An 83,337-nucleotide genomic window follows, 5' to 3' on the forward strand; every position below is an offset into this window, starting at 1 on the left:
AAGTCCCGGTCGGTGCCGAGACCGGCGGCCTGACCGCCATCGGCGTCTATGCCGATGAAGGCTCCTACGTCCGCCAGGGCCAAACCCTGGTCAAACTGAACGACGCCCTGCTGCAGGCCCAGTTGCGGCAACAACAGGCGGGCGTCCAGACCGCCGAGGCCAACGCCGCCCGCGACGACGCCGCCCTGGCCCGCGCCCAGGAGCTAAAGACGCGCGGCTTCCTCAGCCAGGCCTCGCTCGACACCGCCCTGGCCAACCAACGCGCCTCCGCCGCCAACCTGGCCTCGGCCCAGGCGTCGTTGTCCGAGACCCGCACCCGTCTGGCGCAAAGCGAGATCAAGGCCCCTGTCTCTGGCCTGATCATCAGCCGCAGCGTCACCAAGGGCCAGATCGTCGCCGCCGGCACAGAACTGTTCCGCATGGTTCGCGAGGGCCGTCTGGAACTGGACGCTCAGGTGCCTGAAACCGACCTGCCCGCCCTGCGCGCCGGCCAGACCGCCACCATCACCTCCAACGAGGGCGTCGCCACCAGCGGCACGATCCGCATCGTCACCCCCGAGGTCGACGCCCAGACCCGCCTGGGCCTGGCCCGCATCACCCTGTCGCCAGGCAGCGGGCTGAAGCCGGGCATGTTCGCCCGCGCCTCGATCACCGCCGGCGCCCAGCCGACGACCGTGGTGCCCACCGCCGCCGTCCTCTATCGCAACAACAAGTCGGGCGTCTTCGTACTGGACACCCAGAACGCGGCGCATTTCCGCCCGGTGACGGTCCTGTCGCGCCGCGACGACCAGACCTCGGTCAGCGGCGTCGAGGCCGGCGTCCGCGTCGTGGTCCAAGGCGCCGGCTTCCTGAACGAGGGCGACAAGGTGACGATCGCCGCCGCCCCGGCCGCCGCAGCGGCTGCGGCTGCGACTCCGGCCGCGAAGTAAGGCCCAGCCATGAACAACATCTCGTCCTGGGCCATCAAGAATCCCATTCCGATCATCCTGCTGTTCGTCCTGTTGACGCTCAGCGGCGTGACGGGCTTCCTGGGGATGCGGATCAACAACAACCCCGACATCGACTTCCCCCTCGTCGCCGTCACCGCCGCCCGTCCGGGCGCGGCGCCGGCCGAGATGGAGGTCCAGGTGGCGCGGGTGATCGAGGACTCGATCGCCGGCCTGTCGGGCGTGCGCCACATCTATTCCAACGTCACCGACGGCGTGTCCTCGACCACCATCGAGTTCGAACTGGGCACCGACACCGAGCGCGCCACCAACGACGTGCGCAACGCCATGAGCGGCGTGCGCGGCTCCCTGCCCCAGGACATGCAGGAGCCGACGGTCCAGCGCATCGACATCACCGGCGACGCCCTGATCACCTATGTGGTCCGCTCGCCGACCATGACGCCGGAACAGATCAGTTGGTTCATCGACAACGAGATGAGCCGAGCCCTGCTGGCGCTCGGCGGGGTGGGCGAGGTCAACCGCTCTGGCGGGGTCGACCGCGAGATCCGCGTCGAGTTGGACCCGCAACGCCTCGCCGCCTACGGCGTCACCGCCGCCCAGGTCAGCCAGGCCCTGACCAACGTCAACAACAACCTGCCCGGCGGCCGCGTCACCGTGGCAGGGTCCGAGCGCGCCGTCCGTACCCTGGGCGCCGCCGGGTCCGTGGATCAGTTGCGCGAGACCCTGGTCCCGGTCGGCGACGGCAAGAGCGTGCGTCTGGGCGACCTCGGGGCCGTGGTGGACAAGTGGGGCGAACCCCGCCGCCTGGCGCGTTACAACGGCCAGGAGGCCGTCACCTTCAACTTCCTGCGCTCGCGCGAGGCCAGTGAGGTCAAGGTTGCCGAAAAGGTCCGCGCCGAGGTCGCCAAGATCGATGAGGCCCACCCAGAGCTGACCATCGAACAGGTCACCTCCAGCGTGCAATACATCGAGGAAAGCTACCTCGCTTCGCTGGAAGCCCTGTTGCTCGGCGCCGTCCTGGCCGTCATCGTCGTCTTCATCTTCCTGCGCGACTGGCGCGCGACGCTGATCGCCGCCACGGCCATGCCCATGTCGCTGATTCCGACCTTCGCCCTGCTAGGGCCGATGGATCAGTCGCTCAACGTGGTCACCCTGCTGGCCCTGTCCCTGACCATCGGCATCCTGGTCGATGACGCCATCGTCGAGATCGAAAACATCGTCCGGCACATGCGCGACGGCAAACCGCCCTATGACGCCGCCTTTGAGGCCGCCGACGAGATCGGTCTGGCGGTGGTCGCCACGACCGGCACCATCATCGCCGTCTTCGCCCCCGTCGGCTTCATGCCCGGCATCATCGGTCAGTTCTTCAAGGCCTTCGCCCTGGCCGCCTGCATCAGCGTCTTCTTCTCGCTGGTGGTGGCGCGGACCCTGACGCCCCTGATGGCGGCCTATCTGCTCAAGCACACCAAGCACGAGGACAAGGACCCCTTCTGGATGGCGGGTTATCTGAGGGCCCTGCACTGGTGCCTGGGCAACCGCTGGAAAGTCTTCGTGCTCGGCGCCGTCTTCCTGGTCGGGTCGGTCAGTCTGTCCGTCGTGGCCAAGATGTCGTTCGAGTTCATGTCCCCCGGCGATGAAGGGCGCGCCGCCTTCCAGATCGAACTGCCGCCCGGCTCGACCCTGCGCCAGACCGACGCCGTGGTGCAGCAGGTGACGCAGAAGCTCAACGCCCGCCCCGAAGTCACCTCCGTCTACGCCGCCGTTGGCGGTCAGGACGTAGGCCAGGCCAATGTCTATGCCGACATGGTGCCCAAGGGTCAGCGCGCCCTCAGCCAGCAGGCCTTCGCCCGCGTCATGGTCGATGAACTGAAACAGATCCCCGGCGCCCGCATCCGCGCCGGCATCGCCCAACAGGGCGGCGGCCCCGGCGACGGAACCAGCTACACCTTCTCCATCCTCGGCGACGATCCCGTCGCCCTGGAAGCGGCAGCCCGCAAGGTCGAGGAAGAGATGCGCGGCGTGCCGGGCCTGGCCAACATCGTCAATACGGCCGCCATCGCCCGCCCGGAAATCCTGGTCACCCCGCGACCGGATGAGGCCGCCCTGGCCGGCGTCTCGGCCGGGACCATCTCCCAGGCCGTCCGCGTCGCCACCATCGGCGACGTCGATCAGAACCTGCCCAAATACAATCTGGGCGACCGCCAGATCCCGATCCGGCTGCAACTGACCGAAGAGGCCCGCGAGGATCTGAACGTGCTGGAGAACCTGCGCGTGCCGACCACGTCCGGCGCCTCGGTGCCGCTCAGCGCCGTGGCCGACATCACCTTCGGCGCCGGGCCAGCCACCGTCAGCCGTCAGGACCGCTCGCGCATCGCCTCGATCCGCGCGGAACTGGACGGCATCACCACCGGCGCCGCGGGCCAGGCCGTCAACCGCCTGCCGTCGGTCAAGAACCTGCCCACCGGTATCCGTCAGGTGCCCGCCGGCGACGCCGAGTTCATTCAGGAAATGCTGGTCGGCTTCGGCATCGCCTTCATCTCGGGCATCCTGTTGATGTACGCCGTGCTGACCTTGCTGTTCAAAAGCTTCGCCTATCCGGTCACCATCATGGCGGCCCTGCCGTTGGCCATCGGCGGCGCCTTCATCGGCCTGGTGATCGGCGGCAAGAGCTTCTCCATGTCGGCCCTGATCGGGGTGCTGATGCTGATGGGGATCGCGGCCAAGAACTCCATCCTGCTGGTCGACTACATCATCATCGCCGAGAAGGAGGGCATGACCCGCCGCGAGGCCATCATGGACGCCGCCCACAAGCGGGCGCGGCCCATCCTGATGACGACCTTCGCCATGGGGGCCGGCATGGTGCCCATCGCCCTGGGCATCGGCGCCGACGTCGAGTTCCGCTCGCCCATGGCCATCGCCGTCCTGGGCGGTCTGATCTCGTCGACCTTCCTGTCCCTGCTCTACATCCCGGCCATCTTCACCATCGTCGACGACATCGCCGGCTGGGGTCGCCGGCTGCTGGGCCGGATGTTCGCCGGTCAGCGCAGACTGGCCGACGGCAGCCGCCCAGGCGAGCCCCTTCACGACTAGGGCGCGCCGCACGAACATGACCAAGCCCCCCGGAGATCGCTCTCCGGGGGGCTTTTTCTTGGCCGCGATCGAGACCGGCGGAGGGGCGCGTCGGGGGACGCTGCTCGTAGGAAGAGTCAAAGAAAAAGGCCGCCCGGATTGCTCCGGGCGGCCTCTTCGCTTCGCCGCGGGGGCGAAGGTCGTTCAGTCTCAGTACTTGACCCGCAGCGTGGCGCCATAGGTGCGAGGCTGGCCCATGAAGGCGTTGTAGGTCTGGGTGTCCAGAGCCGGGTTGAAGTAGGTGCCGTTCGGCTGAACCGTCGACTGGAAGGCGGAACCCTGCAGCGGAGCGTTGATCGCCACCTGCTTGTATTCCTCGTCCGTCAGGTTCTGCGCCCAGATGTCCAGAGCCCAGCGCTCGTCTTCCGAACCCAGGGTGATCCGGCCGTTCAGCAGGGTGAAGGCGTCCTGCATCTTGTAGGGCAGCAGGTCCGAGCCGGTGTTGTATTCGGTCGAATACTTGGCCGACAGGTTGAAGCCCGCCTTGAGGCCGCCGCCGATCGAACGGTCGAAGGAGACCGAACCCGTGGCCGACCATTCCGGCGCGAACGAGGCCCGCGCGCCCGGTAGCAGCGACAACTGCGGGAAGTTGCCCGGGTTGGTCAGGTCGCCGGCGACGAAGTCGCCGTACTTGGTGTCCGTGTAGGTGACGCCGCCGTTGAACGACAGGCCCTCGATCGGGGTGAACCAGACGAAGTCGGCGTCCACGCCCTGCGACTTCAGCTCGGGGATGGATTCGACCACGAAGGCCGTGCCCAGGAAGGTGTTGAGCTGGAAGTCTTCGAACTTCTGATTGAAGTAGGTGAGGTTCAACAGGACCGTGCGGTTGAACAGGGTGTTTTTCAGACCCACTTCGAAGCTGTCGACGGTTTCCGACGGGAACAGCAGCGAAGCCGTCGGAGTGACGCCGGTCTGCACGCGGTCCAGGTTGTAGCCGAACGACTTGTAGCCGCGGGCGTAAGAACCGTAGGCCATGACCGAGTCGTTGAAGCGATAGGCCGCCTTGATGGTGCCGCTCAGCTCGCCATCATCGGTTTCTTCCGAGATCCGACGGTTGTCGAAGAAGGGGTTGGCCCAGGGCAGACAGATGTTGCCAGCGACGCGCTGGGCGCTGGCGGCGGCCGCTCCCGCAGGCAGGCCGGCCCCGATAAAGGCGTTGGTCAGATTGGTGACATTGCCCAGGGCGCCGCCGCAGGCTGCGCCGTTCGAGCCCAGGTTGTCCTGAACGCCCGCCAGACGCTTCTTGTCCTGAGTGTAGCGCAGGCCGAGGGTGATATCGAACTGCTCAGTGACGTGCCAGGTGTTGTTGGTGAACAGGGCCAGGGAGTCGGAGCGCTGGCTGTAGTGGTCCTGCACCCCATGTCCAGTGCCGAAGCCCGGACCGGTCGGCGCCAACGGCCCTGACGTCGACGTGCCTCCGTTCAACAGGCAGCCGGCCAGGAATTGCGGCGTCGTGCCGGGTCGCGTCAGGCAGCCGATGATCTTTCCGCTTTGCGGAATCAGGCCGCCGGTCCCGGCGTTGAGCTGCGACGAGATCAACAGCGACAGGAAGGGCGTATAGCCGGCGCCATACCAGTAGCTGTCGTCGCGGCTGATGTTCTCACGCGTGGCGAAGACGCCGACCAGCCAGTCCAGCTTGTCGGTCGAGCCGGCCAGGCGGAACTCCTGGGTCAGGTTGTCCAGCTCGAAGCCGTAACCGCCGTCGTCCACACGATACAGCAGGTCCGCCGTCGTATAGTCGAGGTCCATGGCGTTGATGCCCTCCCAGTTCCGCCAGGAGCTGACCGAGGTCAGGGTGGCGTTCCACGAGGGAATGTCGATGTTGGCTTCGGCCGAGAAGCCCATGTCTTCCATGGTCTGGCCCGTGCCGCGGTTGGCGTAGGCCGTGCGCGAGAAGGGCAGCGGGCCGAACCCCGAGGCGGGCGGGGTCTGCTGGCCGCCGACAGCGGTGACGGCGCCATAGGTCGGACCCGTACGGATCTGGGTGGAGACGCAGCAGTATTCGTCGCGCTTGGAATAGTCGGCGATCAGGCGGATCGACACCTCGTCCGACGGCAGGATCAGCAACTGGCCGCGCGCGGTCCAGAAGTTCTGGTTCTGGTCGTCCGTCTCCTGACGCGGGCCGGCGCCGGTGACGACGTCATAGAAGCCGTCGCGTTCGCGCTTGGCCATGTACAGACGGCCGGCGATCTTGTCGGTGATCGGACCGGTGACCGAACCTGCGATCCCCCAGGCGTTGAAGTTGCCATAGGTCGCCTCGGCGTTGAAGCCCGGCGTGAAGGACGGGGCCTCGGTGATGATGTTGATGACCCCGGCCGAGGTGTTCTTGCCGAACAGGGTGCCCTGCGGCCCCTTCAGCACCTCGATGCGGCTCAGTTCGCCCAGGTCGCCGAAGCCGACGCCGTTGCGCGAGCGATAGACGCCGTCGATGACCACGCCGACCGAGCTTTCCAGGCCAGGGTTGTCGCCGACCGTGCCAACGCCGCGGATGCGCGCCGTGGTCGAGGCTTCCGACTGGGTCGAGGTCACGGTCATGCCCGGCGTCAGGATCTGCAGATCCTTGATGTCGCGGACCCCGGCCCCGTCCAGGGCCTCCTGCGAAAGGGTCGTGACCACGATCGGCACGTCCTGCAGGTTCTGTTCGCGCTTCTGGGCGGTGACGATGATGTCGTCGATCGTGGTCGGCCCGTCCTGGGCGGCGGCGGCTCCCGCGAAGCCGAAGGCGACGGCGCCGACGACGGCGGCCGACGCCGTGCAGCGAAGAATGTGGTTGAAACGCATATGGCGGCTCCCCGGCTCTATGGCCCGGCCGCCCGCGGCGACCGTGGCGATTCCTGTCCCTGTCGATCCACGCTCATTGAACGGCGTGAATTCTCCAATGACAGGGGTAAGCCAGGGTTGGGACAGCGACAAGAAGCCGCCAAGCTGCGAACGGCGATTTCAGCCAACGTCGCTCTACGTGTGGCGAGAAAGCGACAAAAACCGATTACGCAAGGTCAATATTATCAACGTTCACTGCAAGATCTTGCCAGAAGACTCATCTTCTCTTTGCTTCTGACGTCGCCCTGCAAGGTTCAGAATCACCGCCGCAGCCAGGGCCGACAGCACCGATCCGCCGATCACGCCCAGCTTGACCTCGATCTGTTCGGGCGAGTCCACCGCGCCAGGGAAGGCCAGGACGCCGATGAACAGGCTCATGGTGAAGCCGATGCCGCACAGAAGGCTGACGCCGTAGATCTGCAGCCAGCTGGCGCCGGAGGGCTTGTCGCCGATCTTCAGCTTGGCGGCCAGCCAGGCCGCGCCGAAGACGCCGACCTGCTTGCCGATGAAGAGACCGAGCGCGATGGCGATGACCAGGGGCGCAAAGGCCTGCTCCAGCGACAGGCCGGCGAAGGAAACCCCGGCCTTGGCGAAGGCGAACAGCGGCAGGACCAGGAAGGCGACATAGGGATGCAGGTCGTGCATCGCCTCTTTCAACGGGCTCTGCGAGGTTTCTCGGCGCGGCTCAACCGGGACGATCATGGCGAAGGCCACCGCCGTCAGCGAGGTCGACAGACCGGACAGAACCGTCAGATACCAGACCGCGCCGAAGCCCAGCACCCAGAAGGGACCGGCCAGACGTCGACGGCACAGTAGGGCGAAGGCGACCATCAAACCCGCCACGCCCAGCAGCGGCAGCCACTGCACCCCCTGGCTGAACAGGACGGCGATCAGTGCGATAGCCCCCAGGTCGTCGACGATGGCCAGGGTCAGCAGGAAGACCCGCAGCGACGACGGCAGCTTCTTGCCCACCACCGCGAAGACGGCCAGGGCGAAGGCGATGTCGGTGGCCAGGGGAATGGGCCAGCCCTGCGACGGGCCGCCCAGCATTCCGGCGACCGCCAGATAGACCAGACCCGGAACCGCCATTCCGCCCAGAGCCGCGATGATCGGCAGGGCCAGCTTCTTGGGATTGCTCAGTTCACCCTTAAGGATCTCGTATTTGATCTCCAGCCCGACGACGAGGAAGAAGACCGCCATCAGGCCTTCCTTGATCCAGTTGGAGATCGTCTCCTCCAGCCGCAGCGGACCGACCTGAAGCACGTGGACGCTCTTCAGCCAGGCGAAATAGTCGCCGGCCCAGGGCGAGTTGGCGACGATCAGGGCGGCGAGGGCGGCCAGGCCCAGGGCGGCGCCTGACCCGGCTTCGGTCTTGAGAAAGTCGAGCGTGAGCTTCTTGGCCACGGCGGTCTCCGAAATCAAAAGGACTGTCGTGGCGTCAGGTTATCGACGGACGCCTGACCGGATTCGCGCGTCGAACGACGGCGCCGGCCTGGCCCCGACGCTCGACAAGCGAAGCGGGACCTGATCTCTGCCTTTGAAAATAACCGACCCGCCCGCAGGTTCAAGACCAAGTCGACCGCTGATGTTGCGGTTGCGAAACGGACATCGAACGCGCATCTGCCGCTTCATGCCCGTCTCCCCCGCCTATCACCCCGATCCGCGCTTCATCGACCTCGGCCCCGAGTTCGGCGATCCGGTGCTGCCCGCCGACTTTCCCCAGACGATCCTGCGCGTGCGCAACGACCGCGCGGCCGCCAGCGTCGGGCTGGAGACCCTGAGCGACGACGAATGGCGCGCCCACTTCGGCCGTTTCGAGCCCCTGCCCGGCCAACCCGGACCGATCGCCATGCGCTATCACGGCCATCAGTTCCGCACCTACAACCCCGACCTCGGCGACGGGCGCGGCTTTCTGGCCGCCCAACTCAGAGAAACAGTCGGCGCTCAAGCAGCGAGCGACCGCGTCGCGAGCGATAGCGCCCCTCAAGGTCGACTCTTGGACCTGGGCACCAAAGGCTCGGGCCAGACGCCGTGGTCGCGGCGCGGCGATGGGCGGCTGACGCTGAAGGGCGGGATGCGCGAGGTCCTGGCCGCCGCCATGCTGGAAAGCCTGGGGGTTCCGACCTGCCGCATCCTGTCGCTGGTCGAGACGGGCGAGGCGCTGGAACGCAATGACGAGCCTTCGCCCACCCGCTCGGCCGTCATGGTGCGGCTGTCGCACAGCCATATCCGCTTCGGGACCTTCCAGCGCGCCGCCTACCACGGGCGCAAGGATCAGATCGAAGTCCTGCTGGAACACGCCCGCAGCCTCTATCATCCGACAGTCGCCCCCGGCGACGCGCCCGGCTTCCTGGCCGCCGTGGTGGAGGCCTCGGCGCGGCTGACGGCCCAGTGGATCGCCGCCGGCTTCGTCCACGGCGTTTTGAACACCGACAATCTGAACGTCACGGGCGAGAGCTTCGACTACGGCCCGTGGCGCTTCCTCCCCCACTATGATCCGGGCTTCACCGCCGCCTATTTCGACAGCGAGGGCCTCTATGCCTTCGCGCGTCAGCCCGAGGCTGTGTTCTGGAACCTGACCCAGTTGGCCGGCTGCCTGAAGCTGATCGCCGAGCCGCAGGTCGCCGCCCTGACCGAGGCGCTGAACGGTTTCGGCCCCGCCTATATCCGCCATCTGCGCGCGGCCTTCCTCAACCGCCTGGGGGTCAAGAGCCTGAGCGAGGCCGCCGATCAGCGGCTGCTGGACGCGACGCTGGCCCTACTGCGCGACAAGGGCGAGGCCCTGCGTTGGGAGCCGCTCTTCTTCGACTGGTTCGGGGGCTTCAGTTCGAGTGCGCGGGCGCTCGGCGGGGTGCGCGGCTCGACCTATCAGGGCGAGGCCTTCGACGCCTTCCGCTTCGCCTTGCTGGAGCACGAGCCCGACCGCCCCGAGCGGCTGGAGCATCCGATGTTCGCCAAGCTTGAGCCCGATGAGCTGCTGATCGACGAGGTCGAGGCGATCTGGTCCGCCATCGCACAGGGCGACGACTGGGCGCCTCTGCACGCCAAGCTGGCTCGGCTGGAGGCGGCGCGGAGCGCCTGGGCCCTATAATTCCGCTCATCCCGCGGAGGCGGAGACGAGCGAGTTCGGGCGGACATTTCGATTAAGTCATCAACCGATGTCATCGGTCGTTGACAGGCTGCCCCAGCAGGCCTAGACCACGCTCACGTCCTGCGTCGGGTTACGGGGAATTGTGGTTTCAGCCACGCCGCCGCCGCAGGTCGCGCCTACCCCCGGTTCACAGATTGTTACACTTCCTTGACGATCGCCTCCGGCAATCTGATCTAGCAACTGTTACCAATTAAACCCCAACGGTTTCGGCCATGACCTCGACGACCTTGACGCCCCGCTCCCGCGCAAAATCCGACTACCTGAACCTGACGCTCTGGACCTTCCAGGGCTGGATCGCGATGTTCTTCATCGCGGCCGGCTACGCCAAGCTGACGGAGTCGATGGAAAACCTGACCGTGCTGATGCACTGGCCCGCCATGGCCAGCGTCAACTTCGTGCGCGGTCTGGGCGTGGTCGAGATGGTCCTGGCCCTAATGGTGCTCAGCCCCCTGGTGTCGTGGCGCTTCGGCCGCCCCCTTCTGCTGACGGCCAGCGTCGGCCTGCTGGCGCTGCAGACCATCATGCTGATCCTGCACGCGATGGAGTTGAATGTGGGCCTGGCCCTGACCAATCTCTTCCTGATCGCCATCACGGCGCCGGTGCTGTGGTTCCGCCGCCACTGATCGCCTGACACCCGTCTCCTCCCCGGATCGGCCGCGGCGAGCGCAAGCTCTCCGCGGCCGATTTGCGTTTGCGCCCCTCGCCGATCACAACTTGTCGAGGCGATCAGCGAGAAGCTTCCCTTTACGTCCGCGTCAAGTTATGGATGACGCATGGCGACCGCTGACGATCACCGCACCTATTCCATCCGGCACCTGTGCCGTGAGTTCGGCGCCACCGCGCGCGCCCTGCGCTTCTATGAGGACAAGGGTCTGCTGACCCCTGCCCGCAAGGGCCAGACGCGGGTCTATGACGCGCGCGACCGCGCCCGGCTGAAGCTAATCCTGAGGGGACGCCGCATCGGCTTCACCCTGCAGGAGATCCAGGAGATGCTGGATCTGTATGACCGCAAGGATCACAACGTCCATCAGATGGCCGTGGCCCTGCGCCGCCACCGCGCCCAGGTCGAGGCGCTGAAACAGCAACTCGAAGACATCGAGGGCGCCATTCAGACGGCTGAGGAAGCCTGCGCCTGGATGGAGTCCAAGCTGGGCGAACACCGCCCCGACCTACTGCCGGGGGCGGACGAATACGCCAACCTGCTGAGCGAACGGCTCAACCCCGACAACCACTTCCAGCCCTTCAAAGCGAGAGCGTAATCCCATGGCCTACAAGGCGCCTGTCCGCGACCTGTCCTTCGTCCTGCACGACGTGCTGGAGGTCGAACGCTACGCCAACCACTTCGCCGACGCCGACCTGTCGCGCGACCTGATCGACCAGATCATCGAGGAAGGCGGCAAGTTCGCCGAGGAAGTCATCGCCCCGATCAACCGTCAGGGCGATCAGGAAGGCTGCCACATCACCGGCGACGTGGTCACCGGGCCGAAGGGCTGGAAGGAAGCCTATCATCAGATGGTCGAGGCCGGCTGGACCAGCCTGGCCTTCGGCACGGAATACGGCGGCCAGGGCCTGCCCTCGATCGTGTCCATGGCGGTAGGCCAATTCACGGCGGCGGCCTCGGCGGCCTTTTCCATGTATCCGGGCCTGACGGCGGGCGCCTATCACGGCATCGAAGCCTCGGCCTCGGACGAACTGAAGCAGACCTATCTGCCCAAGATGGCGACCGGCGAATGGACCGGCACCATGAACTTGACCGAGCCCCAGTGCGGCACCGACCTGGGCATGGTCCGCACCAAGGCGGTGCCCAATGGCGACGGCTCCTATTCGATCACCGGCCAGAAGATCTGGATCTCGGCGGGCGAGCACGACTTCGCCGACAACATCATCCATACGGTGCTGGCCCGCGTCGAAGGCGCGGTTCCGGGCATCAAGGGCCTGTCCCTGTTCGTGGCGCCGAAGTTCCTCGTGAACGAAGACGGCTCCATCGGCGAGCGCAACGGCGTCCAGTGCGCCGGCCTCGAGCACAAGATGGGCATCCACGGCAACGCCACCTGCGTCATGGCCTATGAGAACGCCAAGGGCTGGCTGATCGGCGAAGAAGGCCGGGGCATGAACAACATGTTCGTGGTCATGAACGAGGCCCGCCTCGGCACCGGCCTGCAAGGCCTGGCCATCGGCGACGCCGCCTATCAGGCCGCCGTCGAGTTCGCCAACGACCGTCTGCAGGGCCGCGCCCTGACCGGCGCCAAGAACCCGGACGGCCCGGCCGACCCGATCATGGTCCACCCCGACGTGCGCCGGATGCTGCTGGAATCCAAGGCCTTCGTCGAAGGCGGCCGCGCCTTCATCCTGTGGACCGCCCTGCAGGCTGACCTGCAGAAGTCCTCGGACGAGGCCACGGCGACCAAGGCCAAGGACTACATGGGCCTGATCACGCCCGTGCTGAAAGCCTATCTGACCGACAAGGGCTTCCACGTCGCCTCGCTGGCCATGCAGGTCCATGGCGGCTCGGGCTACACCGAACACTTCCCCGCCTCGCAGTATCTGCGCGATGCGCGCATCACCATGATCTACGAAGGCACCAACGGCATTCAGGCGCTCGACCTGGTGGGCCGCAAGCTGCCGTCGAACGGCGGCCGCGCCATCATGAGCTGGTTCGCCGACATCGACGCCTTCGTCGCTGAGAACAGCGCCGACGAGGCCATCAAACCCTTCGTCGACGGCCTGGCCGACACCAAGAAGAAGCTGCAGGACGGCACCATGTGGCTGATGCAGAACGGCATGGCCAATCCGGATAACGCCGCCGCAGCCTCGACCGACTATCTGCACATCTTCGGCCTGACGGCGCTGGCCTACATGTGGGCGCAGATGGCCAAGTCGGCCCAGGCCAGGATCGCCGCCGGCGACGCCGATCCCTACTACGTCACCAAGCTGCAGACCGGGCAATACTTCGTCGAGCGCATCCTGCCCGACGCCGCCGCCCACCTGACCAAGCTGAAGACCGGCGCAGAGGTGCTGATGCAGATGCCCGCCGAGGCCTTCTGATCCGCCGATGACCAACAGGGCCTCTCTGCTAACGTGGAGAGGCCCTTTCTCTACCGACCGCGCCCAGACGACCGCCAGAGTCCGAACCGCGCCAGCAGGAAACGCGACCATGAACGTGCTCAACACGCCCGAACCTGACTTCATGCAGGACGAGGAGATCACCCTCTTCTCCGACAGCGTCGGCAAGTGGATCGACGAGCACGCCCCGCCTGAGAAGTTCCAGCAGTGGATCGCCGCCTCGTCGGTGCCGCGCCAGCTGTGGAATGACGCGGGCGACGCGGGTCTGCTGGGCCTCAGCCTGCCGGAAGAAGACGGCGGCTTCGGCGGCGACTATCGCCATGAGGTGGTCCTGATGCGCCAGCTGGGCTGGAAGGGCGCGGACCACTTCGGCATCTCACTGCACAACGCCATCGTCATGCCCTACATCTGGCACTACGGCACGGCCGAGCAGAAGGCGCGCTGGCTGCCGCGTCTGGCGTCCGGCGAACTGGTCGGCGCCATCGCCATGACCGAGCCGGGCACGGGTTCCGACCTGCAGGGCGTCAAGACCACCGCCGTCAAATCCGACGACCACTATGTCCTGAACGGCTCCAAGACCTTCATCACCAATGGCCAGCTGGCCAACTTCATCATCGTCGTCGCCAAGACCGACCCGGCGGAAGGCGCCAAGGGCACCAGCCTGATCGTGCTCGAAACCGACGGGGCCGAAGGCTTTGAGCGCGGCCGCAACCTGCACAAGATCGGCATGGAGGCCAACGACACCTCCGAGCTCTTCTTCAACGACGTCAAGGTCCCGCTGGACAACGTCATCGGCGGCGGCGAGGGCCAGGGCTTCGTCCAGTTGATGCAGCAACTGCCGCAGGAACGCCTGAACATCGCCGTTCAGGGCGTGGCCGCCGCCGAGCGCGGGCTTGAAGCGACGCTGGACTACGTCAAGCAGCGCAAGGCGTTTGGCAAACGCGTCATCGACTTCCAGAACACCCAGTTCAAGCTGGCCGAGGTCAAAACGAAACTGACCGTCGCCAAGGTCTTCGTCGACCACTGCATCGGCCTGCACCTGAAGGGCCAGCTGGACGCCGCCACCGCCTCGATGGCCAAGTACTGGGTCACCGACATCCAGGGCGAGACCATCGACGAGATGCTGCAGCTCTTCGGCGGCTACGGCTACATGAACGAGTACCCGATCGCCCAGCTCTACAAGGACGCCCGCGTCCAGCGCATCTACGGCGGCACCAACGAGATCATGAAGCTGCTGATCGCGCGCACCCTGTAAAACGACCGGGCGCAGGGGTAAGGGGTGGCGCATGATCGTCCGCTCCCGCCCCGGCCCGCTCGAAATCCTGTTTGCGATTAACGGATCCATCCTGCCGCGCGTGGTCGGGCGACTGGCCCTGACGGTCGCCATCACCGTGGCGGCGGTCATGCTGCACCGGGAACGGCCCGACCTGCCGGTGCATCTGGCGGCGGCGCCCTTCGCCCTGATCGGGCTGGCGCTGTCCATCTTCATGAGCTTCCGCAATAACGCCTGCTACGACCGCTGGTGGGAGGCGCGAAAGCTGTGGGGCGAGCTGATCATCGCCGTCCGTTCGTTCGCGCGTCAGACGGCCCTGCTGCCCGAGGACCGCCGCACGCCCCTGCTGGACGGGGTCGGCGGCTTCGTCTTCGGCCTGGCCGCCCGACTGCGCGACCGAGACGAGGCGGGAGAGATCGCCCGCTGGACCGCCAGCGAGCCTGCGCCTCACCCTACCGACGCCGCCCTGACCGAAGTGGGCCGCCAGTGCGCCGAGTTGCTGCGCGACGGCGTGATCGACCCGATCCGCTATTCGGTGCTGGAGTTGCGGCTGACCGAGATGAGCCACGTCCTGGCCGGTTGCGAACGGATCAAGACCACGCCCCTGCCCTTCGCCTACGCCCTGCTGCTGCACCGGACGGCCCACGCCTTTTGCCTGATGCTGCCCTTCGCCCTGGCCCCGTCTCTGGGGTGGTGGACGATGGCGGTGTCGCTGCTGGTCGCCTACACCTTCTTCGGTCTGGACGCCTTGGGCGACGAACTGGAAGACCCCTTCGGCGACGATCCCAACGACCTGCCGCTGGACGCCATGAGCCGGATGCTGGAGCGCGAGCTGCGCCACGCCCAGGGCCAGACCGACCTGCCCCCCGCCTGGCCCGCCCAGCGCGACCGCCTGACCTGATCCCGGCTCAGCGCGTGACGCGCGCCCGCGCGCCCGCTAAATCCCTGACATGATCCGTTTGCACGTTCAGGGCGATCTCGCCCCCGGCCTCGCCGTCGCTCCGACCCTCGACCAGTCGCGCTACCTGACCCAGGTGATGCGGCTGAAGGCCGGCGACGACCTGCTGGCTTTCAATGGCCGTCACGGCGAGTGGCGCGTTTCGGTCGCAGAAGTCCTGAAGAAGGGCGTCATCCTGCGCGCCGAGGAACAGGTGCGGGCGCAGACCCACGGCCCCGATCTGGAACTGATCGTCGCCGTGGTGAAGAAGGCGCGGATCGAAACCATCGTCGAGAAGGCGACCGAGCTGGGGGCCAGCCGCGTGCGGCTGGTCCTGACCCATCGCACCAACGCCGACCGGCTGCGTCTCGACCGGCTGGACGCCATCGCCGAGGAGGCCGCCGAGCAGACCGGCCGTCTGGACGTGCCCCTGGTCGATGACCCAATCAAGCTGGACACCCTGCTGGACGGCTGGGACGCCTCACGCCGCCTGATGTTCTGCGACGAGACCGGCGGCGCACCCGCCATCGGCGCCCTGACCGCTGCGGGCGAAGGCAAGTGGGCCATCCTGATCGGCCCTGAAGGCGGTTTCTCGCCCGAGGAAGGCGAGCGGCTGCGCGCCCTGCCCTTCACCACCGCCGTCTCTCTGGGTCCGCGCATCCTGCGCGCCGACACCGCCGCCATCGCCGCCCTGACCCTGTGGCAGGCGGCCATCGGCGACTGGGACCGATAAGAAGTTTATCGCCTTCCCTCTTGAGCGGGGCCGTATCCTCGCCCATCTAGCCGCGACAGCAGGGGTTACAGATGACCGACACGGCGCCGCTTTCGAAAGAGCAACTGATCCACGCCATGTCGAAGGGCGAGAAGCCCGCCGACCAGTGGCGCATCGGCGCCGAACACGAGAAGTTCGGCTTCGACAAGTCCACCCTGCGTCGCCCCGCCTATGAGGGCGACAACGGCATCCTGGCCATGCTGACCGGCTTGCAACGCTTTGGCTGGTCCCCGGTCGAGGAGGCCGGCCACGTCATCGCCCTGGAGCGCAAGAACGCCGAGGGCTTCACCGCCTCGATCAGCCTGGAGCCGGGCGGCCAGTTCGAGCTGTCGGGCGCGCCGTTGCAGACCATCCACGACATCTGTTCGGAAACCGGCCAGCACCTGATGGAGGTCAAGCAGGTCGCGGACCAGTTGAACCTCGGCTTCCTCGGCGCCGGTTTCGACCCCCTGTGGCGGCGCGAGGACATCCCCGTCATGCCCAAGGGCCGCTATGGCATCATGCGCGCCTACATGCCCAAGAAGGGCTCGCTGGGCCTCGACATGATGCTGCGGACCTGCACCATCCAGGCCAACCTCGACTTCGATTCAGAAGCCGACATGATCATGAAGTTCCGCACCTCGCTGGCGCTTCAACCCATCGCCACGGCCCTGTTCGCCTGTTCGCCCTTTACCGAGGGCAAGCCCAACGGCTTCCTGTCGGCGCGCGCCAATGTCTGGACCGACACCGACCCCGATCGCACGGGCATGCTGGACTTCGTCTTCGCCGACGGCTTCGGCTACGAGCGCTACGCCGACTATGCGCTGGACACCCCCATGTATTTCGCCAAGCGCGGCGAGACATACGTGGACCTGTCGGGCCAGTCGTTCCGCAAGTTCATGACCGAGGGTCTGGACGCCCTGCCCGGCGAGCGCGCCACGGCCAAGGACTGGGCCGACCACCTGACCACCCTCTTCCCCGAAGTGCGGCTGAAACAGTATCTGGAGATGCGCGGCGCCGACGGCGGTCCGTGGAGCCGCATCTGCGCCCTGCCCGCCCTGTGGGCCGGCATCCTCTATGACGCACCGTCGCTGGCTGCGGCCTGGGACCTGTGCAAGGACTGGGACATCGCCGACCACGAGCGCCTGCGCCGCGACGTGACCCGTCTGGGCCTCAAGGCCGAGGTGGCGGGCCGCAGCGTCCGCGACATCGCCGTCGACCTGGTCGAGATCGCCAAGCACGGCCTGAAGAACCGCGCCCGTTTCAGCGGCGGCATGGTCGATGAGCGCGGCTATCTGTCGGAACTGGAGGACATCGCCGACAGCGGCGTGACCCCCGCCGACCGCTTGCTGGAGCTGTATCACGGCGACTGGCAGGGCGACGTCAGCCGCATCTATCGCGACTTCGCCTACTAGGGCCGACAGAAACCGCAATTACTGAAAGCCGAGCTTAACGGCTGACGCTCCAGTGTCGCGGAAGTGCCCAAGGATAGTCCAACATGACCTGCCCCCGCCAAACTGCCGCTTCGCGACAGACCGGGGCGACGGACCCGGATTCAAGCGGCGATCTGGCGACCTTCTTCGACGTGTCGCTGGACCTGCTGGTGATCCGCGATCTGGACGGCTTCATCGTTCGAGTCAGCGCCTCCTGGGCCGCGATCCTGGGCTATGATCCCGACGACCTGGTCGGCCTGGCCATTCTGACCCTGGTGCATCCCGACGACTTGCCAGGCACGCGCGACAGCGTGGTCGAGGTCGAGACGCGGCGTCCCGACGCCCCGGTTCTGGGGCACACCAACCGCTACCGCCACCGAGACGGCCACTACGTCACCCTGGAATGGCGGGCGCAGAAGTTCGGTGAGCGCATCTATGCCGTGGCCCGCGACGTCACCGCCAAGATCGCCGCCGAACAGGCCCTGATCGAGGCCAAGGCCGCCGCCGAGGCCGCCAATCGCGCCAAGTCCGACTTCCTGGCCAATATGAGCCACGAGATCCGCACGCCGCTGAACGGGGTCATCGGCATCGTCGATGCCCTGTCGCGCACGCCGCTGTCGCCTGACCAGACTGAAATGGTCGATCTGATCGCCGCCTCGGGCGTCACGCTGGAACGGCTGGTCTCGGACATGCTGGACGTGTCCCGTATCGAGGCCGGCAAGCTGGATCTGGAGTTGCGGCCCTTCGATCTGGACGAGGCCCTGGCCGCGACGCTGGAAACCCTGAGGATCAGGGCTGAGGACAAGGGGCTGGCCTTCCATGTCGAACGCCCCGCCCATGTGCGCGGCGCCTTTATCGGCGACAGCGTGCGCGTGGGTCAGATCCTGAACAATCTTCTGTCCAACGCCGTGAAGTTCACGGCTGAAGGCGCGGTCACCGTCCGCTTCGCCATCAGCGAAGGCGATGGCGCCCCGACCCTGCTGTCATTTGAGGTCGAGGACACGGGTGTCGGCTTCGACGCCGAGCACGCCGCCCAGTTGTTCCAGCGGTTCAGCCAGGCCGACAGCAGCATCACCCGCCGTTTCGGCGGCACCGGCCTGGGCCTGTCGATCTGCCGGTCGCTGACCGAGATGATGGGGGGACGGATCGAGGGAGCCTCCACGCCCGGCGTCGGCAGCCGTTTCCGCGTGGAACTGCCCCTGCCCCGCACCAATGACCTGACGAGACGCGACCTGGCCGCGCCGCCCAACCCGACGCGCCTGCTGCGGGTCTTGCTGGCGGAAGACCACCCGACCAACCAGCGCCTGATCCAGTTGATCCTGGCCGATCATGTGACCGAGTTGGTGATCGTCGATGACGGCGCCCAGGCGGTGGCCGCCTTTGAAGCCCAGCCGTTCGACGTCGTGCTGATGGACATGCAGATGCCCGGCATGGACGGCCTGACGGCCACCCGCGCCCTGCGCGCCGTCGAGGCGGCCCGACCCGCCGCTGCGCCGACGCCGATCCTGATGCTGAGCGCCAACGCCATGCCCGAGCATCGCGACAGCGCCCGCGCCGCCGGCGCCGATCTTCACCTGGCCAAGCCGATCACCGCCCGCGACCTGTTGACCGCCTTGGCCATGCTGACACCGGCCTGACCTCGACAGCCGCGGACTAGACGTCAGCGGCTTCCATTTCACCGGGCGTCGTCGGATCGGGCGCCGTCTCGGCCCGCCGCGTGTCCTGACGACGCGGCAGACGCCAGACCTGATGGTCCTCGAACTGCCGACCGGTCCAGACCACCGCCGTCACCACGATCTCGCGCGCGTCCCATTCGATCCGGTTGAAGCTGGGCGGCGCGCCGCGTTCGCGATGCGACAGGGTCCCGCAGCCGATAGCGTAGGAACACCGGTCCGAAAGATCGATGCCCAGGGCGAAGGGCACATGGACATGGCCCGTCGTGATCAGGTCGACGCCCGCCTCGGCGAAGATCAGAGCCGCCTTGTCGCCGCGCTTGACGTCGCCGGTCATGGGCGCGCCGATCATCTCGATCAGCGGATGGTGACAGGCCAGAATCCGCAAGGCTCCGATCGGCGCGTGGCGCAGAGCCTCGGCCGCTCGGCGCGTCTGCTCCAGATCGATGACGCCCTTGGACCAGTTGGGCCTGGCCTGCCAGCCCCGCGCCGTGGTCACGCCGCGCACCATCAGGTTGTCGCGTTTGAACTCGTGATCATGGGCTGGATGTCCTGTCGCCCGCTCAAATGCCCGCCACGGCCAGAACAGCCGCGCCATCACATCCCAGTAAGGCACGTCGTGATTGCCCACGGTGACGAAAACCGGCTGAGGCATGGCGCGAACCCAGGCCCCCGCCGCCGCGAATTCCGCCGGCAAGCCCCGCTGCGTGATGTCGCCGGTGATCAACACCAGATCGTGCGGCGTAGCATGAGCATAATCGAGAGCAGCGGCGACGGCGTGCTGATGCTCACACCCGAAATGCACGTCCGAAAACTGGAGCACCCGCCCCATCAGACACTGTCCTCGCCCGCCGGAGGACGCGGCGCCAAGGCCATGAAGGCGCGCGGCAGGAAGCTGATGCTGGCGTCGCGGCCCAGCAGCATGGGCTCGCCGTCGATCACCGCCGGGATCTTCGAGCGCGCCGATACCGTGATCGAACGCGCTCCCTGCGTGGTCACGGTCGGATCATGGCGCCAGTCGTCGAACAGGGCGTGGGCCGCCAGCCGAAAGGCCTGGGCCGCGTCAGAGGTCGTCATGGCCGCCGCCTCCAGCCCGTCGCACTTGACCATGGCCTTGGAGATCAACGGACTGATCAGCACCAGAGCCTCGGCGCGACGTCGGCTGCCGCCGTCAAGACTGAAGCGGATATGCCCGCTGAAGGCCCGCTTCAGCGCCCTTCGCCCATACATCCAGGCCAGCTTCAGCTTGCCCGTGCGCATGGCTTCGCGCGCCGGCGCCCACAGGGCGGGCGAGCCCAGAATGGCGGCGCAATAGAAGGCTTCGCCCTCGACCACCCCGCCCGCCACGACCGTTGGCTCCCCCTCGTCCAGCGCCCGGCGCAGCGCCGCCTTCCAGTCGGCCGTGCCGTAAAGCGCCTTGGGCAGCATGTTCATGGTGCCGCCCGGCAGGGGGGCGATCAGAGGCCCCCTGGGGCCCGCCCGCGCCGCCACTGAGCGCGCCGTGCCGTCGCCGGCCAGGACGAACAGGACGTCCGGCTTGGCGTCGAGAGCCGCCGCGATCTGGTCGGCGATCTTCGCCCCCTCCAGCGTCGTCACCTGCGCCTCACAGTCATAGAGGGACAGGATGGCCCCGGCTTCAGCAGCGGCCTGGGGGCCGACCCCGCCGGACAGGGGATTGACCACGATCGCCACCTTGCGGATGGAGGCGTGGAGCGCGCGGAGGGGAAGGTCGGGAGAGGCGGCTGGCGCGGAAGCGTCGGTCATGGGCGGCGAACGCCCCATTTCCCTGCCCGGTTCCGCTGAACGCGCCCCATCGAACAAAATAATGCAAAGCTTATCGCCTTCGCCTCGGAACCGCCGCGTTTTCTCGGCGTTCTTTGGGCTTCAGGGGAGCCCCCTCGGGATGAAGGACAGATCCATGAACAAGGCGATTATCGCCATCGCCGGCGCCGGCCTTCTGGTCACCGCCTGCGCCAGTGACCCGTATTACGGCGGCGGCAACAACGAAACCGTGCGGCAGGGCGCCATCGGCGCCGGCCTCGGCGCGGTCGCCGGCGCCATCATCGGCAACAATGTTGGAGGCGGCAACGCCGCCACCGGCGCAGCTATCGGCGCTCTCGCCGGCGGTGCCGCGGGCGCCATCCGCGGCTCCAACCAGGACCGCGGCAATCAGCAGCGCTATCGCGACAACCAAGGCCGCTATTACTACTGCTACGACAACCGCCAGAGCGAATGCTACTGGGAGAACGGTCAGCGTCGCTACTAAGACGACTGGCGCCCGATAGTTTTTCGGGTCAGGTTTCGAGGGCGGTCCGCGCAGGCGGGCCGCCCTTTTGCTTGCTGCGTCTGTTTTCCGCCCGGGGCTGGGCGTTTTCCAAGGGGCTGACTGATGAAACCGATCCTCCCTGCCGTCATCGTCGGGGGCCTGACCCTGGCTCTGCTGGCCGGCTGCACCACGCCCGGCGTCTACAAGAAGCGCAGCGATCTGGTCAGCAATCCCGCCGCCTGCGCCGCCAAGCGGTTCGAGGTCTATTTCGACCAGGATCAGGCTCGTCTGACCACCGCCGCGCGTGAGGCCATCAGCCTGACCGCCACCCAGCTTCAGGGTTGCGACGTGACCAAGGTCCAGGTCTTGGGTCTGGCCGACGCCCGCAGCGGCACCGCCGCCGTCAACCAGTCCCTGTCAGAGCGCCGCGCCCGGTCGGTGGCTGAAGCCCTGGCGGCCGCCGGCCTGCCCGCCCCGGCCTTCGAGGTGGCCGCCGCCGGCGCAGAGGGCGCAGTGGTCAACGGCGTCAACGACCCTCTGCGCCGCCGCACAGAGGTCCTGATCGAGGCCAAGCCCAGACACTGAGCCGGCGCTGGGCAGGGGCTGAGCTTCCCACGGGGCTGCGTCAGACCGTCTCGGGATGGTGGCTGAGGAGGCGCGCGGCGTCTAAGGTCACGCCTTGCTCTCTTCGAACGGTGCCGTGCCCTTGCGTCTTTTCGCCGCCTTTCTCGTCTGGCTGACCTTCGCCGCCTCGGCGACCGCCGCGCCTTCTGCCCTGGATCAGGCGCTGAAGGCCGGCGCCGTCCCCTCCGCCGCAGGACCACAGCGCACCGAGCGAATCGAGGCCGAACTGGTCCCGATGAGCGCCTGGGCCGCGCCTGGCTCGACGGCGATCGTCGCCATTCGTCAGAAGATCAAGCCTGGCTGGCACACCTATTGGCGCAACCAGGGCGATTCGGGCGGCCCCACCACCCTGACCTGGTCGCTGCCCGCCGGGGTCTCGCCCGGCGACATCCTGTGGCCCCTGCCGGAACGTCAGCGTCTGCAGAGCCTGATGAACTACGGCTACTCGGACACGGTCTTCCTGCCCGTGCCGATCGAGGTCACGGCCTCGGCCCGCCCCGGCGAGACCCTGCCCCTGCGTGTCACCGCCCACTTCTACGTTTGCAGCGACGAGATGTGCGTGCCCGAGGATCTGGACCTGGCGTTGAACTTGCCGGTGCGCGACGGCGCCGCGCCGCTGGACCCACGCTTCGGCCAGTTGGTGCAGGACGTGGTCGCCATCGCCCCCCGGCCTGCCGGAATCGAGGCGCGCGCCGTCTTTGCCGACGGCGCGCTGACCCTGACGGCGACCGGCGGCCCTCTGGCGAACGCAACGCCTAAGTGGGCCTATTTCTTCCCGTTCGAGGGCGGCGTCATCGACCATGCCGCCGTTCAAACCGGCGAGCGAGGGCCACAGGGCCTGACCTTGAACCTCGCGCCCGGCCGCGGCCTGTCCGCCAACGGCCTGAAACCGCCGCTGACCGGGGTCCTGTCCACCGATCTCGGCGCCTGGGAGATTTCAGCCGATCAGGGCGCGCCCCTGCTTGGTGCAACGGGTCAGGGCGCGCTCGGCGACGGCGATGAGGCCAGGGCGTCATCCGCTGGATCGACTGCCCCCGCCGACTTCGCCAAGGCCGCCCTGTTCGCCCTGCTGGGCGGACTGATCCTCAACCTCATGCCCTGCGTCTTCCCCATCCTGGCGATGAAGGCGGCGGCGCTCAGCCGCTCGGCTCACCACCCCGCCGAGGCCCGCCGCGACGGCCTGGCCTTCCTGGCCGGGGTGCTGGCGACCTTCCTCCTGCTGGCCGGAGCCTTGCTGGCCCTGCGTGCCGGCGGTCAGGCCCTGGGCTGGGGCTTCCAACTGCAGTCGCCGGGCGTGGTCGCCGCCCTTTCCCTGCTGATGCTGGCCGTGGCGCTGAACCTGTCAGGCGTCTTCCATATCGGTTCGGGCCTGCAGGGCGCCGGGCATGGTCCGCTGTCGCGCCTGCCGGGCGCAGCGGGCGCCTTCTTCACCGGGGTTCTGGCCGTGGTCGTGGCCGCGCCCTGCACCGCCCCCTTCATGGCCTTTGCGCTGGGGGCCGCCCTGCTGATGCCCTGGCCGATGGCGCTGGCGGTCTTTCTGATGCTGGGGCTGGGCCTAGCCCTGCCCTATGTCCTGATCAGCCTGTCGCCGCGCCTGTTGGCCCGCCTGCCTCGGCCCGGCGCGTGGATGGAGACGCTGAGAAACCTGCTGGCCTTCCCCATGTATGGCGCCGCCCTGTGGCTGGCCTGGGTCTATGGCCGTCAGACCGCCGACGCCCTGGCTCTGCTGTTTGGCGCCGGTCTGATGCTGGCCCTGGCCCTGTGGCTGTATGGACGATCTCAGGCCGCCAGCGGCACGCGCCGTCTCGCCGGAATCGCCGCCGCCCTGTCGATGATCGCCGCGCTCGGCCTTGGCGTCCTGGCGGCCCGCGCCGGCCCGGCTTCAAGCGAGGCCGCAGCCTCCGCCTCCGCCCATCTGCCGTCCCAGCCCTGGTCCGAAGCCGCGGTTCAGGCGGCCCTGGCCGAGGGCCGTCCGGTTCTGGTCAACTTCACCGCCGACTGGTGCGTCACCTGCAAGATCAACGAGGGCGCGGCCCTGTCCTCGCCGCGCACGGCCGAGGCCATGCAGGCGGCCAACGCCGTCTACCTCATCGGCGACTGGACCCGTCGCGACGACGCCATCACCGCCGAATTGCAACGCCACGGCCGCTCGGGCGTGCCGCTGTATCTGCTCTATCAACCCGGTCAGGCGGCGCCACGCATCCTGCCCCAGCTTTTGACCGAGGGCACCGTCGTCGGCGCTCTGAAGGACGCCGCCCGCTGACTTTCACCTGAAGGAGACCATCCGATGATCCGCATGCTGACCGTCGCTTCCGCCTCGCTTCTCCTGCTCGCCGCCTGCGAGCAGCAACCCGCCACCGCGCCGGACAAGGCCGCGCCCGCCGCGACCGAAACCGCGACGCCCGCCATCGCCGGGCCAGGCGACATGGCCCCGGCCTTCACCCTGGTCGATGCAGAGGGCGTCCAGCGCTCGCTGGCGGACTTCAAGGGCAAGACGGTGGTGTTGGAGTGGACCAACGAAGGCTGCCCCTTCGTGAAGAAGCACTACAGCGGCGCCATGCAGGCCTTGCAGCGCGAGGCGGTCGCCGACGGCGTGGTCTGGCTGACCATCATCTCCTCGGCGCCGGGAACCCAGGGCTTCGTCGAGGGCGAGGAGGCGACGGCCTGGAAGGCCAAACACCAGGCCGCCTTCACCCACCTGCTGCTGGACCCGACGGGCGAGGTGGGCAAACGCTATGACGCCAAGACCACGCCCGACATGCGCATCATTGACCCTGAAGGCCGCCTGATCTTCGTCGGCGGCATCGACGACAAGCCGACCAACAAGGTCGAGGACCTGCAAGGCGCTGAGAACTTCGTCCGCACCGCCCTGGCCGACGCCAAGGCCGGACGCCCCGTCCAGACCGCCTTCGCCCAGCCCTATGGCTGCGCGATCAAATACCCGGAGACGGTCGAGAGCTAAGTCCAGCTCGACCGCTTCTCGCCCCAGGCCCAGCACTTCAAGGGGCGGTAGGCCCCTCACGAATGCGCCTCAAATAGCCCGAAGGGCGATAGGCCCCTACAAAGAAGCCTCGCCAGGTCGTCCTCAGACGGCCGGGTGAGGCGGCGAGGTGATGACCTCGACGTTGTCGTTCAGAAGATAGGCCAGTTCTTCCAGCGCGACCTTGCGTTCGGCGGCGTTGGGGGCGGCTTCGACGGCGGCGACCTTCTTGGGCATGTCCTCGGAAATGCCGCGCAGGATGCACTTCAGGTCATTGTCAGTGCCGCGCTCCTTCAGCACCAGATGGCCCTGCAGATCGCGAGCGGCCAGGTCGGCGGCCTGGGACTTGAAGCCGGTGAAGACGTCGCCGGCCATGAAGCCTTCAGCGTCTGCAGCGCCCGAGGCGATCCAGCCGTCGACGATGGATTTCAGCGCGCCGGAGCGTTCAACCAGGTCAGCGAACAGGGGCTCCTGGGCCACCGAGACCGGCGCGTCGGCGGCGACGGGCGGCAGGGCCGCAGCCTCGGCCACAGCCGGATCGCTGAGCATCAGAACGGCGGCGAGAATGATTCCGCAGGACATGGGGGCATCCCTTTTCACTGGCGGTCGGGGGAAAAGACCAATTGGAAATCCAAGTTGACCCGGCCGTTGATTGAACTCTTCTAGGCCTGAGCCATAAACGAAGGGTTGCAAGCGTCGTGCCGTTTCCTGGGCCGACGCCAACGGGGGAGACGAGGATGCCGCACGCCGCCTGGACCGAACTGGAGGCCGTCGCCCGCCACGACGCCGACGCCCGCATCAGCGATCAGTTCGCCACCGACCCCGGTCGCCTGGCGCGTATGACCGTGGACGCCGCCGGCCTGCATCTGGACCTGTCCAAGCAGAGCTGGACCCGCGCCGGCTTCGACGCCGCCCTGGCCTTGGCCCGCGTCGCCAACGTAGAGGGCCGCCGCGCCGCCCTGTTCGACGGCGAGGCCGTCAACGCCACCGAGGGCCGGGCTGTGCTGCACCCCGCCCTGCGCGCGCCTGAAGGCGCCGACTTCCACGCCCTGGGCGAGGCCGTCTCCGCCGAGGTGGACGCCGTTCGCGGTCAGATGCGCGACTACGCCCACGCCGTCCGGTCCAGCATCGAGACAGGCGCGACCGGCCGGCCGTTTGAAACCGTGGTCCATATCGGGATCGGCGGGTCGGATCTGGGGCCGCGCGTCATCTGGGACGCCCTGCGCCCGCTCGCCCCGGCCATCGAGGTGCGTTTCGTCGCCAATATCGACCCGCGCGACATGGCCGAGGCCCTGACCGGGCTGGACCCGGAAACCACCCTGATCATCGTCGTCTCCAAGACCTTCACCACCCAGGAAACCCTGGCCAACGCCGAGGCCGCCAAGGCCTGGCTGGCGGCCTCCCTGCCTGCCGACGGCATGGACAGGCACTTCATCGGCGTCACCGCCGCGCCGGAGAAGGCCGCCGCCTTCGGTTGCGGTCGCACCTTCGCCTTCCGCGACTGGGTCGGTGGACGCTATTCATTGTGGTCGGCGGTCAGCCTCAGTTGCGCCATCGGACTGGGCTGGGACGTCTTCCAGGGCTTCCTCGACGGGGCCGCTGAACTGGACCGGCACTTCCTGGAGGCTCCGCTGGAGGTCAATGCCCCGGTCCTGCTGGCCCTCGCTCAGATCTACAACGTCGACGGCCTGCACCGCCCCGCGCGCACCGTGGCCCCCTACGCCCATGCCCTGCGTCGCCTGCCCGCCTTCCTGCAGCAGTTGGAAATGGAATCGAACGGCAAGCGGGTGCGCCGCGACGGCGCGCCGGTCGGTCGCCAGACCTGCCCCGTCGTCTTCGGCGAGCCCGGCACCAACGGCCAGCACGCCTTTTTCCAGCAGATCCACCAAGGACCGCAGGTGGTTCCGGCCGAGTTCGTCATTGTCGCCTCCACCCACGACGACAGGTCGGAAAGCCCGCTGTGGGCCAACGCCCTGGCCCAGGGCCAGGCCCTGATGCAGGGCAAGACCGAAGCTCAGGCCCACGCCGAACTGATCGCCTCGGGCGCTTCCGAAGCCGAGGCTGACCGTCTGGCCCCGCACAAGACCTTCCCGGGCAACCGCCCCTCGACGGCCATCGTCATGGACCGGCTGACGCCGCAGACCCTCGGCGCCCTGATCGCGCTTTATGAGCACAAGACCTTCGTCGAGGGCGTGATCTGGGACATCAACAGCTTCGACCAGTGGGGCGTCGAACTGGGCAAGGTTCTGGCCAAGGCCGTGCTGAAGGATGTGGCGGCGGGCGCGCCCTCGCCTGACCTCGATCCCTCGACGGCGGCCCTGCTGAAGCGGCTGCTGCGCTAGACCCTAGCCCCGGAATCCGTCCTTGGCGGCGCGGCGAACGGCGAAGTCTGTGGCGTCGGCAGCGCGCAGGAAGGGGTTGAAGCGGCGCTCCACGCCGACGCTGGTCGGCACAGTGGGTTCGCCCCGCTCGCGGGCGGCGAAGACGGCCTCGGCGTGGGCCAGCATTTCCGGACGCTCATCGAGGCTGAGGGCGAAGCGCGCGTTCGAGGCTGTGTATTCGTGGGCGCAATAGAGCGTCGTGGTCTCGGGCCAGACGGCGATGCGGCTCAGGCTGTCCCACATCTGTTCAGGCGTGCCCTCGAACAGGCGGCCGCAGCCCAGGGCGAAGATGACGTCGCCGACGAAGGCCAGATCATCCGTCACGGCGCGATAGACCACGTGACCCAGGGTGTGGCCGGGCGACAGCACCACCTCAAACGCGGTTTCGCCCAGCCGCACCACCTCGCCGTCAGCCACGTCGCGATCCAGGGGCGCCGCGCGGCGGACCTCTTCCGGGCCGATGATTTCGCAGCCGGTCTCGGCCTTCAGCCGCTCGTTGCCGCCGGTGTGATCGGGGTGCCAGTGGGTGTTGAGGATCAGGTCCAGCCGGCCCCAGCCCGACGCCTCGATCTCGGCCAGGATCGCGTCGGCGTCCGGCGTGTCCACAGCGGCGACCAGACCGGTCGCCTCGTCGCGGATCAGGAAGCCGTAGTTGTCGGACAGGCAGGCGAACTGGCGCACGGTCAGGGTCATGCGGGCATTCTAGCAGCCGAGGCCATCCGGGGACTATAGTGGCGCGAAACGAGCCAAGCTCGACCCCGCTGCCCAAAGCCCGACCGGGCGTCGGCGATCGTTCGCCGCCCCCACGGAGCGATGAACGCAGCGAATAGAGCGTGAGTGAGAGAAATGCGGCGCAGCATCGACGATCTTCGCACCTTCTACGGCGAGCCGACCGGCGCGCTGGTGCGGCGCGTGCTGGCGCGACGGCTGGACGACGCCTGGGGCGAGGCCAATGGCTGCGATGTGCTGGGCATCGGCTACGCCACGCCCTGGCTGGACGGCTTTGTCGGGGCGCGGCGGATCATCGCCGCCATGCCGGGCGGACAGGGCGCCGAGCAGTGGGCGGCGGCGGGGCGCAACCGCACGCTTCTGGTCGATGAGAAACGCCTGCCCTTCGCCGCCGGCGCCTTTGACCGCATCCTGCTGGTTCACGCCCTGGAAGAGGCAGACGATCCGCGCGCCCTGCTGACCGAGGCGGTTCGGGCCTTGGCGCCCGCCGGACGCATCATCCTGGCCACAGCAGCGCGCGGCGGGATGTGGGCGCGGGCCGAGACCACCCCCTTTGGCCACGGCCGTCCCTTCACCCGCGGCCAGCTGGAACGGCTGGTGCGCGAGGTGGGGCTGGAGCCCGCCGCCTGGTCCCAGGCCCTTTATGTGCCGCCGTGGCGCCCCCTGCTGCCGATGGCGGACGGGATCGAGCAGTTGGGTCGCTGGGTGTTTCCAGGCGCCGCCGGCCTGATCATGCTGGAGGCCACGCGGCAATCCTATGCCCGCATCCGCCCCCAGGGTTTGGCCCAGGCCGTGCTGGCGGGACGCCCCGCCCTGACCCCCTCGCCCGCGTCGCGCGACCATGGGCCGCCCGCCCATGCTCTGGTCGGCGAGCGCAAACGGCCTTAAGGCGAGCCCATGCAGCGACTGATCATCATGCGTCACGCCCAGGCCGAAAAGAGCGCGCCCGGCGGCGACATCGACCGCCCCCTGTCCAAGCATGGCCTGGCCGACGCCCTGGCCATGGGCCGGGCTCTGTCCGAACGCGGCCTGCGCCCCGACACCGCCCTGGTGTCCGCAGCCCGGCGCACGCATCAGACCTGGGACGCGGTCAGCGAGGCCATGGGCGACGTCGAGGTGCATCTGTCGCCTGCCCTCTACAACGCTTCGTCGGACGTGCTGCGCCGCGCGGTCGAGGCCGCCGAGGACACAGCGGGCTGCCTGATGCTGGTGGCGCACAATCCGGGGGTGCATCAGTTGGCGGTCGAATACCTGATCGAGAGCGCCGCCTCGCCCGGCGTGCTGGACAAGATGAGCGGCGGCTTCCCCACCGGGGCGGCGGCGATCTTCACCGTCGATGTCGCGGGACGCCCCTCCTATGAAGGCTGGCTGACGCCGCACGATCTCGAAAAATGACCGACGCCCTGCCGACCACCGCCTTCAAGATCCTGAGCCGCGCCGACTGGCGGGCAAGCCTGGCCGAGGGCGCCTATGACGGCTCCCCGGTCGACCACGCCGACGGCTATATCCACCTGTCCGCCGCCGACCAGTTGGCCGTGACCGCCGCCAAGCATTACGCGGGTCAGAGCGATCTGATGCTGGTCGAAGTCGATCTGGAGGCGCTGGGCGAGACTCTGGTCTGGGAGCCGTCGCGCGGCGGCGCCCTGTTCCCCCATATCTACGGCCCCCTGCCCGTCGCGGCGACGCGGGGCGTGCGCGCCCTGGCGGTGACAGACGGCGGCGACATGATCCTGAGCGAGCTTCCATGAGCCTGACCGACCTTGGCGCCGTCATCCTGCGCCAGATGGACCCCGAGACCGCGCACCGGCTGGCCATTCGCGCCCTGCAGGTCACGCCCCTGCCCGCGCCGCGCGCCGACGACCCCATCCTGATGACCCGCATCGCCGGGCTGGAGATGTCCAATCCCGTCGGTCTGGCCGCCGGTCTGGACAAGAACGGCGAGGCGCTGGACGGCCTGTCGCGGCTGGGTTTCGGCACCGTGGAATGCGGCTCGGTCACGCCCCGGCCGCAACCCGGCAATCCCAAGCCGCGCCTGTTCCGACTGTCCGAAGACCGGGCCGTCATCAACCGCATGGGCTTCAACAACGAGGGGCTGGAACCCTTCGCTGGTCGCTTGGCCAACCGGCCCAAGCGCACGCCCATCGGCGCCAATCTGGGGGCCAACAAGGACACCGAGGACAAGGCGGCCGACTATGTCGCCGGTCTGCACCGTCTGGCGGGCCTGGCCGACTATTTCACCATCAACATCTCCTCGCCCAATACGCCGGGCCTGCGCGCCCTGCAGGGCCGCGAGGCGCTGGACGACCTGCTGGGTCGGATCAACGAGGCCCGTCCAGGCGACGGCGCCCCGGTCTTCCTGAAGATCGCGCCTGACCTGATCGGCGAAGAGATCGGCATGATCGTCGAGGCCTCGCTGGCGCACGGCATCGACGCCCTGATCGTGTCCAACACCACCCTGGAACGCCCCGCCTCGCTGAAATCCGGTTTTGCGGGCGAGGCCGGGGGCCTGTCAGGCGCCCCGCTCAAGCCCTTCGCGCAGAAGGCGCTGGAAGCCGCCGCCGAGGCCGCAGCCGGGCGTCTGCCGCTGATCGCGGTCGGCGGCATCGAGAGCGGCGCGGACGCCTGGGCCCGTATCCGCGCGGGCGCCTCGGCGGTGCAGATCTATTCAGCCCTCATCTATGACGGCCCCGGCCTGGTCGGCGCCATCAAGCGGGATCTGGTCGCCCGCCTGCGCGCTGAAGGCTTCCGCCACATTTCTGACGCGGTTGGCGCCGGCCGTTGACGGAGCATTAGGGCAAGCGACGGCATCATCGCTTCGATGGGCGAAATCGCCTGCTCGGAAAGTCGCATGACGCAAACCGCCGCCGACGCCCCCACCATCTGGGCGCCCGCAATCCGCCAACGCCGCAAGGCGATGCTGCAACGCATCGTCATGGGGGCGGCGACCGCGCTGGTGTTCAGCCCCATGCTCGGCTGGCGCTTCAGCGCCATATGGCTGGTGATCTACACCCTGATCCAGTTTCTGGAGGCCGAGGTCTTCCGCCCGGTCGTCGCCGGCGCGGTGACGGAGCCGGCTGGCTGGCGCGGGGTCTATGGCGATCTGGTGCTGATCTTGAACGCCGGCTTCTTCGGCGTCATGGCGGTCCCCCTATGGGTCGTCGGCGGAGCGATGGGCGGCGTCGCGGCCTCGGTCCTGCTGTCGGCCGGCATGATCAACTCGGTCATCATGTCCGCCGGCTCGATGCGGATCTTCGCCTGCACCGTCCTGCCCCAGTTGGCGATCTTCGCCCTGACTCCGCTGTTCATGGCCCGGATGGGCGCCGCGCCCCATATCGTGACCGCCGTGTCGGTGGCCATCCTGTCCTACACCGTCTTCTGTCTGAACACGCGCCGCCACCTGTTCCGCGCCAACCGCGCCGAGACCGAGGCTCGCATCGAGGCTGACCGCAAACGTGCCGAGGCCGAGGCCGTCATGGCCAGCCGCGGCGCCTTCCTGGCCGCCGTCGCCCACGACCTGCGCACCCCGATCAGCGCCATCCTGACCGGCGCCGCCGAGTTGGACCGCGGCGACAAGACGGGATCCTCGTCGCGTCAGCAGGTCGCCCTGATCACGGACGCCGGTCTGATGATGAAGGACCTGCTCGACGATCTGCTGGATCACGCCCGCCTGGACGCTGGGCGGATGAATGTCGAAAGCCGGGATTTCGACCTGCGCCTGCTGCTGTCGCAGACGGCCCGGCTGTGGGCCGGCCCCGCCCGAGCCAAAGGTCTGCGCCTTCGGATGGAAGGCGCGCGAACCCTGCCCGGAATGGTTCGCGGCGACGCCATGCGGCTTCGCCAAGTCCTGAACAACCTGATCTCCAACGCCATGAAGTTCACGGACGCGGGGTCGATCACCCTGGGCCTGCAGTCCTGGCCTGACGAGCATGGCGCCCATGTTCTGCTGATCAATGTGGCCGATACCGGTCCGGGCATGAGCGTGGAGCAGTTGGCGCGCCTCTTCACCCCCTTCGACCAGACGGCCGATGGCGTCGCCGCCCTCTATGGCGGGTCCGGCCTGGGGCTGGCGATCAGCCGCGATCTGACCGAGCTCATGGGCGGCCGGCTGACGGTGCGCAGCGCGCCAGGTCAGGGCGCGGTCTTCACGATTTCCCTGGTCCTGCCGCGTGGCGCGAGCGCGGACATCGAGACCGCCCTGACGCCCGAAGCCCGCGGGCTGGTCGCCAAGGCCCTGTCGCGCCCGACGCCGCCCCTGCCGCCATCGGAGCCCGAGACTGTCGAACCGGCGCCGACGGTCGATGAGGCGTCATTCGACGAGCGCCCCTTGCGGGTTCTTGTGGTCGACGATCACGCCATCAACCGCCGCGCCATCCAGTTGATCCTGCAATCGGTCGATTGCGAGATCGCCATGGCCGAGGACGGTCTGGCCGCGCTGGACGCCTGCAACCGGACGGCGTTCGACGTCGTCTTCATGGATGTGCGGATGCCGGAACTGGATGGTCGCGAAACCACGCGCCGCCTGCGCGCAGGGGGCGGGCTGAACGCCGCCGTTCCGGTCATCGCGGTCACCGCCGATACGGCGCCGGAAGACATCGCTGCCTGCACCGCCGCCGGAATGAACTATTTCGTGTCCAAGCCGCTGACCCCCGGATCGCTGCTGGGCGCTCTGTCGCAGGTGCTGGAAGAGGCCGCTGTCGTCGCCGAGAGCGCGGCGGCCTGACCCCCTTCGATCTCGGCTAGAAGATCTTCGGCCAGGCCGGGGTCCCGCAGGCGACATTCCCACACCGTCACCACGCGCCATCCGGTGGCGGACAACGCCGCCGCGACACGACGGTCGCGCGCCCGATTGCGCTCGATCTTGGTGATCCAATACTCAGCGTTGGTCTGGGGTTTTCGCGCCCCGCGCGGGCAATCATGGCCGTGCCAGAAGCAGCCGTGGACGAAGAGCACGACCTTGCGCCCCTTCATCACCACGTCGGGCCGTCCGGGCAGGCCGCAGCCGCCCAGACGGTAGCCGATCCCGGCGGCGCGCAGCATCCGCCGGACCTTCATCTCGGGCGCGGTGTCGCGCCCCTTCACCCGGCGCATGACCGCGCTGCGTTTTTCCGGGGTGAAGACGTCTGTCATGGCTCAGACCATGACAGGCGGGATCAGAGCTGGGCCAGCAAGTGCTCGGCCGAGGACACCTTGAACTCGCCGCCCTGTTCGATGTTCAGTTGATCGACCACGCCGTCCTTGACCAGCATGGAATAGCGCTGCGAACGCTCGCCCATGCCGAAACCCTTGGCGTCCAGGGCCAGGCCGACGCTTCGCGTGAAGTCGCCATTGCCGTCGGCCAGCATGATGATGTCGTCCGTGCCGTTCAGGTCGTTGGCCTGGGCCCAGGCGCCCATGACGAAGGCGTCGTTGACCGACAGGCAGGCCACGGCGTCGACGCCCTTGGCGGCCAGGTCAGCGCGGTTGTCAACATAGCCCGGCAGGTGACGCGCCGAGCAGGTCGGGGTGAAGGCGCCGGGCACAGCGAACAGGGCGACCGTCTTGCCGCCGAACAGTTCAGCCGTGGTGACCGGCTTGGGGCCGTCGGCGGTCATGGTGGTCAGGGTCGCGTCGGGGATGCGGTCGCCGATCTGGATGGTCATGGAGGTCTCCGGAGCTGGAATGGCCCGGGGAATCCGGGCGGCGTTCAAACGTCAGATAGAGACGCGAAGAAGGATCGCCAAGCGGACTTCGTTCCCTGCATCTTGCACATGGCCCTTCGCCACCCGATGATAGCCCTATGACCGCCTTCTCCTCCCTGACCGGGCGTCTTCTGGTGGCCATGCCGGGCATAGACGACGACCGTTTCCGCCACGCCGTCATCCTGGTCTGCGCTCACGACGACGAGCACGCCATGGGCCTGCGGCTAGACCAGCCCGCGCCGGGCGTCACCCTTTCCGAGGTGCTGACGAAGCTGGATACGCCTGTCTCCGAAGCCATGGCGGCCCAGTCCGTTTTGATCGGCGGGCCGGTCGAACGCGAGCGCGGCTTCGTCCTGCACACCGACGACTGGACCAATGACGACGTCAGCCTGACCTTCGGCGAGGGTCTGGCCGTGACCGGCACCCGCGACGCCCTGGCCGCCATGAGCGACCCCGACGAAGGCCCGCGCCAGTCGATCCTGCTGCTAGGCTACGCCGGCTGGGGCGAGGGCCAGTTGGATGAAGAGCTCAGCGAAAACGTCTGGCTGACCGCCGACGCCGATCCCGAGCTGATCTTCGACGCCGACTACGCCACCAAGTGGAGCCGGGCGCTGGCGGGCCTCGGCGTCGATGCGGCCCGCCTGTCAGCGCAGAGCGGGCGGGCCTGATGGCTCACTTCCGACAAGTCGCCATCAAGGACGCTTGAAGGCTGGTCGCGGCTGTCGCCCCCTCAACCGCACGTTCTACGGCCCGCCGCTCTTGGCCTTTGCTGCGTTTGAAGATCAGAACGGCGAAGTCGCGTTTCCCTGCCGTGCCGCAAACCAACCGCCATTGCCGCTTCAAGGACTCGGCGCCGGCCCACTGACCTTTCGAGGTGATCTCGATGGGCCTGTCGCTAGCTTCAACGAGAGGTGCAATGGCCAGACGTGCGAACCGGCGTTCCTCCCATCTTTCCCAAAGCACCACCCCGACCATCAGAGGGGGGAACAGAAAGAGCCAGGCGACAACCGGCAAGGCTCCGGCGCGATGAAGCGCCTTGATCAAGCCGATCGCGCCTTGATCGGGGCGGAACCGTCGGCCAGGGACTCGTTCAGATAGACCTCGGCCTCCTGGGCCGGAAGCGCGGGCGCGTAGCCGAAGCCCTGGCCGTAGTGGCAGCTGGCGTCCAGCAGAAGGCCCGCCAGTTCGGCGTTCTCGACCCCTTCGGCCACGACCTCCAGCGACAGGTCGCGGCCCAGGTTGACGACCGACTTGACGATCTTGGCCGAGCCCTCGTCCTTGTTCATCGTCAGGACGAAGTAGCGGTCGATCTTCAACGTATCGAAGGGCAGGCGCGCCAGATAGGACAGGGACGAGAAGCCGGTGCCGAAGTCGTCCAGCGCCAGGCTAGCCCCAGCTTCGCGCAACTGGGTCAGGACCTCGGCGGCGTGCGCGGTGTCGCGCATGATGTCGCCTTCGGTGACTTCAAGCTTCAGCGCGCCGCGCGGCAGGCCGGTTTCCTGGATGATGCGAGCCACGTCCTCGACCAGATGGTCGCGTTCGATCTCGCCGACCGAAAGGTTCACGCTGCAGAACAGCTTGCCCGCGCCGGGGTGGCGGTGCAGCCACTCGGCCAACTGACGCGAGGCCTGGGTCATCATCAGCAGGCCCAGCTCGTTCATCAGGCCCATTTCGTCGGCCAGGGTCAGGAACTCGTCCGGCGGCACCAGGCCGCGCTGCGGATGGCGCCAGCGCACCAGGGCCTCGAAGCCGGCGACGGCCCCGGTCTTCAGGTTGACGATGGGCTGATAGAAGGGCTCGATCTCGCCACGCACGAAGGCGTTGCGCAGATCCGATTCCAGCGCCAGGCGCGACAGGCTGTCGGTCTCCAGCGCCCGGCCATAGGCGGCCGCCCCGCCGCGCCCGGCGGTCTTGGCCTGCTCCACCGCCAGTTCGACCCGGCGCAGCAGTTCTGCGGGATCAGGCGCATCCGGCCCGCCCTCGGCAGCGACAGCGCCGATAGAGACGGTCGGATAGATGTCGAAGCCGGCGACGCGCAGCGGCTGCTCCAGCGCCTCACGCATGCGTTCGCTGGCGCTGGTGGCGCCGCGCGGGGCCAGGACGGCGAACTCATCCTCGCCGATGCGGGCCGGTGAGCAGTCCTGGGAAAAGGCGCCGGACAGACGCGAGCCCAGGGCCGACAGCACCAGATCGGCGCGTTCATGTCCCAGGGCCTCGTTCAGGCGGCGCAGGCGATCCACGTCAGCCACAACCAGCTCATAATCGCCTGGCTGGGCCAAGGTCTCGGCCACACGAACCAGGAAGGTGCGGCGGTCCAGCAGGCCCGTGAGGACGTCGCGGTCGGCGCCGGCGAACTTGGTCTCCAGCGCCACGACACCCGCCGCGCGCAGGCCGTCCTCGAGCCAGACGCCGCGCCACAGGCAGGTCTCGCAGCCGCGCATCCGCAACCGCACGGCGATCTCGGTGCCCTCGGCCTGAGGCTTCAGCAGGCGGTCGGCCAGGGCCCGGTCTTGCGGCATGGCCAGGGCGGCGAAAGCCGCGCCCGAGCATTCCGGCGCCAGTGGGCCAAGGCCCAATGATCGCGTGGCCCCGGTAAAGCGAATCTGGTCGTCTGCGGGGGTCCAGATCCACAGCGCGGCATCGGCGGCGGCCAGCGCCTCGATCGCCGTCGTCGGGTCCCAGGCCAGCGCTCTGGATCGTGTATTCAAAGCGAATCCCGGGTGTAAGAACTGAACACGGCCGGGTCCGGGACGAACTCGTCCTCGATGACGCCGAACAGCAGATGATCTGCCCATGCGCCGTTAATTTTCAAATAAGCTTTCGCCAGTCCTTCATGCCGAAAGCCCGCCTTTTCCAGAACCCGGCGTGAGGCCTGGTTGGTCGGGACGCAGGCGGCCTCGACCCGGTGCAGCTTCAACGCTCCGAAGGCGAAGCCCAGCATGGCCAGCGCCGCCGCCGTGCCCGCCCCCTGCCCGGCATAGGGCTGACCGATCCAGTAGCCGAGCGTGCCGGTCTCAGCCACGCCGCGCCGGATGTTGGACAGGGTAATGGCTCCCATGAGCCGTTCTTCCTCGGGATCAAAGACGAACAGGGGCCAGGCCGTCCCCAACTCCATCTCGCGAGCATAGACCCCCAGGCGACGACGAAAGGCTGAGCGTGTCAGGTCGTCCTCGGCCCAGGCGGGCTCCCACGGCTGCAGGTAGTCGCGCGATCCGCCACGCAGTTCGGCCCATTCCGCATGGTCTGAGGGACGCGGCGGGCGCAGCAGGACCCCCTGTCCGCGCAGGACCGGTCCGGTCGCCTCGGCCATCCAGTCGAACAGGGCCATGGGCGCAGATTACCTTGATGCGCCGCCGACGCCAGCCAGGACTTAGCCGCCCTGCTTCAATCGCGCAGAGAAGGCCGCGCCCGCTGGTCCCGCCGCCTTGGGCCCCAGGACCGCCGTAGCTGTTCGGCCGGCCTCGATCAGGGACCGGCCGACGGCGCGCAAGTCGTCGCTGGTCTGGGCCAGGATGCGCGCGGCGCTGTCCTCGGACAGGACCGGGGCGCCAAAGATCAGGGTCTGGGCGGCGTTGCGGCCCGCACGGCTGGCGGGGCTCTCGTCGGCCATCCACAGGGTGGCGTTCAGCACGGCCTTGGCGCGGGACAGTTCGGCGTCGGTCGGGCCGTTTTCGGCCAGGTCCAGCAGCTCGGCGGCGCTGACCTCGGCCAGTTCGACCGCGCGGTCGGCGGCGGCCCCGGCGTAGATGCCCAGCAGGCCGGCGTCCTCATAGGCCTCCTGATAGGCGTCGATGGCGTAGGCCAGCCCCCGATCCTCGCGCGCGCTCTGGAACAGGCGAGAGGCCATGCCCCCGCCGAGGATTTCAGTGAACAGCCGCAAGGCTGGCAAGCGCAGGTCCATTGCTCCCATCGACGGCAACTGGAAGACCAGATTGGCCTGTTCGATCTTGCGCGTCAGCCTGGCGTCGCCGCCGACGAAGACGGCGGGCGCCAGACGTTCGACCGGGGTCGTCGCCTCCTGCCCGAACCAGCGCTCGGCCAAGGCCAGAAGCTCGTTCTCGTCCACCGCGCCCGACACCGCCACCACCATTCGGTCCGGCGAATAGAGCCGGGCGCGCCAATCGGCGACGGCGGCGCGGTCGGCCGCCTTCAGGCTTTCGACGGTGCCGAGGATCGGGCGGCCCAGCGACTGCCCCGCATAGGCCTGCGTCTGGGCCATTTCGAAGACGTGGTCGTCGGGGGTGTCGAAGGCTTCGGCGATCTCCTGAGCCACGACGTCCTTCTCGCGGACGATCTCGACGGGATCGAGCGTGGGACGGAAGACCAGATCCGACACCACCTGCATGGCCAGCGGCAGCGAGCCATGCAGGGCGCGAATCTCGAAGCTGGTGCGCTCATAGCCAGTGGCGGCGTTGATCGAGCCGCCCTCGGCCTCGATCCGCTCGACGATGTCGCGCGCGCCCATGTTCCCGGCGCCCTTGAAGACCAGATGCTCCAGCAGATGCGACCAGCCGGATCGGGCCTCATCCTCCATCCGCGCCCCGCCGCGCACGGCGACGGTCAGGGCGAAGGTCCTGAGACCGGGCATGGGGTCGCAGACGACGCGAACGCCGTTGGACAGGGTGTGTAGGCGAGCGGTCAGGAGACTGAATCCTTGCGGGTCATGCGGCGGCGCAGCAGCACCACGTAAAAGGCGATCAGGGCGGCGGCGAGACCGAACCAGGTCAGGGCATACCCCAGGTGGTTGTTCGTGAAGGCGGCGGGCGGCGCGGACGGCTTCAACGCCTGCCAATCGGGATTGGTCGAAGTGGTCGCAAACACGGTAAAGGGCGAGATCGGCCCCTCGACCTTGAGCGCGCGGGCCATAGCCTCGGCGTCGCGCCCGTAGAAATGATTGCCGGCGGGCGGCGGGGTCAGGGCGCTGGGCGCCGGCGAGCGACGCAAAACGCCGGTGATGACGACCGGCATGGTGTCGTCGGCCTTGACCGACGGGCGGGCCGAAATGTCCGCCGCGACGAAGCCGCGATCGACCAGCAGGGTCGGGCCGCCCTCAACGGCGCAGGCGGAGACCAGACGCACGCCCGCGTCGCTGTTCTCGATGGATTGCAGCTCGACATAGGGCGCCGCCGACAGACCGCGGCAGGTCAGGATGACACGACGGAATTCGGGGTTCTCGACCTTGAGGACCTCGGCCAGCGGCAGGGGCGGCTTGTCGGCGGCGGCCTCGGCCCCAGTGATCAGGCCCTCCTTCCACTGCATCCGCTGCACCTGCCAGACGCCGAGCGCCAGCAGAGCGCCCAGCAGCAGGACGGCGAGGACGGTCAGGACGACCGGGAAACGCGGGCGGGCGGCGACTGTCATTTCGGGTCTCGGGTTCTCAGCATCTGCAGGGCGGTCATCAGCCCCTTGCCGGGGCGCATCAGGCCCAGGGCCAGGGCGGCGACCAGAGGCAGCCAGATGATCAGGTGCAGCCAGATCGGGGGATGCCAGGCGATCTCGACCGCCAGAGCCGTGAAGCCGACCAGGAAGCCGGCGATCTGCATGATGAAGGTGGCGGCGCCGTCCCCGGTCTCGACCGAGGCCAGGTCATAGCCGCAGGTCTCGCAGGTCGGACGGATCTTCAGAAAGCCCTGAAACAGTCGGCCCTGCCCGCAGTTGGGACAGCGCCCCCGAACACCGGCCAGAACCGCCTGCCCCCCAAGCAAATCGGCGCGGGACTGTTCGTCCCGCGCCGTTTGAAGTGCAGAGCCTCGATCGCTCAACGTCAGCCGAAGGTGACGTAGACGAAGGCGAACAGGAACAGCCAGACCACGTCCACGAAGTGCCAGTACCAGGCGGCGGCCTCGAAGCCGAAGTGCTTCTGCGGCGTCATCTGACCGGCTTGCAGACGCAGCAGGCAGACGGCCAGGAAGATGGTGCCGATCAGGACGTGGAAGCCGTGGAAGCCCGTCGTCAGGAAGAAGACCGAACCATAGAGCTTCGAGTGGGTCGCGGCTTCGTTGAAGAAGTAACCCTCGTGCAGGATGTGGTGATACTCATAGGCCTGAACGCCGGTGAACAGCACGCCCAGAAGGACGGTGATCAGCAGACCCAGCTTGGCGGCCTTGCGGTCGCCGACCTGCAGCGCATGGTGCGCCCAGGTGACGGTCGTGCCCGACAGCAGCAGGATGACGGTGTTCAGCAGCGGCAGGCCCCAGGGGTCCAGCAGCTCGACGCCCTTGGGCGGCCAGGTCGTCCACGAGGCGGCGGTGTCGGCCCAGTTGCCGACTTCCGGGGTCAGGGCGCGCGACTCGGTGAAGAGCGCCATGTCGAAGAACATCCAGAAGAAGGCGACGAAGAACATCACTTCCGAAGCGATGAACAGGATCATGCCGTAGCGCAGGCCGATCGAGACAACCGGAGTGTGGTCGCCCTTCTTGGATTCCTTGATGACGTCCGACCACCAGCCGTACATGGCGTAAAGGACGCCGGCCAGACCAGCGAAGAAGACGTACTTGGTGCCGGCCTCAAGGCCGAACAGGCCCTTCATCCAGATGACCGCGCCAACGAACATGACCACACAGGCCAGGGACGAAATCAGCGGCCAGGGGCTCGGGTCCACCAGGTGGTAGTCGTGATGCGGTTTCGCGTGCGCGTCGGCCATTCCAGGGTCTCTGAATTAAGGCGAGAGATCGTTCTTACAGGGGCTATAGCCTCCGCTATCCGGCTTTGCCAGTAGCGGATTGGCCGGAAGCGGCCTGCTGGAACCCTTTGGTGGGGAAGAAGGTGTAGCTGAGGGTGATTTCCCGCACGCCTTTCGACTCGGCGTCGGTCGCGATTTCCGGGGCGACGAAATACTGGACCGGGAATTCCTTGGTCTCGCCAGGGCCAATTTCCTGCCCCTCGAAACAGAAGCACTGCAGCTTCTGGAAATAGGGACCGGCGCGTTCCGGCACGACGTTATAGGCCGCCGTGGCATGAATCGGCTGATCCGAGGTGTTGGTTACCTTGAAATAGGCCATGCCCGTTTCGCCGATCCGCACGCGCTGGCTGACCTGCTCGGCCTTGAAGTCCATCGGCAGATTGCGGACGTTGGTGTCGAAGCGGATCAGAACGCTCTGGTCCAGGATCTGGGTCGGCGCGGATTCGGCCTTCTTCACCGTGCCGTCAAAGCCGGTCACCTGACAAAAGAGACGATACAGCGGCACCGCGGCGAAGGCCGCACCGGTCATGCCCATGACCACGGCCGCACAGATCAGCGCGACGAGGTTCTTGCGGTCCTTCACTGGGCCGGCTCCGCGACCGGGGCCTCCGGTGCAGGCAGGGCCGGGTCGGCGCGTTCCAGCGTTGCGGCGGCGGCGGCCTCGGCCGCCTTGCGCGCCTGGGTGTTGCGCTGAAGGTTGGTCACCGTGACGATGAAGACCAGAACGATGAAGCCGACCAGGCCCAGGGCAATGGCCACGTTGCGGCGCTTGCGCGCCAGAACTTGCTCGTCGGTCAGTTTGACAAAATCAGGACGGGTCACGCGGTCAGGCTCCCAGGCCCGGCAGCTGCTCGACCAGGAGGGCCGAGAACAGCGCCATCAGATACAGGATGGAAAAGGCGAACAGATTACGGGCCGGTTTGGCCTCGGCCCGGACGTCATACAATGCGGCCTCTCGCCCCACCGCCTCGGCCTTGTCCGGCTGATCACCGGCGCGCGAGCGCCACAGGCGGACGGCCAGGGCCAGGAAGAACAGCCCTCCGGCCACAGACACCGCCAGATAGACGACCCCGCCGAGGCCGAGGAAGGCCGGGGCGATGGCCACCGGCACGAAGATCAGGGTGTAGATCAGGATCTGCAGGCGGGTCGACTTGGCGCCGCGCGCCACCGGCATCATCGGAATGCCCGCCTTGGCGTAGTCGCCGGCCGAATAGAGGGCCAGGGCCCAGGAATGCGGCGGGGTCCACAGGAAGATGATGGCGAACAGCAGCCAGGCCTGCCACGGCGCGTCGCCCGTCACCGCCGCCCAGCCGATGACCGGCGGGAAGGCGCCGGCGGCGCCGCCGATGACGATGTTCTGGGGCGTCCGGCGCTTGAGCAGCAGGGTGTAGAAGCCAGCGTAATAGACGATGGTCAGGGCCAGAAGGCCGCCGGCCAGCCAGTTGGTCGTCATGCCCAACAGCATGACCGCGAAGATCGACAGGATGACGCCGAAAGCCATGGCGTCGTTTTTCCGGACGCGGCCCGCCGCGACGGGACGGCCGCGCGTGCGGCGCATCAGGGCGTCGGTCTCGCCTTCCAGAGCCATGTTCAGGGCGCCAGCAGCCCCCGCCCCCACGGCGATGCACAGGACGGCGATGGCAGCCAATAGCAGGTTGGGGCGCCCCGGCGCCACGACCAGCCCCGTCACGGCGGTGAAGACCACCAGCGACATGACGCGCGGCTTCAGCAGCTGGAAGAAGTCTTCCGGCTGGGCTGTGGTCACGAGGGGGGTCTCACGAGTGGGGCGGTCGGTCATGGTCATAAAAAGCCAAAGGCCGCCCTTCCGGTGACGAAAGGGCGGCCTCTCTAGGGTTATCCGGTTCGGATCAGTGGTTGTCCGCCTTGACCACCGGCAGTTCGTTGAACTGGTGGTGCGGCGGGGGCGACGACAGGGTCCACTCCAGGGTGGTGGCGCCTTCGCCCCACGGATTGGCCTCGCCCTTGCGGCGACGGATCGCAGCTTCAGCCAGCATGACCAGGAAGACGGCGACGCCGACGATGGTGATCAGGTAGCCGATGGACGAGATGTGGTTCCAGTAGGTGAAGGCTTCCGGGTAGTCGATGTAGCGACGCGGCATGCCCTGCAGACCCAGGAAGTGCTGCGGGAAGAAGACGAGGTTCACGCCGACGAACATGATCCAGAAGTGGGTCGCGCCGAGGAACTCGTTGTACTTCACGCCGAACATCTTTTCGAACCAGTAGTAGAAACCGGCGAAGATCGAGAAGACGGCGCCCAGCGACAGCACGTAGTGGAAGTGGGCCACAACATAGTAGGTGTCGTGCAGGCTGTAGTCGATGCCGGCATTCGACAGGACCACGCCGGTCACGCCGCCGAGGGTGAACAGGAAGATGAAGCCCATCGCCCACAGCATGGGCGTCTTGAAGGTGATGGAGCCGCCCCACATGGTGGCGATCCAGCTGAAGATCTTCACGCCGGTCGGCACGGCGATGATCATCGTCGCGGCCACGAAGTAGGCGCGCAGGTTGATGCTCATGCCCACGGTGTACATGTGGTGCGCCCACACGATGAAGCCGATGAAGCCGATGGCGACCATGGCGTAGGCCATGGCGAGGTAGCCGAAGATCGGCTTCTTCGAGAAGGTCGAGACGATGTGCGAGATGATGCCGAAGCCCGGCAGGATCATGATGTAAACTTCGGGGTGACCGAAGAACCAGAACAGGTGCTGGTACATCACCGGGTCGCCGCCGCCGGCCGGATCGAAGAAGCTGGTGCCGAAGTTACGGTCCGTCAGCAGCATGGTGATGGCGCCCGCCAGAACCGGCAGCGACAGCAGCAGCAGGAAGGCCGTGATCAGCACGCCCCAGGCGAACAGCGGCATGCGGTGCAGGGTCATGCCCGGCGCGCGCATGTTGAAGATGGTGGTGATGAAGTTGATCGCGCCCAGGATCGACGAGGCGCCGGCGACGTGCAGCGAGAAGATCGCCAGGTCGAACGACGGTCCCGTGTGGCCCATGGTGGAGAGCGGGGGATAGGCCGTCCAGCCGCCGCCGAAGCCCTTGCCCGGGCCGCCGTCGACGAACATCGAGATGCACAGCAGGACGAAGGCGGCGAACAGCAGCCAGAACGAGATGTTGTTCAGGCGCGGGAAGGCCATGTCCGGCGCGCCGATCATGATCGGCGTGAAGTAGTTGGCGAAACCGCCCATGGTCGCGGGCATGACGACGAAGAAGACCATGATCAGGGCGTGGGCCGTGACCGTGACGTTGTAGCCGTGCTTGGAGGCTTCAACGATCCCCAGTTGCTGGATGATCGTGCCTTCCTTGAACAGCTGGATGCCCGGCTCAGCCAGTTCCCAGCGGATCAGGCCCGACAGGGCGCCGCCCACCAGACCGGTGAAGATGGCGAACATCAGGTAGAGCATCCCGATGTCTTTGTGGTTCGTCGACAGGAACCAGCGGGTGAAGAAACCCGGCTTGTGATCGTGATGATCGTCGTGTGTTGCGGCAGCGGTGGCCATGATCTTGGGGCTCTCGCGTCTGGTTACTGGGCGGCCGGCGCGACGGGCGCGGCAGCGGCTGCGGGGGCCGCGGGAGCGGCGGCGGTCGGGGCCGGTGCGGCGGCGGCGGCGGCCGAAGCCGCGGCGTCGTCAACCACAGCGGCCGGAGCAGCAGCAGTTGCGGCAGCGGCGGCGGCCGCAGCGGCTTCGTCGGCCTTCTTGGTCATGGAGCCGCCCTTGGAGGCGACCCAGGCGGCGAACTCAGCCTCGGTGACGACGTTGATCTGCATCGGCATGAAGGCGTGGTCGACGCCGCACAGCTCGGAGCACTGGCCGTAGTAGATGCCGGTCTTCTCGGCGTTGAACCAGGTCTCGTTGACGCGGCCCGGAACGGCGTCGGTCTTCAGGCCGAAGGCCGGCAGAGCCACGGCGTGGATCACGTCAGACGCGGTGACCAGCAGGCGGACGGTCTTGCCGACCGGCACGACCATCGGTTCGTCGGCGGCCAGACGGTAGAGGTGGGCCGGAGCCTTGTCCTCGGGGGTCATGTTCGAGATGTATTCGGCCACGCCCTGGTCGGGATATTCATAGGCCCAGTTCCACTGGTTGCCGGTGACCTTAACCGTCAGATCGGGGTCGGGCATGTCGTGGTAGGCGAACAGCAGGCGGAACGAGAACAGCGAGATGCCGACCAGGATCAACACCGGCACCACGGTCCAGATGACCTCGATGACCGTGTTGTGGCTCCACTTGGCGGGAACCGGGTTGGCCTTCTTGTTGTAGCGGATGGCGATCCAGATCAGCAGGCCCAGCACCAGCAGGGTGATGATCGTGATGACGGGCATCAACACCACATTGTGGAAGAAGATCGCCTCGTGCTTCAGCGGCGCCGCAGCGGGTTGCAGGTCGATTCCGCCGGGGGTCGGTTGACCCAGCAGATCCTGCGCCCATGCCGGCGCGGCGACGAAGGCGGCAAGGGCGGTCGCGGCGACACCGCCTCCGATCCGCGCCATGGCTCGCGTGCCCATCCCCATTCGATTCCTCATAAACCGTTTCGCAGCCGATACTTGCGAGCAATTCGCAAACACCCCCGGGCCCTTGCGGACCTCGGCGTTTCAGGCCGGTCCTTATCGGCTCGGGTAGCGCTTGCCAAGCGATCAAGACGCTCAAGTGACGGGATGAGGCAAAAGTTCGGCGGATTAATTCGCTGTCATGTAGCGACAGCTACCTTGCAGCGCACGATACCTTGCGATACCCATTCGTCATCAACGAAGGGAACGCCATGCCCGACTCCATCGACATCCAACTGAAGAAAGGCGTGCTGGGATTGTGCGTGCTGGCCCTGCTGGCCCGCGACGACAGCTACGCCTACGAGATCGCCAGCCGCCTGTCCGACGCCATCGGCATGGGCGAAGGCACCATCTATCCGCTGATGCGCCGCATGCAGACGGACGGCCTGGTCGAGACCTATCTGGTCGAATCGCCCAGCGGCCCGTCGCGCAAGTACTACCGCCTGACGCCAGGCGGCCGCACGGCCCTGCAAGGTCAAACCGCCGAATGGCGCGCCTTCGCCCAGGCGGTCGACGCCCTGGTCGCCGGAACCGCGCCGCACAGCGACACAATAGCGGCGGGCGCGCCGGTCGAACCGGCCGTCCTGACCGACCAATCCGCAGACGCACAAAGGGGAGCTGAACAATGAACCGCGCCGAATTCCTGGCCCGCCTGCAACGCGGCCTGGTCGGGTTGCCGACCACCACGGCGAACGAGATCGTCGCCGACTATGAAAGCCACTTCGCCGACGGCGCCGCCGCCGGCCGCACCGAGGCGCAGGTCGCCGAGGCCCTGGGCGACCCTGATCGTCTGGCCCGCGAACTGAAGGCCGAGGCCAGCGCCAAGCGCTGGGGACAAGAACAGACCGCCTCCTCCGCCGCCGGGGCCATCTTTGGCATCCTGGGGCTGGGCGCGATCGACATCCTGATCCTGCTGCCCATCGCCCTGCCGGTGTTCGGCACGGTGCTGTCCATCCTGATCGGCGGGGTAGCGGTCTTCGTCGCCGGCGGGTTCGTCCTGGTGGCCGGACCCTTCCTCGGCGTGCCGGGCGGTGCCTTGGCGGCGGCTCTTCTGGGGGTCGGCCTGATGGGTCTGGGCCTCTTCATGGGCGGCCTGATGGCCCTGCTGACCAAGTGGCTGATCGACGCCACCGTCTGGTACGCCCGCCTGCACTATCGCGTGGTCAAACCCGCGCTCGAACCCCAATCGCAAGCCTGATCCGGTTCTGAGGGAGGAACTGACATGATCCGCAATCTGCTCATCATCTCCGGCGCCGGTCTGATCCTGGCCATCGTCGGCATCGGCGGCTCCTTTGCCGTCGGGGGCCGCGATCTGGCCCGCCACGACTGGACCTGGGTGGTCACCGACGACAACGCCGGCGACGACAGCTTCAAGATCGAGCGCGGCGCCGTCTCGCCGGACACGACGCGCACCCTGGCCTGGACCGGCGACCAGAGGCTCGCCATCAACCTGCCCGCCGACATCACCTACGACCAGCAGGCGGACGAGCCGGGCGTCACCATCATCGGCCCCAAGACCGTCGTGGACCGCGTCCGCTTCGCCAACGGTCGGCTGACGATGGATGACGCCCCGCGCGGCGACCGCAGCTACATCCGCTGGACCCGCACCGGCATTCACGGCTGGAGCGAGACCGACGTGCTGAAGGTCATCATCAAGGCCCCCTCGGTGAAGGCCTTCGACCTGTCGGGCATGACCCAACTGAACATCCGCGGCTATGACCAGCCGACGCTGGACCTGACCCTCACCGGCGGCTCCGACGTGCAGGCCCAGGGCAAGACCGAGGCCGTGACGTTAGACATCTCCGGCTCGGGCAACGCCGAACTGGAAGAGCTGTTCGTCACTGACGCCAAGCTGCGCGTCAGCGGCAGCGGCGACGCCGAGGTCGGCCCGACCGGCAAGGCCGAGGTCGACGTCTCGGGCAGCGGCACGGTGCGCCTGACCCGCCGCCCGGCCCAGCTGCGCCAGGACATCAGCGGCTCGGGCGACGTGACGCAGGACTAAGCCTTAAAGGCGCCCTTCCCCCTCGAGGGGGGAAGGGTCGGGGATGGGGGTGTGGTCGCCGCCCTGACCATCAAAACGCGAGAGGCGGCGCCGCCTGCCTTCTCCGATCACACTGTCTGCCTTCTCCGCCACCCAGCCCTCCCCCTCGAGGGGGAGGGCTTTATTCGTCCAGACCGTGACGCCGCGCCCCGCAGCCCCTATCTAGCCAGCATGAGCACCTCTCCCTCCCCTATCCTCGACGCCGCGGGCGTGGCCCCTGAAGAGGCCCTGTCCATCCTGCAGACGGCCCTGGCCGGGGCGGACGACGGCGAGCTGTTTCTGGAAAAGACCGAGAGCGAATCCCTGGTCTTCGACGACGGGCGGCTGAAAGGCGCGTCCTACGATGCGGTTGAAGGCTTCGGCCTGCGCGTCGTGGCGGGCGAGACCGCCGGCTACGCCCACGCCAACGAGATTTCCGCCGCCGCCATTCGCCGCGCCGCCGACAGCGCGTCGCTGGCCAAGCGCGGCTATGCCGGTCACGCCGCCGAAGCCCCGCGCGCCACCAACCAGAAGCTCTATGACGAGGTCGACCCCCTCGCCTCGCCCGGCTTCTCGGACAAGATCGAACTGCTGTCGGAAATCGACGCCTGGACCCGCGCCCGCGACCCGCGCGTGGTTCAGGTCTCGGCCTCCATCATCGGCGAGCGCCGCGCGGTCGAGATCCTGCGTGCCGATGGTCGGCTGCTCAGCGACGTGCGCCCCCTGGTCCGGCTGAACGTCTCGGTCACGGTCGAGCGCGACGGCAAGCGCGAGAGCGCCTCGTCCGGCGCCGGCGGCCGCGCGGGCTTCGAGGCCTGGATCGCCCCTGACCGCTGGCAGGGCCAGATCGACGAGGCACTGCGTCAGGCCCTGGTCAACCTCGACGCCATCGACTGCCCGGCGGGCGAGATGGACGTGGTGCTGGGCGCCGGCTGGCCCGGCGTCCTGCTGCACGAAGCGGTCGGCCACGGCTTCGAGGGCGACTTCCACCGCAAGGGCTCCTCGGTCTTCAGCGGCAAGATGGGTCAGCGCGTCGCCGCCCCGGGCGTGACCGTCGTGGACGACGGCTCCATCGCCGGGCGTCGCGGCTCGCTGTCGTTCGATGACGAGGGCACCCCGACCTCGCGCACCGTCCTGATCGAGGACGGCATCATGGTCGGCCTGATGCACGACCGTCTCTCGGCGCGTCAGTTGGGCGCGAGCGCCACCGGAAACGGCCGCCGCCAGTCCTTCGCCCACATGCCCATGCCGCGCATGACCAACACCTTCATGGAAGGCGGCAAGGATTCGCAGGCCGACATGATCGCCTCGACCAAGCGCGGCCTCTACGCCGCCAACTTCGGCGGCGGTCAGGTGGACATCACCAACGGCAAGTTCGTCTTCCAGTGCACCGAGGCCTATCTGATCGAGGACGGCAGGATCACCGCGCCTGTGCGCGGCGCCACCCTGATCGGCGACGGGGCCACGGCCCTGACCCACATCCAGATGATCGGCGACGACTTCGCCTTCGACCCCGGCGTCGGCACCTGCGGCAAGTCCGGTCAGGGCGTCCCCGTCGGCATCGGCCAGCCCAGCCTCAAGATCGGCGGGCTGACGGTCGGCGGCACGGCGGTTTAAGGGACGGTCGCCTCGACCGCTTCAGCCTTCCACTCAGGCCCTTCGATCTCGTAGCCCTGCGCCGCCAGGGCATCGAGCACGCCGTCCGGCTCGGCCAGAACCCGTAGCTGGGCCACGGCCATGGTCACGCCAGGTTCGCCCAGAGCCGTCTGCACGGCCTCGGCCCACTGGCGGCGCAGCAGGGGCGCGATCTCAGGATCGCCCCAGGGCCAGCACAGGCCCAGGGCCTGTTCCAGCGGCTGGGCCATGACCTCGGGCACGCGTCGGGCGCGCCAGTCGGCGATGCGGATGGCGGCGCCCTCCGGGCCTGCTTCTGCGGCGGCCAGGGCGCGCTCTACGCAGGGCGCATAGGTGGCGGGCGGAGCGGTGATCAGGCTGTCGACGATCTCATCGCCGCGCACGGTTCCGACCGGGCGCACCGGGATGCGGGCGTCACGCGCGACCTTCTTGATCACATCAGTCGCGTTTCGGGTGCGACCGCGTTCATAGCCAGCCTTGTCGCTCATCAGATCCATGCTGAGGATCATCAGACTGTTGGTGCGCCAGCTATCGTTTTTCTGATCCGCCATCACCACGTCGAGCCGCGCCTGAACGTCGGGCGACAGGTAGTCCGCGGTCGTCGTGCCTCGAGGCAGACTCGCCACCGTCCGAATGCGCCAGATCAGGCGGAAGACGTCAGCGACCGAGGCGCGGCCCTCCTGGGGGAACAGGATGCGTTGCGAACGGCGCGTCGCCGCCTCCAGGGCCTCGGGCCGCCATTCCACGTCGCGGGGCACGCCGCTGATGGCCCCGACCAGGATCAGGGTGCTGTCGCCGCGCGTCACCTGCCAGATCGGCGCCTCGGTGCGACGGGCGGTGACGACGATCTCATCGACCGTAGTCACGGGCGCAGGCGACGCGTCCTGAGCCCGCGCGGGCGCGCCCAGCGACAGGCCAACAACAAGAGCTGAGGTAACAAGGATACGAAGCTTCATGTCTGCGGGCTTAACAGTATCTAACCAGGCTGTAATCTGACGGTTCTGTAATGCTGTCCCCGATTTAATCCACCTGTCAGGCTTGTAACTGGAGACTTGGGTCGCCCCCCGCCAAACCTCTCATCACGACCGAGGGAGAGGACGACCCATGACCAAGACCATTCTGCTGGCCACCACCGCCGCGCTGACGATCGCCGCCGCCGCCCCGGCCCTGGCCGCCGAAGCCGCCCCGACGACGCCGCGCCAGACGGCGCAGGCCGGCGATCAGGGGGTCCTGGTCTTCACGCCTGATTTCTTCGCCGACGCCCGCCCCAATACGGCGCTGGACATGGTCAATCGCGTGCCCGGCTTCTCGGTCAACGACGGCGACGGCGCACGCGGCTTCGAGGGCGCGGTCGGCAACATCCTGATCAACGGCTCGCGCCCCGCGTCGAAGAACGACACCGGCTCCAACGTCCTGGGCCGCACCGTCGCCACCCAGGTCGAGCGCATCGAACTGGTGCGCGGCGGCGCGCCCGGCATCGACATGCAGGGCTATTCAGTCGTCGCCAACGTCATCCTGAAGACGACCTCCAGCCGCGAGCACGTGCTGACCGCGAACGCCAGCCTGTTCGAGGGCGGTCAGGACCTGTTCGGCGGCACCTACCAGTTCACCGCGCGTGAAGGCGACCGCACCTGGGGCGTGACCCTGGGCGACGGCATTTCCTCCAGCGACTCCAACGGCGCCGGCTACGTCGTACGCACAGACGCCAACGGCAACATTCTGCGCAACGAGCAGTATTACAACGATGGCTACGGCGGCGGAAACTCGATCCGCGGCAACTTCTCTACCCCCTTCATGGGCGGCAAGGTCGATCTGACGGCGCGCTACGGCATCAACGACTGGCACAACATCAACCGCCAGACCGCGCCCGACATCCTGCGCGAGAGCCTCTATGACGAGGACGGCCACAGCGGCGAGTTCGGCGTCGTTTACACCCGCCCCCTGTCCGAGAAGCTGAAGCTGGAGACCCGCTTCATCCACGAGTTCGGCGACTTCGACTCCGTCTCCACGTCGCGCACTCGCCTGGGCGCGACCCACGAGCCCGAACAGTTGTTCAACGCCGACGGCGAGTCGTCCGAGACCATTCTGCGCGGCCTGGTGCGCTATGAACGCTCGCCGGCCATGGATTTCGAGGCCGGCGGCGAGGTGGCCTACAACATGCTGGAGGTCCAGCAGGCCTATACCGTCGGCGGCGTGGCGGTGCCCCTGCCGTCAGCCTCGGTCAAGGTCGAGGAGACGCGCGGCGAGTTGTTCGGCAAGGCCACCTGGCGGATCAATCCCAAGTGGACCTTGGAAAGCGGCCTGCGGCTGGAGTCCTCCACCATCAGCCAATCCGGCGACGCCTCGCAGGAAAAGAGCTTCTTCTTCGCCAAGCCGCGTATCCTGGCCACCTGGACGCCTATGCCCAACAACCAGTTGCGCCTGCGCCTGGAACGCACCGTCGGCCAACTGGACTTTGGCGACTTCGCCGCCTCAGCCGAGTTCGCGGACGAGAACGTCTTCGGCGGCAATGTGAACCTGGAGCCGGAATCGCGCTGGGTCGCCGAGGCCACCTACGAGAAGCGCTTCTGGGGCGAGGGCATCATCAGCATCGGCCTGCGTCACGACGAGATCAGCAACGCCATCGACCTGATCCCCCTGGACGGCGGGCTGGCGGCGGTCGGCAACATCGGCGACGGCACCCTGGACCAGTTGGCCCTGAACGTGACCATCCCCACCGACAAGCTGGGTGTCTCGGGCGGCAAGTTCGGCTTCCGCAACACCTGGAACAAGACCGAGGTCACCGACCCCACCACCGGCGAGAAACGCCCCATCTCGGACGTGCGCGCCACCCAGGCGACCATCACCTTCCAACAGGACATCACCTCATGGAAGCTGCAATGGGGCGGCGCCTGGATCCCTCTGCTGGGTCAGAAGGGCTACCAGCCAGATCAGGTCTCGGGCTGGCGCGGCACCGACTACTACGAGATGTGGGCCGAGTATAAGCCGACCCCGACCCTGTCGATCCGCGGCCAGGTCAATATCTGGAATGACTTCGACGTGACGCGTACCGTCTTCGCCGATCGCGACACGCGACCCGTTCAGTTCGTCGAGAGCCGCTTCGTCGATCCGCGCACCTTCTGGCAGATCCGCGTGCGCAAGACCTTCTGAGGATCAAGAGCAAGAACCCGCGCCTCTCCGGTCGGCCCCAACCCCGGAGAGGACAGCGCGGGCCTCCCCCGGACCAACTGAAAAGGGCGGCGCCTCTCGCGAGACGCCGCCCTTTCCTTGTCAGACGAAGAGGTCAGGCGGTCAGTGAATGCCCGCCATGCCCTTCTTCAGCAGCGGCGACAGCACCAGCAGCACCACGCCGACGACAACGCCGGTCCAGCCGATGGTGCCGAAGATCGAGCCATAGGTCTGCAGCGCCAACTCGGGGCTGGTCACCACGCCTGCAACCGTGTCGGTCGAGGTCGCCTGGGCGATGAAGCCGGCGGCGATGTGGGCCACCGAGCTGGACAGGAACCAGACGCCCATCATCAGACCCACGACGCGGTCAACCGACAGCTTGGTGATCATCGACAGGCCCACCGGCGACAGGCAGAGCTCGCCCATCGTGTGCAGGAAGTAGGTCAGGAACAGGAAGAGCAGGGGCACGCGGAAGTCCACGTTGGCCTGCGTCGCCGCCGCCCAGGTCAGCAGCAGGAAGCCGGCGCCGACCAGGACCAGGGCGAAGGAGAACTTGACCGGGGTCGAGGGCTCCATGTTGCGCTTGCCCAGCCACACCCACAGGGCGGCGATGATCGGGCCGCCGATGACGATGATGCCCGGGTTGAACATCTGGGTCATGGGGGCATTGAACCACGACGGCATCGACGTCGACTGGTCCGCGAACAGGGTCAGCGACGAGCCGGCCTGTTCAAACAGTGCCCAGAACAGGACCGAGAAGAAGATCAGCGTCAGGGCGACCAGCATACGGCTGCGCTCTGCGCCCCGCAGCTTGAACACCACATAGCCGACGACCGAGGCGAAGATGACGCCAGCCAGCCACGGCAGGGCCGTTTCGATCAGGTGGTGACGCTGCATCAGCAGCCAGACCGGGAAGACGGTGACCAGGCCGCCGATCCAGAAGACGGCTTCGAACGGCACGCCGAAGACCTTGCGGGTCTTGAGCATTTCCGGGTGCGGCGGACCGCCGCGACCTTCCAGCCAGCTCTGCCCCAGGATGAAGGTGAGCAGGCCCAGAAGCATGCCGATGCCGGCCAGACCAAAGCCATAGGCCCAGCCATACTTGATGCCGAGGTAGGAACAGGCCGCCGTGGCCAGCACGGAACCCAGGTTGATGCCGACGTAGAAGATGGTGAAACCGCCGTCGCGACGGGGATCGTTCTCTTCATACAGGGCGCCGACGACGGTCGAGATATTGGCCTTCAGGAAGCCGACGCCGACGATGATCAGCGACAGGGCGAAGAACAGGACCGGCTCCCCAAAGCCAAGATCCCGAACCGTTTCCAGCTTGTAACCGTCGGTGGCGGTGAAGGCCGGGAAGCCCTCCGTCGCGCTGGCGGCAGGCGAGGCGGCGTCCGTCGCAGCGGCCGCAGCCGGCGCGGCGCCGACGCGGGTGATGCCTTCGGGCGAGATGGTGATCTGGGTCCGCTCATCGCCGTTGACGGCGAAGATGCTGCGGTTCTGATCGCGGCCTTCGACCTGGAGCTCATAGGTCGTGGCGCCGATGGTCAGGTTCTCACGACCGCCCGTCCCTTCGAACGCCATCATGAAGTGACCGGCGACCAGAAGAACGGCGCCGATGATGACGGCCTTGCGCGAGCCCAGGTATTTGTCCGCGATCATGCCGCCGACAACCGGCATCAGGTACACTAGGGCCGCATAGGCGGCGTAGATGCCCTGGGCCTCTTTCGGTCCGAACAGGAAGTGCTGGGTCAGGTAAAGGACCAGCAGGGCCCGCATGCCGTAGTAGGAGAAGCGCTCCCACATCTCTGTAAGGAACAGGATCACCAGCCCCCGCGGGTGTCCTAGAAACGTCTTGCGAGGCGCAACCGACAGCGCGCCCCCCCCATCCGTCGTGCTCAACGGCGTTCTCCCAAATGCTGCGCCCTGACTGGCGCATTAAGGGCGGAGAAACAGCACGGCAGGGCCGTGCGAACAAGCGTTAACGCCGCGACCCGTCACCGCAATGACGCATTTGTCAGCCCCGATAACTCAACCTTAGATTGTTTATGCAATCAAAATTGCGGCCACACAACTAAGGGTTTGGCCTCCTCGGTGTTCCAGCTTCTGGAAAGGTCAGACGCTCATGACTGTTCGTCGCTTCCGCTCCGCTGACGTGTCTGATGTGAACGCCTTGCATCGCAAGGTCTGGTGGCCCGAGCGTTCGGTCCAGGGTTGGCGCTGGCTTGAGGGCAATCCCGCCCGCCTTGCGCTGTCCGCGCCTGCGGGCTGGGTGGTGGAGGACGCCGAGGGGCGGCCCGCGGCCTTTCTGGGCAACTTCGTCCAGCGTTTCTGGATCGGCGATCGCCCGCTTTACGGGGCGACGGGCTTTTCGGTCATCGTCCCGCCGGAACAGAAGGGCCGCAGCCGCGACCTGATCAGCGCCTTCATGGCCCAGCCTGGCTGCTTTCTTCGCTACACCCTGAACGCCAACGCCCGGTCCAGCCCCCTGTATCGGAAGTTCGGCATGGTCGCCTGGCCGACCAAGACCCATGCACAGAAGCTGTCATGGATCATCAACCCTGCCGCCTGCCTCTACAGCCGGGGCTTGCGGGCCCTGGTAGCGCGAGAGCCGCGCGCTGCGCGCTGGCTCGGGGAACAGTTGATGCCTCGGCGCTCCATTCCCCGACCGATCAAAGGCCTGAGCTTCGCGGGCGGTGTCTCGAGCCTGGACGACTTGTCCGATTCCTCGCCCTATGGCGGCTTCTGGACGGCGTTGCGCGCTCAGGGGCGCGTGACGGCGGACCGCAGTCCCGCCATGATGCGCTGGCGACTGTCCGATCCCGACCTAAGCGTGCAGCCCCTGCATCTGGTGCGGCGACGGGACGGCGAGATCACCGGCCACGCCCTGGCCCTGCTAGGCAAGGGCAACTCGATCGAACCGCCCACGCTTGAGATCCTCGACCTGGAGGCGCTGGATCGGGACAGGGCCGCCATTCCAGCCCTGGTCGCCGCCCTGTTGCAGATCGCCCCCGCCCTCGGCGCCGCCAAGGTCAGGCTTCAGGTGGTCACGGAAAGCACCCTGCATGACCTGGGCGCCCTGGCGTTTCGGGCGCGGCGCGAAGGCGGCTGGGGACATTGCCATGTCGCCTTCGCTCCCGACATCGCGAACGCCGAAGACTGGCGGCCCACGCCCTTCGACGGCGACTATTCGTTCTGCGTGCGGCCCCTGCCCGCGCGGCCGACTGCTGCCACGCGGCGATGGTTCGCCGACAAGGCCGCACCGACCGGCTCCAAGGCCGGAGCCCTGGGTTAGGGGCGAGCCTTCAGTTCGTCGCGGATCTCGGCCAGCAGGGCCTCGGTGGCGGTCGGGGCGGCGGCTTCGGCCGGCTGTTCGCGGCGCATCTTGTTGATGCCCTTGACCAGCAGGAAGACCACGAAGGCCACGATCAGGAACTGGATCAGAGTGTTGATGAAGGCGCCATACTGGATGGCCACCTTTTCCACGGCCTCGGTCGCCGGATTTTCGGGCACCAGGACCCATTCCAGCTTGGAGAAGTCCACCTTGCCTAGCAGCAGGCCGATGGGCGGCATGATGATCTGATCGACCAGGCTGGTGACGATCTTGCCGAATGAGGCGCCGATGATGACGCCGACCGCCAGGTCGACGACGTTGCCGCGCGCGGCGAATTCACGAAACTCGGTCAGCAGGCTCATTCTTCAGTCTTTCGTTTCAAGCGTCGCCAGAAGCGTTCAAACGCTCGCGAAGTTCCTTGCCGCTCTTGAAAAAGGGCACGGCCTTGGCGGGCACTTCCACGGTTTCGCCTGTGCGAGGATTGCGTCCGACCCGCGCCGGCCGGCTGCGCACCGAAAAGGCGCCGAAGCCGCGCAGTTCGACCCGTCCGCCGTCGGACAGGGCCTCGGTCATCTGACCCAGGATGACGTTGACGACCCGCTCCACCTCGGCGTGGGTCAGGTGGATGTTCTCGGCCGCCAGCTTCTCGATCAGTTCAGACTTGATCATTCAGGCCCCCGCCCGTGGCTGTTTCAGATGCAGTCGCTTCCGTTCAGGTCCGCACCCTAACCGTCTGACGCCACAGGAATAAAGAGGGCGCGTCGGATTAAGAGCGATTCTCATAGGGTAGCCTCGCCATTGGCGCGGGTTCTTGCCCTTGGCGCAAGAAAAAAGGCGGCTGGATCGCTCCAGCCGCCCCGTTTTCTGGTCGAAAAGGAAGATTATTCCTTCGAACCGGCCTTCTCGCGCAGCGCGGCGCCCAGGATGTCGCCGAGCGAAGCGCCCGAGTCCGACGAACCGAACTGTTCGATGGCCTCGGCCTCGTCCTTCATTTCCAGCGCCTTGACCGACACCGAGACGCGGCGCGTGGCCTTGTCGATGCCCGTGATCATGGCGTCGACGCGGTCGCCGACGGCGAAGCGTTCCGGACGTTGCTCGTTACGATCGCGCGACAGGTCCGACTTGCGGACGAAGGCCGTGACCGGCGCGTCGTCTTCACCGAACTTGACTTCGATGCCGCCGGTTTCAACCGCGGTCACCGTGACGGTGACTTGCTGGCCACGCTTGTAGACGTCGCCTTCCATCGGATCGCCGCCCAGTTGCTTGACGCCCAGCGAGACGCGTTCCTTCTCGATGTCAACGTCCAGCACCTTGGCCTTGATCGTTTCACCCTTGCGGTAACGCTGGATGGCTTCTTCGCCCGACACGTTCCAGTCCAGGTCCGACAGGTGGACCATGCCGTCGATGTCGTTGTCCAGGCCGACGAACAGGCCGAACTCGGTGGCGTTCTTGACTTCGCCTTCGACGGTCGAACCGACCGGGTGAGCCTCGACGAAGGCTTCCCACGGGTTGTTCTGGGCTTGCTTCAGGCCCAGCGAGATGCGGCGCTTGGCGCTGTCGACGTCCAGGACGATGACTTCCACTTCCTGCGAGGTGGAGACGATCTTGCCCGGGTGGACGTTCTTCTTGGTCCAGGACATTTCCGAGACGTGGACCAGGCCTTCGACGCCGGCTTCCAGCTCAACGAATGCACCGTAGTCGGTGATGTTCGTGATGCGGCCCGTGTACTTGGCGTTGACCGGGTACTTGGCTTCGACGCCGTCCCACGGGTCCGACTGCAGCTGCTTCATGCCGAGGCTGATGCGCTGGGTGTCCGGGTTGATCTTGACGATCTGAACCTTGACGGTGTCGCCGACGGCCAGGACTTGCGACGGATGCGAGACGCGCTTCCACGACATGTCGGTGACGTGCAGCAGGCCGTCGATGCCGCCCAGGTCAACGAACGCACCGTAGTCGGTGATGTTCTTGACGACGCCTTCGCGGACTTCACCCTCTTGCAGCTGGCCGACCAGCTCCGTGCGCTGTTCGGCGCGGGCTTCTTCCAGGATGGCGCGACGCGAGACGACGATGTTGCCGCGCGGACGGTCCATTTTCAGGATGGCGAAGGGTTGTTCCTTGCCCATCAGCGGGCCGACGTCGCGCACCGGGCGGATGTCGACTTGCGAGCCGGGCAGGAAGGCCGAGGCGCCGCCCAGGTCGACGGTGAAGCCGCCCTTGACGCGACCGACGATGGCGCCGTTGACCGGCTGACCTTCGGCGAAGACGACTTCCAGACGGGTCCAGGCTTCTTCGCGGCGAGCCTTGTCGCGGCTGATGACGGCTTCGCCCAGGGCGTTTTCAACGCGCTCGAGGTAGACTTCGACGTTGTCGCCGACCTTCGGGATGACGGCGCCTTCGCCGATGCCGAATTCGCGGGCCGGGATACGACCTTCGGTCTTCAGACCGACGTCGATGATGATGATGTCTTTCTCGATGCCGACGACGCGGCCGTGAACGACCTGGCCTTCGCCAAGGTCGCGACCCTGCAGTTGTTCGTCGAGCAGCGCGGCGAAATCGTCACGCGAGGGGTTATGGGTGTCGGTCATGTAGCTCTGGGGTTGGGGCGCGCGACCGAATGGTCCCGCACGGGTGGATAAACAGGAAAAGGGAAAATCAGGTCGTCAGGACGCGAGGCCGGCGCAAGGGGCGCAAACAAATAAAGCCAGGACGCCCGCGGAAGCCGAGGTCAGGAGCGTTGGATTTGTCCAGCTAAGGCCTAAGCCCCGGCCCGGACGCGCGCCGCCTCGACGATACGGCGGGCCGCATCGAAGGCGGCTTCTATACCCAGATCGGTCGTATCCAGCAAGACCGCGTCCTCGGCCTGGACCATCGGGGCCGAATCCCGACCCGAGTCCCGCTCGTCGCGACGGCGGATGTCCTCCAGCATGTCGGCGAAGGCGATGTCCTGGCCCCGCGCCGTCAACTGTTTCCAGCGACGCTCGGCGCGAACCTCGGCGCTGGCGGTGACATAGAGCTTGGCTGTGGCGTTCGGGGCGATGACCGTGCCGATGTCGCGTCCATCCAGAACCGCGCCGCCGGGCTGGGCCGCGAAATCCTGTTGCAGGGTCAGCAGGGCGGCCCGCACGCCGGGATGGCTGGCGACCCGGCTGGCCGCCTCGCCGGCATGACGCTCAGTCAGACGCGCGTTGTCCGACAGGCCCGTCAGATCCAGCGACCGCGCGGCGGCCTCTGCGGCCGCGGCGTCGCCCAGGTCCTGCCCTGCGTCCAGCACCGCCAGACCGACAGCCCGATACAGCAAGCCCGTGTCCAGATGCGGTAGGCCGTAGCAGGCGGCCAGACGCGCCGCGATGGTGCCCTTGCCCGAGGCGGCGGGGCCATCGACGGCGATGACAAGATTCTTGTTCAAATCGATATTTCCTTCACGGCCCGCCGGGCGTGTCCGATGCTTCTCATGGCTTCGGCTTCAGGACGCAAGCGATCCAGAAGCATCCCAGCGCGAAAACCAGCAGAACCGCGCTTGATCCCAGCATGATCGCGACGCGACGCCAGAAGTGCTCGATGGCGATGGCCTCCGACAGGTCCAGGGCCGCGTGACCGTTCATACGGCCGTCCGACAGGTCCAGCAGCCCTTCGGCGAAAAAGCCGAGCGCAAACAGCAGGAAGCTCAGACACAGAACCAGCAGACTGACGCCGATCGCCCTGAAGACGACATGCGGCGGCAGGGGCCTGGATGCAGGCGCACTCACGCCGCGCGCCCTATCAATGCGGCCGCTCCCGCCCGAAGAGCGCGCGAAAAGCCGACAATGCGCAGACCGTCGCCACGCCGGCGCAACACGCCAGCCCCGCGCCGATGAAGGCGATCATGGCCCAGAAGGCGATCGGATGGTCGCCGGCGCTCAGACCCGGCCCCTTTCGGCCCGGCAGCCAGCCGTTCTGAACGATCTCGATCAGTTCGCGCCCGCCGATCCACAACAGGGCGCCGAGAAGACCAGCCGCGACGGCATGGCCCAGCCAGGGCATGCGGACGGCCGATCCAGCCGCCCTCATCCGATGTCCGCGCCCAGGCTGTTCATCATCTCGACGAAGCCGGGAAAGCTGGTGGCGATCATTTCCGGGTCCAGCACCGAGACGGGCTGTTCGGCGGCCAGGCCGAGGATCAGGTGGCTCATGGCGATGCGATGATCGTGGGCGGTGGCGACGGTCGCGCCGCCCTTCACAGGCCCGCCGGTGACGATGAAGCCCTCAGCCTCTTCCTCGACCGCGACGCCGCAGGCCGTCAGCCCAGCGACCATCAGGGCGATCCGGTCGCTTTCCTTGACCCGCATCTCGCCGATGCCGCGCATGATGGTGCGGCCCTCGGCATAGGCGGCCGTCGCCGACAGGATCGGATATTCGTCAATCATCGAGGCCGCGCGGTCTTCCGGCACGACCACGCCCTTGAGCGCTGAATGGCGGGCGGTGACGTCGCCTACGTCCTCGCCGCCGCTGACACGGCGGTTCGAGATGGTCAGGTCGGCGCCCATCTCGACCCAGGTGTCGAACAGGCCCGTGCGCTGCGGGTTCAGCATGACGCCCTCGACCGTGACCTCGGACCCCGGCGTGACCAGGGCCGCCGCCAGGGGGAAGGCCGCCGAGGACGGATCGCCCGGCACGGCCACGGCGGTTCCGGTCAGTTCCTGTCCCCCCTTGAGGCGAATGCGCCAGCCCTCACCCTCCTCGGTCACGTCCACCACCGCGCCAAAAGCGCGCAGCATCCGCTCGGTATGGTCGCGGCTCTTTTCCGGCTCGACCACGACGGTCTCGCCCGCCGCGTTCAGTCCGGCCAGCAGGATGGCCGACTTGATCTGGGCCGAGGCCACCGTCTGCACATATTCAATGCCCGTCAGACCACCGCCGTGCAGGGTCAGAGGTACGCGGTCCTCGGCGCCGTTCCAGTCGAAATGCGCGCCCATGTCCGCCAGGGGCCCGGTGACGCGCTTCATCGGCCGCTTCCTCAGCGAGGCGTCGCCGTCGAAGGTCGCGCTAATGTCATAGCCGGCGGCGGCGCCCATCAGCAGCCGCACCCCGGTGCCGGCGTTGCCGCAGTCGATGACCGAAGTCGGGGTCGTAAACCCACCCTGCCCGGTCACTCGCCAGCGCCCTTCGTCCAGCCGCTCGACAGTCGCGCCGAAGGCCTCGACCGCGCGGGCGGTGGCCAGGATGTCGTCGCCTTCCAGCAGACCCTCGATCTCGGTCACGCCCTCGGCCATGCCGCCAAAGATGAGCGAGCGGTGCGACATGGACTTGTCGCCGGGCGCACGCACAGCCCCCTTCAAGGGGCCGGAAACAGGGCGCGCAGTCAGGGTCGAAGGGGCGGTCACCTGGCCAAAAACTCCGATTGTTCAGGAACGGCCGCGCTAAGCGGATAAGAAGGCTTTTGACAGCGGCCCCCTTGGGTGGCAAGGGAGCCGGCCTAATTCCGAAATTCAACTCCTGCGAAGGTAATCCCGTGGCCAAACCCGAACTGGGCCAAAAGCAGGTCTGCCCGAACTGCCAGGCCAAATTCTACGACCTGAACCGTCGTCCGGCGCACTGCCCCAAGTGCGACACCGAGTTCGATCCGCTTGAAGAAGCCATGCGCAACCGTCGCGTTCGCGGCCGCACCGGCCCCGGCTTCGCCGCCGACGACGAGGCCGAGGATCAGGTCGCCGACAAGGCCGCCGAAAGCGACGACGAGGAAGAAGACACCGAAGCCTCGACGCCCGAAATCGACGAGGAAGGCCATGAGCCGATCCTGACGCCCGACGACGATGACGACGCCGAGCCCAGCGACGACGCCGGCATGGGCTCCTCGGACGGCGACGATGACGATGCCCTGGGCGACGACGACGATGACTCGGTGCCCTTCATCGAAGACGAGGACGACGACAACCTCGACGACGAGATCGTCAAGCCGTCGCGCGACGACGACTAGAAGCGAAATCGGTTTGGACGCGCTCGCGTCCAAACCCAGATCTTCGCTCGGCATAATGCAGCGAGCCTGTTTCACGGCATCGGAGGAAGCGCGCGGCGCTTCCTCCTCAACCGATCAGGCTCGGTGACCAAGGGTCGGAAAAATAAGCGGAAAAAAAGTTGTCAGAGCGGCTTGATCTCTCAAAAGGCCTGACATAGTTTCCGCCCCTCGCTGGGGACCACAATCTCCGGCGAGGCCGACCGAAAGGTTCGGGGCTTTAGCTCAGTTGGTAGAGCGCTTGCATGGCATGCAAGAGGTCAGCGGTTCGACTCCGCTAAGCTCCACCATCGAAGGCCCTGCGGATCACCCGCGGGGCCTTCGTCCATTCTACCCCGGTTCGCCGGTTCATACCCAAGCCGCAAGGCGCGGGGCTTTAGCTCAGTTGGTAGAGCGCTTGCATGGCATGCAAGAGGTCAGCGGTTCGACTCCGCTAAGCTCCACCATCAAAGGCCTCGCGGAACCCCCGCGGGGCCTTTGTCCTGTCTGGCCCGCTTCAATCCTCATCCATGGCCTCGAACATGGCCTCCGCCTCATCGAAGGTGTCGTAGCGCAGTTGCTCCGGCGAACGGACGATGACGAATGTGGTCAGGGATCGCCCCTCCAACGATCGCGTCTGCTGCCAGAAACTGCGATCGATCCGCTGCTGCAACAACGTCCACTCGCCCTCGCCCTCAGGGCGTCCGGCTTGAGATCGCGGGTCCATGTCGCCCTCCATCCTGACTGAACCCCCACCCCACAGCAGCCACGCTTGAGAGTCAAAAGGCAATAGCTCAGCCGAAAGGGCGCCGGACTGCCAATTTGTTCCGGCAAGGCGTATGGAAGCCGCCATATTTTCATTCAGAGGCATGAACCGCCCGTGAGCTCATCGCTGCCCCCTTCTGCCTTGGCCGCGTCCTCCGCCGAGGACCAGACCAGGACCCGCGCCATCGTCCCCGTGTCGATGCAGGCCTATGACGCCGACTTCCAGGCCTTCGCCGACGCCCTGGGCGCCTCCTTCTCGCGCTACGGCTTCGCCGTCATCGCCGACCACGGCCTGGACCAGCCGACCATCGACGCCGCCATCGCCGACGCCAAGGCCTTCTTCGCCCTGCCCGAGGATGTGAAGCGCCAGTATCACCAGCCCGGCACCGGCGGCGCGCGCGGCCTGACCCCCTTCGGCGTCGAAGCCGCCAAGGGCGCCGCCGCCGTGGACCTGAAGGAGTTCTGGCACGTCGGTCGCGAACTGCCCGCAGACCATCCCTATCGCAAATACATGCGCGACAACGTCTGGCCGACCGAGATCGAGGGCTTCCAGGCCCACCTCTACGGCATGTTCGACGCTCTGGATCAGCTGGGCCGCAAGATCCTCAAGGCCATCGCCCGCTACATGAAGCTGGGCGACGACTATTTCGAGGACAAGGTCGAGCTGGGCAACAGCGTCCTGCGCATGCTGCACTATCCGCCGGTTCCGGCCGACGCCCCCGGCGTGCGCGCCGGCGCCCATGAGGACATCAACGTCATCACCCTGCTGCTGGGCGCCGAAGAGGCCGGTCTGCAGCTCAAGGACGCAGACGGCGAGTGGCTGGACATCGCCCCGCCCCCCGGCGCCCTGGTGGTCAACATCGGCGACATGCTGCAACGCCTGACCAACCACGTCCTGCCGTCGACGACGCACCGCGTGGTCAATCCGGCCCCCGAGCGTCGCGGCTTCGCCCGCTATTCGACGCCCTTCTTCCTGCATTTCAACCCGGACTTCCCGATCGAGACCTTGCCGTCCACGATCACCCCGGAAAACCCCGACCGCTATGAAGGCAAGACCATCCTGGCCGAGGACTTCCTGATGGAGCGCCTCAAGGAGATCCGCCTGATCTGACGGGTCGGCGTATCGCCACAATGAAGAAAGGGCCGGCGGAGCGATCCGCCGGCCCTTTTGTTGGCTCCAACCGCCGTCCGCGTCAGCGGGCGATGCGCAGCCGGGTGATGTCGCGGCCGATAGCCTTGAAGGCCTCCTTCAGATCCGTGCCGCTGGTGGCCTTGAAGAAGTGCTTGTCTGGACTTGTGGCGCACTGCTCCAAAAGCTCATAAGCGGTATCAACACCCGTCTTGCCGACGTCGCTGCTGATCTGGAAACCGACCGTATAGACAACGACGTTTTCTTTTTTCATTGCATCGCAGATCTGCATGGACTGAGAGAAGGGGTTCCCGTTACCCGCGTTCGTGTTGATGTGGGCGTCTTCGCTGCCGCTACCGGTGCCGGCGTCCGCTGCGATCACGCCGGCCTGGAACGGCGTGTTGAACTCCCCGTCGGTCATGAGGATCACAACCTTCAGCGTCCTGCTGGGATCATACTCGGCCGGTCGGCTCGTTCCGGGCCAGAGCGTGCCGAAATTCGGAGAGATCATATACCACCCCCAGGCCAAACCAATTTGGCCTGCGGTCGAGCCGCCAGCACGCAGCTTGTCGATTTGGTTGCCGAGATCCGCCCGGCTGCGAGAAAGCGGCGTAATCTCCACCGTGGGACAGGCATTGCTGCTCTCAAGATAGCTGCGACCGACATAGGTGCCTGTTGCCGGCGCGGCGTCAGTGTATCGGCTCAACCCCGCCCGTTCGCTGACACAGGTGCTGGAGCCCAGAACCGCCACCATATTGCTCGCGGTCGGGAAGGCCCGCCACGTGTTGCCGTCCTTGCCGTTGAACAGCTTTCCACCGCTGGAATAGGCATTGCCGCCCTTGGAGGCGCTAACCAGAGCAAGGCTCCTGGAGGTATCCAGTATTACTTGGCTCGACGTCTGGCTGGCCACGCGATAACCCCCATCGGTCAGTTGCGCCAAGCCCCCCATGCTCGCCAGCCGAACATAGTCGTTGGCGACAAGACCATGACCCGACACCGTCAAGGCAAGACCGCAGTCGGTCCGGACGCATCTGGCGACGTAGGCCGTATTGGAAAACGAGTTGTTATATCCAGACGTATTGAGATAGCCCGAAGCCGCACCTGAACTGTTGAGCACCTTCAACCTGAACTGGCTGCTGGAGACTCGTTCGACTTCGTACGGCACCCCATTGATTTCGCGCATGGTTTCAACGCTCCACAGCACCACGCGATCTCCATTCGAAAACCCGTGGCTCGAAGCGGTGACGGTGGCGGCGCTGCTCCTTGACACCCCGCTCACGGTGGCGATCGTGCCCGTGATCCAGCTCGCAGCCGTAATCGATTTCGACGTACTGTCCAAAGCCCCGCGCGCCGACGTCGCATAGCTTCCCACGTTCACGCTCGCTGCGTATGGCACTAGGGCGACGCTGGAGGTGAAGGGCGACTGTTGATCCTGAACGACGAGATCGACCAGTTCCTTGGCGGCGGCCCTCAGATCTTCAATTTTCGTGGTGGGGGGACAGTTCCTGGAGCAGTTGTCCATTGACCCCGTGATGTCCAGAGCCATGGCCACCTCGACGTCGCGAGACGCCCGCAGAACTTCCGAGCGGCTGCCCACCGGCAGGTAGTCATCAAGGATCTGGCCGTAGGGCGGCAGGACGATATTGGCGACCAGGACCTTCACGTCCACGCGCGCGTTGGCGACGATGGTGTTCTCCACCAGCTTGAAACTGGCCTCGTCACGGATCAGCTTGCCGTCCCCATCCTCTTGAAAATAGGCCGGCATGTTGGCCTTGAGCGCGGCTAGGCCGACCCGGTTCAGATCATCATCCGCCGTAAAATTGGTGCGCGCCGCCGCCAGGGCCGCCGCGTCCAGCGCGTCCTGCAGGTCGGCCTTCACCTTGGACGCCTGGTGGATGTCGATGGCGCCGAGCGACACCATGAGCAGCACCGGCAGGGCCAGGGCGAACAGCATGGCCACATTGCCGCGCGTGCCCCTGGCGAAGCGCGCCGCAAAGCCCCGCGTCGCGCGCGCCAGCCGGCTCAATCCGCTCGTCGCACCATGCTTCACCGTTTCGGCCCCTGAATTTCGCGGCGGACACGGGTCCGCAGTTCAAATCACAGTGACGCGGTTCGGTTAAGGCTTGGCTCTATGGTGACGGTTAACGCCGCCTTAGCGGTCGACGCAGGCGTCCAGCCCCGCCTGGCGCACCGTGCCCATGGCGGCCTGGATGCGGCTGGCGCGGCGACGGACATAGGGGCCCGGCGAGGCGGCCTTGTAACGGCGCGGGCTGGGCAGGATGGCGGCCAGACGGGCGGCCTCGCGCGCCGTCAGGTTCTCGGCGCTCTTGTTGAACCAGTGCCGCGAGGCGGCCTCGGCGCCATAGACGCCCGGCGCCCATTCGGCGACGTTCAGATACATCTCCATGATCCGCCGCTTGCCCCAGGCCAGTTCGATCAGGCCGGTGTAGCCGGTCTCAAGCCCCTTTCTCACCCAGTCGCGGCCCGGCCAGAGGAAGACGTTCTTGGCGGTCTGCTGGCTGATGGTCGAGCCGCCCCGCACCTTGCCCGAACCGCGCTGCTCGGCCCGCTCATTAGCCTCCAGCGCCTTCTGGATGGCCTCGACGTCAAAGCCGTGATGCTGGCAGAAGCGGGCGTCCTCGGCGGCGATCACCGCCTCGACCAGACGCGGCGAGATATGATCCAGCGAGCGCCAGCGGTAGTCCATGCCGTGACCCGCGATCGCCTGCTTGACCATCAGGATGGTGAACAGCGGCGGCACGAAGCGGTGCAGCACCACCCCGCCGATCGGGATCAGGGCCAGGATCAGCAGCAGGGTCAGCAGCGGGCGCCGCTTGCGGGTCTTCGCACGGGTCATGACGCCATCCTGCCGGGCTCAAGCTTCAGCGCAAGCGCGATCTCAGAGCGAGACCACGCCCGCCTGACCATCCTCGTCGGCCCAGGCGATGCGGGCCGCGCCCGAACTCATGGCCAGGGCGACGATGGGCGCGCCCTTGTCCTTCCTGATGAAGTCCAGCCCCTGCCCCGCCGGATCGGCCCACCAGACGCGGCCGTCCTCCAGTCCCGCGGCCAGACGACCGTGGGCGGGCGCGGAGGCGACATGGGCGATCAGGGTGCTTTCATCGAAGCCGATCTCGGTCGCCTCGCGCCCCATCGGACCATTGGCGCCGATGAACGGCCACAGCACCACGCCCTGAGCGCCGGCGGTGGCCAGCAGTTGCCCCTTGGCCAGGAATGCGAAGCTCTTGATCTTGGACGGATAGCCGCCCATCCGCATGTTCTTCTGATCCTTCAGACGCCAGCCGTGCATCTGGTTGTCCTGCATGGCGGTGACGACGAAGGCGCCGTCGGGCGAGAAGGAAACCGCCAGGTGCGAGCCCGCCCAGGCCAGCTTGACCGGCTGCTGCTGCTCGATGCGCGCATACCACAGCCAGGCCCCGCCATAGGTCGAGGTCGCGATGCGGCGGCCCTTGGGATCAAAGGCCACGCCCGACACGGTGCGCTCGTGCTGGAAGTCGCGGCGGAAGGCCACGTCCTTGCTGTCGATCACCGACAGGGTGCGCCCCGCCGAAAAGGCGATCAGGCCGGTTTCCGACGAAGCGTCGATGGAGTCGATCCATTGCCCTTTGGCCGTGGCCAGGACGACGCTCTCGCCCTCACGGCTCCACACCACCTTGCCGTCGTCGCCGCCGGTGACGACGCCTTCGCCCGAGGGGTGGACGCAGGCGCACAGGATGGCGCCGTCATGGACCTCGCTGCGGGCGCCGTTTTCGAAGCGTACCGAACCATCGCCCAGGGCGAAGATGGCGCCCGTCTTGTCGAACAGGGCGGCTGTGACCTGGGCGTCGAAGGAGAAGGTCGGCATGTCGGCTCACGCAAGGCAGAAAAAGTCAGACGCGCCTCATAGCCTCCTGCGTCGCGTCTGTCGCCCGCCCGGCTTATAGAGAGTCATGACCCTGCTGCTCATCCCCGGCTTCATGGCCGACGCCACCCTGTGGGACGCCATGACCGACGACCTGGCCCCGTTCGGACCGCTGGTCGCCACTGACCTCAGCCGGGGCGAGGACATCGAGAGCATGGCCGCCGCCATCCTGTCCGATGCGCCCGACCGCTTTGTCGCCGTCGGCTTTTCCATGGGCGGCTATGTGGCGCGCGAGCTAGCGCGCATGGCGCCCGAGCGGGTCGCAGGCCTGATCCTGATCGCCACCTCGGCGCGCGGCGACACCGAGGAACTGATCCGCCAGCGCCGCTCGGCCCTGAAGGCCGCGCCCAGGGCGTTCAAGGGCCTGAGCCGTCCGGCCATCGTCTCGTCCCTGCATCCTGACCGGGCCGGAGATGAGGCCATGATCGCCCGCGTGCGCGACATGGGCTTGCGGCTGGGGGGCGAGGTCTTCCACCGCCAATCGGCGCTGGCGCGGGCGGGCGACCTCGATCGGCTGGGCGAAATCCATCAACCGACCCTGATCGTGACGGCGGACGCCGACCGCCTGCGCGGCCCCGACGAGGCCGAGGAACTGCACCAAGGGATCACCGGCTCGGCCCTGGCCCACGTCGCCCACAGCGGCCACATGATCCCGCTGGAACAGCCGCAGTCCCTGGCGAAGGTGATGACGGACTGGCTCGCCGAACAGCCTACACTCTAGCCGCCTCTCCTCGCCCCCTCACGCCGTCATCCCCGCGAAAGCGGGGACCCAGACGTCAGATGCGCCCTCAGTAGTCTGCGTTCAGAGAGACGACGCAGCCCTTCCTTACCGCCTGGGTCCCCGCTTTCGCGGGGATGACGGCAGCTAAAAAGGTCGGGCGCGACGGTGAGACGGCTGGTCTCAGCCCTTATGCGTCTCGACCCAGCGCTGGGTCATCAGCGCGCCCGAGGCGTAGGCCTCCTGCAATTCCACGCTCCAGTAGTTGAGCATGTCCAGCGGGATCACCACACCCGAGACGGCGCAGACGACATGGTCCCCGCCCTTGATGATCTCGAACTCGGGCGTGCCGTAGATCAGCTTGGCCTCGACCCGGGCTCTGGGCGGCGGGTTCATGCCGCGCAGGCCTCGAACCCGGCCTTCAGTTCGGCCTCGTTCAGGTCGCGGCCGATGAAGACGGCGCGGCTCCAACGGCGTTCCTTGTCGCCCCAGGGCTTCTGCAGGTCGCCTTCCAGGATCATGTGCACGGCCTGGAAGACCAGGCGGCGGTCCTCGCCGTCCACGTCGATGATGCCCTTGGCCCGCAGGATGTTCTGCCCCTGCTCGCCCAGGAGCTTGTCCAGCCAGGCGGTGAACTTGGCGCCGTTCAGCGGACGGTCCAGCGTCAGGGAGATGCCCTTGATGTCGTCGTTGTGGGCGTGGCCGCGCGCGCCATGCTCATGGCCGTGGTCATGCCCATGATCGTGGTGATCATGGCCGCAGTGCTCGTCGTGCACGTGGTCATGGTCGTGCCCATGGTCGCCATGATCGTGGCCGCAGTCGGCGTCGTGGACATGGCCCTCGGCGCCGTGGGGCGGATTCACGAAGTCGGGACGCACCTCGACGATGCGCTCCAGATCAAAGCCGTGCAGACCCAGGATCTGATCCAGCGGCACATTGGCGCGCTCGGCGCGAATGATGGGGGCCAGAGGGTTCAGGGCGCGCAGACGGCTCTCGACCACGGCCAGTTCGTCCTCCGAGGCCAGATCGACCTTGTTCAGGATGATGCGGTCGGCAAACGCCACCTGCTCGCGGGCTTCCTTACTGTCATCCAGACGCGCCATGACATGCTTGGCGTCGACCAGGGCGGTGACGCTATCCAGCTGGGTCTTGGCCTTGACCTCGTCGTCGACGAAGAAGGTCTGGGCCACCGGGCCGGGGTCGGCCAGACCAGTCGTCTCGACGATGATGGCGTCGAAGGCGGGCTTGCCCGGACGCTGGCGCTTCATCAGGCCCGAAACAACGCGGATCAGGTCGCCGCGCACCGTGCAGCAGACGCAGCCGTTATTCATCTCGAACACATCCTCGTCGGCGCCGACCACCAGGTCGTTGTCGATGCCGATCTCGCCGAACTCATTGACGATGACGGCGTAACGCTTGCCGTGATCCTCGGTGAGGATGCGGTTCAACAGGGTGGTCTTGCCGGCGCCGAGGTAGCCGGTGAGGACGGTGACGGGAGTCTTCTGGGTCATGGTCGGCTAGATGGCGGCTAGAGGGCCGGAAGGGAAGAGGCGCTGACTGCTTAACAGGCCGGACAGTCCGGCAGGGCGCCGCTTTCCAGCTGGAAGGTGGTGTGGCTGACGCCAAAGCGGCCGCGGGCCACGGCCTGCGCCTCGATCAGAAGGGCGTCAGCGTCGGGCCGGTCGTGAACCAGATGCGCTGTCAGCGCCGTGTCCGTGGTCGACAGGCCCCAGATGTGCAGGTCATGCACGGCGCTGACGCCGGGCAGAGCCAGAAACGCCTCGCGGACCTCGGCCACCTCGACCCCGTTGGGGGCGGCGTCCAAGGCCAGATTGACCGAGTCCTTCAACAGGCTCCAGGTCCCGATCATGATGACGACGACGATGCCCAGACTGACCAGGGCGTCGATCACGGCCCAACCCGTCAGCAGGATGACGGCGCCCGCCACGACCACGCCCAGAGACACCGCCGCATCGGCCATCATGTGCAGATAGGCCCCGCGCACGTTCAGGTCCTTGTGTTGGTCCTTCATGAACAGCAGGGCCGTGCCCAGGTTGATGAAGAAGCCGATGCCCGCGACGATCATGATGACGCCGGACGCCACCGGGGCCGGCTCGGCCAGGCGGCGAATGGCCTCGAAGGCAATGGCTCCGCAGGCGAAGATCAGCAGCAGGGCATTGCCCAGGGCGGCCAAAACGGTGGCCTTGCCATAGCCATAGGTGCGCTTAGGGCCCGCCGCGCGTCGGGCCAGCCAGGCCGCGCCCCCCGCCATGGCCAGACCCAGGACGTCAAACAGGTTGTGCCCGGCATCAGCCATCAGGGCGGTCGAATCGGCCCAAAGTCCGGCGCCGAACTCGCAGGCCACGAAGGCCAGGTTGACGATCAGGCCAACGGCGTAGCGCCAGTCGCCGGTGTCCACCGGCCCATGATGATGTCCGCCGATGCCGTGAGAATGGCCGTGGTCATGCCCGTGCCCGTGGCTGTGGCCATGCGAATGACCATGCCCCGCATGCGAGTGGTCGTCATGGTCGTGTGCGTGATCGTGCGCCATCCCGTCCCCTCTAGGCCCGCCCGCCGCGCCGCGTCAACGACAACGAACATAAGTCATTGAATGTAAATATATAACCTATCAGCGCATCAATGCTGATGAGTCATCACCAGGAAGCCGATCACGATCAGGGCGACGCCCAGAATGGCCCCTTCATAACGCGCCCACCGCTCCAGCCGCAGGATGGAGTAGCCGGCGCTGGCGAGCGCCGCCAGCAGGGTCATGCCCAGCACCGTCCCCGCCGCAAAGGCGACGGTCAGCAGGGCCAGGGCCATCACGCCCTCGGTCGCCGACGACAGATAGATGGGCAGCAGGACCTCGCCCGGCGTCACCGCCATCATTAGCACCAGGCCCCAGAAGGCGGCGCGATCCGACACGGCCGGCTCAGGCGTCTCGGCCTCCGGCCCTGTCGCCGTGATCGGCTTCTGCAGTGAAGCCCGCGCCAGATAGAAGGCGCCGAATATAAAGAGCAAGGCTGCTGACAGGTGCGGCAGCAGCCCCCCGATCCAGGCGTTCAACGCCAGCCCCGCCGCCACGATCAGCGACCCGACCAGGGCCGTCGAGGCGATGTGAGCCAGACCGGCCGTCACCGCCACCGTCATAACCCGCATCAGACTCCACCGCTGCGCCCGCCCGACCAGGACAAAGGGCAGCCAATGGGTCGGCAGGGCCGCATGCAGGAAAGCGGCGACGAAACCCCCGCCCAGAAGCGAAATCAGAACAGGCTGCTGGAGATCGGGCGGCGACATTCCGGTCGCTATATCGTGTTACTTTGTAACAGTCGATACCTTTTCGCTACTGATAAAGGCTGGCCCGGTCCAGCGGCAGACCCGACGCTCCGGCCCGCCGCTTCTGAGCCACGGTCTGATAGACCTGCACGGCGCCCCGCTCGAACCCCTTGGCGAACAGGGCGAAATAGATGAGCCACAGCCGCGTGCGCGCCTCACCGGCCGATCGATAGGCCTCGTCGCGGCGCTCATAGAGACGCCGCGTCCATTCGCGCAGCGTCAGCTCGAAGTGTTCGCGCATGTCTTCAACGTCCAGAGTCTCGAAGCCCAGCCGCCCCAGGTTGGTGACGGTCATGCCGATGGTGTCCAGTTCCCCGCCAGGGAAGATAAAGCGGGTGATGACCTTGGTGGTCGGCGTGGGTCGCAGTTCGCCCTTGCCGCCGCGTCGCACCGACGCCTGATGGAAATAGAGGCCGCCGGGCTTCAGCAGGCGACGCATCTGCAGGAAGTGCCGTTCGTGGTTGGCGAAACCGGCGTGCTCGAACATCTCGACCTGGGCGATGGCGTCATAGGCCTCGGCCCCCTCGACCTCGCGATAATCCTTCAACTCCAGGGTCACCCTGTCCGACAGGCCCAGCCGCTCGACTTTGGCGCGCGCGAAATCGAGCTGCGCCTGGCTGAGGGTCACGCCATGAACATGGACGCCGTAATTGCCGGCCGCCCAGCAGGCCAGTCCGCCCCAGCCGCAGCCGACGTCGAGCATGCGTTGGCCAGGCTTCAGCCGCAGCTTGCGGCAGATGCGATCCAGCTTCTCCTGCTGGGCCGCCTCCAGCGTCGCATCGTGAGCGGTGAAGTAGGCGCTGGAATAGACCATCTCCGGGTCGAGGAAGAGGCCGTAGAAGTCGTTACCGACATCATAGTGGAACTGGATGAAGTCCTGGTCGCGCCGCCCGCTGCGATCACGCCCCACCCCGTCGTCGCCCGTGGCGTCCCAGGCCGGCAGGGCGTCGCCTTCGGCCTCGCCTCGCCCCAGCAGGAAGGGTAAGGCCTCGCGCGCAACCAGCCAGCGGTCCAGCGACCGCTTCAGATGCACCGCCCGTCCATGGTCCCAGCGATCGGCCGCCTCCAGCGGGCTGCCGCCCTCGACCTTCAGATCCCCCGAGGCGAAAAGCTCGAACAGGGTCATCAGACCGGGCTTGAGAATCAGCCGTCGCACGGCGCCCGGCCGCGCCACCACGATCTGGATGTCATCGCGCGCCCCCGGCCCCAGCGGCAGGACCTCCCCGGTCCACAGACGTAGAGATAGGTCGGCCTTGAGGTGCTCTGCGATATGGCTGACAATACGCCGCGCGGCGACGACGCGCCGGTCTGTGGTCTGGTTCATATCAAGCCCCTCCGAACAGGGTTCGCAAATTGCACAGGCGGCGACGCGGGGCCAGCCCGGCCGAACCATTCAGCCGCCGCGCGGGCTTTTGCGCCCTTTCGCGTTGACTCTGGCTCCCCCTTCCGTATATGTCGCCGCTCTTCGCCCGCAGGGTTTCCTGACGGGCGCATTCTTTTTTGCGTTCACGCTGAGGCTTCCAAATGTACGCGGTGATCAAGACCGGCGGAAAGCAGTACCGGGTTCAACCGGGCGATGTGATTGTTGTCGAGAAACTCGACGGCGACGCTGGCGCTGCCGTCAATTTCGGTGAAGTCCTCATGCTGGGCGGCGACAAGGGTGTTACGGTCGGCGCTCCGCTGATCGACGGTGCGGCGGTTGCTGCAACCCTGGTCGAAACCCGCAAGGGCGAGAAGATCAAGATCTTCAAGAAGACCCGTCGTCAGGGCTATCGCCGCACGAACGGCCATCGCCAGATGGAAACCGTCCTGCGCATCACCGGCATCGAAGGCGCCGGCGAGAAGGCCAAATGGGACGGCACGGTCGATCTGATGACCAAGGCTGAAATCAACGCTCGCGCCCGCGGCCTCGCCCCGCGCGTTGAAGCTGTTGAAGCCGAGGCCCCCAAGGCCAAGAAGGCTCCCGCCAAGAAAGCCGCCAAGGCTGAAGGCGCCGAAGCCTAAGACATTCACCGGCGCCCGTTCGCGGCGCCAGCCAAGACGTAAGGTCGCGCTCAAGTAGCCCTCAGGGGCGATAGCGCACCTAAGGAAGAGGAGCAGCAAGATGGCTCACAAGAAATCCGGTGGTTCGTCGCGTAACGGTCGCGACTCCCATTCCAAGCGCCTTGGCGTGAAGAAGTACGGCGGCGAGAAGGTTCTGGCCGGCAACATCCTCGTGCGTCAGCGCGGCACCACCTTCCACCCCGGTGAGAACGTCGGCCTCGGCCGCGACCACACCCTGTTCGCCACCGCGACCGGCGCTGTGAAATTCACCACCAAACGTGGCGGCCGTTGTTACGTGTCGATTCTCGCGGCCAACGACGACGCTCAGGCTATGGCCGCCGAGTAACGCGAACTGGACAAAATCCGGGATCGCGTTGCTCAAGAAGCCGCGATCCGGACCAGGGAAATTTTCCGCGGGGAGTCTGGATCACCAGGCTCCCCGTTTGCGTTTCCCCGCCTCGCTGACCGCCCGAGCCCTGATGAACAAGGACGGCGGTCGCACCAAAGGGGCGTGACCCATGTGCGTGATTGAAACCTCTCCCGTCGTCGAAACCCGGCGTCTCATCCTGCGTGCGCCCGGCGCCCAGGACGTGACCCGCATCGCCGCTATGGCCAACGACCGCGACATCGCGCGCATGACCAAGCGCATGCCCCACCCCTTTCAGGTGGAGGACGCCGAGGACTTCGTCCTGCACGTCGCGGCTCAGGACCCGAAGCGGGCCAATACCTTCGTCATCGAGCATGAGGACCTGGGACCGGTCGGCGTCATCGGCCTGTTCGAGGGCGAGGACGCCGTGCCCGAGGCCGGCTACTGGATCGGCCGCGACTTCTGGGGCCGGGGCTTCGCCACGGAAGCCCTGGAAGGCGCTCTGGTCTGGGCCTCCAAGCGGTGGAAGCGCCGCGCCCTTGTGGCCGGCCACTTCGCCGACAACCCCGCCTCGGGCCGCGTGCTGGAGAAGGCGGGCTTCCTCTATACGGGCGAGACCCGCCCGGCCTTCAGCCAGGCGCGCGGAGCCATCGCCGACACCCGGATGATGGTCTGGCTGGCCTGATAGAACGCTGATTTCGCGGGAAAATCGGTCAACAGTGCAGTTTTTTCGGAGATCGGGAAAAAGCCTGTTGACCGGCCGAAAGGTCCCCCCTATTAGATCGCTCCTCGGCGGGGCGACCCACCGGGCCCAGATGGCGGAATTGGTAGACGCGCTGGCTTCAGGTGCCAGTGACTTAACGGTCGTGGAGGTTCGAGTCCTCTTCTGGGCACCATATTCTCAAACGGCGTCGCATCCCAACGGATGCGGCGCCGTTTGTCATTTCAGCCCTCCCCTTTATCTCTCGGCGAAAGCAAAGGTTGGCCCTGCGTCCTAGCGATAGCGCGCGGTTCGTCTATGTTGTCGCCTTGAACGCCCACCCGAGTTTCCAAGCATGACCGTTTACCTGCACGAAGGCGACCTGCCCGACGGCCTCGACCTCGGCCCCGAGGTCGCGATCGATTCCGAAACCATGGGCCTGCGCTTCCGTCGCGACCCGCTGTGCGTGGTGCAACTGTCCTCGGGCAACGGCGACGCCCATGTCGTGCGCATGAACCGGCCTGACTATGACTGCCCGAACCTGAAGGCTCTGCTGGCGGACCCCAAGGTGCTGAAGCTGTTTCACTTCGGCCGCTTCGACATCGGCATGTTCGACCTGCACCTCGGCGTCGAGACCCGCCCAGTCTATTGCACCAAGATCGCCTCCAAGCTGGCCCGCACCTATACCGACCGTCACGGCCTGAAGGACGTGGCGCGCGAACTGGCCGGCGTCGACATGTCCAAGGCCCAGCAGAGCTCGGACTGGGGCTCCCCGGTCCTGTCGCAGGCCCAGTTGGACTACGCCGCCTCGGACGTCCTCTATCTGCACGCCATCAAGGCCAAGCTGGACCTCATGCTGGAGCGCGAAGGCCGCGCCGAGCTGGCCCGCGCCTGCTTTGACTTCCTGCCCACCCGTTCGCGTCTTGACCTGGCTGGTTGGGACGAGATCGACATCTTCGCCCACGCCTGAGGATCAAATGAGCGACCGCGACGCCCAGGAAGCGCGCAAGCGGGCCGACGAGGCCCGGGTCGCCCAGGCGGGCGAGCGCTGGCGCGCGCGCTCGCGCCGGGTCAAGCTTTACCGTCGCATCCTGCCGATCGTCATCCTGACGCTGGCCGGCGGGGCCCTGACCTGGACCGTGTTCCGCACTGTGATGTCCGGCGTCGAGCGCAAGGCCAGCGAAAGCCGCGAGATCCGCCTCGACAACCCCATGTTCCACGGCCAGGACGCGCAGGGTCGCTCCTTCGTCGTCGGGGCCAAGGGCGCGATCCGCGACCCGGCCACAGGCCATTTCCGTCTGGTCGGTCCGCTGCTGAAGCTGAACCTCGGCGGGCGCAAGGTGACGGAACTGACCGCCGACGGCGGCACCTATATCGAAACCAGCCGCAAGGTGGTGATCGGGCCCAATGTGAAAATTTCGGACGGCGGCTCCGGCTTCGTCCTGACCACGCCGGAAGCCGTGGTCGACACCAACACCGGCGTGGTGACGGGCGACAAGGGCGTCCAGGGGCAAGGGCCTCTTGGAACCATCAATGCTTCGTCCTATGCCATCTATGACCAGGGCCAACGGGTCGTCTTCAGCGGCCAGGGCGACAACAAGATGAGCGGGACCATCAACCCCGCGGGATCCGGCAGATGACCATGTCCAAGTCGAACACCATGATCGCAGGCGCCGCCCTGCTGCTCGCCCTGACGGTCCCCGCGACCTCGGGCGCCCAAAGCGCTCGCGCCGACGCCTCCAAGCAGCCGGTCCAGTATGGCGCCGACGGCGGCGAATACACGCCCAACGGCTTCTCCCTGCGCGGCCGGGCCGAGCTGACGCAAGGCGGCAACCGCCTGCGCGCCGACTCCATCACCGGGGTCACAGCCAATGGCGACCTGAGCCGGGTCGAGGCGACGGGCAATGTCTACTTCGTCACCCCGGACCAGAGCATGCGCGGCGACCGGGCCGTCTATACCCTGAACAACGCCGAGGTGGTTGTGACCGGCGATGTCATCCTGACCCAGGGCAAGAACGTCCTGACCGGCAACCGCCTCGTCTATAACGTCCGCACCGAGAGCGCCCGCATGGAAGGCGGGAACGGCCGCGTCCAGGGCGTCTTCTATCCGCAAGGGAACTGACCCCGCTTGGCGCGCAAGGAACTCTCAGCCCTGAACCTCGATCAGGCGGCCGCTGACGACGCGCCCGTCATGGAAGAAGCGCGCCAGACCGGCCTGCGCGTCGAGCATATCGCCCGCAGCTTCGGCCAGCGTCAGGTGGTGCGCGATGTCTCGCTAACGGTTCAGCGCGGCGAGGTTTGCGGCCTGCTGGGCCCTAACGGCGCGGGCAAGACCACCTGCTTCTACATGATCACCGGCCTGATTCCGGCTGACAGCGGTTCGATCTGGCTGGACGGCCAGGACATCACCCAGCAGCCCATGTATCAGCGCGCCCGCATGGGCCTGGGCTATCTGGCGCAGGAAGCCTCCATCTTCCGCGGCATGACGGTCGAGCAAAACATCAAGGCCGTGGTCGAACTGCGCGAAAAAACCGCCGCCGGCGTGCGTGAGGAAACCAGCCGCTTGCTGGAAGAACTGCGCATCGACCACCTGCGCCACGCCCCGGCTACCGGACTGTCGGGCGGCGAGCGACGTCGCGTCGAGATCGCCCGCGCCCTGGCGGCCCGCCCCAGCTTCATGCTGCTGGACGAACCCTTCGCCGGCATCGACCCGCTGGCCATCGCCGACATCCGTCACGTGATCCGCTACCTGTCTAGCCAGGGCATTGGCGTCCTGATTACCGACCACAATGTGCGCGAGACCCTGGACATCATCGACCGCGTCTCGATCATCTCGGCCGGGTCGGTCCTGTTCGAAGGCACCGCCGACGAGGCTGTCCATGACGCCGAGGTGCGCCGCGTCTATCTGGGCGAAATGTACGCCTGACGCACATCCCCTCGCCCGCCGAACCATCCGTTCGCCAGACGTTAAGGTCTCTGCCGCACGATCCCAGCAAGAACCGGGCCAAGTGCGTCCGGGGGAGGGACTAGAGCGCCGTGATCGGTCAGAGGCTGGAGGTCAGACAGGGACAGGGGCTGGTCATCACGCCCCAACTGCAGCAGGCGATCAAGCTGCTGCAACTGTCGAATCTCGAGCTGGAAGCCTTCATCGAGGGCGAGTTGGAACGGAACCCCCTGCTGCAACGCGACGAGGGTGAAACCGGCGGCGAGGCCAGCAACGAGCCCGTCGAGGCCGCCGCCTCCAGCGAAGCCAGCGAGTTGCAGTTCACCGAGCCCTCGGGCGAGGCCGAACAGGCCATGGATGCGCGCACCGAGGATCTCTACGACGACGCCCCCGGCGAACGTGACGCAGACCGCAAGCGCGACGCGGGCGAAGCGGGCGAACAGCCCGGCCTGTCCGACTGGTCCCGCGCCGGTAGCGGCGGCGGCATGGACAACGAGGGCATGGAGCGGCCTGACACGCGTGACCTGACTCTGTGGGAGCATCTGCAGGCCCAGGCCTCGGCCGCCGGCTTCACGCCCGCCGACCACGCCATCGCCTTGACCCTGATCGACGCGACCGACGAGGGCGGCTATCTGCGCGGCGAATTGCAGGAGATCGCTGATCGCCTGGGCGTAGACCTGGAACGGATCGAGGCGGTCCTGACCGTCTGCCACGGCTTCGAGCCGACCGGCGTCATGGCCCGTTCGGCGCCCGAGTGCCTGAAACTACAGCTGATCGAGCGCAACCGCTTCGATCCGGCGATGGAAGCCTTGCTGGACAACCTGGAACTGCTGGCGCGGCGCGACCTGGCGGCCCTGCGCAAGGTCTGCGGCGTCGATGCCGAGGACCTGGCCGAGATGATCGCTGAGCTGAAGGGCCTGACGCCGCGCCCCGGCGCCGGCTTTGGCGGCGAGCCGGCCCAGACGGTCGTGCCCGACGTCCACGTCCGCCCCGACCCCGCCGGCGGCTGGCGGGTTGAACTGAACAGCGACACCCTGCCCCGCCTGCTGATGGACAAGCGCTACCACGGCGTGGTTTCAGCGGGCGCCCGCTCCGAAACCGAAAAGGCCTTCGTCGCCGATTGCGCGGCCCAGGCCAGTTGGCTGGTCAAATCCCTGGATCAGCGCGCCAAGACCATCCTCAAGGTCGGCTCCGAAATCGTGCGCCAGCAGGACGCCTTCCTGGCCTTCGGCGTCGAGTTCCTGCGCCCGCTGAACCTGAAGACCGTGGCCGACGCCATCGGCATGCACGAATCAACGGTCAGCCGCGTCACCTCGAACAAGTATGTCTCGACCCCGCGCGGCGTTTTCGAGCTGAAATTCTTCTTCACCGCCGCCATCCAGTCGTCCGACGGCGGGGCGCTTCACTCGGCCGAAGCCGTCCGTCACAGGATCAAGACCATGATCGACGGGGAAGCTGCCGACGGCGATGTCCTCAGCGATGACCGGATCGTCGAAATCCTCAATGAAACCGGCATCGACATCGCCCGGCGTACCGTGGCGAAATACCGAGAAGCCCTTAGAATTCCGTCATCTGTCCAGCGTCGGCGGTTGATGAAGGCTGGCTGATCACGCTGCGGCGAAGCGTCACCACAAATCGGTGATCGGCGTTGACACCAAACCCTTCCCGTCGCGTTCTATGCCTATGCAGATCCAAGTCAGCGGCAAGCAAGTGGATGTCGGCGAAGCGCTAAGCTCGCGCATCTCCCAGGAACTCGAAGAGGGAGTCGGCAAGTATTTCGCCCGCGGCGGCGAAAACGCCGAGGTCGTGGTGTCCAAGGACCGCCACGGCTTCCGCGTCGATTGCTGGGTTCGCCTGGCCTCCGGCCAGAGCCTGGTGACCACGGGTTTCGGCGGCGACGCCCATGCCGGCTTTTCGGACAGCCTGGACAAGCTCGAGAAGCGCGTGCGCCGCTACAAGCGTCGCCTGAAAGATCACCATATCGGTCCCAAGGGCCTGTCGCCCGAGAAGACCGAGAACGCGGCCCGCGAGGTCGCCGCCCTGACCGTCTTCCGCAACCCCGACACGGTCGAGGACGACGCCTTCGGCGACGCCGGGGCGCCCGATGAACCGCCGCCCGTCGGCATGGTCATCGCTGAAACCGAATCGGAGATCCGCACCATCACCGTCGGTCGCGCCGTGCTGGAACTCGACATGACCGGCTATCCGATCGTCATGTTCCGCAACGCAGCGCACGGGGGTCTGTCGGTCGTCTATCGGCGGCCAGACGGCAATGTCGGCTGGATCGATCCGGAGCGGACGCTCAAAGCAAAAAACGGCTCGGGGTCGTAAGGCTTCCACGCGGAGGGTGAAGGCGCTAAAGACGCCTCGCCCTTCCGCAATGTCGGGTTCGAGTTTTCGGGGTCATTATGGACATCGCTGATTTGCTGTCGTCGGGCGGGATCGTCCTGCGGGGCGGCGTGTCATCCAAGCGTCAGGCGCTGCACACCGTGGCCGAGGCCGCATCCGTGGCCCTGGGCATAGATGAGGATCGGGCGCTGGAAGCCCTGCTGGAGCGTGAAGCCCTGGGCTCGACGGGCCTCGGTTCGGGCGTCGCCGTTCCGCACGCCCGCATCAAGGGCCTGGACCGCGTCTGCGCCGTCTTCGTACGGCTGGAGACGCCGGTGGCCTATGAGTCTCTGGACGACCGGCCCGTGGACCTGCTGTTCGCCCTGTTCGCGCCGCTGAACGCCGGCGCCGAGCACCTGCGGGCCCTGGCGGCGGTCTCGCGCGCCATGCGTTCGCCGGAACTGCGCGAGCATCTGCGTCAGGCGCGCACCATCGACGCCGTGCGCGCCCTCTTCGTCAAGGACGTGCCTGTCGCCGCCGCCTGACCCTTGTCGGCTCGCGCTTGCCGGCCGTCATCGCCTACTGCGCTCAACGAGGCCGAAGGGCCGATAGCGCCCAAACTAGTGGACGGATACGGGCTCCAACTCATGCGCGGCCGCGGCGGCGAAGGCCGTCTCGCGGTCCAGCATGACCGCCAGGCGTTCGCCGTCGGCGCCGTGAACGGCGTAGAGAACCTGGTCGGGATCGAGATCGACGCCGGGGCCGACCTCGACATGGGCGTCTTCCATCAGGTCCGAAGCGCGGATGGCGCGCACGTAAACCAGGTCAGGCGCGCCCAGGCCTGCAAATTCCGTCTTGTTCATCATCGGCGTCATAAGACCGCCTCCTTACGCTTGACTGAACGCCCGGCCCGCCGGACGGTTCGACGGCTGATTTCAGCCCGTCGTGATGGGAATGCGTCGGATCTGGCGCTCCTGCTCGGGTCGGACCAGATCGACGTGCAGCAGGCCATGCTCCAGCCTGGCCTCAGCCACCTCGAGCCCGTCGGCCAGGACGAAGCTGCGGACGAAGCCGCGCGCCGCGATGCCGCGATGCAGGAAAGCCTGCTCGCCCTTGCCGGCGTCGTCGCGCTTGCCCGCAATCGTCAACTGGCGGCCTTCCAGGGTGATGGCCAACTCCTCGGGCGCGAACCCTGCCACAGCCAGGCTGATGCGCACCGCCGCCTCGCCGACCTGTTCGACATTATAGGGGGGATAGCTCTCGGCCGCCGCCTTGGCCGCACGATCGATCAGGGCGCGGGTATGGTCGAAGCCCAGCAGGAAGGGGCTGTCGAACAGGATGGTGCGTGTGGTCATCGGTCCTCGCAAACAAGCGACCCGACCGTCCACGCCCCCCCTGCAGCGGCAAGGGCGTGCGGCCGTTTGCAACAAATGGTTATGGGCGGCGGCATGGTCAACCGTGCGGCTAGGCCTCGCCGCTGTTCACGTGACATACAGGTTGGAACCTTCACTGTAGGGCCACGTTTTTCGGCCTGACCTCTACTTCAAAAGGACATCCCATGCGCGCCAAGCTCCTCGTCGCCAGCGTCAGCATCGCCGCCATGCTCGGCGCAGCCGCCTGCACCACGACCGATCCCTACAGCTCGACCCCCAATCGCAACAACACCGGCACGGGCGCGATCGCCGGCGCCCTGGGCGGCGCCCTGCTGGGTTACCTGACCAACACCTCGAACGGCGAACAGGGCCGCAAGAACGCACTGATCGGCGCGGGCATCGGCGCCCTGGCGGGCGCAGGCGTCGGTCAGTACATGGACCGTCAACAGCGCGCCCTCGAAGCCGAGTTGTCCGGCACCGGCGTCGGCGTGGCCCGTCAGGGCGACACCCTGGTGCTGCGCATGCCGTCCGACGTGACCTTCGCCACCAACCAGTCGAGCCTCGACAGCCGCTTCCTGCCGGTGCTGGACGACGTGGCCCGCGTGCTGAACGAGTATGATCGTTCGATGGTCGACGTCATCGGCCACACCGATTCCTCGGGCGGCGACGCGATCAACCAACCCCTGTCGGAGCGCCGCGCTTCGTCGGTCGCCTCCTACCTGATGGACCACGGCGTGATCCGCGAGCGCCTCTATGTCGCCGGCAACAGCGCGCGTAACCCGATCGCCGACAACACCACGGTCGACGGCAAGGCCAAGAACCGCCGCGTCGAGATCCTGATCCGTCCGTTCACGGGCTGATCCAGCGGCTATAGCCGTTGAAACGACAAAGGGCGGCGCTCGCGAGCGCCGCCCTTTTTTGTTGAACTAAAAGCCTAGCGAGTACTCTCCGGCCGACCGATCGAGCTGTAGCGGAAACCGCGCGCCTTCATGTCTTCAGGGCGATAGACGTTGCGCAGATCGACCATGACCGGCTGCTTGAGCAGCAACTTGACCCGATCCAGATCCAAGGCCCGGAACTGGTCCCACTCGGTCAGGATGACGACGACGTCGGCGCCCTCGACCGCATCATAGGGACCATCGCGGAAGATCACGCCGTCCAGCAACTTGGCCGCCTCGTGCATGCCCTCGGGATCAAAGGCTTGAACCGTCGCCCCCTTGGCGATCAGGGCCGGCGCGACGTCCAGCGACGGAGCGTCGCGCATGTCGTCGGTGTTCGGCTTGAAGGTGAGGCCCAGCAGGGCGACGGTCTTGCCCTTCAGGTCCGTTCCGCCCAAGGCGGCGACGACGCGATCGGCCATGGCCTTCTTGCGCGTGTCATTGACCTCGACCGTCGTCTCGATCAGGCGCAGCGGCGCCCCGGCGTCGGTGGCCGTACGCACCAGGGCCAGGGTGTCCTTCGGGAAGCACGAGCCGCCGTAGCCCGGCCCGGCGTGCAGGAATTTGGAGCCGATGCGGTTATCCAGACCAATGCCGCGCGCCACCTGCTGCACATCAGCGCCGAGGCTTTCACACAGGTCCGCGACCTCATTGATGAAGGTGATCTTCAGCGCCAGGAAGGCGTTGGCGGCATACTTGGTCAGTTCCGAGGTGCGGCGGCCGGTGAACAGAATCGGCGTCTCGTTAAGGTTCAGCGGGCGATACAACTCCGCCATGATCGGGCGGGCGCGCTCGTCCTCGATGCCGACCACGACCCGGTCGGGGCGCTTGAAGTCGCCGATGGCGGCGCCTTCGCGCAGGAACTCGGGATTGGAGACCACGGCGAAGTCCGCGTCGGGGCGACGGGCGCGGATGATGCGCTCGATCTCGTCGCCCGTGCCGACGGGAACCGTCGACTTGGTGACGATGACCGTGAAGCCCTGGATCAGGTCGGCGATCTCTTCAGCCGCGGCATAGACGTAGGAGAGATCCGCGTGACCATCGCCGCGCCGCGAAGGGGTGCCCACGGCGATGAAGACCGCATCAGCCTCGCGAATGGCTGCCGCGCCGTCGAGAGCGAAGGACAGACGGCCGTCGCGGACGTTGGCGGCGACCAGATCTTCGAGCCCCGGCTCATAGATCGGCATCCGTCCAGCGTTCAATTGATCGATCTTGCCCGCATCCTTGTCGACGCAGGTCACGACATGGCCGAAGTCGGCGAAACAGGCCCCGGAAACAAGCCCGACATAGCCGGTGCCGATCATTGCGACGCGCATGCGGTCATCCTCTCAATACAGTTCAGTCGAAATAGCCTTGGAGCAGGTCTTTTTCCAGCCGACGACCATTTGCAGGCAAAGAAAAAGGGCGGCCGACCCGAATGGATCGACCGCCCTTGATCTTATCGACCTTCAAGATCATCGGGACCGGCGCGAACCGGTCCCTTTGAGTCTTAGAAGTTGATGTCGATGGTGGCGCGACGGTTGAGCGGCTCGCGCACGCCGTCAGCAGTGGCCTTGGCCAGG

84 protein-coding genes and 3 tRNA genes (1 of these 87 only partly in view) are annotated in these 83,337 nt (G+C 67.0%); 45 read left to right on the top strand and 42 right to left on the bottom strand.

Annotation, left to right across the window (positions count from 1 at the left end; all coding sequences use genetic code 11):
• On the top strand, positions 1–929 hold the 3' portion of the coding sequence (locus CQ039_RS07265; protein WP_233190150.1) for an efflux RND transporter periplasmic adaptor subunit. Its footprint begins 202 nt before the window's first position; 929 of the gene's 1,131 nt are visible here — the last part of the coding sequence; its start codon lies off the left edge, out of view; the stop codon is at positions 927–929.
• 9 nt (positions 930–938) lie between these two features.
• Positions 939–4,037 (top strand): efflux RND transporter permease subunit, encoded by a 3,099-nt coding sequence (locus tag CQ039_RS07270; protein WP_105562639.1) that lies wholly within the window; start codon positions 939–941, stop codon positions 4,035–4,037.
• Between the two features lie 189 nt (positions 4,038–4,226).
• Here the strand turns inward: CQ039_RS07270 and CQ039_RS07275 are convergent, their stop codons facing one another.
• Together CQ039_RS07275 and nhaA are read right to left on the bottom strand one after the other, a co-directional pair.
• Positions 4,227–6,857 carry a TonB-dependent receptor gene (locus CQ039_RS07275; RefSeq protein ID WP_105562638.1) on the bottom strand — a complete coding sequence of 877 codons (2,631 nt, stop codon included), beginning with the start codon at positions 6,855–6,857 and terminating at the stop codon, positions 4,227–4,229.
• A gap of 231 nt (positions 6,858–7,088) precedes the next feature.
• Positions 7,089–8,300: a Na+/H+ antiporter NhaA gene (nhaA, locus tag CQ039_RS07280; RefSeq protein ID WP_105562714.1), complete on the bottom strand. Its 1,212-nt coding sequence runs from the start codon at positions 8,298–8,300 to the stop codon at positions 7,089–7,091.
• Positions 8,301–8,526: 226 nt separating this feature from the next.
• Between nhaA and CQ039_RS07285 the strand changes: the two genes are divergently transcribed.
• The 9 genes from CQ039_RS07285 (at position 8,527) to CQ039_RS07325 (ending at position 19,141) form a co-directional block, all read left to right on the top strand.
• Positions 8,527–9,987 carry a protein adenylyltransferase SelO gene (locus CQ039_RS07285; protein ID WP_105562637.1) on the top strand — a complete coding sequence of 487 codons (1,461 nt, stop codon included), beginning with the start codon at positions 8,527–8,529 and terminating at the stop codon, positions 9,985–9,987.
• A gap of 272 nt (positions 9,988–10,259) precedes the next feature.
• Positions 10,260–10,670 (top strand): DoxX family protein, encoded by a 411-nt coding sequence (locus CQ039_RS07290; protein WP_105562636.1) that lies wholly within the window; start codon positions 10,260–10,262, stop codon positions 10,668–10,670.
• 150 nt (positions 10,671–10,820) lie between these two features.
• The gene (locus CQ039_RS07295; RefSeq protein ID WP_105562635.1) at positions 10,821–11,306 is read left to right on the top strand and encodes a MerR family DNA-binding transcriptional regulator; all 486 of its coding nucleotides are present in this window, start codon (positions 10,821–10,823) and stop codon (positions 11,304–11,306) included.
• Positions 11,307–11,310: 4 nt separating this feature from the next.
• Entirely contained in the window at positions 11,311–13,092 is a 1,782-nt protein-coding gene (locus tag CQ039_RS07300; RefSeq protein WP_105562634.1) for an acyl-CoA dehydrogenase C-terminal domain-containing protein, read from the top strand.
• A gap of 109 nt (positions 13,093–13,201) precedes the next feature.
• Positions 13,202–14,365 (top strand): acyl-CoA dehydrogenase family protein, encoded by a 1,164-nt coding sequence (locus tag CQ039_RS07305; protein ID WP_105562633.1) that lies wholly within the window; start codon positions 13,202–13,204, stop codon positions 14,363–14,365.
• Between the two features lie 31 nt (positions 14,366–14,396).
• A complete protein-coding gene (locus CQ039_RS07310) occupies positions 14,397–15,284 on the top strand; it encodes a bestrophin family protein (RefSeq protein WP_105562632.1) in 888 nt (295 codons plus the stop codon).
• 49 nt (positions 15,285–15,333) lie between these two features.
• The gene (locus tag CQ039_RS07315; protein ID WP_105562631.1) at positions 15,334–16,053 is read left to right on the top strand and encodes a 16S rRNA (uracil(1498)-N(3))-methyltransferase; all 720 of its coding nucleotides are present in this window, start codon (positions 15,334–15,336) and stop codon (positions 16,051–16,053) included.
• Positions 16,054–16,124: 71 nt separating this feature from the next.
• Positions 16,125–17,486, top strand: a complete 1,362-nt coding sequence (locus tag CQ039_RS07320; protein WP_105562630.1) for a glutamate--cysteine ligase — start codon at positions 16,125–16,127, stop codon at positions 17,484–17,486.
• An 83-nt stretch (positions 17,487–17,569) separates the two neighbouring features.
• Positions 17,570–19,141: an ATP-binding protein gene (locus CQ039_RS07325; protein WP_105562629.1), complete on the top strand. Its 1,572-nt coding sequence runs from the start codon at positions 17,570–17,572 to the stop codon at positions 19,139–19,141.
• A 16-nt stretch (positions 19,142–19,157) separates the two neighbouring features.
• On the opposite strand, the gene CQ039_RS07330 is transcribed toward CQ039_RS07325, so the two are convergent.
• The gene (locus CQ039_RS07330; protein WP_105562628.1) at positions 19,158–20,009 is read right to left on the bottom strand and encodes a metallophosphoesterase; all 852 of its coding nucleotides are present in this window, start codon (positions 20,007–20,009) and stop codon (positions 19,158–19,160) included.
• Entirely contained in the window at positions 20,009–20,941 is a 933-nt protein-coding gene (locus CQ039_RS07335) for a diacylglycerol kinase family protein (protein WP_105562713.1), read from the bottom strand. Before CQ039_RS07335 ends, CQ039_RS07330 begins: the two co-directional genes overlap by 1 nt.
• Positions 20,942–21,095: 154 nt before the next feature.
• Here CQ039_RS07335 and CQ039_RS07340 point away from each other — a divergent pair, with 154 nt between their 5' ends.
• The 4 genes from CQ039_RS07340 (at position 21,096) to CQ039_RS07355 (ending at position 25,029) form a co-directional block, all read left to right on the top strand.
• Entirely contained in the window at positions 21,096–21,443 is a 348-nt protein-coding gene (locus CQ039_RS07340) for a YMGG-like glycine zipper-containing protein (RefSeq protein ID WP_105562627.1), read from the top strand.
• A 123-nt stretch (positions 21,444–21,566) separates the two neighbouring features.
• Complete coding sequence (locus CQ039_RS07345) at positions 21,567–22,028, top strand: OmpA family protein (RefSeq protein ID WP_233190149.1); 462 nt, start codon at positions 21,567–21,569, stop codon at positions 22,026–22,028.
• A gap of 115 nt (positions 22,029–22,143) precedes the next feature.
• The gene (locus CQ039_RS07350) at positions 22,144–24,330 is read left to right on the top strand and encodes a protein-disulfide reductase DsbD (RefSeq protein ID WP_105562711.1); all 2,187 of its coding nucleotides are present in this window, start codon (positions 22,144–22,146) and stop codon (positions 24,328–24,330) included.
• A gap of 24 nt (positions 24,331–24,354) precedes the next feature.
• On the top strand, positions 24,355–25,029 hold the full coding sequence (locus CQ039_RS07355; RefSeq protein WP_105562626.1) for a thioredoxin family protein: 675 nt from the start codon (positions 24,355–24,357) through the stop codon (positions 25,027–25,029).
• A 123-nt stretch (positions 25,030–25,152) separates the two neighbouring features.
• Here the strand turns inward: CQ039_RS07355 and CQ039_RS07360 are convergent, their stop codons facing one another.
• Entirely contained in the window at positions 25,153–25,629 is a 477-nt protein-coding gene (locus tag CQ039_RS07360; RefSeq protein ID WP_105562625.1) for a hypothetical protein, read from the bottom strand.
• A 155-nt stretch (positions 25,630–25,784) separates the two neighbouring features.
• Here CQ039_RS07360 and pgi point away from each other — a divergent pair, with 155 nt between their 5' ends.
• Positions 25,785–27,389, top strand: a complete 1,605-nt coding sequence (pgi, locus tag CQ039_RS07365) for a glucose-6-phosphate isomerase (RefSeq protein WP_105562624.1) — start codon at positions 25,785–25,787, stop codon at positions 27,387–27,389.
• A 3-nt stretch (positions 27,390–27,392) separates the two neighbouring features.
• Here the strand turns inward: pgi and gloB are convergent, their stop codons facing one another.
• On the bottom strand, positions 27,393–28,121 hold the full coding sequence (gene gloB / locus CQ039_RS07370; protein WP_105562623.1) for a hydroxyacylglutathione hydrolase: 729 nt from the start codon (positions 28,119–28,121) through the stop codon (positions 27,393–27,395).
• Between the two features lie 153 nt (positions 28,122–28,274).
• Here gloB and CQ039_RS07375 point away from each other — a divergent pair, with 153 nt between their 5' ends.
• The 5 genes from CQ039_RS07375 to CQ039_RS07395 all read left to right on the top strand — a co-directional run bounded on the left by CQ039_RS07375 (position 28,275) and on the right by CQ039_RS07395 (position 32,877).
• On the top strand, positions 28,275–29,045 hold the full coding sequence (locus CQ039_RS07375; protein WP_105562622.1) for a class I SAM-dependent methyltransferase: 771 nt from the start codon (positions 28,275–28,277) through the stop codon (positions 29,043–29,045).
• A gap of 9 nt (positions 29,046–29,054) precedes the next feature.
• On the top strand, positions 29,055–29,552 hold the full coding sequence (locus CQ039_RS07380) for a histidine phosphatase family protein (protein WP_105562621.1): 498 nt from the start codon (positions 29,055–29,057) through the stop codon (positions 29,550–29,552).
• Positions 29,549–29,905 (top strand): DUF952 domain-containing protein, encoded by a 357-nt coding sequence (locus tag CQ039_RS07385; RefSeq protein WP_105562620.1) that lies wholly within the window; start codon positions 29,549–29,551, stop codon positions 29,903–29,905. Before CQ039_RS07380 ends, CQ039_RS07385 begins: the two co-directional genes overlap by 4 nt.
• Positions 29,902–30,939 carry a quinone-dependent dihydroorotate dehydrogenase gene (locus tag CQ039_RS07390; protein WP_105562619.1) on the top strand — a complete coding sequence of 346 codons (1,038 nt, stop codon included), beginning with the start codon at positions 29,902–29,904 and terminating at the stop codon, positions 30,937–30,939. The genes CQ039_RS07385 and CQ039_RS07390 overlap by 4 nt, the downstream gene beginning before the upstream one ends.
• A 66-nt stretch (positions 30,940–31,005) precedes the next feature.
• Entirely contained in the window at positions 31,006–32,877 is a 1,872-nt protein-coding gene (locus tag CQ039_RS07395) for an ATP-binding protein (RefSeq protein ID WP_105562710.1), read from the top strand.
• Here the strand turns inward: CQ039_RS07395 and CQ039_RS07400 are convergent.
• Positions 32,778–33,284 (bottom strand): very short patch repair endonuclease, encoded by a 507-nt coding sequence (locus CQ039_RS07400; RefSeq protein ID WP_105562618.1) that lies wholly within the window; start codon positions 33,282–33,284, stop codon positions 32,778–32,780. The genes CQ039_RS07395 and CQ039_RS07400 overlap by 100 nt on opposite strands.
• Before the next feature lie 23 nt (positions 33,285–33,307).
• A complete protein-coding gene (locus tag CQ039_RS07405) occupies positions 33,308–33,796 on the bottom strand; it encodes a peroxiredoxin (RefSeq protein WP_105562617.1) in 489 nt (162 codons plus the stop codon).
• A gap of 137 nt (positions 33,797–33,933) precedes the next feature.
• Between CQ039_RS07405 and CQ039_RS07410 the strand changes: the two genes are divergently transcribed.
• Positions 33,934–34,503, top strand: a complete 570-nt coding sequence (locus CQ039_RS07410) for a YqgE/AlgH family protein (RefSeq protein ID WP_105562616.1) — start codon at positions 33,934–33,936, stop codon at positions 34,501–34,503.
• Between the two features lie 4 nt (positions 34,504–34,507).
• Here the strand turns inward: CQ039_RS07410 and CQ039_RS07415 are convergent, their stop codons facing one another.
• The 12 genes from CQ039_RS07415 to coxB form a co-directional block, all read right to left on the bottom strand.
• The gene (locus CQ039_RS07415; RefSeq protein WP_105562615.1) at positions 34,508–34,879 is read right to left on the bottom strand and encodes a hypothetical protein; all 372 of its coding nucleotides are present in this window, start codon (positions 34,877–34,879) and stop codon (positions 34,508–34,510) included.
• Complete coding sequence (locus CQ039_RS07420; RefSeq protein WP_105562614.1) at positions 34,876–36,543, bottom strand: bifunctional diguanylate cyclase/phosphodiesterase; 1,668 nt, start codon at positions 36,541–36,543, stop codon at positions 34,876–34,878. Before CQ039_RS07420 ends, CQ039_RS07415 begins: the two co-directional genes overlap by 4 nt.
• Positions 36,540–37,163: a GNAT family N-acetyltransferase gene (locus CQ039_RS07425; protein ID WP_105562613.1), complete on the bottom strand. Its 624-nt coding sequence runs from the start codon at positions 37,161–37,163 to the stop codon at positions 36,540–36,542. The genes CQ039_RS07420 and CQ039_RS07425 overlap by 4 nt, the downstream gene beginning before the upstream one ends.
• Positions 37,164–37,205: 42 nt before the next feature.
• Positions 37,206–38,423 carry a pitrilysin family protein gene (locus CQ039_RS07430; protein ID WP_105562612.1) on the bottom strand — a complete coding sequence of 406 codons (1,218 nt, stop codon included), beginning with the start codon at positions 38,421–38,423 and terminating at the stop codon, positions 37,206–37,208.
• Positions 38,424–38,473: 50 nt separating this feature from the next.
• The gene (locus tag CQ039_RS07435) at positions 38,474–39,196 is read right to left on the bottom strand and encodes an SURF1 family protein (RefSeq protein WP_105562611.1); all 723 of its coding nucleotides are present in this window, start codon (positions 39,194–39,196) and stop codon (positions 38,474–38,476) included.
• Positions 39,193–39,540 (bottom strand): DUF983 domain-containing protein, encoded by a 348-nt coding sequence (locus CQ039_RS07440; RefSeq protein ID WP_199183591.1) that lies wholly within the window; start codon positions 39,538–39,540, stop codon positions 39,193–39,195. Before CQ039_RS07440 ends, CQ039_RS07435 begins: the two co-directional genes overlap by 4 nt.
• A gap of 59 nt (positions 39,541–39,599) precedes the next feature.
• Positions 39,600–40,478, bottom strand: coding sequence for a cytochrome c oxidase subunit 3 (locus CQ039_RS07445; protein ID WP_105562609.1), 879 nt, complete (start codon positions 40,476–40,478; stop codon positions 39,600–39,602).
• Positions 40,479–40,533: 55 nt separating this feature from the next.
• Complete coding sequence (locus CQ039_RS07450) at positions 40,534–41,100, bottom strand: cytochrome c oxidase assembly protein (protein ID WP_255413091.1); 567 nt, start codon at positions 41,098–41,100, stop codon at positions 40,534–40,536.
• Positions 41,097–41,339 (bottom strand): hypothetical protein, encoded by a 243-nt coding sequence (locus CQ039_RS07455; protein ID WP_105562608.1) that lies wholly within the window; start codon positions 41,337–41,339, stop codon positions 41,097–41,099. Before CQ039_RS07455 ends, CQ039_RS07450 begins: the two co-directional genes overlap by 4 nt.
• 4 nt (positions 41,340–41,343) lie before the next feature.
• Complete coding sequence (locus CQ039_RS07460; protein WP_105562607.1) at positions 41,344–42,321, bottom strand: heme o synthase; 978 nt, start codon at positions 42,319–42,321, stop codon at positions 41,344–41,346.
• A gap of 64 nt (positions 42,322–42,385) precedes the next feature.
• Positions 42,386–44,038 (bottom strand): cytochrome c oxidase subunit I, encoded by a 1,653-nt coding sequence (gene ctaD / locus CQ039_RS07465; RefSeq protein ID WP_105562606.1) that lies wholly within the window; start codon positions 44,036–44,038, stop codon positions 42,386–42,388.
• 23 nt (positions 44,039–44,061) lie between these two features.
• Positions 44,062–45,051: a cytochrome c oxidase subunit II gene (gene coxB, locus CQ039_RS07470; protein WP_105562605.1), complete on the bottom strand. Its 990-nt coding sequence runs from the start codon at positions 45,049–45,051 to the stop codon at positions 44,062–44,064.
• Between the two features lie 248 nt (positions 45,052–45,299).
• On the opposite strand from coxB, the gene CQ039_RS07475 reads away from it, so the two are divergent.
• From CQ039_RS07475 to tldD, 4 genes are all read left to right on the top strand, one after another.
• A complete protein-coding gene (locus tag CQ039_RS07475) occupies positions 45,300–45,716 on the top strand; it encodes a PadR family transcriptional regulator (RefSeq protein ID WP_105562604.1) in 417 nt (138 codons plus the stop codon).
• The gene (locus tag CQ039_RS07480) at positions 45,713–46,285 is read left to right on the top strand and encodes a DUF1700 domain-containing protein (RefSeq protein ID WP_105562603.1); all 573 of its coding nucleotides are present in this window, start codon (positions 45,713–45,715) and stop codon (positions 46,283–46,285) included. The genes CQ039_RS07475 and CQ039_RS07480 overlap by 4 nt, the downstream gene beginning before the upstream one ends.
• Positions 46,286–46,309: 24 nt before the next feature.
• On the top strand, positions 46,310–47,089 hold the full coding sequence (locus CQ039_RS07485; protein ID WP_105562602.1) for a GIN domain-containing protein: 780 nt from the start codon (positions 46,310–46,312) through the stop codon (positions 47,087–47,089).
• A 210-nt stretch (positions 47,090–47,299) separates the two neighbouring features.
• Positions 47,300–48,724, top strand: coding sequence for a metalloprotease TldD (gene tldD, locus CQ039_RS07490; protein ID WP_105562601.1), 1,425 nt, complete (start codon positions 47,300–47,302; stop codon positions 48,722–48,724).
• Here the strand turns inward: tldD and CQ039_RS07495 are convergent.
• Positions 48,721–49,608 (bottom strand): TraB/GumN family protein, encoded by an 888-nt coding sequence (locus CQ039_RS07495; RefSeq protein WP_233194705.1) that lies wholly within the window; start codon positions 49,606–49,608, stop codon positions 48,721–48,723. The two genes, tldD and CQ039_RS07495, sit on opposite strands and share 4 nt — an antisense overlap.
• A 238-nt stretch (positions 49,609–49,846) precedes the next feature.
• On the opposite strand from CQ039_RS07495, the gene CQ039_RS07500 reads away from it, so the two are divergent.
• The gene (locus CQ039_RS07500) at positions 49,847–51,892 is read left to right on the top strand and encodes a TonB-dependent siderophore receptor (protein ID WP_105562599.1); all 2,046 of its coding nucleotides are present in this window, start codon (positions 49,847–49,849) and stop codon (positions 51,890–51,892) included.
• Positions 51,893–52,033: 141 nt separating this feature from the next.
• On the opposite strand, the gene CQ039_RS07505 is transcribed toward CQ039_RS07500, so the two are convergent.
• The gene (locus CQ039_RS07505) at positions 52,034–53,737 is read right to left on the bottom strand and encodes a peptide MFS transporter (protein ID WP_105690015.1); all 1,704 of its coding nucleotides are present in this window, start codon (positions 53,735–53,737) and stop codon (positions 52,034–52,036) included.
• A 298-nt stretch (positions 53,738–54,035) separates the two neighbouring features.
• On the opposite strand from CQ039_RS07505, the gene CQ039_RS07510 reads away from it, so the two are divergent.
• Entirely contained in the window at positions 54,036–55,205 is a 1,170-nt protein-coding gene (locus tag CQ039_RS07510; RefSeq protein WP_105562597.1) for a hypothetical protein, read from the top strand.
• Here the strand turns inward: CQ039_RS07510 and mscL are convergent.
• The 7 genes from mscL to aroA form a co-directional block, all read right to left on the bottom strand.
• Positions 55,202–55,606, bottom strand: coding sequence for a large-conductance mechanosensitive channel protein MscL (gene mscL, locus CQ039_RS07515; RefSeq protein ID WP_105562596.1), 405 nt, complete (start codon positions 55,604–55,606; stop codon positions 55,202–55,204). The two genes, CQ039_RS07510 and mscL, sit on opposite strands and share 4 nt — an antisense overlap.
• Before the next feature lie 16 nt (positions 55,607–55,622).
• Positions 55,623–55,913, bottom strand: coding sequence for an integration host factor subunit beta (locus tag CQ039_RS07520; RefSeq protein ID WP_105562595.1), 291 nt, complete (start codon positions 55,911–55,913; stop codon positions 55,623–55,625).
• Positions 55,914–56,125: 212 nt separating this feature from the next.
• Positions 56,126–57,829, bottom strand: coding sequence for a 30S ribosomal protein S1 (gene rpsA / locus CQ039_RS07525; protein WP_105562594.1), 1,704 nt, complete (start codon positions 57,827–57,829; stop codon positions 56,126–56,128).
• Positions 57,830–57,999: 170 nt separating this feature from the next.
• Positions 58,000–58,650, bottom strand: coding sequence for a (d)CMP kinase (gene cmk / locus CQ039_RS07530; protein ID WP_105562593.1), 651 nt, complete (start codon positions 58,648–58,650; stop codon positions 58,000–58,002).
• 43 nt (positions 58,651–58,693) lie between these two features.
• Positions 58,694–58,990, bottom strand: a complete 297-nt coding sequence (locus tag CQ039_RS07535; protein WP_105562592.1) for a hypothetical protein — start codon at positions 58,988–58,990, stop codon at positions 58,694–58,696.
• 13 nt (positions 58,991–59,003) lie between these two features.
• Positions 59,004–59,291: a hypothetical protein gene (locus CQ039_RS07540; protein WP_146112103.1), complete on the bottom strand. Its 288-nt coding sequence runs from the start codon at positions 59,289–59,291 to the stop codon at positions 59,004–59,006.
• Positions 59,288–60,586 (bottom strand): 3-phosphoshikimate 1-carboxyvinyltransferase, encoded by a 1,299-nt coding sequence (aroA, locus tag CQ039_RS07545; RefSeq protein ID WP_369831551.1) that lies wholly within the window; start codon positions 60,584–60,586, stop codon positions 59,288–59,290. Before aroA ends, CQ039_RS07540 begins: the two co-directional genes overlap by 4 nt.
• 146 nt (positions 60,587–60,732) lie before the next feature.
• Between aroA and CQ039_RS07550 the strand changes: the two genes are divergently transcribed.
• The 3 genes from CQ039_RS07550 to CQ039_RS07560 all read left to right on the top strand — a co-directional run bounded on the left by CQ039_RS07550 (position 60,733) and on the right by CQ039_RS07560 (position 61,679).
• Complete coding sequence (locus CQ039_RS07550; protein ID WP_105562589.1) at positions 60,733–61,197, top strand: TIGR02300 family protein; 465 nt, start codon at positions 60,733–60,735, stop codon at positions 61,195–61,197.
• A 250-nt stretch (positions 61,198–61,447) separates the two neighbouring features.
• Positions 61,448–61,523: transfer RNA gene (locus CQ039_RS07555), tRNA-Ala, on the top strand.
• Positions 61,524–61,603: 80 nt separating this feature from the next.
• Positions 61,604–61,679, top strand: a tRNA-Ala gene (locus CQ039_RS07560).
• Between the two features lie 50 nt (positions 61,680–61,729).
• Here the strand turns inward: CQ039_RS07560 and CQ039_RS07565 are convergent.
• Entirely contained in the window at positions 61,730–61,939 is a 210-nt protein-coding gene (locus CQ039_RS07565; RefSeq protein ID WP_105562588.1) for a hypothetical protein, read from the bottom strand.
• Between the two features lie 237 nt (positions 61,940–62,176).
• On the opposite strand from CQ039_RS07565, the gene CQ039_RS07570 reads away from it, so the two are divergent.
• On the top strand, positions 62,177–63,088 hold the full coding sequence (locus CQ039_RS07570) for an isopenicillin N synthase family oxygenase (RefSeq protein ID WP_105562708.1): 912 nt from the start codon (positions 62,177–62,179) through the stop codon (positions 63,086–63,088).
• Positions 63,089–63,170: 82 nt separating this feature from the next.
• On the opposite strand, the gene CQ039_RS07575 is transcribed toward CQ039_RS07570, so the two are convergent.
• From CQ039_RS07575 to CQ039_RS07585, 3 genes are all read right to left on the bottom strand, one after another.
• Positions 63,171–65,132, bottom strand: a complete 1,962-nt coding sequence (locus CQ039_RS07575) for a pilus assembly protein (protein ID WP_233190148.1) — start codon at positions 65,130–65,132, stop codon at positions 63,171–63,173.
• Between the two features lie 126 nt (positions 65,133–65,258).
• Positions 65,259–65,963 (bottom strand): monofunctional biosynthetic peptidoglycan transglycosylase, encoded by a 705-nt coding sequence (mtgA, locus tag CQ039_RS07580; protein ID WP_105562587.1) that lies wholly within the window; start codon positions 65,961–65,963, stop codon positions 65,259–65,261.
• 42 nt (positions 65,964–66,005) lie between these two features.
• Positions 66,006–66,971: a WD40 repeat domain-containing protein gene (locus tag CQ039_RS07585; protein ID WP_105562586.1), complete on the bottom strand. Its 966-nt coding sequence runs from the start codon at positions 66,969–66,971 to the stop codon at positions 66,006–66,008.
• An 85-nt stretch (positions 66,972–67,056) separates the two neighbouring features.
• Here CQ039_RS07585 and CQ039_RS07590 point away from each other — a divergent pair, with 85 nt between their 5' ends.
• Positions 67,057–67,749 (top strand): alpha/beta fold hydrolase, encoded by a 693-nt coding sequence (locus tag CQ039_RS07590; protein WP_105562585.1) that lies wholly within the window; start codon positions 67,057–67,059, stop codon positions 67,747–67,749.
• Positions 67,750–67,929: 180 nt separating this feature from the next.
• Here CQ039_RS07590 and CQ039_RS07595 read toward each other — a convergent pair whose 3' ends face one another.
• The 5 genes from CQ039_RS07595 to CQ039_RS07615 form a co-directional block, all read right to left on the bottom strand.
• Complete coding sequence (locus CQ039_RS07595) at positions 67,930–68,142, bottom strand: DUF2093 domain-containing protein (protein WP_105562584.1); 213 nt, start codon at positions 68,140–68,142, stop codon at positions 67,930–67,932.
• Positions 68,139–69,257, bottom strand: a complete 1,119-nt coding sequence (locus CQ039_RS07600) for a GTP-binding protein (protein WP_105562583.1) — start codon at positions 69,255–69,257, stop codon at positions 68,139–68,141. Before CQ039_RS07600 ends, CQ039_RS07595 begins: the two co-directional genes overlap by 4 nt.
• A 50-nt stretch (positions 69,258–69,307) precedes the next feature.
• Positions 69,308–70,297 (bottom strand): cation diffusion facilitator family transporter, encoded by a 990-nt coding sequence (locus tag CQ039_RS07605; protein ID WP_105562582.1) that lies wholly within the window; start codon positions 70,295–70,297, stop codon positions 69,308–69,310.
• An 86-nt stretch (positions 70,298–70,383) separates the two neighbouring features.
• Positions 70,384–71,043, bottom strand: a complete 660-nt coding sequence (locus tag CQ039_RS07610) for a hypothetical protein (protein ID WP_105562581.1) — start codon at positions 71,041–71,043, stop codon at positions 70,384–70,386.
• Between the two features lie 46 nt (positions 71,044–71,089).
• The gene (locus tag CQ039_RS07615) at positions 71,090–72,406 is read right to left on the bottom strand and encodes a cyclopropane-fatty-acyl-phospholipid synthase family protein (protein ID WP_105562580.1); all 1,317 of its coding nucleotides are present in this window, start codon (positions 72,404–72,406) and stop codon (positions 71,090–71,092) included.
• A gap of 200 nt (positions 72,407–72,606) precedes the next feature.
• Here CQ039_RS07615 and rplU point away from each other — a divergent pair, with 200 nt between their 5' ends.
• The 11 genes from rplU to CQ039_RS07670 all read left to right on the top strand — a co-directional run bounded on the left by rplU (position 72,607) and on the right by CQ039_RS07670 (position 80,009).
• A complete protein-coding gene (rplU, locus tag CQ039_RS07620; RefSeq protein WP_105562579.1) occupies positions 72,607–73,086 on the top strand; it encodes a 50S ribosomal protein L21 in 480 nt (159 codons plus the stop codon).
• A 100-nt stretch (positions 73,087–73,186) separates the two neighbouring features.
• Positions 73,187–73,471, top strand: a complete 285-nt coding sequence (gene rpmA, locus CQ039_RS07625; RefSeq protein WP_105562578.1) for a 50S ribosomal protein L27 — start codon at positions 73,187–73,189, stop codon at positions 73,469–73,471.
• Positions 73,472–73,643: 172 nt separating this feature from the next.
• A complete protein-coding gene (locus tag CQ039_RS07630; RefSeq protein WP_105562577.1) occupies positions 73,644–74,177 on the top strand; it encodes a GNAT family N-acetyltransferase in 534 nt (177 codons plus the stop codon).
• A 124-nt stretch (positions 74,178–74,301) separates the two neighbouring features.
• A tRNA-Leu gene (locus CQ039_RS07635) sits at positions 74,302–74,388 on the top strand.
• Positions 74,389–74,547: 159 nt separating this feature from the next.
• Positions 74,548–75,162, top strand: a complete 615-nt coding sequence (locus CQ039_RS07640) for a ribonuclease D (protein WP_105562576.1) — start codon at positions 74,548–74,550, stop codon at positions 75,160–75,162.
• A 7-nt stretch (positions 75,163–75,169) separates the two neighbouring features.
• Positions 75,170–75,832 carry an LPS export ABC transporter periplasmic protein LptC gene (lptC, locus tag CQ039_RS07645; protein ID WP_105562575.1) on the top strand — a complete coding sequence of 221 codons (663 nt, stop codon included), beginning with the start codon at positions 75,170–75,172 and terminating at the stop codon, positions 75,830–75,832.
• Positions 75,829–76,314, top strand: a complete 486-nt coding sequence (locus CQ039_RS07650; protein WP_105562574.1) for an LptA/OstA family protein — start codon at positions 75,829–75,831, stop codon at positions 76,312–76,314. Before lptC ends, CQ039_RS07650 begins: the two co-directional genes overlap by 4 nt.
• Positions 76,315–76,320: 6 nt before the next feature.
• Entirely contained in the window at positions 76,321–77,118 is a 798-nt protein-coding gene (gene lptB, locus CQ039_RS07655) for an LPS export ABC transporter ATP-binding protein (protein WP_105562573.1), read from the top strand.
• Positions 77,119–77,228: 110 nt separating this feature from the next.
• Complete coding sequence (gene rpoN / locus CQ039_RS07660; protein ID WP_105562572.1) at positions 77,229–78,743, top strand: RNA polymerase factor sigma-54; 1,515 nt, start codon at positions 77,229–77,231, stop codon at positions 78,741–78,743.
• A 76-nt stretch (positions 78,744–78,819) separates the two neighbouring features.
• Positions 78,820–79,467, top strand: a complete 648-nt coding sequence (gene hpf / locus CQ039_RS07665; protein ID WP_105562571.1) for a ribosome hibernation-promoting factor, HPF/YfiA family — start codon at positions 78,820–78,822, stop codon at positions 79,465–79,467.
• A gap of 77 nt (positions 79,468–79,544) precedes the next feature.
• Complete coding sequence (locus tag CQ039_RS07670; protein ID WP_105562570.1) at positions 79,545–80,009, top strand: PTS sugar transporter subunit IIA; 465 nt, start codon at positions 79,545–79,547, stop codon at positions 80,007–80,009.
• A 75-nt stretch (positions 80,010–80,084) separates the two neighbouring features.
• Here CQ039_RS07670 and CQ039_RS07675 read toward each other — a convergent pair whose 3' ends face one another.
• Together CQ039_RS07675 and CQ039_RS07680 are read right to left on the bottom strand one after the other, a co-directional pair.
• Positions 80,085–80,339: a DUF1150 family protein gene (locus CQ039_RS07675; protein ID WP_105562569.1), complete on the bottom strand. Its 255-nt coding sequence runs from the start codon at positions 80,337–80,339 to the stop codon at positions 80,085–80,087.
• Between the two features lie 60 nt (positions 80,340–80,399).
• Positions 80,400–80,819 (bottom strand): Hsp20 family protein, encoded by a 420-nt coding sequence (locus CQ039_RS07680; RefSeq protein WP_105562568.1) that lies wholly within the window; start codon positions 80,817–80,819, stop codon positions 80,400–80,402.
• Between the two features lie 203 nt (positions 80,820–81,022).
• Here CQ039_RS07680 and CQ039_RS07685 point away from each other — a divergent pair, with 203 nt between their 5' ends.
• The gene (locus CQ039_RS07685; protein ID WP_105562567.1) at positions 81,023–81,697 is read left to right on the top strand and encodes an OmpA family protein; all 675 of its coding nucleotides are present in this window, start codon (positions 81,023–81,025) and stop codon (positions 81,695–81,697) included.
• A 74-nt stretch (positions 81,698–81,771) separates the two neighbouring features.
• Here CQ039_RS07685 and CQ039_RS07690 read toward each other — a convergent pair whose 3' ends face one another.
• Positions 81,772–83,091: a UDP-glucose/GDP-mannose dehydrogenase family protein gene (locus CQ039_RS07690; protein WP_105562566.1), complete on the bottom strand. Its 1,320-nt coding sequence runs from the start codon at positions 83,089–83,091 to the stop codon at positions 81,772–81,774.
• A 22-nt stretch (positions 83,092–83,113) separates the two neighbouring features.
• On the bottom strand, positions 83,114–83,337 hold a 224-nt coding region (locus tag CQ039_RS16835; protein WP_233192721.1), incomplete at its 5' end, for a hypothetical protein.

The sequence above is a fragment of the Brevundimonas sp. MYb52 genome, assembly GCF_002979535.1.
GTDB lineage: Bacteria > Pseudomonadota > Alphaproteobacteria > Caulobacterales > Caulobacteraceae > Brevundimonas.

What these genes read in the sequence shown, in the direction of transcription:
- CQ039_RS07270 (WP_105562639.1), top strand. Translation starts at nt 939, where the DNA reads ATGAACAACATCTCGTCCTGGGCCATCAAGAATCCCATTCCGATCATC.
- CQ039_RS07275 (WP_105562638.1), bottom strand. Translation starts at nt 6,857, where the DNA reads ATGCGTTTCAACCACATTCTTCGCTGCACGGCGTCGGCCGCCGTCGTC.
- CQ039_RS07285 (WP_105562637.1), top strand. Translation starts at nt 8,527, where the DNA reads ATGCCCGTCTCCCCCGCCTATCACCCCGATCCGCGCTTCATCGACCTC.
- CQ039_RS07290 (WP_105562636.1), top strand. Translation starts at nt 10,260, where the DNA reads ATGACCTCGACGACCTTGACGCCCCGCTCCCGCGCAAAATCCGACTAC.
- CQ039_RS07295 (WP_105562635.1), top strand. Translation starts at nt 10,821, where the DNA reads ATGGCGACCGCTGACGATCACCGCACCTATTCCATCCGGCACCTGTGC.
- CQ039_RS07300 (WP_105562634.1), top strand. Translation starts at nt 11,311, where the DNA reads ATGGCCTACAAGGCGCCTGTCCGCGACCTGTCCTTCGTCCTGCACGAC.
- CQ039_RS07305 (WP_105562633.1), top strand. Translation starts at nt 13,202, where the DNA reads ATGAACGTGCTCAACACGCCCGAACCTGACTTCATGCAGGACGAGGAG.
- CQ039_RS07310 (WP_105562632.1), top strand. Translation starts at nt 14,397, where the DNA reads ATGATCGTCCGCTCCCGCCCCGGCCCGCTCGAAATCCTGTTTGCGATT.
- CQ039_RS07315 (WP_105562631.1), top strand. Translation starts at nt 15,334, where the DNA reads ATGATCCGTTTGCACGTTCAGGGCGATCTCGCCCCCGGCCTCGCCGTC.
- CQ039_RS07320 (WP_105562630.1), top strand. Translation starts at nt 16,125, where the DNA reads ATGACCGACACGGCGCCGCTTTCGAAAGAGCAACTGATCCACGCCATG.
- CQ039_RS07325 (WP_105562629.1), top strand. Translation starts at nt 17,570, where the DNA reads ATGACCTGCCCCCGCCAAACTGCCGCTTCGCGACAGACCGGGGCGACG.
- CQ039_RS07330 (WP_105562628.1), bottom strand. Translation starts at nt 20,009, where the DNA reads ATGGGGCGGGTGCTCCAGTTTTCGGACGTGCATTTCGGGTGTGAGCAT.
- CQ039_RS07335 (WP_105562713.1), bottom strand. Translation starts at nt 20,941, where the DNA reads ATGACCGACGCTTCCGCGCCAGCCGCCTCTCCCGACCTTCCCCTCCGC.
- CQ039_RS07340 (WP_105562627.1), top strand. Translation starts at nt 21,096, where the DNA reads ATGAACAAGGCGATTATCGCCATCGCCGGCGCCGGCCTTCTGGTCACC.
- CQ039_RS07345 (WP_233190149.1), top strand. Translation starts at nt 21,567, where the DNA reads ATGAAACCGATCCTCCCTGCCGTCATCGTCGGGGGCCTGACCCTGGCT.
- CQ039_RS07355 (WP_105562626.1), top strand. Translation starts at nt 24,355, where the DNA reads ATGATCCGCATGCTGACCGTCGCTTCCGCCTCGCTTCTCCTGCTCGCC.
- CQ039_RS07360 (WP_105562625.1), bottom strand. Translation starts at nt 25,629, where the DNA reads ATGTCCTGCGGAATCATTCTCGCCGCCGTTCTGATGCTCAGCGATCCG.
- pgi (WP_105562624.1), top strand. Translation starts at nt 25,785, where the DNA reads ATGCCGCACGCCGCCTGGACCGAACTGGAGGCCGTCGCCCGCCACGAC.
- gloB (WP_105562623.1), bottom strand. Translation starts at nt 28,121, where the DNA reads ATGACCCTGACCGTGCGCCAGTTCGCCTGCCTGTCCGACAACTACGGC.
- CQ039_RS07375 (WP_105562622.1), top strand. Translation starts at nt 28,275, where the DNA reads ATGCGGCGCAGCATCGACGATCTTCGCACCTTCTACGGCGAGCCGACC.
- CQ039_RS07380 (WP_105562621.1), top strand. Translation starts at nt 29,055, where the DNA reads ATGCAGCGACTGATCATCATGCGTCACGCCCAGGCCGAAAAGAGCGCG.
- CQ039_RS07385 (WP_105562620.1), top strand. Translation starts at nt 29,549, where the DNA reads ATGACCGACGCCCTGCCGACCACCGCCTTCAAGATCCTGAGCCGCGCC.
- CQ039_RS07390 (WP_105562619.1), top strand. Translation starts at nt 29,902, where the DNA reads ATGAGCCTGACCGACCTTGGCGCCGTCATCCTGCGCCAGATGGACCCC.
- CQ039_RS07395 (WP_105562710.1), top strand. Translation starts at nt 31,006, where the DNA reads ATGACGCAAACCGCCGCCGACGCCCCCACCATCTGGGCGCCCGCAATC.
- CQ039_RS07400 (WP_105562618.1), bottom strand. Translation starts at nt 33,284, where the DNA reads ATGACAGACGTCTTCACCCCGGAAAAACGCAGCGCGGTCATGCGCCGG.
- CQ039_RS07405 (WP_105562617.1), bottom strand. Translation starts at nt 33,796, where the DNA reads ATGACCATCCAGATCGGCGACCGCATCCCCGACGCGACCCTGACCACC.
- CQ039_RS07410 (WP_105562616.1), top strand. Translation starts at nt 33,934, where the DNA reads ATGACCGCCTTCTCCTCCCTGACCGGGCGTCTTCTGGTGGCCATGCCG.
- CQ039_RS07425 (WP_105562613.1), bottom strand. Translation starts at nt 37,163, where the DNA reads ATGGCCCTGTTCGACTGGATGGCCGAGGCGACCGGACCGGTCCTGCGC.
- CQ039_RS07430 (WP_105562612.1), bottom strand. Translation starts at nt 38,423, where the DNA reads ATGCCCGGTCTCAGGACCTTCGCCCTGACCGTCGCCGTGCGCGGCGGG.
- CQ039_RS07435 (WP_105562611.1), bottom strand. Translation starts at nt 39,196, where the DNA reads ATGACAGTCGCCGCCCGCCCGCGTTTCCCGGTCGTCCTGACCGTCCTC.
- CQ039_RS07445 (WP_105562609.1), bottom strand. Translation starts at nt 40,478, where the DNA reads ATGGCCGACGCGCACGCGAAACCGCATCACGACTACCACCTGGTGGAC.
- CQ039_RS07460 (WP_105562607.1), bottom strand. Translation starts at nt 42,321, where the DNA reads ATGACCATGACCGACCGCCCCACTCGTGAGACCCCCCTCGTGACCACA.
- ctaD (WP_105562606.1), bottom strand. Translation starts at nt 44,038, where the DNA reads ATGGCCACCGCTGCCGCAACACACGACGATCATCACGATCACAAGCCG.
- coxB (WP_105562605.1), bottom strand. Translation starts at nt 45,051, where the DNA reads ATGGGGATGGGCACGCGAGCCATGGCGCGGATCGGAGGCGGTGTCGCC.
- CQ039_RS07475 (WP_105562604.1), top strand. Translation starts at nt 45,300, where the DNA reads ATGCCCGACTCCATCGACATCCAACTGAAGAAAGGCGTGCTGGGATTG.
- CQ039_RS07480 (WP_105562603.1), top strand. Translation starts at nt 45,713, where the DNA reads ATGAACCGCGCCGAATTCCTGGCCCGCCTGCAACGCGGCCTGGTCGGG.
- CQ039_RS07485 (WP_105562602.1), top strand. Translation starts at nt 46,310, where the DNA reads ATGATCCGCAATCTGCTCATCATCTCCGGCGCCGGTCTGATCCTGGCC.
- tldD (WP_105562601.1), top strand. Translation starts at nt 47,300, where the DNA reads ATGAGCACCTCTCCCTCCCCTATCCTCGACGCCGCGGGCGTGGCCCCT.
- CQ039_RS07500 (WP_105562599.1), top strand. Translation starts at nt 49,847, where the DNA reads ATGACCAAGACCATTCTGCTGGCCACCACCGCCGCGCTGACGATCGCC.
- CQ039_RS07510 (WP_105562597.1), top strand. Translation starts at nt 54,036, where the DNA reads ATGACTGTTCGTCGCTTCCGCTCCGCTGACGTGTCTGATGTGAACGCC.
- mscL (WP_105562596.1), bottom strand. Translation starts at nt 55,606, where the DNA reads ATGAGCCTGCTGACCGAGTTTCGTGAATTCGCCGCGCGCGGCAACGTC.
- CQ039_RS07520 (WP_105562595.1), bottom strand. Translation starts at nt 55,913, where the DNA reads ATGATCAAGTCTGAACTGATCGAGAAGCTGGCGGCCGAGAACATCCAC.
- rpsA (WP_105562594.1), bottom strand. Translation starts at nt 57,829, where the DNA reads ATGACCGACACCCATAACCCCTCGCGTGACGATTTCGCCGCGCTGCTC.
- CQ039_RS07540 (WP_146112103.1), bottom strand. Translation starts at nt 59,291, where the DNA reads ATGAGGGCGGCTGGATCGGCCGTCCGCATGCCCTGGCTGGGCCATGCC.
- CQ039_RS07565 (WP_105562588.1), bottom strand. Translation starts at nt 61,939, where the DNA reads ATGGACCCGCGATCTCAAGCCGGACGCCCTGAGGGCGAGGGCGAGTGG.
- CQ039_RS07570 (WP_105562708.1), top strand. Translation starts at nt 62,177, where the DNA reads ATGCAGGCCTATGACGCCGACTTCCAGGCCTTCGCCGACGCCCTGGGC.
- mtgA (WP_105562587.1), bottom strand. Translation starts at nt 65,963, where the DNA reads ATGACCCGTGCGAAGACCCGCAAGCGGCGCCCGCTGCTGACCCTGCTG.
- CQ039_RS07585 (WP_105562586.1), bottom strand. Translation starts at nt 66,971, where the DNA reads ATGCCGACCTTCTCCTTCGACGCCCAGGTCACAGCCGCCCTGTTCGAC.
- CQ039_RS07590 (WP_105562585.1), top strand. Translation starts at nt 67,057, where the DNA reads ATGACCCTGCTGCTCATCCCCGGCTTCATGGCCGACGCCACCCTGTGG.
- CQ039_RS07595 (WP_105562584.1), bottom strand. Translation starts at nt 68,142, where the DNA reads ATGAACCCGCCGCCCAGAGCCCGGGTCGAGGCCAAGCTGATCTACGGC.
- CQ039_RS07600 (WP_105562583.1), bottom strand. Translation starts at nt 69,257, where the DNA reads ATGACCCAGAAGACTCCCGTCACCGTCCTCACCGGCTACCTCGGCGCC.
- CQ039_RS07605 (WP_105562582.1), bottom strand. Translation starts at nt 70,297, where the DNA reads ATGGCGCACGATCACGCACACGACCATGACGACCACTCGCATGCGGGG.
- CQ039_RS07610 (WP_105562581.1), bottom strand. Translation starts at nt 71,043, where the DNA reads ATGTCGCCGCCCGATCTCCAGCAGCCTGTTCTGATTTCGCTTCTGGGC.
- CQ039_RS07615 (WP_105562580.1), bottom strand. Translation starts at nt 72,406, where the DNA reads ATGAACCAGACCACAGACCGGCGCGTCGTCGCCGCGCGGCGTATTGTC.
- rplU (WP_105562579.1), top strand. Translation starts at nt 72,607, where the DNA reads ATGTACGCGGTGATCAAGACCGGCGGAAAGCAGTACCGGGTTCAACCG.
- rpmA (WP_105562578.1), top strand. Translation starts at nt 73,187, where the DNA reads ATGGCTCACAAGAAATCCGGTGGTTCGTCGCGTAACGGTCGCGACTCC.
- CQ039_RS07630 (WP_105562577.1), top strand. Translation starts at nt 73,644, where the DNA reads ATGTGCGTGATTGAAACCTCTCCCGTCGTCGAAACCCGGCGTCTCATC.
- CQ039_RS07640 (WP_105562576.1), top strand. Translation starts at nt 74,548, where the DNA reads ATGACCGTTTACCTGCACGAAGGCGACCTGCCCGACGGCCTCGACCTC.
- lptC (WP_105562575.1), top strand. Translation starts at nt 75,170, where the DNA reads ATGAGCGACCGCGACGCCCAGGAAGCGCGCAAGCGGGCCGACGAGGCC.
- CQ039_RS07650 (WP_105562574.1), top strand. Translation starts at nt 75,829, where the DNA reads ATGACCATGTCCAAGTCGAACACCATGATCGCAGGCGCCGCCCTGCTG.
- hpf (WP_105562571.1), top strand. Translation starts at nt 78,820, where the DNA reads ATGCAGATCCAAGTCAGCGGCAAGCAAGTGGATGTCGGCGAAGCGCTA.
- CQ039_RS07670 (WP_105562570.1), top strand. Translation starts at nt 79,545, where the DNA reads ATGGACATCGCTGATTTGCTGTCGTCGGGCGGGATCGTCCTGCGGGGC.
- CQ039_RS07675 (WP_105562569.1), bottom strand. Translation starts at nt 80,339, where the DNA reads ATGACGCCGATGATGAACAAGACGGAATTTGCAGGCCTGGGCGCGCCT.
- CQ039_RS07680 (WP_105562568.1), bottom strand. Translation starts at nt 80,819, where the DNA reads ATGACCACACGCACCATCCTGTTCGACAGCCCCTTCCTGCTGGGCTTC.
- CQ039_RS07685 (WP_105562567.1), top strand. Translation starts at nt 81,023, where the DNA reads ATGCGCGCCAAGCTCCTCGTCGCCAGCGTCAGCATCGCCGCCATGCTC.
- CQ039_RS07690 (WP_105562566.1), bottom strand. Translation starts at nt 83,091, where the DNA reads ATGCGCGTCGCAATGATCGGCACCGGCTATGTCGGGCTTGTTTCCGGG.